The organism is Kitasatospora sp. NPDC008115 (assembly GCF_042957205.1).
Lineage (GTDB): Bacteria > Actinomycetota > Actinomycetes > Streptomycetales > Streptomycetaceae > Kitasatospora.
In genome coordinates this window covers 1-111504 of record NZ_JBIBHU010000019.1, presented here as the reverse complement: position 1 = coordinate 111504, position 111504 = coordinate 1, and the positions used below count along the sequence as shown (strand labels likewise).

The 111504-nt window shown below is 74.5% G+C and carries 103 protein-coding genes, 1 tRNA gene, 1 pseudogene and 2 CRISPR repeat arrays; of the genes and pseudogenes, 67 read left to right on the top strand and 38 right to left on the bottom strand.

Translation table 11 applies throughout. The features are described from left to right. Positions 1-49 precede the first annotated feature (49 nt). Complete coding sequence (gene helR, locus ACFZBX_RS23690; RefSeq protein ID WP_391535782.1) at positions 50-2245, bottom strand: RNA polymerase recycling motor ATPase HelR; 2196 nt, start codon at positions 2243-2245, stop codon at positions 50-52. Between the two features lie 290 nt (positions 2246-2535). Between helR and ACFZBX_RS23685 the strand changes: the two genes are divergently transcribed. From ACFZBX_RS23685 to ACFZBX_RS23670, 4 genes are all read left to right on the top strand, one after another. Continuing rightward, a complete protein-coding gene (locus tag ACFZBX_RS23685) occupies positions 2536-3099 on the top strand; it encodes a dihydrofolate reductase family protein (protein ID WP_391535781.1) in 564 nt (187 codons plus the stop codon). 206 nt (positions 3100-3305) lie between these two features. Continuing rightward, complete coding sequence (locus tag ACFZBX_RS23680; RefSeq protein WP_391535780.1) at positions 3306-4523, top strand: ROK family transcriptional regulator; 1218 nt, start codon at positions 3306-3308, stop codon at positions 4521-4523. Positions 4524-4783: 260 nt separating this feature from the next. Beyond that, positions 4784-6004: a cytochrome P450 gene (locus tag ACFZBX_RS23675; RefSeq protein WP_391535779.1), complete on the top strand. Its 1221-nt coding sequence runs from the start codon at positions 4784-4786 to the stop codon at positions 6002-6004. A gap of 5 nt (positions 6005-6009) precedes the next feature. Further along, positions 6010-6201 (top strand): ferredoxin, encoded by a 192-nt coding sequence (locus ACFZBX_RS23670; RefSeq protein ID WP_391535778.1) that lies wholly within the window; start codon positions 6010-6012, stop codon positions 6199-6201. A 50-nt stretch (positions 6202-6251) separates the two neighbouring features. On the opposite strand, the gene ACFZBX_RS23665 is transcribed toward ACFZBX_RS23670, so the two are convergent. Both ACFZBX_RS23665 and ACFZBX_RS23660 read right to left on the bottom strand, forming a co-directional pair. After that, positions 6252-6470 carry a DUF397 domain-containing protein gene (locus tag ACFZBX_RS23665; protein WP_391535777.1) on the bottom strand — a complete coding sequence of 73 codons (219 nt, stop codon included), beginning with the start codon at positions 6468-6470 and terminating at the stop codon, positions 6252-6254. Continuing rightward, positions 6467-7312, bottom strand: a complete 846-nt coding sequence (locus tag ACFZBX_RS23660) for a DUF5753 domain-containing protein (protein WP_391535776.1) — start codon at positions 7310-7312, stop codon at positions 6467-6469. Before ACFZBX_RS23660 ends, ACFZBX_RS23665 begins: the two co-directional genes overlap by 4 nt. Before the next feature lie 303 nt (positions 7313-7615). On the opposite strand from ACFZBX_RS23660, the gene ACFZBX_RS23655 reads away from it, so the two are divergent. Then, positions 7616-8035, top strand: coding sequence for an ATP-binding protein (locus ACFZBX_RS23655; protein WP_391535775.1), 420 nt, complete (start codon positions 7616-7618; stop codon positions 8033-8035). Next, the gene (locus ACFZBX_RS23650) at positions 8032-8310 is read left to right on the top strand and encodes a hypothetical protein (RefSeq protein WP_391535774.1); all 279 of its coding nucleotides are present in this window, start codon (positions 8032-8034) and stop codon (positions 8308-8310) included. The genes ACFZBX_RS23655 and ACFZBX_RS23650 overlap by 4 nt, the downstream gene beginning before the upstream one ends. Before the next feature lie 7 nt (positions 8311-8317). Here the strand turns inward: ACFZBX_RS23650 and ACFZBX_RS23645 are convergent, their stop codons facing one another. Then, positions 8318-9151, bottom strand: coding sequence for a class I SAM-dependent methyltransferase (locus ACFZBX_RS23645; RefSeq protein WP_391535773.1), 834 nt, complete (start codon positions 9149-9151; stop codon positions 8318-8320). A 24-nt stretch (positions 9152-9175) separates the two neighbouring features. Beyond that, positions 9176-9856: a TetR/AcrR family transcriptional regulator gene (locus ACFZBX_RS23640; protein ID WP_391535772.1), complete on the bottom strand. Its 681-nt coding sequence runs from the start codon at positions 9854-9856 to the stop codon at positions 9176-9178. A 68-nt stretch (positions 9857-9924) separates the two neighbouring features. On the opposite strand from ACFZBX_RS23640, the gene ACFZBX_RS23635 reads away from it, so the two are divergent. The 5 genes from ACFZBX_RS23635 (at position 9925) to ACFZBX_RS23615 (ending at position 14166) form a co-directional block, all read left to right on the top strand. Then, on the top strand, positions 9925-11040 hold the full coding sequence (locus tag ACFZBX_RS23635; RefSeq protein ID WP_391535771.1) for an FAD-dependent oxidoreductase: 1116 nt from the start codon (positions 9925-9927) through the stop codon (positions 11038-11040). Positions 11041-11099: 59 nt separating this feature from the next. Beyond that, positions 11100-12176, top strand: coding sequence for a sheath polysaccharide-degrading enzyme (locus tag ACFZBX_RS23630; RefSeq protein ID WP_391535770.1), 1077 nt, complete (start codon positions 11100-11102; stop codon positions 12174-12176). Continuing rightward, complete coding sequence (locus ACFZBX_RS23625) at positions 12173-12919, top strand: GNAT family N-acetyltransferase (RefSeq protein WP_391535769.1); 747 nt, start codon at positions 12173-12175, stop codon at positions 12917-12919. Before ACFZBX_RS23630 ends, ACFZBX_RS23625 begins: the two co-directional genes overlap by 4 nt. Before the next feature lie 68 nt (positions 12920-12987). Further along, positions 12988-13350: a hypothetical protein gene (locus ACFZBX_RS23620; protein ID WP_391535768.1), complete on the top strand. Its 363-nt coding sequence runs from the start codon at positions 12988-12990 to the stop codon at positions 13348-13350. A gap of 195 nt (positions 13351-13545) precedes the next feature. After that, positions 13546-14166: a hypothetical protein gene (locus ACFZBX_RS23615; RefSeq protein ID WP_391535767.1), complete on the top strand. Its 621-nt coding sequence runs from the start codon at positions 13546-13548 to the stop codon at positions 14164-14166. Between the two features lie 25 nt (positions 14167-14191). Here ACFZBX_RS23615 and ACFZBX_RS23610 read toward each other — a convergent pair whose 3' ends face one another. Further along, positions 14192-14875 (bottom strand): transcriptional regulator, encoded by a 684-nt coding sequence (locus ACFZBX_RS23610; RefSeq protein WP_391535766.1) that lies wholly within the window; start codon positions 14873-14875, stop codon positions 14192-14194. Positions 14876-15083: 208 nt separating this feature from the next. On the opposite strand from ACFZBX_RS23610, the gene ACFZBX_RS23605 reads away from it, so the two are divergent. Next, positions 15084-15614: a hypothetical protein gene (locus ACFZBX_RS23605; protein ID WP_391535765.1), complete on the top strand. Its 531-nt coding sequence runs from the start codon at positions 15084-15086 to the stop codon at positions 15612-15614. A gap of 157 nt (positions 15615-15771) precedes the next feature. On the opposite strand, the gene ACFZBX_RS23600 is transcribed toward ACFZBX_RS23605, so the two are convergent. From ACFZBX_RS23600 to ACFZBX_RS23590, 3 genes are read right to left on the bottom strand one after another with little or no spacing between them, the layout of a single operon-like run. Then, on the bottom strand, positions 15772-16332 hold the full coding sequence (locus ACFZBX_RS23600; protein ID WP_391535764.1) for a hypothetical protein: 561 nt from the start codon (positions 16330-16332) through the stop codon (positions 15772-15774). A gap of 10 nt (positions 16333-16342) precedes the next feature. Then, on the bottom strand, positions 16343-17050 hold the full coding sequence (locus tag ACFZBX_RS23595) for a response regulator (RefSeq protein ID WP_391535763.1): 708 nt from the start codon (positions 17048-17050) through the stop codon (positions 16343-16345). Next, positions 17047-18009 carry a sensor histidine kinase gene (locus ACFZBX_RS23590; protein WP_391535762.1) on the bottom strand — a complete coding sequence of 321 codons (963 nt, stop codon included), beginning with the start codon at positions 18007-18009 and terminating at the stop codon, positions 17047-17049. Before ACFZBX_RS23590 ends, ACFZBX_RS23595 begins: the two co-directional genes overlap by 4 nt. 407 nt (positions 18010-18416) lie before the next feature. Here ACFZBX_RS23590 and ACFZBX_RS23585 point away from each other — a divergent pair, with 407 nt between their 5' ends. The 3 genes from ACFZBX_RS23585 (at position 18417) to ACFZBX_RS23575 (ending at position 21616) form a co-directional block, all read left to right on the top strand. Then, positions 18417-19346 (top strand): ABC transporter ATP-binding protein, encoded by a 930-nt coding sequence (locus ACFZBX_RS23585; RefSeq protein WP_391535761.1) that lies wholly within the window; start codon positions 18417-18419, stop codon positions 19344-19346. Continuing rightward, positions 19343-20167, top strand: coding sequence for an ABC transporter permease (locus ACFZBX_RS23580; RefSeq protein ID WP_391535760.1), 825 nt, complete (start codon positions 19343-19345; stop codon positions 20165-20167). The genes ACFZBX_RS23585 and ACFZBX_RS23580 overlap by 4 nt, the downstream gene beginning before the upstream one ends. Before the next feature lie 267 nt (positions 20168-20434). After that, entirely contained in the window at positions 20435-21616 is a 1182-nt protein-coding gene (locus tag ACFZBX_RS23575) for an agmatine deiminase family protein (RefSeq protein WP_391535759.1), read from the top strand. A 43-nt stretch (positions 21617-21659) separates the two neighbouring features. Here the strand turns inward: ACFZBX_RS23575 and ACFZBX_RS23570 are convergent, their stop codons facing one another. From ACFZBX_RS23570 to ACFZBX_RS23560, 3 genes are all read right to left on the bottom strand, one after another. Continuing rightward, on the bottom strand, positions 21660-22880 hold the full coding sequence (locus tag ACFZBX_RS23570; protein WP_391535758.1) for an agmatine/peptidylarginine deiminase: 1221 nt from the start codon (positions 22878-22880) through the stop codon (positions 21660-21662). Positions 22881-22931: 51 nt separating this feature from the next. Then, complete coding sequence (locus ACFZBX_RS23565; RefSeq protein ID WP_391535757.1) at positions 22932-23969, bottom strand: agmatine/peptidylarginine deiminase; 1038 nt, start codon at positions 23967-23969, stop codon at positions 22932-22934. A gap of 165 nt (positions 23970-24134) precedes the next feature. Beyond that, on the bottom strand, positions 24135-24713 hold the full coding sequence (locus ACFZBX_RS23560) for a TetR/AcrR family transcriptional regulator (protein ID WP_391535756.1): 579 nt from the start codon (positions 24711-24713) through the stop codon (positions 24135-24137). 227 nt (positions 24714-24940) lie between these two features. On the opposite strand from ACFZBX_RS23560, the gene ACFZBX_RS23555 reads away from it, so the two are divergent. Continuing rightward, positions 24941-26593 carry an MFS transporter gene (locus ACFZBX_RS23555; RefSeq protein WP_391535755.1) on the top strand — a complete coding sequence of 551 codons (1653 nt, stop codon included), beginning with the start codon at positions 24941-24943 and terminating at the stop codon, positions 26591-26593. Positions 26594-26618: 25 nt separating this feature from the next. Here ACFZBX_RS23555 and ACFZBX_RS23550 read toward each other — a convergent pair whose 3' ends face one another. Beyond that, positions 26619-27635, bottom strand: a complete 1017-nt coding sequence (locus ACFZBX_RS23550; protein WP_391535754.1) for a tellurite resistance/C4-dicarboxylate transporter family protein — start codon at positions 27633-27635, stop codon at positions 26619-26621. Positions 27636-27758: 123 nt separating this feature from the next. Here ACFZBX_RS23550 and ACFZBX_RS23545 point away from each other — a divergent pair, with 123 nt between their 5' ends. The 12 genes from ACFZBX_RS23545 (at position 27759) to ACFZBX_RS23490 (ending at position 43918) form a co-directional block, all read left to right on the top strand. Beyond that, positions 27759-31490, top strand: a complete 3732-nt coding sequence (locus ACFZBX_RS23545; RefSeq protein ID WP_391535838.1) for a nitrate reductase subunit alpha — start codon at positions 27759-27761, stop codon at positions 31488-31490. Then, positions 31490-33121, top strand: coding sequence for a nitrate reductase subunit beta (gene narH, locus ACFZBX_RS23540; RefSeq protein WP_391535753.1), 1632 nt, complete (start codon positions 31490-31492; stop codon positions 33119-33121). Before ACFZBX_RS23545 ends, narH begins: the two co-directional genes overlap by 1 nt. After that, the gene (narJ, locus tag ACFZBX_RS23535; protein WP_391535752.1) at positions 33118-33729 is read left to right on the top strand and encodes a nitrate reductase molybdenum cofactor assembly chaperone; all 612 of its coding nucleotides are present in this window, start codon (positions 33118-33120) and stop codon (positions 33727-33729) included. Before narH ends, narJ begins: the two co-directional genes overlap by 4 nt. 17 nt (positions 33730-33746) lie before the next feature. Next, entirely contained in the window at positions 33747-34472 is a 726-nt protein-coding gene (gene narI, locus ACFZBX_RS23530) for a respiratory nitrate reductase subunit gamma (RefSeq protein ID WP_391535751.1), read from the top strand. A 62-nt stretch (positions 34473-34534) separates the two neighbouring features. Continuing rightward, the gene (locus tag ACFZBX_RS23525; RefSeq protein WP_391535750.1) at positions 34535-35050 is read left to right on the top strand and encodes a DUF4240 domain-containing protein; all 516 of its coding nucleotides are present in this window, start codon (positions 34535-34537) and stop codon (positions 35048-35050) included. Between the two features lie 108 nt (positions 35051-35158). Beyond that, positions 35159-36025: a hypothetical protein gene (locus tag ACFZBX_RS23520; protein WP_391535749.1), complete on the top strand. Its 867-nt coding sequence runs from the start codon at positions 35159-35161 to the stop codon at positions 36023-36025. Further along, a complete protein-coding gene (locus tag ACFZBX_RS23515) occupies positions 36022-37086 on the top strand; it encodes a WD40 repeat domain-containing protein (RefSeq protein ID WP_391535748.1) in 1065 nt (354 codons plus the stop codon). The genes ACFZBX_RS23520 and ACFZBX_RS23515 overlap by 4 nt, the downstream gene beginning before the upstream one ends. Positions 37087-37136: 50 nt before the next feature. Then, a complete protein-coding gene (locus ACFZBX_RS23510; protein WP_391535747.1) occupies positions 37137-38330 on the top strand; it encodes an AAA family ATPase in 1194 nt (397 codons plus the stop codon). Continuing rightward, positions 38327-38749 (top strand): hypothetical protein, encoded by a 423-nt coding sequence (locus ACFZBX_RS23505; RefSeq protein WP_391535746.1) that lies wholly within the window; start codon positions 38327-38329, stop codon positions 38747-38749. The genes ACFZBX_RS23510 and ACFZBX_RS23505 overlap by 4 nt, the downstream gene beginning before the upstream one ends. After that, positions 38746-40440, top strand: coding sequence for a hypothetical protein (locus ACFZBX_RS23500; RefSeq protein WP_391535745.1), 1695 nt, complete (start codon positions 38746-38748; stop codon positions 40438-40440). The genes ACFZBX_RS23505 and ACFZBX_RS23500 overlap by 4 nt, the downstream gene beginning before the upstream one ends. After that, positions 40437-43289: a bpX6 domain-containing protein gene (locus ACFZBX_RS23495; RefSeq protein WP_391535744.1), complete on the top strand. Its 2853-nt coding sequence runs from the start codon at positions 40437-40439 to the stop codon at positions 43287-43289. Before ACFZBX_RS23500 ends, ACFZBX_RS23495 begins: the two co-directional genes overlap by 4 nt. Positions 43290-43378: 89 nt before the next feature. Beyond that, positions 43379-43918: a hypothetical protein gene (locus ACFZBX_RS23490; protein WP_391535743.1), complete on the top strand. Its 540-nt coding sequence runs from the start codon at positions 43379-43381 to the stop codon at positions 43916-43918. A 192-nt stretch (positions 43919-44110) separates the two neighbouring features. Here ACFZBX_RS23490 and ACFZBX_RS23485 read toward each other — a convergent pair whose 3' ends face one another. The 3 genes from ACFZBX_RS23485 to ACFZBX_RS23475 form a co-directional block, all read right to left on the bottom strand. Beyond that, entirely contained in the window at positions 44111-44710 is a 600-nt protein-coding gene (locus ACFZBX_RS23485; RefSeq protein ID WP_391535742.1) for a hypothetical protein, read from the bottom strand. Positions 44711-44741: 31 nt separating this feature from the next. Next, on the bottom strand, positions 44742-45239 hold the full coding sequence (locus ACFZBX_RS23480; RefSeq protein ID WP_391535741.1) for a hypothetical protein: 498 nt from the start codon (positions 45237-45239) through the stop codon (positions 44742-44744). Positions 45240-45414: 175 nt separating this feature from the next. Beyond that, the gene (locus ACFZBX_RS23475) at positions 45415-46713 is read right to left on the bottom strand and encodes a serine hydrolase domain-containing protein (RefSeq protein WP_391535740.1); all 1299 of its coding nucleotides are present in this window, start codon (positions 46711-46713) and stop codon (positions 45415-45417) included. Between the two features lie 267 nt (positions 46714-46980). Between ACFZBX_RS23475 and ACFZBX_RS23470 the strand changes: the two genes are divergently transcribed. Together ACFZBX_RS23470 and ACFZBX_RS23465 are read left to right on the top strand one after the other, a co-directional pair. Then, complete coding sequence (locus ACFZBX_RS23470) at positions 46981-48474, top strand: MFS transporter (protein ID WP_391535739.1); 1494 nt, start codon at positions 46981-46983, stop codon at positions 48472-48474. 247 nt (positions 48475-48721) lie between these two features. Next, positions 48722-49198 (top strand): ricin-type beta-trefoil lectin domain protein, encoded by a 477-nt coding sequence (locus tag ACFZBX_RS23465; RefSeq protein WP_391535738.1) that lies wholly within the window; start codon positions 48722-48724, stop codon positions 49196-49198. Between the two features lie 54 nt (positions 49199-49252). Here the strand turns inward: ACFZBX_RS23465 and ACFZBX_RS23460 are convergent, their stop codons facing one another. Continuing rightward, positions 49253-49591 (bottom strand): ArsR/SmtB family transcription factor, encoded by a 339-nt coding sequence (locus ACFZBX_RS23460; RefSeq protein ID WP_391535737.1) that lies wholly within the window; start codon positions 49589-49591, stop codon positions 49253-49255. Positions 49592-49652: 61 nt separating this feature from the next. Here ACFZBX_RS23460 and ACFZBX_RS23455 point away from each other — a divergent pair, with 61 nt between their 5' ends. Next, the gene (locus ACFZBX_RS23455) at positions 49653-50072 is read left to right on the top strand and encodes a GNAT family N-acetyltransferase (protein WP_391535736.1); all 420 of its coding nucleotides are present in this window, start codon (positions 49653-49655) and stop codon (positions 50070-50072) included. Between the two features lie 53 nt (positions 50073-50125). Here the strand turns inward: ACFZBX_RS23455 and ACFZBX_RS23450 are convergent, their stop codons facing one another. Continuing rightward, complete coding sequence (locus tag ACFZBX_RS23450) at positions 50126-51673, bottom strand: FAD-binding protein (RefSeq protein ID WP_391535735.1); 1548 nt, start codon at positions 51671-51673, stop codon at positions 50126-50128. 319 nt (positions 51674-51992) lie between these two features. Here ACFZBX_RS23450 and ACFZBX_RS23445 point away from each other — a divergent pair. The 3 genes from ACFZBX_RS23445 to pgm all read left to right on the top strand — a co-directional run bounded on the left by ACFZBX_RS23445 (position 51993) and on the right by pgm (position 54377). Further along, positions 51993-52072 (top strand) — tRNA-Tyr (locus tag ACFZBX_RS23445). Between the two features lie 126 nt (positions 52073-52198). Then, positions 52199-52498 (top strand): YciI family protein, encoded by a 300-nt coding sequence (locus ACFZBX_RS23440; RefSeq protein ID WP_391535734.1) that lies wholly within the window; start codon positions 52199-52201, stop codon positions 52496-52498. Positions 52499-52724: 226 nt separating this feature from the next. After that, positions 52725-54377, top strand: a complete 1653-nt coding sequence (gene pgm, locus ACFZBX_RS23435) for a phosphoglucomutase (alpha-D-glucose-1,6-bisphosphate-dependent) (RefSeq protein WP_391535733.1) — start codon at positions 52725-52727, stop codon at positions 54375-54377. 54 nt (positions 54378-54431) lie between these two features. On the opposite strand, the gene ACFZBX_RS23430 is transcribed toward pgm, so the two are convergent. Continuing rightward, positions 54432-56180 carry a TlrC/CarA/OleB/SrmB family ABC-F type ribosomal protection protein gene (locus ACFZBX_RS23430; protein WP_391535732.1) on the bottom strand — a complete coding sequence of 583 codons (1749 nt, stop codon included), beginning with the start codon at positions 56178-56180 and terminating at the stop codon, positions 54432-54434. A gap of 304 nt (positions 56181-56484) precedes the next feature. Then, a complete protein-coding gene (locus tag ACFZBX_RS23425) occupies positions 56485-58002 on the bottom strand; it encodes an oxidoreductase (protein ID WP_391535731.1) in 1518 nt (505 codons plus the stop codon). A gap of 188 nt (positions 58003-58190) precedes the next feature. Here ACFZBX_RS23425 and ACFZBX_RS23420 point away from each other — a divergent pair, with 188 nt between their 5' ends. Next, complete coding sequence (locus ACFZBX_RS23420; RefSeq protein ID WP_391535730.1) at positions 58191-58880, top strand: hypothetical protein; 690 nt, start codon at positions 58191-58193, stop codon at positions 58878-58880. Between the two features lie 19 nt (positions 58881-58899). Here the strand turns inward: ACFZBX_RS23420 and ACFZBX_RS23415 are convergent, their stop codons facing one another. The 3 genes from ACFZBX_RS23415 to ACFZBX_RS23405 all read right to left on the bottom strand — a co-directional run bounded on the left by ACFZBX_RS23415 (position 58900) and on the right by ACFZBX_RS23405 (position 63405). Beyond that, positions 58900-61635, bottom strand: a complete 2736-nt coding sequence (locus ACFZBX_RS23415) for a toxin-antitoxin system YwqK family antitoxin (protein WP_391535729.1) — start codon at positions 61633-61635, stop codon at positions 58900-58902. A 76-nt stretch (positions 61636-61711) separates the two neighbouring features. Beyond that, positions 61712-62431, bottom strand: a complete 720-nt coding sequence (locus ACFZBX_RS23410; RefSeq protein WP_391535728.1) for a hypothetical protein — start codon at positions 62429-62431, stop codon at positions 61712-61714. Between the two features lie 122 nt (positions 62432-62553). Beyond that, positions 62554-63405, bottom strand: coding sequence for a hypothetical protein (locus ACFZBX_RS23405; RefSeq protein ID WP_391535727.1), 852 nt, complete (start codon positions 63403-63405; stop codon positions 62554-62556). A 168-nt stretch (positions 63406-63573) separates the two neighbouring features. On the opposite strand from ACFZBX_RS23405, the gene ACFZBX_RS23400 reads away from it, so the two are divergent. After that, positions 63574-64824 (top strand): hypothetical protein, encoded by a 1251-nt coding sequence (locus tag ACFZBX_RS23400; protein WP_391535726.1) that lies wholly within the window; start codon positions 63574-63576, stop codon positions 64822-64824. Between the two features lie 1013 nt (positions 64825-65837). On the opposite strand, the gene ACFZBX_RS23395 is transcribed toward ACFZBX_RS23400, so the two are convergent. Beyond that, complete coding sequence (locus tag ACFZBX_RS23395) at positions 65838-66236, bottom strand: hypothetical protein (protein WP_391535725.1); 399 nt, start codon at positions 66234-66236, stop codon at positions 65838-65840. 385 nt (positions 66237-66621) lie between these two features. Further along, a CRISPR array of direct repeats spans positions 66622-66954; the repeat unit is 28 nt; unit sequence CTGCTCCCCACGCACGCGGGGATGGTCC. Between the two features lie 1377 nt (positions 66955-68331). After that, positions 68332-68848: direct repeats of the CRISPR family, unit length 26 nt; unit sequence CTGCTCCCCGCACACGCGGGGATGGT. 162 nt (positions 68849-69010) lie between these two features. On the opposite strand from ACFZBX_RS23395, the gene ACFZBX_RS23390 reads away from it, so the two are divergent. The 10 genes from ACFZBX_RS23390 (at position 69011) to ACFZBX_RS23345 (ending at position 80921) form a co-directional block, all read left to right on the top strand. After that, positions 69011-69619 carry an SMI1/KNR4 family protein gene (locus tag ACFZBX_RS23390; protein WP_391535724.1) on the top strand — a complete coding sequence of 203 codons (609 nt, stop codon included), beginning with the start codon at positions 69011-69013 and terminating at the stop codon, positions 69617-69619. Between the two features lie 812 nt (positions 69620-70431). After that, a complete protein-coding gene (locus tag ACFZBX_RS23385; RefSeq protein ID WP_391535723.1) occupies positions 70432-71643 on the top strand; it encodes an Hsp70 family protein in 1212 nt (403 codons plus the stop codon). Between the two features lie 143 nt (positions 71644-71786). Continuing rightward, the gene (locus ACFZBX_RS23380) at positions 71787-72683 is read left to right on the top strand and encodes a hypothetical protein (RefSeq protein WP_391535722.1); all 897 of its coding nucleotides are present in this window, start codon (positions 71787-71789) and stop codon (positions 72681-72683) included. Between the two features lie 126 nt (positions 72684-72809). Continuing rightward, the gene (locus tag ACFZBX_RS23375; protein WP_391535721.1) at positions 72810-73865 is read left to right on the top strand and encodes a hypothetical protein; all 1056 of its coding nucleotides are present in this window, start codon (positions 72810-72812) and stop codon (positions 73863-73865) included. 12 nt (positions 73866-73877) lie between these two features. Further along, a complete protein-coding gene (locus ACFZBX_RS23370) occupies positions 73878-75389 on the top strand; it encodes a hypothetical protein (RefSeq protein ID WP_391535720.1) in 1512 nt (503 codons plus the stop codon). Beyond that, on the top strand, positions 75386-77452 hold the full coding sequence (locus tag ACFZBX_RS23365) for a dynamin family protein (RefSeq protein WP_391535719.1): 2067 nt from the start codon (positions 75386-75388) through the stop codon (positions 77450-77452). The genes ACFZBX_RS23370 and ACFZBX_RS23365 overlap by 4 nt, the downstream gene beginning before the upstream one ends. A 4-nt stretch (positions 77453-77456) precedes the next feature. Next, on the top strand, positions 77457-78401 hold the full coding sequence (locus tag ACFZBX_RS23360) for a hypothetical protein (protein ID WP_391535718.1): 945 nt from the start codon (positions 77457-77459) through the stop codon (positions 78399-78401). Continuing rightward, complete coding sequence (locus ACFZBX_RS23355) at positions 78398-79873, top strand: dynamin family protein (RefSeq protein WP_391535717.1); 1476 nt, start codon at positions 78398-78400, stop codon at positions 79871-79873. Before ACFZBX_RS23360 ends, ACFZBX_RS23355 begins: the two co-directional genes overlap by 4 nt. 50 nt (positions 79874-79923) lie before the next feature. Continuing rightward, positions 79924-80250 (top strand): hypothetical protein, encoded by a 327-nt coding sequence (locus ACFZBX_RS23350; RefSeq protein ID WP_391535716.1) that lies wholly within the window; start codon positions 79924-79926, stop codon positions 80248-80250. Positions 80251-80525: 275 nt separating this feature from the next. Then, positions 80526-80921, top strand: coding sequence for a hypothetical protein (locus ACFZBX_RS23345; RefSeq protein ID WP_391535715.1), 396 nt, complete (start codon positions 80526-80528; stop codon positions 80919-80921). A 329-nt stretch (positions 80922-81250) separates the two neighbouring features. On the opposite strand, the pseudogene ACFZBX_RS23340 reads toward ACFZBX_RS23345, so the two are convergent. The 3 genes and pseudogenes from ACFZBX_RS23340 to ACFZBX_RS23330 form a co-directional block, all read right to left on the bottom strand. After that, positions 81251-81910, bottom strand: a pseudogene (locus ACFZBX_RS23340) (response regulator); the annotation flags it as partial. Continuing rightward, positions 81907-83094: a sensor histidine kinase gene (locus ACFZBX_RS23335; protein WP_391535714.1), complete on the bottom strand. Its 1188-nt coding sequence runs from the start codon at positions 83092-83094 to the stop codon at positions 81907-81909. The pseudogene ACFZBX_RS23340 and the gene ACFZBX_RS23335, both read right to left, overlap by 4 nt. Before the next feature lie 7 nt (positions 83095-83101). Further along, positions 83102-83782: a DUF998 domain-containing protein gene (locus tag ACFZBX_RS23330; protein ID WP_391535713.1), complete on the bottom strand. Its 681-nt coding sequence runs from the start codon at positions 83780-83782 to the stop codon at positions 83102-83104. A 279-nt stretch (positions 83783-84061) separates the two neighbouring features. Between ACFZBX_RS23330 and ACFZBX_RS23325 the strand changes: the two genes are divergently transcribed. After that, a complete protein-coding gene (locus ACFZBX_RS23325) occupies positions 84062-84703 on the top strand; it encodes a hypothetical protein (protein WP_391535712.1) in 642 nt (213 codons plus the stop codon). A gap of 7 nt (positions 84704-84710) precedes the next feature. On the opposite strand, the gene ACFZBX_RS23320 is transcribed toward ACFZBX_RS23325, so the two are convergent. Beyond that, entirely contained in the window at positions 84711-85757 is a 1047-nt protein-coding gene (locus tag ACFZBX_RS23320) for a hypothetical protein (protein WP_391535711.1), read from the bottom strand. Continuing rightward, positions 85754-86518, bottom strand: a complete 765-nt coding sequence (locus ACFZBX_RS23315) for a Crp/Fnr family transcriptional regulator (protein WP_391535710.1) — start codon at positions 86516-86518, stop codon at positions 85754-85756. Before ACFZBX_RS23315 ends, ACFZBX_RS23320 begins: the two co-directional genes overlap by 4 nt. 219 nt (positions 86519-86737) lie before the next feature. Here ACFZBX_RS23315 and ACFZBX_RS23310 point away from each other — a divergent pair, with 219 nt between their 5' ends. From ACFZBX_RS23310 to ACFZBX_RS23300, 3 genes are all read left to right on the top strand, one after another. Next, positions 86738-88312: a S8 family serine peptidase gene (locus tag ACFZBX_RS23310; protein ID WP_391535709.1), complete on the top strand. Its 1575-nt coding sequence runs from the start codon at positions 86738-86740 to the stop codon at positions 88310-88312. Positions 88313-89057: 745 nt separating this feature from the next. Continuing rightward, the gene (locus tag ACFZBX_RS23305) at positions 89058-90401 is read left to right on the top strand and encodes an FG-GAP repeat domain-containing protein (RefSeq protein WP_391535708.1); all 1344 of its coding nucleotides are present in this window, start codon (positions 89058-89060) and stop codon (positions 90399-90401) included. A gap of 103 nt (positions 90402-90504) precedes the next feature. Further along, positions 90505-91845, top strand: coding sequence for an FG-GAP repeat domain-containing protein (locus ACFZBX_RS23300; protein ID WP_391535707.1), 1341 nt, complete (start codon positions 90505-90507; stop codon positions 91843-91845). A gap of 103 nt (positions 91846-91948) precedes the next feature. Here ACFZBX_RS23300 and ACFZBX_RS23295 read toward each other — a convergent pair whose 3' ends face one another. Continuing rightward, positions 91949-92947: a helix-turn-helix domain-containing protein gene (locus ACFZBX_RS23295; RefSeq protein WP_391535706.1), complete on the bottom strand. Its 999-nt coding sequence runs from the start codon at positions 92945-92947 to the stop codon at positions 91949-91951. A gap of 163 nt (positions 92948-93110) precedes the next feature. Here ACFZBX_RS23295 and ACFZBX_RS23290 point away from each other — a divergent pair, with 163 nt between their 5' ends. The 8 genes from ACFZBX_RS23290 to ACFZBX_RS23255 all read left to right on the top strand — a co-directional run bounded on the left by ACFZBX_RS23290 (position 93111) and on the right by ACFZBX_RS23255 (position 99232). Beyond that, a complete protein-coding gene (locus tag ACFZBX_RS23290; protein WP_391535705.1) occupies positions 93111-93467 on the top strand; it encodes a hypothetical protein in 357 nt (118 codons plus the stop codon). Between the two features lie 149 nt (positions 93468-93616). Further along, the gene (locus ACFZBX_RS23285; protein WP_391535704.1) at positions 93617-93796 is read left to right on the top strand and encodes a hypothetical protein; all 180 of its coding nucleotides are present in this window, start codon (positions 93617-93619) and stop codon (positions 93794-93796) included. 74 nt (positions 93797-93870) lie between these two features. Further along, on the top strand, positions 93871-94917 hold the full coding sequence (locus ACFZBX_RS23280) for a M4 family metallopeptidase (protein WP_391535703.1): 1047 nt from the start codon (positions 93871-93873) through the stop codon (positions 94915-94917). Between the two features lie 199 nt (positions 94918-95116). Continuing rightward, positions 95117-95350, top strand: coding sequence for a hypothetical protein (locus ACFZBX_RS23275; protein ID WP_391535702.1), 234 nt, complete (start codon positions 95117-95119; stop codon positions 95348-95350). 301 nt (positions 95351-95651) lie between these two features. Next, complete coding sequence (locus ACFZBX_RS23270) at positions 95652-96458, top strand: putative protein N(5)-glutamine methyltransferase (RefSeq protein ID WP_391535701.1); 807 nt, start codon at positions 95652-95654, stop codon at positions 96456-96458. 68 nt (positions 96459-96526) lie between these two features. Continuing rightward, on the top strand, positions 96527-97387 hold the full coding sequence (locus ACFZBX_RS23265) for an NmrA family transcriptional regulator (protein ID WP_391535700.1): 861 nt from the start codon (positions 96527-96529) through the stop codon (positions 97385-97387). A 143-nt stretch (positions 97388-97530) separates the two neighbouring features. Further along, positions 97531-98061: a DUF1772 domain-containing protein gene (locus ACFZBX_RS23260; RefSeq protein WP_391535699.1), complete on the top strand. Its 531-nt coding sequence runs from the start codon at positions 97531-97533 to the stop codon at positions 98059-98061. Between the two features lie 73 nt (positions 98062-98134). Then, positions 98135-99232 carry an AraC family transcriptional regulator gene (locus ACFZBX_RS23255; protein ID WP_391535698.1) on the top strand — a complete coding sequence of 366 codons (1098 nt, stop codon included), beginning with the start codon at positions 98135-98137 and terminating at the stop codon, positions 99230-99232. A 45-nt stretch (positions 99233-99277) separates the two neighbouring features. On the opposite strand, the gene ACFZBX_RS23250 is transcribed toward ACFZBX_RS23255, so the two are convergent. The 5 genes from ACFZBX_RS23250 to ACFZBX_RS23230 all read right to left on the bottom strand — a co-directional run bounded on the left by ACFZBX_RS23250 (position 99278) and on the right by ACFZBX_RS23230 (position 103660). Further along, positions 99278-99751 (bottom strand): DUF1772 domain-containing protein, encoded by a 474-nt coding sequence (locus ACFZBX_RS23250; protein ID WP_391535697.1) that lies wholly within the window; start codon positions 99749-99751, stop codon positions 99278-99280. A gap of 170 nt (positions 99752-99921) precedes the next feature. Then, on the bottom strand, positions 99922-100512 hold the full coding sequence (locus ACFZBX_RS23245) for a histone deacetylase (protein ID WP_391535837.1): 591 nt from the start codon (positions 100510-100512) through the stop codon (positions 99922-99924). A gap of 176 nt (positions 100513-100688) precedes the next feature. Next, entirely contained in the window at positions 100689-101618 is a 930-nt protein-coding gene (locus ACFZBX_RS23240; RefSeq protein WP_391535696.1) for an NUDIX hydrolase, read from the bottom strand. A 56-nt stretch (positions 101619-101674) separates the two neighbouring features. After that, positions 101675-102163: a GNAT family N-acetyltransferase gene (locus ACFZBX_RS23235; protein WP_391535695.1), complete on the bottom strand. Its 489-nt coding sequence runs from the start codon at positions 102161-102163 to the stop codon at positions 101675-101677. 495 nt (positions 102164-102658) lie between these two features. After that, positions 102659-103660, bottom strand: a complete 1002-nt coding sequence (locus ACFZBX_RS23230; protein WP_391535694.1) for a LysR family transcriptional regulator — start codon at positions 103658-103660, stop codon at positions 102659-102661. Between the two features lie 106 nt (positions 103661-103766). On the opposite strand from ACFZBX_RS23230, the gene ACFZBX_RS23225 reads away from it, so the two are divergent. Continuing rightward, positions 103767-104687 (top strand): NAD(P)H-binding protein, encoded by a 921-nt coding sequence (locus ACFZBX_RS23225; protein WP_391535693.1) that lies wholly within the window; start codon positions 103767-103769, stop codon positions 104685-104687. Then, complete coding sequence (locus ACFZBX_RS23220; RefSeq protein WP_391535692.1) at positions 104677-105045, top strand: darcynin family protein; 369 nt, start codon at positions 104677-104679, stop codon at positions 105043-105045. The genes ACFZBX_RS23225 and ACFZBX_RS23220 overlap by 11 nt, the downstream gene beginning before the upstream one ends. Before the next feature lie 28 nt (positions 105046-105073). On the opposite strand, the gene ACFZBX_RS23215 is transcribed toward ACFZBX_RS23220, so the two are convergent. Continuing rightward, on the bottom strand, positions 105074-105487 hold the full coding sequence (locus ACFZBX_RS23215) for a hypothetical protein (protein ID WP_391535691.1): 414 nt from the start codon (positions 105485-105487) through the stop codon (positions 105074-105076). A gap of 228 nt (positions 105488-105715) precedes the next feature. Between ACFZBX_RS23215 and ACFZBX_RS23210 the strand changes: the two genes are divergently transcribed. Continuing rightward, positions 105716-107452 (top strand): serine/threonine-protein kinase, encoded by a 1737-nt coding sequence (locus ACFZBX_RS23210; protein WP_391535690.1) that lies wholly within the window; start codon positions 105716-105718, stop codon positions 107450-107452. A 170-nt stretch (positions 107453-107622) separates the two neighbouring features. Beyond that, entirely contained in the window at positions 107623-108126 is a 504-nt protein-coding gene (locus tag ACFZBX_RS23205) for a histidine kinase (RefSeq protein ID WP_391535689.1), read from the top strand. On the opposite strand, the gene ACFZBX_RS23200 is transcribed toward ACFZBX_RS23205, so the two are convergent. Together ACFZBX_RS23200 and ACFZBX_RS23195 are read right to left on the bottom strand one after the other, a co-directional pair. Then, positions 108120-108554, bottom strand: coding sequence for a hypothetical protein (locus ACFZBX_RS23200; RefSeq protein WP_391535688.1), 435 nt, complete (start codon positions 108552-108554; stop codon positions 108120-108122). The two genes, ACFZBX_RS23205 and ACFZBX_RS23200, sit on opposite strands and share 7 nt — an antisense overlap. Before the next feature lie 42 nt (positions 108555-108596). Continuing rightward, positions 108597-108905: a hypothetical protein gene (locus ACFZBX_RS23195; RefSeq protein ID WP_391535687.1), complete on the bottom strand. Its 309-nt coding sequence runs from the start codon at positions 108903-108905 to the stop codon at positions 108597-108599. Between the two features lie 28 nt (positions 108906-108933). Between ACFZBX_RS23195 and ACFZBX_RS23190 the strand changes: the two genes are divergently transcribed. The 5 genes from ACFZBX_RS23190 to ACFZBX_RS23170 form a co-directional block, all read left to right on the top strand. Continuing rightward, positions 108934-109371 carry a MerR family transcriptional regulator gene (locus tag ACFZBX_RS23190; RefSeq protein ID WP_391535686.1) on the top strand — a complete coding sequence of 146 codons (438 nt, stop codon included), beginning with the start codon at positions 108934-108936 and terminating at the stop codon, positions 109369-109371. 107 nt (positions 109372-109478) lie between these two features. Further along, the gene (locus ACFZBX_RS23185; RefSeq protein WP_391535685.1) at positions 109479-110255 is read left to right on the top strand and encodes a hypothetical protein; all 777 of its coding nucleotides are present in this window, start codon (positions 109479-109481) and stop codon (positions 110253-110255) included. A 116-nt stretch (positions 110256-110371) separates the two neighbouring features. Beyond that, complete coding sequence (locus tag ACFZBX_RS23180) at positions 110372-110710, top strand: GNAT family N-acetyltransferase (protein ID WP_391535684.1); 339 nt, start codon at positions 110372-110374, stop codon at positions 110708-110710. Then, entirely contained in the window at positions 110707-111186 is a 480-nt protein-coding gene (locus ACFZBX_RS23175) for an OsmC family protein (protein ID WP_391535683.1), read from the top strand. The genes ACFZBX_RS23180 and ACFZBX_RS23175 overlap by 4 nt, the downstream gene beginning before the upstream one ends. After that, positions 111179-111504 (top strand): pirin family protein (locus tag ACFZBX_RS23170; RefSeq protein ID WP_391535682.1); only part of this gene is annotated, 326 nt, incomplete at its 3' end. The genes ACFZBX_RS23175 and ACFZBX_RS23170, both read left to right, overlap by 8 nt.

Genomic DNA, 111504 nt, shown 5'->3' with positions numbered 1-111504 from the left:
CGCGCCGGCCACCGCCAGGAGTTGACGGCGGTGGCCGGCCCGGTCGTTCTCAGCCCCGGCCGCCGGTGAGCACCACGAGCCGGCGGGTCGCCCGGGTCATCGCGACGTAGCGGTCGACCGCGCCCGCGACGCCCTCGCCGAAGGACGCCGGGTCGACGAGCACGACCAGGTCGAACTCCAGCCCCTTCGCCAGCTCCGGCGTGAGCGCCCGGATCCGGGACGTCCCGCGGAACTCCGCGCGGCACGTCGCCTCGAACTCCGCCGCGAACGCCGCGTCGCCGATGACGCACGCCGTGCCCTCGGCGTGCGCGTCCAGCCAGGCGCCGAGCACGCCGTCCAGCTCCGCGACCGTCCCGTGGCCGACCGGCACTCCGCTGCGGCGCACCGACGTGGGCACGTTGGCGTCCGGCAGGGCGGCCCGGATGACCGGCTCGGCCTCCGCCATGACCTCCTCCGGTGTGCGGTAGTTGACGCTCAGCGAGGCGACCTCGGTGCGGTCCAGGCCGATCCGCGCCAGGCGCTCCTGCCAGGACTCGGCGAAACCGTCCCTGGCCTGGGCGCGGTCCCCGACGATGGTGAAGCTGCGGGACGGGCAGCGCTGAAGCAGCATCCGCCATTCGGCGTCGGTCAGCTCCTGCGCCTCGTCCACCACGATGTGGGCGAACGGGCCGGCCAGCCGGTCCGGGTCGTCGGCGGGCAGCGAGCTCCCGTCGACCAGGGTGTCCTTGAGGTCCTGGCCGCGCAGCATGGCCACCGCCCCCTCGCCGTCGTCGTCGGCCGCGAGGATGTCCGAGATGACGTCGGCCATCCGGTCGCGCTCGGCGGCGAGCGCGGCCTCCTGGCGGCGCCTGCGGCGGGCGGCCTCCGGGTCGCCGAGCCGCTGCCGGGCGGCGTCCAGGACCGGCAGGTCGGAGACCGTCCAGGCCTGCGCCTCGGCGCGTTGCAGCCGGCGCACCTCCTCCGGGGCCAGCCACGGGGCGCACAGCCGCAGGTAGGCGGGCACCGTCCAGAGGTCGCCGACCACGTCGGCGGCCTCCAGCAGCGGCCAGGCGCGGTGCAGGGCGGCGACCAGCTCCTCGTCCCGCCGCAGCGAGCGCAGGAACGTCTCGACCGGGATGTCCTCGCCGCCGTCCAGCTTGGCCAGCAGCAATTCGGCCAGCTCCGTCCAGACCTGCTCGCGCGCCTCGTTGTGCGGGGTGCCGGGATCGGGCGCCTCGAAGGCCTCGGCCCAGTCGTCGGCGCTCAGCCAGAGGTCCTCCCAGTCCGTCGAGACGGTCATCCCCTCGGTCGGCGGCTCCTCGTAGATCCGCACGGCCTTCTCCACCGCCCGCACCATCTCCGCCGAGGCCTTCAGCCGCGCCACCTCCGGGTCGCTCTCGACCGCCGCGCCCGCGCCCTCGGCGACCAGGTCGCGCACCGTGCAGGTCCGCACGCCCTCCTCGCCGAGGCTGGGCAGCACGTCGGACACGTAGTCCAGGTAGGGCTGGTGCGGGCCGACGAACAGCAGGCCGCCGCGGCGGTGGCCGAGCCGGGGGTCGGAGTAGAGCAGGTAGGCGGCGCGGTGCAGGGCGACCACCGTCTTGCCGGTGCCGGGACCGCCGTCGACGACCAGCGCGCCGCGCGAGCCCGCCCGGACGATGGCGTCCTGGTCCGCCTGGATGGTGGCCAGCACGTCGCGCATCCGCGCCGAACGGCTGCCGCCGAGCGTGGCGATGAACGCCGACTGGTCGTCGAGGGCGGCGTGCCCCTCCAGGCCCTCGGCGGCGAACACCTCGTCCCAGTAGTCGGTGATCCGGCCGCCCGTCCAGCGGTAGCGGCGGCGGCTGGCCAGGCCCATCGGGTCGGCGTGGGTCGCGGCGAAGAACGGCTCGGCGGCGGGCGAGCGCCAGTCGAGCAGCAGCCGGCGGCCCTCGCTGTCGGTCAGGCCGAGGCGGCCGACGTACACCGGATCGCCGCCGTCCGCCGGGACGATCCGCCCCAGGCACAGGTCCAGGCCGAAGCGGCGCAGCGCGCGCAGGCGGCCGGTCAGGCGGTGGACCTCCAGGTCCCGGTCCATCGCGGCCCGGCCCGCACCGCCCGGCGCCCGCCGGGCGGCGTCGAGACTGTCGGAGACCTCGGCGATCGCCCGCTCCAGGCTCTCGGCGACGGCGGCGAAGTGCCGCTCGTCCTGGGCGACCAGCGCCGGGTCGGCCTTGGCGGAGAGGCGGTCGGGGAGGTCGAACGCGCTGGTGGTGAGGGCGGTCATGGCAGCGGCTCCGCTCCGGGTTTCCGACACATGCTGATGCACTACGCAAAACTCCCAAGTGGGCTCGATCCGGCTTCAGGTCGACGATTGTGCGCCAGGGAGGGGGCCTTGCGGCAAGGCCCCCCTTGCGCTATAAGTTGAGAGTGGCGAGGGGAGTCGAAGGTTCCGAAGGGTCCTCCCCGCAGGCTCGGGGGTAAGCCGGCCGTCCAACCCTCCACCCGCCTGTCGACCGCGACCGATTCCATCACCGTCTGCGGCGATGTGAGGCCGACTCACGGAACGGTGGGGTCATGCGGAAGCTGATCTACGGCATGAATCTGACCCTGGACGGTTATATCGCCGCGCCCGGCGACGACATCGGCTGGGGTGTGCCGAGCGACGAACTGTTCCGGTTCTGGTCCGACCAGTTGCAGGCGACCGACCTGACGCTGTACGGGCGCAAGCTGTGGCAGACGATGAGCTCCTACTGGCCGACCGGCGACCAGCGGCCCGACGCCACCCCGGCGGAGATCGAGTTCGCGCGCCGCTGGCGGGACATGTCGAAGGTGGTGTTCTCCTCGACGATCGACCAGGTCGACTGGAACTCCCGCCTGGTCACCGGCGACGCGGTCGCCGAGATCACCCGGCTCAAGGCCGAGGACGGCGGCCCGATGGACATCGGCGGCGCGACGCTCGCCGGGACGGCCATGCGGGCGGGGCTGATCGACGAGTACGTGCTGGCCACCGCGCCGGTCCTGGTGGGCGGCGGCACGCCGTTCTTCACCGCGCTGGACAACTGGGTGAACCTGAACCTGGTGGAGACGCGGACGCTTCCGTGCGGCGTGATCCTGAGCAGGTACGAGACGAAGCGCTGAGCACCCGTCACACGGCGAGCGTGTCATCCTTCTCTCCTCTCCTCTCCGATCATCGGATCGCGCGTGAGAACCCGCCGGTGAGCGGGATGACGACCGGTCATACTGGCTGGTGACCCGGGCCCGGGCGCCGACCGGCGCGCCATGGGACCGCGCCCGGGCCCCGTCCGAGACCGTGCCCGCGACCGTCCCCGAGACCGGAGGCCCCGATGAGCCGCGACCTGCCGACCACCGTTCCGCCGGGCCCCGCACCGGCGCAGCCGTGGAACCGGCAGCGGTTGCGCAGCAACAACGAGTGGCTGCTGCTGGAACGGCTGCGTCTCGGTGGTCCGTCCTCCCGTGCCCAACTCGCCCGCGACACCGGCCTGTCCAAGCCCACCGTCTCCACCGCGCTGGCCGCCCTCGAACACGCCGGCCTGGCCCGCGAGGCCGGGCGGTTCATACCCGAGCGCGGGCGCGCCGCCGTCCTCTACGAGCCCGACCCGCTCGCCGGACACGTGCTCGGGGTCGACATCGGCCGGGCCCGGCTGAGGGTCGCCGTCGCCGACCTCGCCGGGGACGTCGTGGCCCGCCGCGACATCCCGAACAAGGGGCGGACGGCTAACGAGGTCGCCGACGCGGTGGTGGCCGCCGCCCACGAGGCGACCGCCGAGGCCGGTCTGGCGGCGGCGGACATCGTGCACGCGGTGATCGGCACGCCCGGTGTCTGGGACGAGCAGCGGCGCGGCGTGCGGTACGCCACCAGCCTGCCCGGCTGGGGCAGACCCGGCCTGTTCGACCGGATAGCGGACGGACTGGCCACCGCGATCACCGTCGGCAACGACGCCAACCTCGCCGCGCACGGCGAGTACACGCTCGGCGCCGGCCGGGGGAGCGGCAGCCGGATGTTCGCCTACGTGCTCGTCGGCACCGGCCTGGGCGTGGGCGTGGTCAAGGACGGCGAGCCGCTGGTCGGCGCGTACGGCGCGCTGGGCGAGGTGGGCCTCGTCCCGCTCCCGCCGCGCCCCGACGGCGCGCCCGGTGGCACCATCGAGCAGGCCGCGGCGGCCGACGCCGTCGTCCAAACCGCCCTCGACCTCGGGATGAGCGGTCCGCTGACGGCCAAGGAGGTCTTCGACGCGGCCCGCTCGGGCGACCCGCTGGCGGCCACCGCCGTCCACCGCGCCGCCGGCCAACTGGCCTACGCGGTGGCCGTGCTGTCGGCCGTCCTCGACCCGGACCTGATCGTCCTCGGCGGCGGCATCGGCGCCAGCGCCGACCTGCTGCTCGACCCCCTCGGCCAGGCCCTGCAGCACCTCAGCCCGATGCGCCCCATGCTCGCCCCGAGCCGGCTCGGCGAGGAGGCCGTGCTCCTGGGCGCCGTGTCCACGGCCCTGGACCGGGCCCGCGTGGAGGTCTTCGAACGGCGTACGGCACCGGCGGACTGAGTCCTGGCGCCATGGCGACGCCATGTTGACGCCATCGGGTGCCAAAATCGCTTGCCTTGGTGTCGGGGTGGCGTCATGATGGCTCGTGCGGGCACTCTTCGGGGGTGGACGGCCGGGATGGCCGGCCAGCCGACGCAGGGTGCGTGTGGTTGGCGTTGGCGCCATGGCTGGCGCCAATGGTGCCACGCGTCACGCGCCACGCCGCGCGCTGACTCGCCCGCATCAACGCCGGACCACGTCGCTCCCCTCTGGAGGACTCCATGCCGCACGACCCGTCGACGTCGACCGCCTCGCCCGTGACGATCCCCACGCAGCGCGCCGCCGGCTGCCCCTTCGACCCGCCCACCGGCCTGGCGGAGCTGCGCGAGCGAGACCCGCTGGCCCGGATGGCCTACCCGGACGGCCACGTCGGCTGGCTGGCCACCGGTCACTCCGCGGTCCGCGCGATCCTGGCGGACCCCCGCTTCAGCTCCCGGTACGAGCTGATGCACTATCCGCTGCCCGGCGGCCCCGAGGGTCCGCTGCCGCCCGCCCCCGTCGGCGACATGACCGGAATGGACGCCCCCGAGCACACCCGCTTCCGGCGGCTCCTGGCGGGCCGGTTCACCGTCCGCCGGATGCGCCTGCTGACCGACCGGGTCGAGGAGATCACCGCGGAGCGCCTGGAGGCGATGGAACGCGGTGGGCCGGGCGCCGACCTGGTCGAGGTGTTCGCCCGGCCCGTCCCCGCACTGATGATCTGCGAACTGCTCGGCGTGCCCTACGCCGACCGTGAGCGCTTCCAGGGCCACGCCGAAACCCTGATGACCGCGGACGCGTCGCCGGAGGAGCGCTACGCCGCGATGGCCGGGCTGGAGGAGTACATGGCGGAACTGGTCGCGGCCAAGCGCGTGGAACCCGCCGACGACCTGCTCGGCGACCTCACCCGCGACTCCGACCTCACCGACGAGGAACTCGTCGGCCTGGGAGGGTTCCTGCTCGCCGCCGGTCTCGACACCACCGCCAACATGATCGCCCACGGCACGTTCGCGCTGCTCCGCAACCCGGCCCAGGCGGAGGCGCTGCGCCGGGACCCGGCCCTGGCGCCGCAGGCCGTGGAGGAGTTGATGCGCTACCTGACGATCGCCCACACCAGCATCAAGTCCGCCTTGGAGGACGTCGAGTTGGAGGGCCGGCTGATCAGGGCGGGCGAGAGCGTCACCCTCTCCCTCGAAGCGGCCAACCGCGACCCGGAACGCTTTCCCGACCCCGACTCCCTCGACCTCCACCGCAAGGCCGCGGGCCACCTGGGCTTCGGTCACGGCATGCACCAGTGCCTGGGCCAGCAACTCGCCCGCGTCGAACTGACGGTCGCCCTGCCCGCCCTGCTCGACCGCTTCCCGACGCTGCGCCTCGCCGTCCCGGCCGACGAGGTGCCGCTGCGCACCACCATGAACATCTACGGCGTCCACCGGCTGCCCGTCACCTGGGACGAGGGCTGACCGCCATGGAACTGCACGCCGACCGCACCCGCTGCATCGGCGCAGGCATGTGCGCCCTGACCGCCCCGGAGGTGTTCGACCAGAACGACGACGACGGCCTCGTCACCCTGCTGGACCCCCACCCACCACCGTCCACCCACCCGGCCGTCCAGCTCGCCATCACCACCTGCCCGGCGGCGGCACTGAGTTTCACCTGACCACGGCGAGGGCCTGCGCCATCACCCGGCGCAGGCCCTCGCAGCAGGCTTCAGCGGTGAGCGGCAAACTCCCCGGCACAGATACCGGCGACGAACGCGAGCCACGCATCGCCCGAGAACGCGAGCGCGGGTCCGTGGGGGTCCTTGCTGTCGCGGACTGCCACACGGCTACTGAGGCGTCCGGCTTCGACGCAGTTCTCGTTCGGATTGCTCGCGGAAGCCTTCCTCCACTCGACAGGCAGGGCGGATGCGACGGAGTAGTGGGTCACTTGAGCTGATCTCTCTTCTCTCGGATGACGTTGAGTGACTCGCCGAGGCTGAGGGCGGTCGCCATGATTTCGTCGAAGGCCGTGCGGTAGAGATCGACGTGATCGGGCTTCTCCACCCAGTTGCTGGCGAGCATGTCGCTGAGCAGTACGAGGTCCAGGTCTCGCTGACGGAACTCCAGTAGCGTGAACGGTCCGCTCATACCGGGGTGTGGAGGGGCCAGGGCTGGCATGATCTGAATGCTGACGTTCGGAAGACCGCTCCACTGGATGAGCTTGTCGAGTTGGTCGGCCATGACGCCGCCCTCGGCTCTCATCGTCAGCGCCGACTCGTGGATGACCGCCCACAGTTTGAGTGGCGCTTCGGCCCGCGTGAGAACCGATTGCCGGTTGATCCGCACATCGACACGGGCCTCGACGCTGGGAGTTGTGAACACGCCGCTGGAGATGATGGCGTGCGCGTAGCGCCGCGTCTGGAGAAGCCCGGGGATATAGGAGGACTCGTAGGACTTGTTGCCGATGGCGGTCTCTTCGAGCCTGATCAGATCGTGGTACAGCGAGTTGAGCTGATCGAACCCGGCCGCCCAACCTGGCCGGTGCTTGTCTCGTAGGATCTCAACGAGAACCTCTTTGAGTTCCGGCTCGCACTCGTAGAAGTCGAGGAGCGCGCGGACGACATCGGGCTTCAACTGCACCCGGGCGTTCTCGTATCTGCTCAGCTTCACCAGGTTGACGCCGTCGACCTGGGCCGCGACCTCCTCCGCCGAGAGGTTCCTGAGCTCGCGAAGCCGCCGCAACTCCGCCGCGATACGCCGGTAGCGCACGGCTGGCACTGCAATTGCCATGTCTGTAGCCCCTCCTGGGTGGTGCGTAGACCAGTGTGCACGGTCGCGACGGTGCTCCGCCACCGCCAACTCGACTCCAGGCGAGGCACCTTGCGCTGGAGAGTGAAAGTTTTCATATTTGCTCGACTTGGCTTGCTGGAGGGGTGCCGTCTACTCCATGCTGATCGTGACGAGAGTATGACTCGCCGTGACGCTTGCGTCCGGCGTTCTGCTCTTGCTTGCGCTTCACGGCTGCCGGTTGGACGTCTCCATGCCATGGTCGGCCGCCGTGGCTAGAACCCTTGTGCGGAAGGCGGCTCCCCCATGTCCGGATTTCCCCAATTGGCCCGAAGTGTCAGCTGCTGGCTGCCGCGCAGCAGGCGGTCGCCGGCAGAGGCGAGGCTGCGACTCGAACGGTTGCTCGTCGACGTCGTCGGCGGCGAACGTTTCATCGACACCGGCCTGTTGCTCGTCAGCGAGCTGGTGACCAACGCGGTGATGCACGGATCCCCGCGCGACAACCGGGTGCTGCTGGAGCTCTCCGCCGATGAGTCCCGGCTGCGGATCGAGGTGCACGACGCGCGCGGCGATCGTGCGCCGATCCTTCAGACCGCCGGGCGGGACGACGAGTCGGGGCGTGGTCTGCTACTCGTCAAGTCGCTGTCCGAGAAGTGGGGTTGTTGCCCTCGGGGTGGAGTCGGGAAGATCGTTTGGTGCGAGGTCGGCCCGGAGGGTGTGGCGTGAGGGCGGACCGGCTGGTCACCGTCGAGATCACCGGCGGCGTCATGCCGCCGACGACCTACGCGCTGTTCCCGAAGGCGCTCACCGCACTCTGGGCCGCGCTCCGGTTCCGGCCGATGAGCCGTCCGCAGTGGGAGTGGTTCGAGCGGTACCTGACGGGGCCCTGCTCCGAGCGTCTCGTGCGCGAATACCTGGACCGCACCGGTCCGTTGTCGCTGCCGGTCATCCTGCCCGAGGGCGTGCACCACCTGCGCATCCGGTGGGCGGTCATGGAGTGACGGAGGTTCACCGTCTCCAGATGAAAGCCTCGGTGCTCGGCTGGCGTTCTGCGAACAGGCCGGTGGGTGAGGTGTCGTGCAGGAGGTGGCGGAGGTCCGTCTCGAAGGTCGCGAGGTGTGGCCCGAACAGGTGTGGGGCGGACGAAGAGAGGGAGAGGACGCCGGCGACGACCTCGTCGGTCGTCCGGGTGAGGGGGTGGCCGCCGGGGACGACGAGGCGTTGGGGGTCGGTGAAGCCCGCTGCGGTGAGGACTGCCGCCTCGTTGCCGGGGGTGCCGTGGGGGAGGAAGCCCTGGCCGGCGCGGCGGACCGGGCCGAGGTGGGTCCGTACCAGGTCGGCGATGGCGGGGTGCGGGACCGGGGGGTGGGGGAGGCCTTCGGTGGGGCGGGGCTCGGACTTGAGGTCGGAGAGGTGGACGAGTGCCCCGCCCGGGCGCAGCAGGGTGTGCATGGTGGCTGCCACCAGCGGGCGGTCCATCCAGTGGAAGGACTGCCCGAACGTGGCGACGGTGAACTCGCCGAGGTTGCCCGGCAGCTTCTCGGCGCGTGCCCGAATCCAACGGGACTTGCCGGTCAACCCCATGTCGGCGGCGCCGCGTTCGGCCTCGGCGATCATCCCGGCATCCGGGTCGACGCCGACCACCTCCGCGAAGTGCCCCGCCAGTTCAAGGGCCAGCGTGCCGGGGCCACAGCCGACGTCGAGGAGTCGGCCCCGGCCGTCGAGGTGCAGTGCCTCGGCGAGTGCGGTCACCAGGCCCGGGGCGTAAGGCAGTCGGCCGTGCCGGTAGTGCTCGGCGGTGCCCGCGAACAGCGTCTCGTCCCACTGCCAGCCGGTGACCATGGCGGTCCACCACCTTTCGTTCGGTCAGCGTGAGATGTGCGCTTCGATGCCGTCGAGGAGGAAGCCGAGGCCGGTGCGGAAGGTCTCGTCGGGGTCCAGGTGGGGGCCGTCGCGTACGACCATGGCCAGTGCGGGGAACCGCCCGGTGGCGAAGGTGCGTTGCAGGTACGGGCCGTAGGCGGCCTGCCACTGCTCCTTGTCCATTCCGGTGGTCCGCTCGGCGCGGCGTTCGGTGATCTCGCGGCGGACCGCGCCGACCACGTACGCGTTGACGGCGGCGATCGCGGGCACGGCGAGGTCCAGGTCGACGCCGTTCAGCCCGGCCGCTACGGCTTCCCCGCTGGCCAGCGTGTGCGGTCCGAGGTGCGGCCGTCCGCCGATCAGGTCGGCGAACCACTCGTGGCGGTGGGCGGCGCGGCGGGTGGCGTCGGCGAGGGAGTGCAGTACCTCCCGCCAACTGCCGCCGGACGGCCGGATCTCGGCGTGGACCGCGTCGACCATCAGGTCGAGCAGTTCCTCCTTGGTGGCGATGTAGCCGTACAGCCGCATCGGCCCGGCGCCCAGCACGGCCGCGACCTTGCGCAGCGACACCGCCTCCAGGCCGTCCGCGTCGGCCAGTCGGATCGCCGCACCCACGATCCGGTCCCGGCTGAGCGGGGCCGGCGTCGGCCGGCCAGGCGGTTCCGGTCTCTCCCACACCAACATGCCGCCACGATACCGTGCTTGGGCGATACAGTGTATCGACCGATACAGCGAATCGTCCGGGGGGAACCATGAACATCGCCATCGTCGGAGCCGGTTTGGGCGGTCTGCTCCTCGCCCGCGTGCTCCAGGTGAACGGCGTCGACGCCGTCGTCTACGAGCGCGAACCCGAGCGCGGGGCGCGCGGCCAGGGCGGCATGCTCGATCTGCACGCCGGGACCGGCCAGCGGGCGCTGCGCACGGCCGGGCTGATCGACGGGTTCCGGGCGATCGCCCGTGGCGCGGGTCAGGACATGCGGCTGTTCGAACCGGACGGCACGCTGCTGCTCCAGGAGGACACGCCCGACGACGCCCCGCTCGAACGGCCGGAGGTCGACCGCGCCGATCTGCGCGACCTCCTGCTGGACTCCCTCCCCGCCGATGCGGTGCGCTGGGGGCACGAGTTCGAGTCCGCCGGTGACGGCCTGCTGCACTTCGCCGACGGAAGCAGTGCCGCGTACGACCTGCTGGTGGGTGCCGACGGCGCGAATTCCCGGGTTCGCGCCCTGCTCACCGACGCGCGCCCGGCGCACACCGGCCAGAGCGTCGTCGAGCTGGGGATTCCCGACGTCGACCGCACCCACCCCGACCTCGCGGTGATGGTGGGACGCGGCAACTACTGGGTGCTCGGCGACGGCCGCTCCCTGGCGGCGCAGCGGAACGGCGACGGCCGGGTCCGCGTCTACCTCAGCTTCTACGACACCGCCGAGGACTGGCTCGCCACCGGCGGAATCCCGTTCGACGACCCGGTGGCCGCGCGGGTGCGGCTGATCGACCTGTTCAGCGGCTGGCACCCGCGGTGCGCCGCGCTGATCGCGGCCTGCGACGACACGGTCCTGCCACGGGCGATCACCACGCTCCCGGTCGGCCTGACCTGGCCGTCGTCGCCGGGCGTCACGCTGCTCGGCGATGCGGCGCACCTGATGCCGCCGGTCGGGCAGGGCGCCAACATGGCGCTGCTCGACGGCGCCCTGCTCGGCCTCGCGCTGGCCGCACGGCGGGACGACCCTTCCGGCGCCGTCGACGAGTACGAACGCGAGATGTTCGAACGCACCGGCGCCGCCGGCCGGCAGTCCGCGCGGATCCAGGCGATGCTGGCCGCGCCGGACGCCGGCCGGAAGATGCTCGCCTTCTTCCAACCGGACTGAATTTCACCGAACATGACGAGGCGCGCTGCCTGATGCGGCACCGGAGTTCTGGAGGTCATGTGTCCCCGCGTTCCGTGCTCACCGCGGCCACCGCCGTGGCACTGCTGCTCGCCCCCGCCGCCGGTCCCGCGCTCGCGGCGCCCACCGTGCGGACCGCAGGGACCGTGGACGTGGACGTGTCCACGGCCGCCCAGTTGAAGGCCGCGCTGGCGGCGGCCGTGCCCGGGCAGACGATCCGGCTCGCACCCGGCGAGTACCACGGCTCCTTCACCGCCCAGCGCGCCGGGACGGCCGCGCAGCCCGTCACGCTCACCGGGCCGCGCACCGCCGTGCTCGTCAACGACGGCCCCTCCGGCTCCGCGCCCTCCTGCCCGGCGCCGACCTCCGGGTGGGACTCCGGGTACGGGCTCTGGCTCTACAACGCGCCCTACTGGAACCTCAGCGGGTTCACCGTCAAGGACTCCAAGAAGGGCGTGGTGCTGGACGCCTCGCCCCACGCGGTGATCGACGGCCTGTACGTGCACCACGTGGAGGACGAGGGCGTGCACTTCCGCCGCTCCTCCGCCGACGGGGTGCTGCGCAACTCGGTCGTGGAGTACACGGGCCGGGTCCAGCCGGGCTACGGGGAGGGGGTCTACCTCGGGTCGGCGAACTCCAACTGGGGCTGCCACGGCAACAGCGGCGGTGCGGACCGCTCGGACCGGGTGCTGGTCGAGAACAACCGGATCGGCCCGTACGTCACCGCCGAGGGGATCGACGTGAAGGAGGGCACCTCGGGCGGCGTGATCCGGGGCAACACCTTCGACGGCCGAGGCATCAGCGGCGAGAACTCCGCCGACTCCTGGGTGGACGTCAAGGGCAGCGGCTACCTGATCGAGGACAACCGGGGCACGTTCGCCGCACCCGGCACCTTCGCCAACGGCTACGAGACCCACAACCCGGCCACCACGCCCTCCTTCCCCAACGGCTGCGGAAACACCTGGCGGGGCAACACCTCGGACCTCGGTGGCGTCGGCGCCTACGCGATCAGGATCACCTCGGTTTCGGCCTGCGCCGGCCGGCCCAATGTGGTCCACGCCTCCAACACCGTCACCCGGGCGACGGCCGGCCTGACCAACGTCCCCGTCACGCCGTGAGGGAGCTCACCGACCCCGGGGAACTGACGGCCCGCTGCCAGGGCGACGCGCTGTGCGTCTGGGCGGCGCAGGGTCTGGACGGTCGCAGCCGGGCGTGGGCGAGTGACGACCGGCGCGCGGTGGTCGTTGCCGGGGTGAACCTGCTGGCGCGGGAGCGGGCGGTGGTGTGGGGCGCCCCCGACGCGGCGGTCCCGCTGCTGCGCCGGGTGGTGGCCGAGGTCGGCCCGGCGTACCGGCCGCTCGGCGAAAGGGCCCTGATCGAAGCGGTCGTTCAGGAGATCCCGGGGCTGACGTCGGTCGGCGGCTTCGGCTGGATGGACCGGCACGACGCACCGGGTGACGGCCTGCCGGCGGGCGGCGAGGCCGCGTGGCTTCCGGCGGGCGAGGCGGAGGAGGTTCAGCGATTTGTCGACATGAGCTTCCCGGACTCCTACGCCAAGCCGGGCGTACCCGGCGTCGAGCGGTGGGCGGGCGTGCGGGACTCCGCCGGCCGGCTGACGGCGGTCGGCGCGCACGCCTGGTGCGCCCCCACGGTCGGCTTCCTGTCCGGCGTCGCCGTGCACCCCGCCGCGCGCCGACGCGGACTCGGGCGGCAGGTCGGCGGCTTCCTCATCGCCGGGGCGCTGAAGACCCACGGGACGGCGGCACTGATGGTGGACGACTGGAACCAGGCCGCCATCCGGCTCTACGAAGGGATGGGACTGCGGTACCGACCCCTCGGCGCGGTCGTGGTACGGAAGTAGCGGGGCCTGGTCATGGCTGCCCAAGAATCGGTCGAAGCCCAAAGCTGCTGGTCGGCTACGGTTGCGGCATGACTGGCAGCCTGCCCGAGGACATAGCCGACGTGCTCGACCTCGTCCTGAGCGCGGACGAGCCCGTTCACGTCGCCCTCCGGCGGCAGGTGCCCCGACTCGGCGTGCGATCTCGCTGCGAGTGCGGGTGCGGCACCGCCTACTTCGCACTCGACACCGACCAGGTGGAGCCCGCGCCGACCGGCCCCGGCACCGTCGTGGCTGCCGACGTGCAGCTCCTCACCGAGACCGGTGAGTGCCCTGGCGAGGTCCTGGTCTTCGCGCAGGGCGGCTACCTCTCGTGGCTGGAGGTCTGTTCCTGGAGCGATGACGTCGAGGTGAATCTCGCCTCGGCGCGGCGCTGGCTGCAGCCACCCTCGTGAATTCGCCGGGCGGGGGCCGGCGAACGGCGCCGGCGTGACCGGATTTGGCGGTAGGTGATCGAACTCGTCCGCTGATCGACGCTCCGTGATTGGAAGATCTCGATCTGCTTACAAGTGCTTGAACTATGGACTGATCGTGTGGCCGGTCTGGTTGACTCGCGAACCTCTTCCAAACGGAACGGAGCGTTCACGTTCATGCCTTCACGGATGCGCGGCGGTCGTCGCGGCCTGGCCGCCGTCGCCGGACTTGTTTTCACGGTCGGCCTCGCGCTGACCGGGTGTGACCCCACGACGGGTGAAACCGCCACCACCGCGGCCTCCTCGTCCGCCGTCGTGGCCGTGGTGACCACGCCGCCCGCACCGTCCACTCCGGCTGCCCCCACGCCGGAGGTGACCACTCCGCCGGCCGCTCTGCCGGTGGCGCCGCCCGTCGAGACGCCGCCCCCGGCGCCGGCGCCGGAGCCGACCGCCGCCGCGCCCGCGCCCACCGCCCCGGCGGCGGCGCCGTCGAAGGCGCAGCCGACCAAGACTGCGGCGGCCCCCGTCAACACCCCCAAGCCGCAGCCGACGCCCACCAAGGCCGAGCCGCAGCCCAAGGTCACCACCGCCCAGCCGCCGAAGGACCCCGACCCGGCGCCCGCCGAGACCAAGCCCGCGGCCGCCACCGGCGACTGCGAGATCAAGTCGAACGCCGGCAACTGCTACAAGGCCGGCCAGTTCTGCCGCAACGACGACCTCGGCAAGAGCACCCACGAGGCGAGCGGCCGGGTGATCACCTGCCGGATGGTCAGCGGCAAGCCGCACTGGCAGGCGTAAGGCCCGGGTCCCCGGCTGACGCGGCTCAGGACAGCTCGGCGAGCGTGCTCCAGAACAGCCGCTCGTACGCCTGGAGCAGCCGGCCGTACTCGCGGGCGGCGTCGAGGTCCGGACCGGCGGTGATCCCCGCCGGTCCGAGGGCCTCGGCCGCCGCCCGCTCCAGCGCCGTCGCGGGCTGCGCGAAGAAGTCGAAGAACGCGCACGCCTCGTCCCCGAACCCGTGGAACCGCCGCAGCGCCCCGGCCAGCGTCGCGCAGTACCCGCCCCAGGCGGCGAAGTTGGCCACCAGTGCCGCCGCCACGGCGGGCGGCCGCCCGTTCAGCGCTAGCCAGGCCAGGTACGCCGGGTAGGCCTGGCACCCCGGCAGCGGCGCCCCGTCGGCCGCCGGCCCGCAGGCGGCCGCCAGTGCGGGCAGCGTGCGCAGCGCGGCACTCTCGCCGTCGGCCAGTCCGGCGAACCACGCGCCCAGCGGCTCGTCGGCACACCGGGTGGCGAGCAGCAGCAGACTGCGCCGGTCGGAGGTGATGACCCGCTGCTGCTGCGCCGCCAACGCGGCGAGCACCGCGAGCCGCCCCCGCCCCGCCGCGAACTCGGCGACGACGGCGGGACGCTCCTCCCCGGGGGGCGTTGACCCGGCTCGCAGATCGTGCAGTTGCCGCTCGGCAACGAACTCCGGCGGGTTCGGCTGATTCGGCTGGTCGATCGGCATGCTCGGCCTCCGCATGGCTGGTCCGGCCCCCGGCTCCATTCCTACCCCCCGGCCCCGCCCGTGGCACCGCCGTCCCGGTGGATCACCGCCCGGCATGCGGGCCCGGCACCGTGGCGGCACCATGGACGTCAGGGGAGTCGCCAGCTTCCCGGCCTGCGGCTTCCCGATCCGTGCGATCCGTGCAGAGGTGGAGGAAAGGGAGTCCGGCATGGCTACTGTGAAGAAGGACGACCCGGGCTGTCACGCGGACATCGTCTTCGTCGGCAACCTCCGGCTCCTTCCGTACACCGAGGACGCCGACACCGAGCTCCCGCCTCCCCACGCCACAGCGGCCATGAACATCGATGTGCTCGCGGCCTCCGGCTACGAGAACGTCGAGTTCGAGGACATCATGGTCCACCTGGAGATCAAGGGCCCGCCCGGTGCGCAGTTCGTGGAGCACGACGCCCGCACCAACTGGCACTGGGGCAACCCCGACGGCGCCGGCGGCTGGGTGGAGGTTCCCAGGGGTACGCCCACCACGCGACTGCGGATGCGCCTCGCGAAGGGGAACCTGCTCCGGCCCGGCCCCCTGGACGGGCTCACCTACTACGTCGGCCTGTACGGGCTCCCGACCGGAGGCGGCCTGGATGTCAGCGCCGTGGCCTCGGCGGGCCGGGTCACCGCCACGGCGTCGAGCTGTTCCATCGAGGTGACGGGCCTGCGGGAGGGCGAGACGCTCCGCGGCTACCTCAGCTGAGCCGCCCCTGAGGACCGCGATCGGGGGGCTCGCGCTCCGGGTCGTCGAAACCGGTGCTGATCCAGTCCCGGCGGGCATGGTGTCCGTGGCGCCCGTGATCGTCGAGCCGCGCGAGGCGCCGGCGGCCGGGCGGCGTGCAGGATGGCGCGGGTGCGGCTCAGTCGTCGAGGGTGACGTCGGGCATGGGGTTGCCGGCGGCGTCGAACAGGGGAGTGCCGCAGTCGCAGTGTTCGTCGGCGAGGGTTTCGGTGGGCGGGAGTTCCCAGACCAGCATCTGGGAGCAGCCGGGGCAGGTGAGGCTGACCAGGGTCGATTCCGGCTCCGAGCCCCAGGCGCGCACCGGGAGGTCCTCGTACGTGAGTGCGGGCAGCTCGCGTTCGCCGGTCAGCGCGACCAGGATCTCGTAGGAGTCGGTGCCGTCCTCCCACAGCGCGAGGGTGCAGCCGAGGCCGGTCAGGACGGCGGAGAGGTGGTCGAGTTGACGGGCCGGGAGGTCGCCGCGGCGCAGCGTCGGGTCGGTCCCGGCGGCGTGCCGGACGGCGGTGGTGTCGATGTCCGTCGGCTCGATGCCGAAGGCCCGGACGCGGCCGGCCACGAACTCGGCCAGCCGGCCGGGGTGGTCCTCGCCGCTCCAGTCCATCGTGAACATCACACGGTCGACCCCGACCCCCCGGTCGCGCTCCTCGGGCGTCAGGACCAGCTCTTCCAGCTCTGTCATGACGATCACGCTACCAACGGGGTGTGACAACGCCTCGGTGCACTTCTCCCATGGGGCCGACCAGGCCGGATTCGTAGGCGAGGATCACCAGGTGGACGCGGTCGCGGGCGGCGAGCTTGGTGAGCAGCCGGGTCATGTAGGTCTTCACGGTGGCCGGGCTGAGGACGAGTTCGCCGGCGATCTCGGCGTTCGACAGGCCGCGGCCGACGAGGGTGAGGATCTCGCGTTCGCGGTCGGTGATGGCGCCGAGGTGGTGTACGGACGGGGGCGCGGCGGCGGGGCGGGCGGCGAACTCGGCGATCAGGCGGCGGGTGACGCTCGGGGCGATGAGGGCATCGCCGGCGGCGACCACGCGGATCGCGGCGAGGATGTCGTCCAGCGCCATGTCCTTGACCAGGAATCCGGAGGCCCCGGCGCGCAGGGCGGCGTGCACGTTCTCGTCCTCGTCGAAGGTGGTGAGCACGACGACCCGGGCCGTGCCCGGTGCGGCGGTCACCCGGCGGGTGGCCTCGATGCCGTCGAGGACGGGCATCCTCAGGTCCATCACCACGACGTCGGGCCGCAGTTCCTCGGCGAGCCGGACGGCCTCGGCGCCGGTGGCGGCCTCGCCGACCACCTCCAGGTCGGGGGCCTCGGTGATGACCATCTCCAGGGCGGCGCGGACGAGTGGCTGGTCGTCGGCGAGGACGACGCGGACGATGCGGACCGGGGACGTCATCGGGCGGCCCCCTCGCCGACCGGGAGCCGGGCGGTGACCCGGAAGCCGCCTCCGGGGCGCGGCGCGGCGTCGAACTCGCCGCGCAGCAGGGCGACCCGCTCGCGCAGTCCGGCCAGGCCGTAGCCGGCGCCGGCGGCCGGGGCGGTGGCGCCGCGGCCGCGGTCGGTGACCTCGATGGCGAGCTCGGCCGGACGCCGGTGGTCGACGGTGACCCGGCAGGACGGGGCGGCGGCGTGGCGGACCACGTTGGCGACGGACTCCTGGATGATCCGGAAGGCCGCCAGGTCGATCTCCGCCGGGAGCGGCCGCCGTTCGCCGTGCCACCGGATGTCGACCCGCACGCCGGCGGCGGTGGTGGCGGCGGTCAGGCCGTCGAGGTCGGCCAGGCCGGGCGGTCGCAGGGCGGCGGTCGAGGCGTGGGCGGAGTCGTCGGCCCGGCGCAGCGCGCCGAGCATCCGGCGCAGGCCGGCCAGGGTCTCCCGCCCGGCGGACTCGATCTCGCCGAGGGCCTCGCGCGCCCGGTCCGGCCGGGTGTCGACGACCCGTCGGGCCGCGCCCGCCTGGAGGGCGACGATGCCGATGCTGTGCGCCACGGTGTCGTGCATCTCGCGGGCGATCCGCAGCCGTTCGGCGGTGACCGCCTCGGCCGCCGCCCGGGCGCTCAACGCCTCGGCGTGCTCCCGGGACTGGTGGACCGAGCGGCCCACCAGCCAGGCGATGACGGTGATCAGCACGCCCGCGTCGTTGGCGCCGATCCGGGTGCCGGTGAGCAGCAGGCCGCCGCCGAGGGCGGGGGAGAGGACCAGGTGGAGGAGGAGCAGGCCGAGCACCATGGTGAGCGCGGCGCGTGAGGTCCGGCGCGGTCCGGCGGCGGTGACCAGGCCGAGGGCGGCGGCGACCGCGAGCAGTGCGGTCGGCGGCAGTTCGAGTTCCCAGCGCCAGGCCTTGGTCTGCGCCACGGTCGCGGCCAGCAGCAGAGCGACGGCGGTGAGCGGGCGGCGGCGAGGAGGGCGACGGGGGTGGTGAACGCGGCGGTCGCCCAGTCCTGCGGGGCGGTCGGGGCGGCCGGAGCGGCGCCGCCGTCCGGGAACGGCTCATGGGAGGGGCGGGCGCCGAGCACCAGGGAGGGGTGGAGGAGCGAGACGCACCACGCGAGCGCCGTCCAGACGCCGGGCGGCACCCGCCGGAGCCGGGGCGGGAGGAGCAGCGGTGGCTGGGGTGTCGCGGACATGCGGTGATCGTAACGAGCCACTGTCGGGCGCGGCATCGGACCACGGGTGTACGACCGGGGGTGACAGCGGGAGCCGGGAAGGTGTCCTCCCTGGTCCGATGCGCCGCCGGGCCGTCCGGCGGCACCGTGGTCGGCATGATCGAAGTGCACCGACTGACGAAGCGCTACGGCCGCACCACCGCCGTCGACGACCTCACCTTCACCGTCCATCCGGGCCAGGTCACCGGGTTCCTGGGGCCGAACGGCGCCGGGAAGAGCACCGCGCTGCGGATGATCCTGGGCCTGAGCGCGCCCACCGGCGGGACCGCGACGATCGGCGGCCGGCCGTTCCGGGAGCGGCCGCGCGGCCTGCGGCACGTCGGCGCGCTGCTGGACGCGGGCGACGTGCACGGCGGGCGCAGCGGCCGCGCCCATCTGTGGGCGCTCGCCAGGGGAAACGCGGTGCCGCCCGGCCGGGTGGAGACGGTGCTGGAGGAGGTCGGGCTCGCCGGGGCGGCGGGGCGGCGGATCGGCGGGTACTCGCTCGGGATGAAGCAGCGGCTCGGGATCGCGGCGGCGCTGCTGGGCGATCCGCCGGTGCTGCTGTTCGACGAGCCGCTGAACGGGCTTGACCCGGAGGGGGTGCGCTGGGTGCGCGGTCTGTTCCGGGATCTGGCGGCGGAGGGGCGGACGGTGTTCGTTTCGAGTCACCTGATGAGCGAAATGGAGCACACCGCCGACCGGTTGGTGGTCATCGGGCACGGCCGGCTGATCGCCGCCGAGACGGTGGCCGCGTTCGCCGCTCGTGGCACGGGGCAGGACGGCGCGCGGCCGGGGGCGCTCGTGCGGACGGGCGAACCCGAGGCGCTGGCGGCCGTCCTGACGGCGGCGGGCGGCACGGTCTCGCCCGGTGACGGGGCCGGCGCGCTCGCCGTGACCGGCCTGGACGCGGCCCGGATCGGCGCGCTCGCCCTGGACCACCGCATCCCGCTGCTCGAACTGACCGCCCGCACGCCCTCCCTGGAGGATGCGTTCATGGCCCTCACCGCCGACCGCGTCGACCACCCCGCCGGAGGACCGCGATGAGAACTGCCGCCGCCGAACCACGGCCGCGCTTCGGCGACCTCCTCGCCGCCGAGTGGATCAGGTTCCGCTCGCTGCGCCCGATGCCGTGGGTGCTGGGCCTCGGCGCGCTCGTCCTGATCGGCGTCAATCTCAACGCCGCGCGCCACATCTACGCCCACACCGACCCCGGGGGCCCGCCGCCCGGGTCCGGACACGTCGGGGTGGCGGTGAACGCCGCGTTCACCGCGATGGCCGCCGACCTGCTCATGCTCCTCGCCGGGGGCGTCGGCGCCGCGGTGATCGTCGGCGAGTACGCGACCGGGATGATCCGCACCACCTTCGCCGCCGTCCCGGACCGCCGGGCGGTGCTGCTGGCCAAGGCGGGAGTGCTCGCGGCGGTCATGCTCGGCTTCGGCGCGCTCGTCTCGGGGGCCTCCTTCGGGCTCGTCCAGGCCCTGCTGGACCGGCGCGACGCCGGGGTGTCGATCACCGAGCCCGGCGTTCTGCACGCCGTCGCCGGCGCCGCCGTACTGGCCCCGGTGTGTGCGCTGATCGGGTTCGGGCTGGGCACTCTGGTGCGGCACGCGGCGGCGAGCGTGGTGACCACGGTGCTGGTGCTGTTCCTGCTGCCCGCCTCGTTCAACGAGGACCACCGCTGGTCGGCGGCGGTCGCGCACGCCATGCCGTTCACCGCGTGGCGGCGGCTGGCCACACCTGACCTGACGCAGGTGCTGCTGCCGCCCCACCCGGCGACGGTGCTCGGGTCGTGGCTCGCCTTCGTGGGCTGGGCGGTGGGCTCGGCGCTACTCGCGGCGGCCGCCGTGCACCGCCGGGACGTCTGAGCGCGGGGACGTCCGAGCGCCGGGACGTCCGAGCGTAGGACGGGGCGAACCGCACCGCCGCGTCCGACGGGCGGCCGTGTCGTTGCGGGGTGACCGGGCCGGCGAAGCCGATCGGCGACGCACTCGCCGCCGATCGGCACGAGGCCGACCCCGTCGGTGGTTCACCCCGTCGGCGGGTACCCGGTGAGGTGGTTCCTGACGGTTCCTTCAGTAGCGTGCGGGTCGGTCCTCCGACAACCGTCCCCGCACCTTTCGGAACGAGGCCCCATGGCTCACCCCCGGCCGTCCCGCCGTACGCTCCTGCGCTCCGGTGCCGCGCTCGCCGCACTGGCCCTGACCGAGGGCTGCTCCTCCGCCGGTGGCGACGACGCATCCCCCGGTCCGACCGGTCCGACCGGTCCGGCCCCGGCCACAAGCCTGTCGGGTACTCCGGGCGCCGCCCGCCGCACGATGCCCGCGGAATCGCGCCCGCACACCCGCACTCTCATGGCCTGGCCGGCCCTGGAGGAGGTGTGGGGCGACCAGTTGCCCGGGGTCCGCCAGGACATCGCGGGCCTGGCGCGGGCCATCGCCGGTTTCGAGCCGGTCGTCCTGCTGGCCCGCCCCGACCAGGCCGGCCAGGCGCGCCAGGCCTGCGGCCCCTCGGTGGAGGTGATCGAGCTGATGGTCGACGACCTGTGGGCCCGGGACACCGGCCCGACCTTCGTCACCGGCCCGCAGGGGCTCGCCGGGATCGACTTCAACTTCAACGGCTGGGGCGGCAAGCAGACCCACGCCGCCGACAGCCAGGTCGCCCGCAACCTGCTCGCCCACTACGGCATCACCCGGATCCAGGCGCCGGTCACCGGTGAGGGCGGCGGCATCGAGGTGGACGGCGAGGGCACGCTGATGGCCACCGAGAGCTCCTGGGTCAACGACAACCGCAACCCCGGGGTGTCGCGCGAACGGATCGAGGCGGCCTTCAGGGATCTGCTCGGCGTCGAGAAGGTGATCTGGTTCAAGGGCGTCGCCGGGCAGGACATCACCGACTGCCACATCGACGCCCTCGCCCGTTTCGCCGAGCCGGGCACCGTCGTCGTGCACCGTCCCGCGCCCGGCACCCCTCCGGACGTCTGGACCACGGCCACCGAGCAGGCCCTCCAGGTCCTCGCGTCCGTGACCGACGCCAGGGGGCGCGCACTGAAGGTGGTCGACCTCCCCGAGCCCGACCTCGATCTGATCGAGGGCGCGGGCGGGGACTTCCTCGGCACGTACATCAACTACTACGTCTGCAACGGCGGTGTCATCGTCCCGCGCTTCGGGGACCGGACGGCCGACGAGGACGCGGCCGGTGTCATCGGCGGGCTCCACCCCGGCCGCAGGGTCGTCCAGGTCGACATCAACCACATCGCCTCGGGCGGCGGGGGCATCCACTGCGCCACCCAGCAGCAGCCGGCCACCGGGACGTGACCGGCCTGCCGCGGCGGGGGACGGGAGCGCGCCCGTGGCGCCGTCAGCCGAGGGCGGGGATGTCGTGGGTGGCGCAGTGGATGCCGCCGCCACCGCCCGCGATCGCGTCGATCCCGACGGCGACGACCTCCCGGTCCGGGAAGTACTGCTTCAGGACCTGCTGCGCCCGGTCGTCGGCCCTGTCGTCCCCGAACTTCGGCAGGTAGACGCCCTTGTCGCCGATGTAGAAGTTCAGGTAGGAGGAGACGAAGGCGTCGCCGTGTCCGGTGATCCGGTCCGGGTCCGGCTGCTGGAGCTCGACGACCCGCAGCCTGCGGCCCGCCGCGTCGGTGGCGCCCGCCAGTACGGCGCGGGCCTGGTCGGCCGAGCGGGACCAGACGTCCGGGGGTGTGCCGGGGAAGGCCCGGTCGAGCAGGACGACGCCCGGGGCGGCGAACCGGGCCAGGCAGTCGACGTGCGCGTCGGTGATGTCCTCGCCCTTGACGCCCGCCAGCCAGATCACCTTGGTCACGCCGAGGGCCGCCCTCAGCTCCGCCTCGACCTGGTCCCGGCTCATGCCCGGGTTGCGGTTGTCGTTGACGACGGAGCTCTCGGTGACGAGGAGCGTGCCCTGGCCGTCGCTCTCGAAGGACCCGCCCTCGGCGACCAGCCGGGTCGCGATCCGCTCGACGCCGTACATGGCCAGCACCGCCCGTGAGACCTCGGCGTCGTTTTTGTGCGGCTGCTTGCCGCCCCAGCCGTTGAAGTTGAAGTCCACGCCCTTGACCCTGCCGCCCTCCTCGACGAACACCGGCACGGTGTCCCGGGCCCACAGGTCGTCGACGGCGATCGGGACGACCTCGACGGCCGCGCCGCAGGCCTTGCGGGCGGCGTCCTGGTGCTCGGGGCGGGCCATCAGCACGACCGGCTCGCGCGCGGCGACGGCCCGGGCCAGGGCGGCCACGTCCCGGCGGACGGCCGGAAGGTCCTCGCCCCAGACGGTCTCGGACGCGGGCCAGGACATCACCGTGCGCAGGTGCTTCTCCCACTCGGCGCCGAACCGGCGCGTGCCCGGGGCTCCGGTCGGGGCGGCGCCCGGGGCACCGCTCGGGGTGCCGGTCGGTGCGCCGTCGGGGATCGCGCCGGGCTGCGGGGGCGGCGGCGCGGTGGCGTCGGTGCCCCCGGCGCCGTCGGGGTCGCAGGCGGTGAGGCCGAGGGTGAGGGCGCCGGCACCGGCACCGACGAGGGAGCGGATCAGGGTACGGCGGGGCAGGGCGTTGGTCATCGGGGTGCTCCGGCTGAGGGTGGGTGGCGCGGGTCCGGTGGGAGACGGCGGCTACGGCAGCGGCTCCTGCATGGTCGAGCAGTGGATGCCGCCACCCCCGGCCATCAGGCGGTCGACGTCGATCTGCACCACCTCGCGGCCGGGGAAGGCCGCGGTGAGCGCCTCCTTCGCCGCGGCGTCCTTGGACCGGTCGCCGAACCCGGCGGTGACCACACCGCCGTTGACGACATGGAAGTTGAGGTAGGAATCGACGAACGCCGAGCTGCGGGAGCGGACGGTGTCGGGGCCGTGCACGGGAACGACCTGGAGCCGGCGGCCCCGGGCGTCGGTGGCGGCGGAGAGGATCGCGAACTGCTCGCGGGCGTCGCGCGCCCAGACGTCATCGCGGTCCGCGGGCGGCAACTGGACCATCACGACACCCGGACGGACGAAGCGGGAGGTGACGTCCACGTGGTCGTCGGTGATGTCCTGGCCCCTGATGCCCGGGAGCCAGATCATCGTCTCCGCGCCGTAGGCGGCCAGGACGGCGTCCTCGATCTCGTCGCGGCTCATGCCGCGGTTGCGGTTCCTGTTGACCAGGCTGCTCTCGGTGGCCATCACGGTGCCGTCGCCGTCGGTCTCGATCGCGCCGCCCTCGCCGACGAAGCCGGCGCAGGTACGGCGCAGGCCCCGGCGGGTGGCGAGCAGCCCGGCGACCCGGGCGTCGTCGCGGTGCGCCTGCTTGTTGCCCCAGCCGTTGAAGTTGAGCGCCACCGCGTCCAGGCCGCCGCGGCCGTCGCGGCGGAACACCGGCGCGATGTCGCGCATCCACAGGTCGTCGGTGGGGATGTCGGTGATCACCTCCACCCCGGAGCCGCACCGGGACCGGGCCTTGCCCGCGGTCCGCTCGTCGGGGGCGCACATCACCACCGGTTCGAACTCCGCGATGGTGCGGGCGGTCAGGGCGATGTCCTCCTGGACGCCGCCCAGCCGCAGCCCCCACACACTCCGGCGGGAGGGCCAGGACATCCAGGTCCGCGCGTGCGGGACGTCGTCCGCTGGCACCCGGGGGTACGGCCCGGCGGAACGGGCATCGCGGTGGTGGCTCATGGGGATCTCCAGATGTGCGGCGGTGCCGGGCAGGGGCCGGGGAAGGTGCCCCGTTGCTCTTCCAGGCTCACACTGACTGAAAAATCAGTCAAATAACAGCATGCTCTGCACTCGGTGTCGGTAAATGATCACCGAGTGTGACGATATCCGGTGCTTCCGCGGGGGTCAGGCCCCGAGCCGGGCGACCTCGGCGTCGATCGCCTCGGTCATCAGCGTCCGGGCGTGCGCCAGCGGCAGGCTGCCGCTGAGCCAGCGCATGCTGAGCCCCTCCAGCAAGGCGGTCAGCCGCTCCGCCGCCCCGGCCAGCGCCACCGCCGGGGACATCGGCCGGACGCCGCCCAGCAGTTCGGCGATCTCCTGCACCCAGACCCGGGTGGCCCGTGCCAGGTCCTCGCGCAGCGTCTCGTCGAACACCGCGCTCGCCCGCAGCTCGCCCCAGGCGGTGCTGTTCTCCCGCACCATGGCGGTGTCCTGGAGCTCCAGCAGCAGCGTCTGCTCCAGCTCCTCGCGCGGCGTGGCCGGCGGCGCTCCGGCGGCGCGGTCGGTGGTGTAGCGCTCGGCCCGGTCGCTGATGAACTCCAGCGTCTGCCGGAGGATCCCGGTGCGGTCCTTGAAGTGGTAGTAGATCAGCGCGGTCGACACGCCCGCCTCACTCGCGAGCTCCTCCACCCGCAGCCCGCGCACCCCGCGCCGCGCGATCACCCGCGCGGCTGCTTCCAAGATCGACGTTCTACGGCTGGCCACGAGGCATCACCTTACCCGGGGCCCGGTCGGTGAGGACCGGCGGGCTGAAAATCCCATCAGGTGACGCTCCGGCGGCGGGGTAGGACAGGACAGGCCCGTAGCGCCCGGATGCGCCCGCGCGCCGTGCGCTCCCGGGGCACCTCCCGTGCGCCCACGGGCACAACCGCCCGCCCGGCCCGTCCTACCGTCCCTCTCGAACCCCCGACCCCCACTCGCAACGGACCCGTATGAGCACCTCGACCACCCCCGCCCGGCGCCCGGCGGACGACTCGGCGTGGGCCCCGCTCGCGTCCCGGGGCTTCCGCGCCCTGTGGATCGCCCAACTCGTCTCCAACGTCGGCAGCTGGATGCAGACCGTCGGCGCCCAGTGGCTGCTGGTCGGCCACGACGCCGCCCTGCTGGCCCTGGTGCAGACGGCCGCGAGCCTGCCGATGGTCCTGCTGGCGCTGCCCTCCGGTGTGCTGGCCGACCGCCGCGACCGGCGCTCGGTGCTCGTCGCCGCGCAGGTCGCGATGCTCGCCGTCACCGTCGTCCTCGCGGTGCTGGCCTTCGCCGGCGCGCTGACCCCGGGCCCGCTGCTCGGCCTCACCTTCCTGCTCGGCTGCGGCACCGCCGTCATGGGCCCGGCCTGGCAGGCCGTCCAGCCGGAGCTGGTGGAGCGCGGGCAGCTGGGGCAGGCGGCGGCGCTCGGCGCCGTCAACATGAACCTGGCGCGGGCGGTCGGCCCGGCCGTCGGCGGCGCGGTGGTCGCGGCGGCCGGCGCGGGCTGGGTGTTCGCCTTCAACGCCGCCTCCTACCTCGTTGTCCTGGTGGTGCTGCTGCGCTGGCACCGGCCCGCGCCGCAGGACGCGCCGGCCGGCGGGGACGAAGGGCTGCTGGCGGCCGTGCAGGCGGGCCGCCGCTACGTCCGGCACGCGCCGGGGGTGCGGCGGGTGCTGCTGCGCACCGCGCTGTTCGTACCCGGCGCGGGCGCGCTCTGGGCGCTGCTGCCGCTGGTCGCGCGCCGGTCGCTGGGCCTCGGCCCGGGCGGCTACGGCGTGCTGCTCGGGGCGGTCGGCGTCGGCGCGGTGGGCGGGGCGTTCGCGCTGCCGCTGCTGCGGCGCCGGCTCGGGGCCAACGGCACCCTGGTGGCGGGGACGGTCGCGCTCGCCGGGGTGCTGGCGGTGCTGGCGACCGTCCGTCAGCCCTGGCTGGTCGGCCTCGCCCTGCTACCGGCCGGGGTGGCCTGGATCGGGGTGCTCTCCACCCTCAACGCGGCGGTCCAGACCCGGCTGCCCGGTTGGGTGCGGGCCCGCGGCCTGGCCGTGCAGCTGCTGGTCTTCCAGGGCGGGCAGGCGCTGGCGGCCCCGCTGTGGGGCGTGCTGGCCGAGCGTCACGGACCGGGCGTCGCGCTGCTGACCGCCGGCGCGGTGCTGCTCGCGGGGGCGCTGGGTGCCCGCCGGCTGCCGCTGTACGACGGCGACGGGGTCGACCCGACGCCGTCCGGCCACTGGCCGGAGCCCCCGCTGGCGGTCGAACCGGGCCACGCGGACGGGCCCGTACTGGTCACCGTCGAGTACCGGGTGGAGCCGGAGCACCGCGCCGACTTCACCGGGCGGATGCGCCGGGTCGCCGCCTCGCGCCGCCGCACCGGCGCCCTCAGCTGGGGCCTCTACCAGGACGGCGGCGAACCGGGGCGGTTCGTCGAGAGCTATCTGCTCTCCTCCTGGGCGGAGCACCTGGCCCAGCACGGCGGCCGGCTGACCGCCGCCGACCGCCGCGACGAGGAGGCGGCCAGGGCGCTGCTGCGCCCCGGGACGGCGCCGGCGGTGACGCACGCCTTCGACGTCTCGGCGGGGCCGTTGCCGTCGGCGGAGGCGGAGGCGAAGGCCGCGTCCTGACGGCCCGGTCGTCCGAGCCGTCGGTTCATCTCCCGCGAAGCACGCCTTCCCGGGCCGACGCCGCCCGCGGGCCGGTCCCGCCCGCGCCCGGCCCGCGCGCCAGCCGGCGCAGCGCGCCGACGGCGACGACCAGCCAGACCGCCGCCGCCACCCAGAGCAGCGCCCGCCCGAGCGGCTCCAGCCAGTCCACCCGGGCGGCGGTGGCCGTCGACAGCGAGGCCACCGCCGTCATGCCCAGCGGGAAGACCGTCGACCAGCGCCGCAGGTCGTAGTGGAGCCGGGGCCGCAGCAGCTCGGCGACGGCCAGCACCGCGTACCAGGCCAGCGCGACGCCGAGCAGCACCAGCGTCACCACCCGCAGCACGGTGTGCGCGCCGCCGCTCCACACCCCGGAGGCGAGCAGCTTGGAGGCGGCCAGCGCGGAGATCGCCATCGCGCCGCCGGCCACCCAGTGGTCGCCCGGCCCCGCCGTCACCTGGCCCAGGTCGAAGCGGCGCAGCGCGTCCCCGTACAGCAGCAGGCCGAGGACGAACACCGGCAGCGCCGCCCAGGCGAGCCAGTCGGCGGTGTGCGGGGCGAGGGTGGCGGCGAGCACGGCCAGGCCCTGGGTGGCGACACAGATCAGGAAGGCCGCGCCCGGCATCCGCCGGCCGAGGTGGCGCAGCACCGAGACCAGCAGCACCGGCCAGGCGACGGCCGCGACGGCGAGCAGCGCCTCGGCGACCACCGTCCACCCCAGCTGGTCGAGCCGGACGCCGAGCACCGTGGTGGCGGCGACGGCGGTGAGCGCGGGCGGGGTGTGCGACCGGGTCGTCCAGCCGCTCCGGTCGGCGAGCAGCAGGGCGACGAAGGCGAGGGCCAGCAGCAGCCACAGCACCCCGGCGATCCAGAGGTCGGCGATCGACAGGGCGTCGAATCCGGCGAGGTGGAAGCCGACCGAGATGATGCCGGTCGCCATCACGGCCGCGCCGGTCGCCGGGGGGACCGCGTCCCAGCGCGGGCCCCTCGGCCGTGGCGGGGCCGGGCCGCTGCGTTCGTCCATGGCTCCATGGCAGCGCCCGAGGACGGACCCGGCCACCGGGTGCCGCCGGACCGGGTCACCCGGCGGCCCCGGGTCACCCGGCGGGCCCCCTCCCGGGTGCGCCGCCGGGCCCGCACGGGTTCGATGGGCACACGGTCCGGCCCGGAAGCGGAGGGTGTCAACGTGCGCGAGCCGACGAGCGAACCCGGTGCCGCGTTCCTCCGGGCGGGCCGGTTCCTGCGCCCCGGGACGCCCGCCCCCGACCTGCACAGCGTCCGGCTGACCGGCGGGCGGGCGGCGGACGCCTTCTACCGGGACCGCTGGAGCCACGACAAGGTGGTGTACTCCACCCACGGCGTCAACTGCACCGGCTCCTGCCGCTGGAAGGTCTTCGTCAAGGACGGCGTGATCACCTGGGAGACCCAGGCCACCGACTACCCGTCCGTCGGCCCCGACCGCCCCGAGTACGAGCCGCGCGGCTGCCCGCGCGGCGCCGCCTTCTCCTGGTACACCTACTCGCCCACCCGGGTGCGCTACCCGTACGTGCGCGGCGTGCTGCTGGAGCTGTACCGGGAGGCGCGGGCCCGCCTGGGGGACCCGGTGGCGGCCTGGGCGGAGCTCACCGGGGACCCGGAGCGCCGCCGCTCCTACCAGCGGGCGCGCGGCAAGGGCGGTCTGGTGCGGGCGAGTTGGGACGAGGCGGTGGAGATCGTCGCCGCCGCGCACGTGCACACCGTGAAGGCCTTCGGCCCGGACCGGATCGCCGGGTTCTCGCCGATCCCGGCGATGTCGATGGTCTCGCACGCGGCCGGCGCCCGCTTCCACTCGCTCATCGGCGCCGCCATGCTCTCCTTCTACGACTGGTACGCGGACCTGCCGGTGGCCTCCCCGCAGGTGTTCGGCGACCAGACGGACGTGCCCGAGTCGGGGGACTGGTGGGACGCCGCGTACCTGATGATGTGGGGCTCCAACGTGCCCGTCACCCGCACCCCGGACGCGCACTGGATGGCCGAGGCCCGCTACCGGGGCCAGAAGGTGGTGGCGGTCTCCCCGGACTACGCGGACAACACCAAGTTCGCCGACGAGTGGATGCACCCCCACCCGGGCACCGACGGCGCCCTCGCCCTCGCGATGGGTCACGTCGTCCTGCGGGAGTTCTTCGTCGAGCGCACCACCCCGTTCTTCGACGACTACGTCCGCCGGTTCACCGACCTGCCGTTCCTGGTCACCCTGACCGAACGGGACGGCGCCTTCACCCCCGCCAAGTTCCTGCGCGCGAGCGACCTCGGCGACACCGGGGAGGGCGCGGAGTGGAAGCTCGCCGTGCTGGACGAGGCGACCGGCCGCCCCGTGGTGCCCAACGGCTCGCTGGGCTTCCGCTGGACCGCCTCCGGCGAGGGCCGCTGGAACCTCGACCTCCAGGGCCTGCGCCCGCGCCTGACCCTGTACGGCGAGGGCGCCGCGACCCCCGTCGAGGTGCTGCTGCCGCGCTTCGACACCGACGGCGGCGAGCACGGCCAGGGGCGCGGCGACACCGTCCGCCGGGGCGTGCCCGCGCTGCGCCTGGACGGCGGCGCGCTGGTCACCACCGTCTACGACCTGCTGCTCGCGCAGTACGGCGTCGGCCGCGACGGGCTGCCCGGCCAGTGGCCCGCCTCCTACGACGACCCCGACACCCCCGGAACGCCCGCCTGGCAGGAGCGGCACACCTCGGTGCCGGCCGCCCAGGCCGTCCGGGTGGCGCGGGAGTTCGCCCGCACCGCCGAGGAGTCCCGGGGCCGCTGCATGATCCTGATGGGCGCCGGCACCAACCACTGGTTCCACTCCGAGACCATCTACCGGGCCTTCCTGGCCTTGCTCGCCCTGACCGGCTGCCAGGGCCGCAACGGCGGCGGCTGGGCGCACTACGTCGGCCAGGAGAAGTGCCGGCCGATCACCGGCTGGGCCACCCTCGCCGGCGCCTCCGACTGGTCCCGCCCGCCCCGGCAGGCGATCGGCACCGGCTGGTTCTTCCTGCACACCGACCAGTGGCGCTACGACACCTACCCCGCCGACGTCCTCGCCTCCCCGCTCGGCACCGGCCGCTTCCGGGGCCTGGCCACCGTCGACCTGCTGGCCCGCTCCGCCCGGCTCGGCTGGATGCCCTCCTACCCGACCTTCGACCGCAACCCGCTGGACCTGGCCGACGAGGCCCGGGCCCTGGGCCGCGACCCCAAGGACCACGTGGTCGCCGAACTGCGCTCCGGGCGCCTGAAGTTCGCCTGCGAGGACCCGGACGACCCGGCCAACTGGCCCCGGGTGCTCACCCTGTGGCGGGCCAACCTGCTGGGCTCCTCCGCCAAGGGCGCCGAGTACTTCACCCGGCACCTGCTGGGCACCCACTCCTCGCTGCGCGCCGAGGAGGCCGGCGAGGACGTGCGCCCGCGCGACGTGCGCTGGCACGCCGAGGCCCCCGAGGGCAAGTTGGACCTGCTGCTCTCGCTGGACTTCCGGATGACCTCCTCCACCCTGCTGTCCGACGTCGTGCTGCCCGCCGCCACCTGGTACGAGAAGCACGACCTGTCCTCCACCGACATGCACCCCTATGTGCACTCCTTCGCCCCCGCCGTCGACCCGCCCTGGCAGGCCCGCACCGACTTCGACGCCTTCCACGCGATCGCCGCCCGGTTCAGCGAACTCGCCCGCGGGCACCTGGACACCCGCCGCGACCTGGTCGCCACCCCGCTGCAGCACGACACCCCCGGCGAGACCGCCCAGCCCGGCGGCACCGACCTGGACTGGCGCGACGGCGCCTGCGAGCCCGTCCCCGGTGCCACCATGCCGAACCTCGCGGTCGTCGAACGCGACTACACGGCGGTGGCCGCCAAAATGGCCGCGCTCGGCCCGCTGGCCGATCAACTCGGCCTGCCAGCCAAGGGCGTGGTGCTGCACCCGGAGGAGGAGGTCGAGCAGCTCAGGGCCCGCAACGGCGTGGTCCGCGGCGGCCCGGCCGACGGCCGGCCGGCCCTGGACACCGCCGTCAAGGCGTGCGACACCGTGCTCGCCCTCTCCGGCACCACCAACGGCCGACTCGCCACCCAGGGCTTCCACACCCTGGAACGCCGCACCGGACGGGAGTTGGCGCACCTGGCCGCCGAGCACGAGGGCCGCCGGATCTCCTACGCCGACACCCAGGCCGCCCCGGCCCCGGTCATCACCTCGCCCGAGTGGTCCGGCAGCGAGTCCGGCGGCCGCCGCTACAGCCCGTTCACGCTCAACACCGAGCACCTCAAGCCCTGGCACACCCTCAGCGGGCGCCAGCACTTCTTCGTCGACCACGACTGGATGCACGAACTCGGCGAGGCCCTGCCGGTCTACCGGCCGCCGCTGGACATCCGCCGGCTGTTCGGCGAGCCCGCCCTCGGACCGGACGGGCAGAAGGAAGTGACGGTCCGCTACCTCACCCCGCACAACAAGTGGTCCATCCACTCCGAGTACCAGGACAACCTGTTCATGCTCGCCCTCTCCCGAGGCGGGCAGGTGATCTGGATGTCGGCCGAGGACGCGGCCGCCATCGGCGTCGCGGACAACGACTGGATCGAGGCCGTCAACCGCAACGGCGTCGTCGTCGCCCGCGCCGTGGTCTCGCACCGGATGCCGCCCGGCACCGTCTACATGCACCACGCGCAGGAGCGCACCGTCAACGTGCCCCGCGCCGAGACCGGCGGGCGGCGCGGCGGCATCCACAACTCGCTGACCAGGGTGCTGCTCAAGCCCACCCACCTGATCGGCGGCTACGCCCAGCTCTCCTGGGCGTTCAACTACCTCGGCCCGACCGGGAACCAGCGCGACGAGGTGACGGTCGTGCGCCGGCGCCGCCAGGAGGTGGAGTACTGATGCGGGTGATGGCCCAGCTCGCCATGGTGATGAACCTCGACAAGTGCATCGGCTGCCACACCTGTTCGGTCACCTGCAAACAGACCTGGACCAACCGCCAGGGCACCGAGTACGTCTGGTTCAACAACGTCGAGACCCGCCCCGGCCTCGGCTACCCGCGCCGCTACGAGGACCAGGACAAGTGGCGCGGCGGCTGGCGGCTCGACCGGCGCGGACGGCTCAAACTGCGCCAGGGCGGCCGGCTCTACAAGCTCGCCTCGATCTTCGCCAACCCCGTCATGCCCACCCTCCAGGACTACTACGAGCCCTGGACGTACGACTACCGCGCCCTCACCGACGCCCCGCTCGGCGAGGACTACCCCGTCGCCCGGCCGCACTCGCTGATCACCGGCCGCCCGATGTCCGTCGAATGGTCGCCCAACTGGGACGACGACCTCGGCGGCGCCCCCGAGCACGCCGCCGCCGACCCCAACGTCGAGCGGATGCGCAAGGAGGTCGGCGAGCGGATCCGCTTCCAGTACGAGCAGAGCTTCATGTTCTACCTGCCCCGGATCTGCGAGCACTGCCTCAACCCGGCCTGCGCCGCCGCCTGCCCCTCCGGCGCCATCTACAAGCGGGCCGAGGACGGCATCGTCCTGGTCGACCAGGACGGCTGCCGGGGCTGGCGCCAGTGCGTCACCGGCTGCCCGTACAAGAAGATCTACTTCAACCACCGCACCGGCAAGGCCGAGAAGTGCACCTTCTGCTACCCGCGCACCGAGGTCGGCCTGCCCACCGTCTGCTCCGAGACCTGCGTCGGACGGCTGCGCTACCTCGGCGTGCTGCTCTACGACGCCGACAAGGTCACCGCCGCCGCCTCGGTCGAGGACGAACACGACCTCTACGAGGCTCAGTTGGGCGTCTTCCTGGATCCGGAGGACCCGGAGGTGCGGCGCGCCGCCGAACGCGACGGCGTGGCGCACGACTGGATCGAGGCCGCCCGCCGCTCACCCGTGCACGCGCTGGTCAGCACCTACCGGGTCGCGCTGCCGCTGCACCCCGAGTACCGCACCCTGCCGATGGTCTGGTACATCCCGCCGCTCTCCCCGGTCGTCGAGGAGGTCGCCGCCGCCGGGCAGGACGGCGAGGACGCCGGCAACCTCTTCGGCGCCATCGACGCGCTGCGCATCCCCGTCGAGTACCTCGCCGGACTCTTCACCGCCGGCGACCCCGGCCCGGTGCGCGCCGCCCTCGACCGGCTCGCCGCGATGCGCGCCCACATGCGCGCCGTCAACCTCGGCCGCGACCCCGACCGCGCCGCCGCCGAGGCCGTCGGACTCGACGCCGCCTCCGTCGAGGACCTCTTCCGGCTGCTCGCCATCGCCAAGTACGAGGACCGCTACGTCATCCCGACCGCCGCCCGCGCCGACGCCGAACGGCTGGAGGAGTCCGCGCTGCCCGCCGGCTGCGGACTCGACCACACCGACGGGGCGCCCGACGGCACCGACGGGCCGTTCGGCGCCGGATCGGGACGGCGCTCGCTGCCGCTGGTCACCATCGAGAACTTCCACGGGCTGCGCCGGCGCCAGAGCGCCGACCGCCCGGCGCCGCCCGAGGACGCCGCCGCCACGCGCGAGGAGCCCCCGCTGTGACGGCCGACCCGCGTGCGCTGGTGCGCCGGGCCGCCGCCGACTGCCTCTGCTACCCCGACGGCCCGCCGACCGCGTTCGCCGAGCCGCTCCGGCCGGTCCGCCACGCCGCCGCCGCGCCGCTGCGCGCCTTCCTCGACTGGGCCGGGGCCCGCCCCGCCGGTGAGCTGGCACGCCACTACGTCGAGGTCTTCGACTTCACCCAGCGGCACAGCCTGCACCTCAGCTGGTGGACCGACGGCGACACCCGCCGGCGCGGCGAGGCCCTGCTGCGCTTCAAGGCCGCCTACCGGGCGCACGGCCTGGAGTGCACCGGCGAGGACCTGCCGGACTTCCTGCCCGCCGTCCTGGAGTTCACCGCCGCCACCGGCGACGAGACGCTGCTGCGCGGGCACCGGCCCGCCCTGGAACTCCTGCGGCTCGCCCTCACCGAGCACGGCACGCCGTACGCGCAGGTGCTCGCCGCCGTCTGCGCCACCCTGCCCGGGCCCTCGCCCCGGGACCGCGCCGCCGCGCTGGCGCTCGCCCGCAGCGGGCCGCCGCGCGAACAGGTCGGCCTGGACACCCCGCCGTACGGGCACCTCGGCCTGCTGCCCGTCCTGCCCACCTGAGCGGAGAACTGCTGCGAATGGACACCTTCCTCTGGGGCGCACTGCCGTACATCGCGGCGGCGCTGCTCGTCTCCGGACTCGTCTGGCGCTACCGCTACGACAAGTTCGGCTGGACCACCCGCTCCTCCGAGCTCTACGAGTCCCGCCTGCTGAACATCGCCTCCCCGGTGTTCCACTACGGCATCCTCTTCGTGCTGGCCGGCCACCTGATGGGCCTGTTCGTGCCCGCCTCCTGGACGGACGCCGTCGGCCTGGACGAGCACGCCTACCACCTGCTGTCGCTGTTCGCCGGCTGCGCGGCGGGCTTCCTGGCGGTCGCCGGCATCCTGGTGCTGCTCTACCGCCGGCGCCGCACCCCCGCCGTGCTGCGCGCCACCACCCGCAACGACAAGCTGATGTACGTGGTGCTGCTCGCGGCCATTGTGCTCGGCCTGGTCGCCAAGCTGATGCACTCCTCGCTGGACTCCGGCTACGACTACCGCTCCACCATCGCCCCGTGGGCCCGCAGCCTGTTCACGCTGAGCCCGGACGTGAGCCGGATGGCGGACGTGCCGGTCGCGTTCAAGGTGCACGCCGTGGTGGGCCTGCTGCTGTTCGCCCTGCTGCCGTTCACCCGCCTGGTGCACATGTTCAGCGCCCCCGTGCAGTACCTGTTCCGCCCGTACATCGTCTACCGCGCCCGCGACCCCCGGCAGCCCGCCGGGGCCCCGGTGCGGCGCGGCTGGGAGCAACTCGACGACTGACTGTCGGTGGCGCGTGACACGATCCGTTCCGACCCGCACCACGTACGGAACGGAAGCCGACCGTGAACACCACCACCTCGTCGCCCGACCAGGCCGTCGAACTGCCCTGGGAGCGGTTCTGGCAGCTGATCGACCTGATCGGCGGCGAGCCCGCCGTCGCCTTCTGCGCCACCTTCGACGACGGCTGCGAGCGCCTGGCCGAGGCCCTCGCCGCCGGACCGGCCGAGGAGATCGTCGGCTTCGGCGAACGCCTCGCCGAGGCCCTCTACCGCCTCGACCGGCGGGAGTACGGGACCCAGCGGGCCGCGGACCCCGACCACCCGGACGACGCGCCCATGCCGCTGAGCGACGACGGCTTCCTCTACGCCCGCGCCGCCGTGGTCGCCTCCGGCCGCGCCGCGTACGAGCAGGTGCTCGCCGACCCGGCCGCCTTCGCGCGGTACTCCTTCCGCAGCGGCGAGCGCCTGCTCTACCCGCACGAGGACGCCTACGAGTCGGCGACGGGGGAGGAGTGGGATCACCTCACCCGGTACGACTACGAGTCATGCTCCAACAAGGAGGGCTGGCAAAAGATCTGACGATCCATCGGGGTTCGCCCGGGATGCGGCAGGGCACTTGGGGGACAGGGGTCTTTTCCGGCGATCGGCGCGCATTCCAGGGCAGCGCGCCGTGGGAAGGGGGAGGGCGTGGAAGGGGACAGACCGACCGAGGAAGCGGGGGACGGGCGGGCGGCCGAGCCCGCCGAAGCCCCGCGAGGCAGGCGGAGCCGGCGGGAGCTGGTCCTCTCGCTGCCCGCGCTGATCGTCACGACCGCCTTGGCGGGGGTCGTCTCCTGGGGCGTGACCCGCCTCACCGACGGGGCGGACTCGCTGGCGCGGAGCACACCGCCGCCCGCCACGGTCTCCGTCGAGACGAATCCGAAGAAGGTGGGCGCGTTCGGGGACCTGGCGATCCAGGGCGTGCTGCCCGCGGGCGCGGCGCCCACCACGGGTCCGGGCAACGGCTGCACCGGCTTCCACGACTGGCTGATGAAGAACGCCGGGACCGACGCCGGCGAGAGCAGGCTCCAGGTGACGGTGCAGGGCAACGCCGAGCGGCAGGTGCAGATCGCCAACGTCCGGGTGGTCGTCGCCTCCCGCGAGGCGCCGCCGCCTTCGGTCGGCGTCACGTGTCCGACGGCCGGCCAGGCCAATCTCCGCTTCCTGACCATCGACCTGGACAGCCCGCAGCCCCGGGCCATCTACAAGTCGGACGACGGCGCGCCGTTCGGCTTCACGGTCGAGTCCGGTGAGATCGAGACGTTCCTGATCTCGGCGACGACCGAACAGGCGCTCTACCAGTGGTACCTGGAGTTCGACCTGGTCTCGGGGAGCAAGCACACGACGGTGCGGGTCGACAACGGCGGGAAGAACTTCCGCACCGCGCCCGTGCCGAAGGCATCCGGCTGGTCCTGGGACTTCACGAGCACCTGGAGGGACAACGACTCCGACCAGACCCGTGCCGTCGGTGACCGGCTCGATCCGCCGGCACCGGGCGGGAGGGCCACGCCATGACCGGGGTCAGGGTGCGCACGATCACGCTGCTCCTGGCCTGCCTGGCCGCCATCGCCGTCGGCATCGGCGTGGCCCGCTGGCAGTCGGACGCCCCACCGGCCACCGGGACGGCCGGGGGCGGGCCGGACGACGCCCGCTACACGCTCGCCGAGGTGTCGCTGCCGGAGGATGACGCGGGGCGGATCATCGCGAGCGCCGCACTCGGCGAGAACCTCGTCCTGGTGGGCACCTCGAAGGAGCGCGTCTACTACGTCGACCGCGCCCACGGCGGGGTGGCCAAGCCGATGACCGCCACGCTCGGCCAGGTGCGGAGCATCCGGGTGTCGGCGGACGGCGGGACGGCCGCGGTGCTCAGCCAGGAGGGAGCGCTGCGGATCATGAACCTCTCCCGTGAGACCCCGACCGACCTCACCATCGACCCCCTCGAAGGGCCGGGCGCCCTGTCGCCGGGCGGTGACCTCTTCGTCTTCGGGAGCTTCGAGCTCACCGTGGTGGACGCGGCCGACGGCCGGACCAGCACCCTGCCCGAGAAGCCGGTCCCCGACGGGGGCCGCTCGGCCTACGAGGACTGGGCCGTGACCGGGGACGGGCTGGTCCGCGCGGCGAGCCTGGAAGGCGTCGACACCTGGGACCCCGCCGACCCGGACCGCGCCGGGGAGACGATCGGCTGCGCGTGCGAGGCCCGCAGCGTGCGGTTCAACGGGGACGGCAGCCTCGCCGCCTTCGGCACCGCCGACGGCCACGAGGTCGTGGTCGACCTCACGACCGGCCGGGTGCTCGCCGACAAGACGGTCGCCGTCGGCGACTTCACCATCATCTGGACGGCCACGGTCCTCGGCGACGGCCGCCGGGCGGCGGCCGGGACGCCCTCGGGCGTGGCGGTCTGGGACGTCGGGGCCCGCCGCACCGTCTGGGAACACACCTTCCCCGGCTACCGGGTGGAGGAGGTCGGCGCCGTCCCGAACAGTGACGCGCTCCTCATCAGGACCATCGCGAGGAAGGAGTCGGAGGGCGGCGGTGCCGCCGACAGCCAGGTGTGGATCGCCACCCCCGCCCCCTGACGGAAACCCGCTGGTGGCGCTCGCTCCGCCCACCGTAGACTCCGGTGCTCGTGACCGACACCAGCACCCCGCCCGACGCCCGCTCCGCCGCGCTCCGCCAGGACACGCCCGGCCAGGACACGCTCCGTCAGGACTCCGAGCTGATCGCGGCCGCCGTCGGCGCCGCCGGGCGCGGCATGATCGACCGTGAGACGGTCGCCGAGGTGGTCGCGCTCTGCGCCGTCGCCGGGGAGCACCTGCTGGTCGTCGGCCCGCCCGGCACCGCCAAGTCGCAGGCCGTGCGCCGGGTGGCCGGTCAGCTCGGCGGCCGCTACTTCGAGTACCTGCTCGGCCGGTTCACCGAACCCAACGAGCTGTTCGGCCCCGTCGACCTGCGCGGCCTGCGCGAGGGCCGGGTCGAGTTCGAGACGGCGGGCATGCTGCCCGAGGCCGAGATCGCCTTCCTCGACGAGGTCTTCCTCGGCTCCACCGCCGTCCTCAACACCCTGCTCGGCCTGCTCAACGAACGCGTCTTCCGGCGCGGCGGCACCGTCCTCGCCAGCCCGCTGCGGGTCTGCGTCGGCGCGGCCAACCACCTGCCGGAGGACCCGGCGCTCGCCGCCTTCGCCGACCGCTTCCTCGCCCGGGTGTTCGTCGAACCGGTCGCCGACGCCCGGCTGGAGGACCTCCTGGAGGCCGGCCGGCGGCCCGCCGCCGCCCTCACCGGCAACGGTGACCTGCTCGGCGCCCTCGACCGGCTCACCGCCGCCGCCCGCGACTGCGACCTCGACGGCGTCACCCCGCTGCTCGCCACCGCGCTGCGCCGGCTGCGCGCCGCCGGCGTCCCCGTCGGCGACCGGCGGGCCGTCCGCTCGCAGCGGCTGGTCGCGGCCGCCGCCGTCCTGGACGGACGGGACGCCGCCACCGCCCGCGACCTGTGGGTCCTGCCGCTGATCGCCCCCACCGCCGACACCCAGGCGCTGGCCCGCGACACCCTCGCCGACCTGATCGAGAAGGCCGCCAACACCTCGCTCACGCACGCCGCCGAGGAACTCTCCCGCAGCACGGCCGCCCGCGCCGAACGCCTCGCCCGTACCGGCGCCGCCCTGCTCGCCGAGCACCGCGGCCTGCCCGAGGGCCGCGACTCCCGGCTCCGCCTGGAGGCGGCGCTGCGCGAGATCGACGCCGGCTTCGTCCCCGCCGACCTGCCCGCCGCGCTCGCCGGCATACGCGCCGAACTCGTCGCGGCGGTCGCGCCCTCGTGACGTACCCGCCTCCGCCCGCCGTGGCGCTCACCTGGGAGCGCCGCGAGCCACCGCTCACCGCCACCGCCGTCCTCGCCGTCGGCGACGCCGTCCCGGCCCTGGCCGCCGCCACCCGCACCCGGATCACCGACGGCGCCAGGCTGGGCGTGCTCGCCGACGACACCGCGCTGCTCGTCCTCGGCGCGGAAGCCGACCTCCCGTGGTCGGACGGCGCCCGCTACCTGGGCCGCGACGGCGACCTGCTCGTCCCGACCACCGCCCGCCCCCGGCCCGCCCCCGCCCTGTGGCGCGCCGCGCTCGGCGCCGAACCCGGCGACCTCTGCGCGCTCACCCCCGGCCACGCCCTCGTCGCCGCCCCGCCGGCCCCCGCCACCGACCCCGAGGCGCTCACGCCCTACACCCGGCGGGCCGAGCGATGACCGCCCCCCGGCTGCCGGCCGGACTCGCGCCCTGGGCCGCGGCGCTTTCCGCGCTCACCCCCGAACTGGCCACCGCACTCGGCCCGTTGCTGCGCCGTCTCGACGCGCTCATCGGCGAGCGCGAGCCGGTCGCCGACGGGCCGGGGGAGCCCGACGGCGTGGGCGGGCTCGGCCGGTCCGGCCGCCCCGACCAGCTGCTGCCCGCCGAGTGGCTGCTCGCCGAGGAACACCCCGACGAGTTCCTGCGCCGTTACGTGGACCGCGAACTCCTCTACCTGGCCCCCGAGTTCCGCACCACCAAGCCGCGCGGGCGGACCGTCGTGATGGTGGACGCCGGCCCCTCGCAGGCCGGCGCCGGGCGCCTCGTCCAGCTGGCCGCGCTGCTCGTGCTGCACCGCCGCGCCACCGCCCGGGGCGGCGAACTGCTGGTGGGCGTGCTCGGCGACGAGCCCGTGCACTGGTTCGGCGGCGAGCCCGCCGATCTGCTGCCCGCCTGGCTCGCGGCCCGCCGCACCGCCGAACCGACTCCCGAGGACGTGGAGTTCGCCGCCGCCACCCTGGACGCCGCGGACCGCGCGTGGCTGCTCACCTCGCCCCGGCTCGCCGACCGGTTCCCCGGCCGGCCCAGGGTCCTGGGAAGCGAACCGGCCCGCTGGGGCCCGGCGGGCGCCACCCACGTCACCGTCCGCCTGGAGCGCACCGAGTTCCAACTGCCGCTACCCGCCCCCGACATCGCCGTCCGGGCGCTGCGCGGCGCGGAGTTCCGGCGCACCGGCCCGACCGCGGCCCCGCCGACCGAGGCCTCGGCGGCCGGCCCGCTCGGGCAGTGGCTGCCCGCGTTCACCACCGAGGCGCCGTTCCTGCTCGCCCGGGGCCGGCACGCCGGAACGCTCTTCGCCATGGACGTGCGCGACGTCGAGCAGCGGCACCCGGGCACCGGGCAGTCCAAACTGCACCGGTTGAACGGCCAGGTGATCGCCGCCGGGCGGACCGGCCGACGGCTGATCACCCTGAACCTCCACCGCGGCCGGGTGGTCCGCCACGTCATCGGACGCCCGCTCGCCGGGCCCGCGGAACTCTCCGTCGACCCGGCCGGACTCGGCCTCGACGAGGGGCTCGCGGCGCGGCTGGCGACCCGCCCCCTGCTGCCGCTGCTGCGCGCCGGGGACGACCTGCTGGCCCCGGTCGCCGGCCGTTGGCGGCGGATCGCCCCCGACGGCGTGGTCACCGACGACGGGCCGGTCGGCCGGGGCACGGAACGCGAGCGCGGCTTCGACCGGTTCCGCGAACTGCGCCTGTTCGACCACACCCTCCCGCCGGTGGCCGTACGGGCGCGGCACCTGCTGCACGCGGACCGAACGGCGGCCTGGTCGGAGGACGGCAAGGTGTGGACGGCGCGGAACCCGCGCGGTGACGAGCGGCGGCTGTCCTTCCGGGAGAAGGCCGAGGTGATCGGCCTGGTCCTGGACGGCCTCGAACCCGCGCTGATCACCTGGTCGTCCAAGGGCGGGGTGGTCCGCGCGATCCGCGCCGACGGCGTCCGCACCCTGAACCGGTTCTCCGGCGGCGCCACCGCGCCCGCCGTACACCCCACCCTGCCGCTGATCGCGGTCGAGTTCCCGTCCGGGTGGCTCGTGGTCGGCAACGCCAACACCGGCCGGACCCACGATGTGATCAGGAGTCATGAGTGAACGCCGCGGGCTTCGTCCTCGACGTGCCGTTGATCGGTGCGGCCGAGGCGGCCGATCGCGTCCTGGCGCTCTGGTGCGAAGGCGCTCGGCTGCGTGAACTGCCGGACGGCCGGTGGCTGTTGACGCTGCCCGAGCCGGTCGCGACGCGCGCCGGGCGGGCCCCCGGGCTGCCGCTGGAGCGCACCGGGCGGAGGGCGCTGGCCGGCCCCGGGGTCTCGGCCGGTGCCGGCGACCCGGGTCAACTCGTGCTTTTTCAGGCGGGCATGACGGACACTCATTTCGTTGGTGAGCTGCCCGAGGTGGACCCGGCCGGCTGGCTGCTGCCGACCGGCCTCACCGTGCACCGCCCGCGCCCGCTCGGTGTTGCCCCGGCACCCGAGGCGGCGCCCGTCGAGGAGTCGCTGCCGGTACCGCCCCGCCCCGATCTCAGGGCTGCCGCCCGCATCCGGCCGACCTCCGAGCGGGCCCGGCGGCTGACCTCCGACGAACCGCCCGCCTCTCGCGCACGGTCGAGGCGGCGGCGGCGCGGTCCCGAGATCGCCATCGACCCGCGCACCGCCACGGTCATCGTCGTCCTGATGATCGTGCTTCCGCTGTCCCTCCTGCTGCTCTACGGCTTCGGACTGATCGACGACAACGGCATCGACCCGGGCGGCGTGGTGTTCGCGGCGGCCGTCGCGGCCATCGCCTACGCGGTGCTCTTCGGCAGGCCCGCGGCCGGCGGCGGAGAGCGCGGAGGCGGCGGCGCGGCCGGCGGTTCCGCAGAAGCCGCCGAAGCAGCCCGCGCCGCCGCCTCGCGCCGACCCGGCCCTCCCTGGCTCGGCGACCTGCTCGCCAGGCTCGCCCTGCGCACCCCCGCCGCCCGCCTCCTCCACGGGCGGCACGCCCGCTACCTGCGCGACCTCACCCGCGCCTTCGAACAGCACCGCTGGGACGACGCCCTGCGCGACGCCCTCCCGCTCGCCGCCGAGCAGCGGGGTGGCGCGACCGCGCGGGTCTGGCTCTCCCTCGCCCTGCCCAAACGCTTCACCGGCGCCCTGCGCCCCACCCCGAACGAGGGCGCCCCGGCCTCGGTCACCCCGTTCAGCGGCCCCACCGCCTACCAGCACCTCCGCGCGCTCTACCGCGACGCCGCCGAACGGCTGGAGCGGCAGGGCAGGATCGACGAGGCCGCCTTCGTCCTCGCCGACCTGCTCGACACACCTGCCGAGGCCGTCGCCCTGCTCGACCGGCACGACCGCTGCGCCCAGGCCGCCGAACTCGCCGAGGGCCGCAGCCTGCCGGCCGACCAGGTGGTCCGCCTCTGGTGGCGGGCCGGCGAGCGCGAGCGCGCCGTCCGCACCGCCCACCGCCGGGGAGCGTTCGCCGCCGCCGTCGACCGCCTGGCCACCACCGACCCGCAGGCCGCCCGCGCCCTGCGCGCCGCCTGGGCCGAGCACTGCCGCGCGGCCGGCGACCGGCTGGGCGCCGTCGAGGCCGCCTGGCCGGACACCGAACTGCGCCCGACGGTCGCCGCCGACCTGCGGGACGCCGTCGCGCTCGGCGGTCCCGTGCGCGGCCGGGCCCTGCCGTACCTGCTCGCCCTGGGCGCCGGCGACGCCACCCGCTCGCTCGCCCGCGCCGTCCTCGACGGCGACGGCGACCCGCACACCACCGGCCGCTCCGCCCTGGTGAGCGCGCTCGCCGACCTGTCGGCCGCCGATGAGGCCACCGACCGTGAACTCGCCACCGCCGCCGCCCGGGCCGCCGTCCGCGACGGCGGCTTCGGGAGCGGTCCCGGCGGCGGCCCCGGCGTCGCGGCCGAGAAGGCCCTGTTCGACCGACTGCTGCGCCGCGCCGACCCGTTGACCGCCGCCGACCTGCCCCGCCCCCGTCCGCTGCCCCGCCTGGGCACGGCCGCCCCCGCCTGGACCGCGGCCGACCGGCCGGGCACGCTCCCGGTCCTGGACGCCGCCCTGCTCGACTCCGGCTCCCTGCTGGTCGCCTGCGGCCAGGCCGGCGTCCGGCTGCTCGCCCCTGACGGCCGCACCCGCGCCCGCTGGGACACCCCCGCCGACCGGCTGGTGCTCGCCGACCACGGCGGCAGCGCCCTGCTGGTCGAGCACCACGGCCCGGAGCTGCGCGCGTTCACCCACCTCGACCTCGCCACCCGTTCCGTCCGCCCCTGGACCACCCTGCGGACCCGGCACCACGCGCCGTCCTTCGACGGCCGGCACCTGCTCGCCGAGGACGGGGGCGCCCTCGTCGTCCTCGACACCCTGACCCCGCGTCCGACCCTGGTGTGGCGCGAACTCGGCGGCGAGCAGCGGCTGATGGGCGGCATCGCGCGCACCGCGGACGGCTGCGCGGCCGTCGTCCGCTCGCCGCTGCCGGACCGCTCGGCGCTCACGGAGGTGTGGCGCTGGGACCTTCCCGGCTGGGAACTGCGCGGGCGCCTGCGGGTGGACGACACTCTGGCCGACCTGCCCCACGACGCGGTCGCGCTCTCCACCGGACAGCTGCTCGCCACCTTCGCGGAGGAGACGGACGACCACACCCTGCTGTGCTGGACCTCCGAGCTCCCGGACGCCGAACTGCGCATCGACGGCCGCGCCTCGGAGGGCCCCGCCACCGATGGCGACCACTGGGCGCTCACCGTCCCGGAAGGCCCGGACCTGCGCGTCCACGCCGGCACCGGCCGGTCCTCCGCCCCAGCGCTCGGCCTGCACGTCCCCGCAGCCTCCGGCCCCCGGGTCGGCGTGCGCCGGCACGGCGGCACCGTCACCTACTGGCACCGCTCCGGCCGCGTCCTCGCCACCTCCGCCGACGGTTCCACCCTCCTCGTCAACCTCCGGGTGACCACCGGCTGAGAGCGGCATTCGGTGAATCCCCGACCCCCGGGAGGACTACCCTACGAACACGCGCCGCTACCCATTGCGGCCGGCTGAGGAGGACTCCCATGTCGTCACCCTGTGACCCCGCCTACGCCCGCGCCGGAGATGTGGCCACCGCCGTGCTGGTGATGGACTCGCGCCTCAAGGCCATCTACGACGGCAAGAGCGGCGTCGACCCCGAACAGCAGCGGCTGGCGGACGAGTTCGCCGCCTCCATGGGCCCGGCGGAGGCGGACGCGCTGCTGGACGGCGTCTGCACCCTCATCTACATGTACATGGAGTGGCTGCGGAAGCTCTGCGAGGAGCACGACAAGGACGTCGTCGAGCACATGGTGCCCACCCTGATCTCCACGATGCGGATGATGCCCAACACCTTCCGCCGCGAGATCGTCCCCACCATGGCCGGCCTCCTCATCGCCGCCGGCATCGGCCTGAGCCCCAACCTCTGGCGCGCCCAGTACGGCGACTGGACCCGGGCGGAGATGAACCCGCTGGAGGCCACCGCGGTCATCCTCGCGGAGCACATCAACCGCATCGTCGGCGAGGACCAGGAGTTCGCCACCCGCCTGATCACCAACGCCCTCGCCGTCACCGACGACAACTGACCTCACCACCCCGCACGGAGCCTGCAAGGCGGCTTGCAGGCTCCGGCCGCGATCGGCCGTCGGCCCGCCGAACCCGCCGGACAGCGTCACGACCGGCCTGAGGTTGGTGACCCGGCCTGGGGCTCTCGGAATGAAGGGTCCTGGGCGAACGAGTGGAAGCCATCAGGCCACGACGACGACCGTGGCAATGGCTCAACTCTCGGTGCGCCCCGGACCTGCGCCGGGTGCGGCCCCGCCGCTATCCGACCTGCCACGCTCCCGGATGACGGCGAGCCGGGTGGACCACTCGCGTTCGGCGACGGCGAGGGCGCTCTCCAGCGTCTCGACGAACACCGTCCGGCTGACCGAGGCCACCACCGGCTCCTGCCGGGCCTCGGCGCCGCAGGCGGGTTCGCCTACATCGCGTACCCGGCAGACCAGGTGCAGCCGGTCCCCGTCCGGGAACGCGAGCGCCGTCACCTGGTCGGTGCACTCCCCCCACTCCAGGAACTCGCACCGTGCGAGCGCCTCCGCGGCCGCGGGGTCGGGCCCGGTACCGGCGTCGTCCTCGTACATCCAGCTCTCGGCGAGGCGGAAGGACTCGGACGGCGAGGTGAACTCCGCCAGTGGCGCGGCCGGCGTGCGGAAACGAGTGAACTCGTCCTTGAGCTTCTTGACCAGCAGCGGCGGGTAGAACGCGTTGTCCCAGGCGTTCACCTGGAGCCCGCCGACGAATATGTCGACGCACAGCAGATCCGGGTCCTGTTCGACGTGGAACTCCAAACCGAAGCCGGCCCGCGACCCGAACAACACGGCAACCTCCCCAACCCCGGCGCGAGGCCGGTCATCCACCCTCGACATGTGACCTCACCGCGCTCTCTTCGATGAGTCGGAACGCCTGCATGCCGTCCATGGCGGTGCCGTCGGTGTGCCGGTCGAAGGCGGCCGCGAGGACGACGGGGAGATCGCGCTCAGCGACTACATCGCGCAACTCCGCAAGCACATCGGCAAAGTCATCGTCGTCGATGGCGCCGAAGTGTTCCTGGCGCAAGCGGTGGACGACCTTCACCAGCTCGGGTCGCAGGCGCATCCAGGCGCGGGACGTCCGGATCTGCTCCTCGACCTGGTCCATGAACCAGCGCATGACCCCGAACGGGATGTCCGGGTACCGTCCCCGGGAATCGAAGCACACCGTAGGCTCGCGCGCCGGGTCCTCGTCCGGGACCACGGCGATCACGACGGTCCGCTGCTCCCGGACGAGATCCAGCTCCACATGCCAGGCGTCCCCGGGAACGAAGTACATCGTGGTGATCGCGTAGTCGTCGCTCGGGGGTGTGCTCACTGTCCTCGGCCCTTCCCGACCTGGGTCTGCACCACCCGCGCGATGACCGTGTCCTCGTGCAGGCGAGCGCTCCCGCCAGGGGACTGGGGGGTGGCGAGATCGGCGGGTGGACGTTTCTCGTCGTCGTTCACCCGCCGATGCTCGCACGGTCCGGCCGTCAGAACATCCGGATTCCCTACCGGGCGGCGAGGTCCGGGCCGGTGAGGGGGAGGGACCAAGGGGCCGGTGCGGTGAAGGTGCTCGCGCCTGTCGGCGGGTCGCAGAGGGTCTTGGCCACCAGGGAGCCGATCGCCTCCCCGCTCGCCGAGTTGTCCTTGCCGACGAAGGGGTTCTGGGACAGGGCGAACTGGCGGCGTCCGTCGCGGCTGCCGAGCAGCAGGGTGCTCCAGCCGGGGAGGCCGCCGTCGTGGCCCCAGGCCGGTTCGCAGCCGGGGCCCAGGTCGATCCGGACCACGCCGAGGCCGTAGTGGCCGGCCTCCGGGCCGGTCGGCACGGTGTCCGTCAGGGCGGTCATCTCGGCCGGGCGCAGCAGTCGGCCGCCGAACAGGGCGGCGTGGAAGCGGTTGAGGTCGGTGGTGGTGGAGATGCCGTTGCCGGCCGCGTCCACGACGCTCGGGTTGAGCCGGGTGATGTCGGCCGGGCCCGCGGGCATGTCGAGGTAGGCGTGGGCGTGCGGGCCGCCGAGGCCGGTCTCGGAACCGGGGAACTCCGTGTCGTCGAGGTGCAGGGGGCGGACGATCCGGCGTTCGACCTCGCGCTGCCAGGTGTGACCGGTGACCTTCCGGATGATCATCCCGGCGAGGACGTAGTTGGTGTTGGAGTAGTGCCAGCCCTGCCCGGGCGCGAAGTACGGCGGGTGCTCGGCGGAGACCGCGGCCAACTGCTCGGCCCGGTAGTCGCGGTAGCGCCACCTGCCGTAGGCGAAGTCCTGCAGTTCGGCCTCGTTGTTGATCAGGAAGCGCGGGTCCTCCGTGTAGTTGAACAGGCCGCTGGTGTGGTTCAGCAACTGCCGGACGGTGATCGCCGAGCCGTTCGGGACGACGCCGGGCAGGTGCCGCTCGACCGGGTCCTCCAGCCGGAGCCGGCCCTCGCCGGCCAACTGCAGGACGACCGTCGACACGAAGGTCTTGGTCACGCTGCCGATCCGGAAGCGGCCGTCCGACCTGGCCGGCTGCCCGGTGGCCAGGTCGGCGGTCCCGGCGGCGCCCCGCCACTGGGTGCGGCCCGCGAGGCGGATCTCCGCGAGTGCGGCGGTCATCCCGCCGCGCTCCACGAGGTCCCGCAGTTCCTGCTGCCCGTTGACGCGGGGCCGGCGCTCCTCCGCGGCCCCGGTCGCCGATGCGTCCGTTCCTCCCGCCGCCACCGCCGCCGTGGGGGCGAGCGCGACGACGGTGGCCCCGGCCAGGGCGACGGCGGCGAACCGTGTCCCCAGCCGGCCGCGCCGGCGTGATGTCCGATCCTGAACGTTGGTCATGGTCCCCGCCCCTTCCCGCCCGGCATCCCCGGGCCGTCGGTCACCAGGATCGCAGCCGCCGCACCCGCCGCGCGTCCTCCTCCGGGGGGTGCCGCGGTGAGCCGTTGACGGAGCCGATGCCCAGTCAAATCATCGCCAAGGCGCTTGACTTACCGGTTCGGAATGTTCCTCCGAGGGTCGGGTGAGAGTTGCCTGATCGTCTGACTGTACGTGAATATACGTACAGTCAGACGTCGCAGCCCCACCGAGACCGAGGAGCACCTCCGAATGCCCGTGACACCGCTCAGTCCTGCCCGCCCGGGCTGGACGCTGGCCCTGCTGGCACTGGGGCAGACCGTGTTCGCCCTGGACCTCAACATCGTCTTCGTCGCCTTGCCCGAGATCGGCACCGACCTCGGCTTCCCGGGCCAGACCCAGCAACTCGTGGTCAGTGCCTACGTCGTCTTCGCCGGGGGCTTCCTGCTGCTCGGGGGCCGCGCGTGCGACCTGCTCGGGCGGCGGCGGGTGTTCATCGGCGCGCTCGTGCTCTACGCGCTGTCCTCGCTGGCCGGCGGGCTCGCCCGGTCGCCCGAGGTGATCGTGGCCGCGCGGGTCGTGCAGGGGGTCGGCGGGGCGCTGCTGCTCCCGTCGATCCTCTCGCTGGTCAACACGCTGTTCGAGGAGGGACCGCGACGCAACCGCGCGCTCGCCGTGTGGGGCGGTGCGGGCGCCAGCGGGCTGACCCTCGGCGCGCTGCTCGGCGGGGTGCTCACCGAGGGCTTCGGCTGGCCGGCCGTGTTCTTCGTCAACGTGCCGCTCGCCGGGGCGATCGCGGTCGCGGCGGTGTTCGTGATCCCGCCCGACCCGGCGCGCACCGCCCGCCGCCGCTTCGACCTGCCGGGGGCGCTGGCCGTGACGGCGGGCGCCACCCTGCTGGTCTTCGCGCTGGTCGAGGGCCCCGAGCGCGGCTGGGCCGATCCGTGGGTCCTCGGCGCTCTCGCGGCCTCGCTCGTCCTGCTCGCCGCCTTCGCCGTGGTCGAGACCCGCAGCGCCGACCCGCTGATGCCCTTCCGGCTGTTCCGCAACCGCAGCCTCAGTGCCGGTGCGGCGATCACCTTCCTCTACATGGCCACGTTCGGCGTGCTGCCGTACTTCCTCACCGTCCTCCTGCAGAGCGTGCACGGCTACAGCGCGCTGCAGACCGGGCTCGCCTTCCTCGCGCCCTCCCTCGCGATCGCCGCCGGCACCCAGCTCGGCGAGCGGCTGACCACCCGGGCGGGGCTGCGGCCGACCCTGCTCGGCGGGTTCGCGGTCGGCGCGATCGGGACCGCCGTGCTGGCCGCGGGGTTCGACGCCGACGCCGGCTACCTCGCGCTGCTGCCCGGGCTGGTGGTCTCCGGGGTCGGCCAGGGCGTGGTCTGGACGGCCATGTGGATCGCGGCGGCGGCCGGCACCGCCGCCCATGAGCAGGGCATCGCCGGCGGCGCCGCGTCGACGACCATGAACCTCGGCAACGCGATCGGCCTCGCGCTGTTCACCGCCGTCGCCGACGCGGGCGGCGACGGGCTGAGCGGCGAGGGACTGAGCGGCGAGGGGCTGGCCCGCGCCACGGCGGACGGCGGGTTCCTGGTGGTCCTGCTCGCGGCGGCGGGGATGCTGCTGGGCCTGCTGCTCGCGCTGACCCTGCGGCCGGCGCGGGCCGCCGTCACCGCTCCGGCCGTCGCCCCGGACGCCTCCGGGGCCGTGGCGCCCGACCGCTGCACGGCCGTGCGGGGAGGGTGAGGGGACCGGGTCGCCCGGAGTGCGCCGCTGCTCTCCGACGGCGAGTCAAATCGTCTTCGAGGTCCGGGAGTCAGCCCGCGGCGCGCGCTGGCCACGCGTTCGGATGAATGCGCCGGTCGGCTCCGGTGCTTCGCCGGCGATCGGTGCTACCAATGGCCATGCGCTCGGGCCCGAGCCGACAGACCGCTCCTGGTCGCACGCGCAGCACATGCCCGTGCCCACCCACAGTGAGAACGGATTCCGCCCCATGGCAATCGCACTTCGCAAGACCCTCGCCGTCGCCGCGCTCGCGCTGACGGCGTCCTTCCTGCCGGCCGGCCAGGCGGGGGCCTCCGACACCACGCGGGCCCACCGCACCCCCGGCCTGTACTGCCTGGGCAACGAGTGGGACACCCCGAACGTCGCGACGCGGCCGTGCGACACCAACGACCCCGGCCAGCACTGGACGCTCTCGGGCCAGCAGATCTCGCTCAGCAACGCCCGGGCCTACTGTCTGGCCAACGCCTGGGGCACCCCGAACCTCTCGACGAAGCCGTGCGACTCCCACGACCCGGGGCAGTACTGGACCGTCTCGGGCCAGCAGATCTCCCTCACCCTCGCCCCGGGCTACTGCCTGGCGAACGCCTGGGGCACCCCGAGCGTCGCGGTGAGGCCGTGCGACGCGAGTGACCGCGGGCAGCACTGGGTGGTCTTCAACGACCAGATCAGCCTGGCGTACGCCTGATCCGACACCCGCCGCCGTGCCCGGAGCAGCCTGGAGCCGCTCCGGGCACGGCGATCACGGGCCGGCGGGGGTGTTCCGTTCGTCGTCGCGGGCGCCGGACAGGACGGCGTCGAGGAGGCCGGGGTAGCGGGCGTCGAGGTCCTCGCGGCGCAGGCGCAGGAGGTTCTCCCGGCCGGAGGGCTGCTGGTGGATGACGCCGCTGTCGCGCAGGACCCGCCAGTGGTGGGTCATCGTCGACTTGGCGGTGACGCCGATCGCGGTGAGCACGCTCCCGCAGTTGTGGGCCCCGCCGCCGTCCAGGACGCGGACGGCGGAGAGCCGGACGGGGTTGCCGAGGGCGGTCAGGACGTGTTCGATCCGGATCTGCTCACGGGCGGGGTGGCGGTAGCTCATTGTCCCACCGTAACCCGGTGGTTGACGGGAGCCGTCCGCCTTCGCCGGTATGATGTAATGCATGAAGAGCATCAATGACCCTTACGAGGTTCGGGTCGGCGTGCCCGATGTCGCGACCTTTCGGCACCTGCGGACGGCGTCCGGGATGAGCGACCGGCCGGCCGAGGCGGTGGCGGCGGGGCTGCCCAACACCTGGTTCGGGGTGACGGTCCACCGCGGCGGCGAGCCCGTGGGCATGGGGCGGATCGTCGGGGACGGGGGCGCGGTGTTCCAGGTCGCCGATGTCTGCGTGCTCCCGGCGCACCAGGGGCGCGGCCTGGGCGCGCGGATCATGGAGCGGCTGACCGCCGAACTGGAGGAGCGCGCTCCCAGGGGTGCCTGCGTCACGCTGATCGCCGACGGCGAGGCCCACCGCCTCTACGCCAAGTTCGGGTTCGTCGGGACGGCCCCGGCCTCGGTCGGTATGCAGCGGCTGGTGTGACGCCCGCCCGCCGTACCCCCGGACCCGGGGGTGCGGCGGACGGGCGCCCGGGGTCAGGAGTGGATGCCCTGGCCCGGGGTGAGGATCCCGGCCGGGTCGAAGCGGTGCTTGGCGGCCACCGCGCGCCCCCACAGCGCGCCGTAGTGGCGGCGCCACTCGGCACGCGTCACGTCCGGGATCGCGCCGATCAGGTACCGCTTGCCGCCCAGCGACACCGCGAGGTCGTACAGCCGGCGGTTGCGGCGCAGCGCGGCGGCGTGGTCGGCGCCCGGGAACGGGAAGGACAGCAGGTCGAAGTGGAAGCCGACCGGCTCCTTCGGCATCACGGTCATCGGGCGGGTGATCACGTCGGTGCGGAAGGGGTAGAAGAGCAGCAGGCCGGCGCCCAGGTCCTCCGGCGTCAGCATCGCGGTGGCCTCGCGCATGAACGCTTCGGTGGTCGAGGCGGGCAGGAACAGGCTCATCCACGGCTTGGGCTGCGACCAGAGGCCGGCGGCCTGGAGGTACCCGGCGAAGCCGTCCACCCGGAACGCGTACTCGCGCGCCGTCTGGTCCAGGAACGTCGTCTCGGCCGGCAGGCAGCGCAGGCCGCGCACCAGCGCCTCCCGGTCCGGGGCGGCGGTGCCGTCGTAGTGGACGACGCCCTCCACCTTGTACTTCCACCCGGTGCCGGCGGCGTTGCGCGCGACGTCGCCGACGTGCAGGTCGAAGCGCTTTTCGAGCATCAGCTTCTTGTGGTCCGCGAGGTAGTCGGCCAGGTCGTCGTAGAACAGGTTGAGCACCAGCGCGCGCTCGCGGGCGCGCTCCAGGCGCAGGGTGGCCCGGACGATGAGGCCGGCCTGCCCGCCGCCGCCCAGTACGGCGTCGAACAGTTCACGGTTGCTGCTCGGCGAGGCGGTCACCAGTTCGCCGGTGCCGGTGACGACGTCCACCGACTCGACCGTGTCCACCTGGAAGCCGTGGCGCTGCACACCGCCGCCGATGCCGCCGACGCTCAGCGTGCCGCCGATCGACAGGTGCAGGTAGTCCGTCAGGCTGGGCGGCAGCCAGCCCTGGGCGAGCGCGGCGTCGGTCAGCTGTGCCCAGGTGACGCCCGCCTCGACGACGGCGCGGCCGTGGGCGATCCGGATGATCCGGTTCAGCGGCCGGGAGTCGATCGCGACGCCGCCGTGTACGGCGGCCTGGCCGTAGCTGGAGTGCGACTCCAGCTCGGCGGCGCCGCCGGTGCCGCTCTGGCCGTTCATCGCGACCGGGATGCGGTGCCGGCGGGCGAAGGCGACCAGGGTGGCGACGTCGCGCACCGAGCCCGGGTGCAGGACGGCGCGCGGCGCGGCGGTCACCAGGTGGCCGAAGTCCCCGCCGAACCGGGCCAGCGTCTCGGCGTCGGCCACCAGGGTCCCGTCCAGCCGGGGCAGCGCGGCGAGGGCGGCGTCGGCGGGGGCCTCACCGGTGGCGGTGGCGGTCGTGGTCGTGGCGGTCGTGGCGGGAGCGTCGGCGGGGGCCTCCGCCACGGCCCAGGAGCGGCCCACGGTGTTCCACCCGATGACGGTGGCCGCCGCGCCGACGATCACACTGCGGCGGGGCAGGGATGACTTGCTCATTACAGATATCTCCGATCAATCGTCATATGAGCAGTGTTGTATCGCAGTCGACACGTACACGCGCAATAGCCCCGACCTGAACGGTTCGGTGACGGTCGGTCCGGTGCGCCGCCCGCCCCTGGGTGGTGAGCGGTCTACACCACTCCAGAGGTCGGGGACAAGATCCGGACAGTCGCCGGCGCCGGCCGCAACGGCGTTGACCAGGTGGGACGGTGGGGCTGCTGGGGCCCGGTGGGCGATCGCGGTGGCCGGAAATCCGGTTGTCCGGCCGCGGTGATCGGGAGAGGGTTGGGGGTGTCGGGAGGAAGACCGACACCGAGGGCGAGCTGGGCCTGGGAGAGCCCAAGGGCCTGTAAAGCCCCCGCTTCGGCTGTGGTGGTTCGAATCCATCCTCGCCCACCTCGGGACCGCCGCCCCGGGCCGCATGCCGGCCCGGGGCGGCGGCGTTCGCGGGCACCGACGGCACCGACGGCGCCGGCCGGCGGTGCTCGGCGGGGGCTTGCGGCGGCCGGTAGGCTCGGCCGCATGTTCGTTCTGGAGCTGACCTACACCGCGCCGGTCGAGCGCGTCGACACCCTGCTGCCGGCCCATGTGGAGTGGCTCGGCCGCCACTACGAAGCGGGCGTCTTCCTGGCCTCCGGGCGCAAGGTGCCGCGCGACGGCGGCATCATCATCGCCGCGGGGGACGACCGGGCGGCGGTCGAGGCGATCGCGCGCACCGACCCGTTCGCCGTCGCGGGAGTCGTCGAGTACCGCGTGACGGAGTTCCTCGCCACCAGCGTCGCCCCGGCCCTGGAACCCCACCGGCAGCAGCTCCCCGCCTGATCAACCGTCCGGTCAACCGCCTGATCAACCGCCCGATCAAGCGCCTCGTCGCCCGCCCGGCCGTCGCCCGGATCTCGGCCGGTCCGGGCGGGCGGCGCGCCCACGGCCCGGACGGCCCGCCCGGGTTCGGCGACCGGTCGTGCACTGGCTACGATCGGTGAGCACGGGGCAAGGAAGCGTCGGGCCGCGGGCCGGCGCACGGCGAGAAATCCAGTGGGAGTAGACGATGGCACACGCACGGGCCGGGCAGCCGGCGCAGCCGGGCGACCTGGTGGACGTGGCGCGGCTGGTGACGGCGTACTACACGCTGCACCCGGACCCGGAGGAGCCCGGGCAGCGGGTCGCGTTCGGCACCTCCGGCCACCGCGGCTCCTCGCTGGACGCCGCGTTCAACGAGGACCACATCGCCGCCACCACCCAGGCGATCTGCGAGTACCGCGCCGCCGAGGGCATCACCGGCCCGCTGTTCCTCGGCGCCGACACCCACGCGCTGTCCGAGCCCGCCCAGGCCACCGCGGTCGAGGTGCTGGCGGCGAACGGCGTGACCGTCCTGCTGGACAGCGCCGACGGCTACACCCCGACCCCGGCCGTCTCGCGCGCGATCCTGACCCACAACCGGCGCAACCCGCAGTCGCTCGCCGACGGCATCGTGGTCACGCCCTCGCACAACCCGCCCCGCGACGGCGGCTTCAAGTACAACCCGCCGAGCGGCGGCCCGGCCGGCTCGGAGGCCACCGGCTGGATCCAGGACCGCGCCAACGCCCTGATCCGCGAGGGCCTGCGCGGCGTCAAGCGGGTCCCGTACACCCGCGCCCTGGCCGCGGCCACCACCGGCCGGTACGACTACCTGACCGCCTACACCGAGGACCTGGCCTCCGTCCTCGACCTGGACGCGGTCCGCGCGGCCGGTCTGCGGATCGGCGCCGACCCGCTGGGCGGCGCGTCCGTCGCCTACTGGGGCCGGATCGCCGAGACCCACCGCCTCGACCTCACCGTGGTCAACCCGGTCACCGACCCGACCTGGCGCTTCATGACGCTGGACTGGGACGGCAAGATCCGGATGGACTGCTCCTCGCCCGCCGCGATGGCCTCGCTGATCGCCCGCCGCGACGAGTACGCCATCGCCACCGGCAACGACGCCGACGCCGACCGGCACGGCATCGTCACCCCGGACGGCGGTCTGATGAACCCCAACCACTACCTCGCGGTCGCCGTCGACTACCTCTACCGGCACCGCGCCGAGTGGTCCGCCGACGCGGCCGTCGGCAAGACGCTGGTGTCCTCCTCGATGCTCGACCGGGTCGCCGCCGACCTCAAGCGCGAGCTGGTCGAGGTGCCGGTCGGCTTCAAGTGGTTCGTCGACGGCCTGCTGGAGGGCTCGATCGCCTTCGGCGGCGAGGAGTCGGCCGGTGCGTCGTTCCTGCGCCGCGACGGCGGGGTGTGGACCACCGACAAGGACGGCATCCTGCTCGCCCTGCTCGCCGCCGAGATCACCGCCGTGACCGGCCGCACCCCCAGCGAGTACTACGGCGACCTCACCGCCCGCTTCGGCGCCCCCGCCTACGCCCGGGTGGACGCGCCGGCGGACCGCGAGCAGAAGGCGCTGCTGTCGCGCCTGTCGGCGGAGCAGGTCACGGCCGGCGACCTCGCCGGCGAGCCGGTCACCGCCGTGCTCACCGAGGCCCCCGGCAACGGCGCGGCCATCGGCGGCATCAAGGTGTGCACCGAGAACGCCTGGTTCGCCGCCCGCCCGTCCGGTACCGAGGACGTCTACAAGATCTACGCCGAGTCCTTCCACGGCCCCGAGCACCTCGCCCGGGTCCAGGAGGAGGCGCGCACCCTGGTCAACGGGGTGCTCGCCGGTCCGGCCGGAGCCTGACCTCCACGGCGCCGTCGCGGCCCGGTGGGGTGCCCCACCGGGCCGCGACGTTCCTCAGCCGGCCATCGCCACCACCTCCGGCTGCCGGACGACCCGGCCCGCCGCCAGCTCCAGGCGGCCGCCGGTGAAGCGGGCGCGCAGCCGGCGGTCGTGGCTGACCACGACCACGGCGCCCCGGAAGTCCGCCAGGGCCGCCTCCAGTTCCTCGACGAGTGCGGGGGAGAGGTGGTTGGTCGGCTCGTCGAGCAGCAGCAGGTCGACGGGCTCGGCGACCAGCCGGGCCAGTTCGAGCCGGCGCCGCTGCCCGTAGGACAGCTCACCCACCCTCAGTCGCAGGTCGGCCGGACGGAACAGGCCGAGCGACAGCAGGTGCTCGGCGTGGTCCTCCGGGCTCTCCCGGTCCGCCCGGTCCGCTTGGTCCGCCTGGTCCGCCTGGTTGCCGCCGCGCCCGTCGGAGAAGGCCTGCGCGAGGGTCAGGCCCGCCGGCCACGGGGACTCCTCCTGGCGGAGGTGGCCGATCCGGCCGCGGGTGCGGACCGATCCCTCGTCGGGCGTCAGCTCGCCGGCCAGGACGCGCATCAGCGTCGTCTTGCCCGCCCCGTTGGGGCCGGTGACGAGCAGGCGCTCCCCGCTGCCGAGGCGCAGTTCCGGCACGGATAGCCGCTGCCCGACCCGGACATCGGTGAGGTCGGCCGCCGGCGGTGCCGTCCGGCCGTCCGACCCGGACCCCTCGGCGGCCGTGGACAGGCCGGCGGCGAACACCAGCGGATCGGCGGGCGGCGCCACCGGATCGCCGGTCAGCCGCGCCACCCGCTCCTTGGCGTTGCGGATCCGGCCCATCGCACCGTGCCCGCGGCCGCGCGAACGGAAGCCGCCGTGGCCGAACACCGCGAACGGCAGCTTGCGCGGGATCGCACCCAGGCGCACCACGTTCGTCTCGGCCAGCCGGCGGTTGCGCGCCAGCTCCGCGCGCCAGTCCTCGTACTCCTGGAGGCGGCGGCGCCGTTCGGCGGCCTTGGCGGCGAGGTAGCCGTCGTAGCCGTCGCCGTGCCGGGTCACCCGGCCCTCGTCGACCTCCAGGACGGTGGTGGCGACCCGCTCCAGGAACACCCGGTCGTGGGTGACCGCGAGCACGGTGCCGCGGTGCGTCCTCAGGTGCGCCTCCAGCCAGGCCACGGCCCGGTCGTCCAGGTCGTTGGTCGGCTCGTCGAGCAGCAGCAGCTCCGGGCCGGACGCCAGGGTCGCGGCCAGCGCCAGCCGGGAGCGCTCGCCGCCCGACAGCGTGCCCAGCGGGCGGTCCCGCTCCAGCCCCGGCAGGCCGAGCCCGTGCAGCGCCACGTCCACCCGGGCGTCGGCCCGGTAGCCGCCGCGCGACTCGTAGCGGGCGAGGAGCCCGGCGTACGCGTCGAGCGCGGCGGCGAGCTCCGGGCCCGTCAGGCCCGCCAGCGCGGCCTCGGCACCGCGCATCCGCCACTCCAGCGCGCGGAGGTCCGCGAGGGCCTGGTCCACCGCGTCCTGGACGGTGGATCGCGGCGGCAGGTCGAGCGACTGCGCGAGGTGGCCGATGCCGCCCGGGGCGGCCACGGTCAGCTCGCCGTTGTCCGGCCGGTCCTGCCCGGCGAGCAGGCGCAACAGGGTGGACTTCCCGGCGCCGTTGTCGCCGATCACGCCCGCCCGCTCGCCGGGCTTGAGGCTGAAGGACACGGCGTCCAGGACGATGCGGTCGTCGTAGCGCCGGGTGACGTTCCGGAGGGTGAGCTGGGAGGCGGCGGCGTGAAAGGTGGTGCGTGGTGAGGTGGTCATATGGATGTCCCCTGGTCTCGGCCGAGCCGGGCCGATCGGAACGGGCGGGCGGGCACATCCGCGCACGTCGGGGCAGCCGCGTCACACCGCCGAACGGACGGCGGTGCGTGGCGGGGGACCGGAAGCACGGATGGAGACGGCGCGGCGCGGAGCCAAGCTCAACGCGCTCGCGCGGGGAATGTCACAGAGAACCCATGGGCAGAACCGTAGACCGGGCCCCCGGTGCCCGCAACGCATTTATGGGAGGACCGGGGTGGGGACAGGGCGTCGTGTCAGGCCCGGTCAGGCCAGGCTCAGCGTCCGGTCAGGCCCGGTTCAGCGTCCGGCTGATGCCCGCCAGGACCGCCGTGGTGAGCAGCCAGCCGAGCGCGGTCAGCGAGTAGCCGAACCACTGTTGCGCCCCGGTCCAGTACCAGGCGGTGCGCTGGCCGAGCCCGCCGATCGGGATGAGCAGGTCGAGGGTGTAGACGAGGGGGTTGAACGGGATGCCCTCGCCGGGCTTGACCTGGTGCGGCGCGCCGTGGCGGAAGACGAGGGTGCCGAGCAGGGCGAGGCCGCCGAGCCACAGCACGGCCTGCCAGGGGCGGTAGCCGTATCCGACGGTGGCGTCCAGCACCCGGCCCCAGAGCCGCCCGGGCAGGCCGAGGGTGCGCCGGCGCCGGCGCTGCTTCTCCAGGAGCACCCGGCGGGCGTCGTCGTCGTGGCCGATCTTGCGGTACCAGGCGGCGAGTTGCTCGTAGGGCTGGGGGGAGTAGCCGGGCAGCGAGGCCAGCCAGGCCAGGCGGCGGGAGACGCGTTCGGGGGCGGCGTCGGTCTGGAGGGAGGTGTAGGCGAAGCCGTCGAGGCGGGTGTCGGCGGGCCAGCTGCGGGCGTTGTCGTGCAGGACGGCGGTCTGCGCGTCCTGGAGGTCGACGGTGCCGTCCGGGGTGGCGGCGGGTGTGAGCTGGAGGTCGCCGGCGGTCAGCCGCTTGCCGTCCAGGGCGACCGTCCCGCAGCCGTCCAGCACGGCGCCGTCCAGCGTGAGCCTGCTGCGGATCGCCGCGCCGGGCAGCCGGATCGAGCCGACGGCGGTGAAGCCGTCGGCGAGGGCCAGGGTGGAGGCGCTGAGGTCGTCGCCGGTGAGCGCGTCGCCGCCCCGGTTGTCGATCCGGGCCCTCTCCATGAACAGCCCGCCGTTGAACCGGGCGCCGACCAGCCGCAGACCGCCGCGGGCGTGGAAGCCCTTGCGGGCGAAGCAGCCGCCGTCCATCACCAGGCCGCCGGCCCACAGCGCCCAGACGCCCGGGGCGCGGGCCGGGTCCGGCTCACCGCCGTCGAGCAGTTCGGTGGCGGTGAGCCGGGCTCCGCTGAGCCGCAGTTCGCCGGTGATGTGGGCGCGGGTGAGGGTGAGCCGGCCGTCGAGGACGGATTCCTCGAAGAAGAGGTTGCCGTCGACCTTCAGCAGCCAGCCGTCGAGCCCGGGGATGCGGCAGCGGCTCAGGCTGGTGGACCTCAGCGTCGCGTCCCGCAGCACCACCTGCTCCTCGAAGTGGCAGCCCTCGACGCGGAGTTCGCCGGCCGCCGTCAGCCCGCGCAGGTCGAGGCGTCCGGTGATGCGGGCGCCGATCAGGTACAGGACCCGGACCGGGCCCGCGGGTCCTTCTCCGCCGAGCAGCGCGGTGGCTATCGCCTCGGCGCGCACCGTGCGCCCGTCGCCCCAGGCCGCGCCGCCGACCGGGTCGTCCTCGGCGGGGTCGCCGCCGCGCAGGTCGACCGGCGCGCCGGTGGCGCAGGCGTCCCAGATCCGCTGTTCGGGCCCGGTCAGGTCCTGGTAGGTCAGCATCCCGCCCCCCTCGGTCGGTGATCACTCGCGGACCGCAGCCTAGCGTCCGGGATCGGTGCCGCCCGTCCGATCCTCTGACGATCCGTTGATCGCATGGATTCCGGAGGCCGGAGCTGCTGACCCGGCGTCGCCCCGTTGATAGGTTGGCTCGCCGAGCCGATCCACGACGTCATCGCCCGGGGGGCCCGATGAGCCAGCCGCCGCAGTACCCGTACGGCCCGCAGGACCCGTACCAGCAGCAGCCGCCGATGCCCCAGCAGCCGCCGCCCATGCCCCAACAACCGCCGGCCGTACCCCAGCAGCCGCCGGCCTACGGCGCCCCGCCGCCGTTCCCCGGCCAGGCCTACCCGGCGCAGCCGTATCCCGGGCAGCCGTATCCGGCGCACCCCGCGCCGTACGCGCCTCCGCTCGCGCCCCCGCGAAACTCCGGCAGCCCGGTGGGCGCGTTCTTCCTCGGCTTCGCCGCCTCGGTGGTCGTGTCGGTGATCTACGGCGCGATCGCCGTCTTCACGTTCGACGAGGAGCAGTCCAGGTTCAGCGTGCACGCGCTCTACCTGGCGCACGCCCTCGTCAACGGGGCGGTGGTGGGCCTGCTGGTGGGCCTGGTCGGCCGCCGTAGCCCGGGGGCGTGGATCGCCGGCGCGGTCGTGGCCATGCTGGGCGCCTTCTTCGGCTACGTCAACGCGATCCCGTTCATGGTGCTCCGCCAGAGTGGGGTCGACGGACTGGAGTTCATGCTGGAGAACGAGCCCTTCGGTCCGGTCAAGGGATGGTGGGGTGGCTGGGACGGGACCGAGTGGCTCGCCCTGCTGGGCCTGGGGATCGCCGCGCTGGCGGCCTGGGGCCTCGCCTTCCTGACGGGCCGCAACCGCCGCTGACCCGGCCGGGACGCGTGCCCTACTTCGCTCCGTCCGGTTCGTCCGGCTCGGCGCCCGGCGCGGTGTCGGCGAGCGCCCGCAGCCCGTCGGCGTCGCACGGTAGACCGTTGAGGTCCAGCACCTCGCGCAGGTTGACGTTGAACTCCCAGGCCTTGGTGCTGTCGGCGATCGCGCGGACCACGGAGCGCTGCGCGTCCGTGAGCGGCTCGCCGTCGCCGTACGCCTCGGTCGGGAAGACGATGTCGAGCAGGGCGCGGGCGACGGTGACGGCGTCGATGGCGCCGACCTCGTCCAGGACGGCGGACAGCTCGGCCAGCAGCGGTTCGGCCTGCTCGGACGGCAGCAGCGCCAGGGCGGTGACCGCATCGGTGGCCGGGTCGCCCGACCCGAGGTACAGCTCGTCGAAACCGACGGCGTCCAGGTCGCCGCGGAGCACCTCGACGAGGACCCGGGCGCCCGGACCGGCGGGGGAGCGGGCGGTGCGCACCCAGGTCAGGGCGGCGCAGAAGCGCAGCAGCGGATCGTCGTCGGCGAGGTGCCGCTCCAGCGTGGGAAGCGTGTCGGGGCCGGCCTCGTGCAGGGCCAGACCGAGCAGGATCTCCGCGCGGATCCCGGGCTCGGGTTCCAGGGCGAGGCGGTCGTGCAGGGCCGCGGCCGCCGCCGCGCCCGGCGCCGCGGCGAGCAGGACGACGGACGGGCGCCGGATCGCCGCGTCCCGGTGGGCGGCCTGGGCGGTCCAGGTCGGCACCGCGTCGGTGAGGACGGTGAGGATCTCGTGGTAGGCGGGCTCGACACCGCTGTCGGCGAAGTGCCCGCCCGGGCCGGCCCCGTCGTCGGCCTCCTCGTCGGGGAGGGCGGTGAGGACGTCCTTGAGTTCGTGGGCGGCTTCGAGGTCGCCGTTGCGCGTCGCGATGTCGGCCAGGTACCTCAGCAGCGCGGTTCGGGCGTCGGTGGCCTCGACGCGGTCGACCAGCGCGGCCAGGTACCGGAACGCCGGCCCGGTGGCCTCCGTGACGGTGTGCTGGTGCAGCAGCATCTCCGACAGCTGACCCAGCGCCAGGGGGAACGCCTGGAAGCCGGGGACCGCCAGCCCCTTGAGCAGGAACGGCACGTCGTCCGGGGTGCCGAAGAAGGTTTCGAGCTCGCCCCACGGCACCGTCCCGACATCGTGCAGCTCCCTCGGCACGGGCGCCGCGCGCCAGGCGTACAGGGTGTGGGCGCTCCGGCCGAGACCCTCACCGCGGGCGAGGTCGAGACCGTCGAAGGTCACGGTGCCCGGCTCGGCGCCGTCGGTGCCGAACAGGCGCCAGGTCCCCACCGGGCCGCCACCGATGCCGGGCTCGACGTACCCCTCGGCGATCACCGCCCCGTCGGCGTCCAGGGCGCGCCACTGTTCGACCGCCGCCCCCTCGACCGTGACGTCGGTGGGTGCGACCTCGGCCGCCAGGGTGCCGTCGGCGTCGTACCAGCGCTCGGTGAGCAGCACGTCCTCGTGCTCGGTGCGTTCGGCCCGCAGCGCGCCGTCGCCGTGGAACCGCCGGTGGACGGTGGTGCCGTCAGTCGGCCACTCGCGTTCGCGGGCGGGTTTGCCGCCCTCGTACTGGCGGACCGACAGTGGGCGGCCGTCCGGCCGGTACCGGTTCACCCGGTAGAGGGTGCGGGAGCTCAGGTACGTCCGGCGCTCCACCGGCCTGCCGTCGGCGAAGTCGGCCTCCTGGTAGCCGTGGTAACAGCTGCCGGGCTTGTAGTAGCTCGGCCCCTCGGTGTCGGAGGTGCTCTCCCAGGCCTGCTCCCAGAGCCGCCAGGTCCCGAGCGCCTTCCCGGTCGCCGCGTCGATTTCGCCGGTGACGTACGCCAGCAGGCCCGCCACCCACACGGCGTCCTCGGGGACGCCGTTCGACGGCACGGCGGGCGGGGTCCGTACGTCGGCCAGTTCCACGGCGCCGGTCGCGTCCGAGGCGAGCAGCCGCAGCGCCAGCTCCGGCAGTCCCTCGAAGGCGGCGTGCCGCACCGCGCCCGGCGAGGCGCCGAGGCCGGCCGCCAGGCACAGCTCGACCGAGGCGGCGTCGCCGTCGCGGGCCGCCTCGATCAGCGGGCTGGTCCTGGCGTCGCCCCGGGGGAAGCGGGCGGCCTCCTCACCGTCCCGGTGGTGGACGAGCCGCTCAGGGGCGCCGTCCGCCGTCCAGTGCCGGGTCACACCCACCAGCCGGCCTTCGCCGTCCCATCGGGGAGCCGACCACTGGCCGCTCGGCCAGCAGGTGGCGATCTCCGGCACACCGGCCGGCCGCTCCGGCGCGGGCTCGCCGGCGGGGGTCAGCTCGGTGCCGTCGGCGGCGTAGCAGGCCTGACGGATCCGAACCCCCTGGTCGTACTCGTGGACCACGGTGCGGAGGGCCGCAGGCAGGCCGTCGAAGGAGAACGGGTCACGGCTCGGGTGGTCGCTGCGGTGGCCGGTGACGGTGACCGGCGTGCCGTCGCGGAGCTCGGCACGGACCGCCAGGGTGCCGTCGTCGTGGTAGCGAAGCAGCGTCCCGTGCCGCCTGCCGTCCCGCCAGTCGCTCTCCTCCAACGGCGTCCCGTCGGGGTGCCACAGCCGCCACCGCCCGGTGGGCCTGCCGTCCTGCCACGCCCCGAGCCCCCACGCCGGCCACTTCGGGCCGCCGTCGTACAGCTCCCATCCTTCGAGGTACTCCGCCTCGGCGGGGACGCCCGCAGATGCCGAAGTCCCCACCCTCACATGCTGATCGTCAGACATGACCCGTATGCAAGCACCTTCCACCGACATTCCGTATTCGGGGGTCGTTTTATCTGACGGTACGTCAATTTGATACTCAGGGGCTTGTGCCGAGGGTCAGGGCGATCGCGAGGAGTGCCACCAGCAGGGCGAGCGCCAGGGGGCCGCAGCCGCCGGTTCGCCGGTCCGCCGGCCGCGGGTGCGCCGAGGGCGGTGGCCCGTCGCCGGGACCCTCCCGGTCCCCCTCCCCGTTCCCTCTCCCGCTTCCCTTGCCGGCCCACGTGCGCCCGTCCGCGACGCTCCCGGGTCGCTCGGGAACGTCCACCGCGAACGCCGCGCAGGCCGCGCCCTGTTGGGCCGCGACCGCGGCCACCCGCAGGGCCACCCCGGACCGCGCGTGCGGCGCGCCGTGCACCCGCCCCGCCGCGTCGGCCCCCGGGACGCCGAAGCGGGAGGCGATGTCCGGGCCCGGTCCGGCGAGGTCCGGCGGCACCGTGTAGCGCAGCTCGATCCGGCGGGTCGCCCCGGCGGGCAACGGCTCCTCGACGGCCCGGCGGTCGAAGTCCAGCCGCCCTTCGACGGGTTCGACGGGCTCGACCCGGAAGCCGGTCGGGCGCGGCCCCTCGTTGTGGACGAGCAGGTCGAGGGTGACCGTGCCGCCGGCGGTCCCGAACCGGCGCGGCGGCTCGCACCAGGCCCGCACGGCCGCGCCCGGACCCGCCCGCAGATCGGTGCCGCAGTACTCGCCCGGGCAGTACACGCCGAGCCGTTCGGCACCGTCCGTGCGGCTGCCGCAGAGTTCGCAGTAGAGCGCCATGGTCCCGCCTCCGTCCCGCCTCCGTCCCGCCCCGGGGTTACCCGGCCGCCCGCCGGAGCAACCGCCGCCGCCCGGACCGGAGACGCCCCGTGACCGGCGTGGGGCCCGTCCGCCGGGCGCGGTCAGGGCGACGGCCCGGCGGTGGCGGGCTGTTCGGCGTCCCCGAAGCGGGCGAGGGTGAGCGCCCCGAACACCGCCGCCGCGAAGCCCAGGACGGTGAGCGGCGCCGCGTCGTGCCGGGTGCGGTCGCCGAGCAGCAGCACGCCGACGACGGCCGGGCCCAGGGTCTCGCCGAGCACCATGGCCGCCGTCGCCGCCGTGACCGACCCGTTCTGCATGGCCCAGGTGAGCGCGGCGAACCCGCCCAGTCCGGCGAACGCGATGGCGTAGGCGGCCGGTTCGGTCAGCAGGCCCGGCAGCCGGGCGTCCGGCAGCACCCGCACGGCGACGCCGACCACACCGAACTGCAGGCCGGCGACCAGTCCCAGCAGCGGGGCGCGCCGGCTCCCGCCGAGCCGCACCACCGCCCACCCGGCGCCCGTCAGCAGCACCGCGACGAGCAGCACCGCGAGCCGTAGCGACGGGGTGCCGTGGCCGGGGCCGTCGCGCCCGGCGCTGACCGCGAGCACGCACAGCCCCACGCACACCGCGGCCACCCCGGCCCACTCGCTGCGCCGCAGCCGCACGTTCAGCACCCGGGAGGCGCCGACGGCGGTCACGGCGAGCGCGGAGGCGAGCACGGCCTCCACCTCGTAGAGCGGCAGCCGGTCCAGCGCGAGGAGTTCGGCGCCGAACCCGAGCATGTCCATCCCCACCCCCGCGAGGAAGGGCCACTGCCGGAACGCCCCCGCCAGCGCGGCGGCCCCGCCGGGCCGTTGCCCGGCCGCGGCACGACGGGCCCCGGCCGCCTGGAGCACGGTGGCGGAACCGGTGAGCAGAGCGGCGGCCAACGCCGCGAGCAGGCCGAAGGGCATGCGCCGACCGTACGGGCCCGCTCCACCCGCATCCCGCTCCGGCACGCCGGGTGCGCCATCGCGGAGGCGGGCCGGGCCCGATTGTCAGAGGGGGGTTCTAGAGTGCCGACCAACGCCGGAGTACCCGGATCCGCCCGGGTGTCGCGGCCAGGAACCGGGGGTGCGGTTGTGCGTTTCTTCGAGGTGACGGGAGCCCCGTCGGGCGAGGACCAGGCTGCCTGGCTGGCGTACGCGGAGTGGCTGACGGCCGCGGGGGATCCGCGGGGCGAGGCGATCCGGCTGGAGCGCGCCGGCGGGGACCGGGACCGTCTGGCGGAGGTGTACGCGGAGGTCGAGCGGTACCTGGGGCTGGACGCGTTGCGGGCGGACGGGTCGTGGCGGTTCGGCTGGTCCGGCGGGTTCCTGGAGGAGGCGGCCTTCCGGCTGGTGCCCGGCGACCCGTCGCGGCGCCGGGCCCTGGTGGCAGAGCTCCTGACGGAGCGTCCGGGCGGCTACCCGGAGGACGTGGACGTGGACCTGGACCTGGAGTTGAGCGACCCGGAGCAGTGGGAGGGCGTCCTGATCGCCGCGGTGCTCGCCCACCCGGTGAGCCACCGGCTGCGCGAGCTCGACCTGCGGCTCACCGACTACCACCACTCCGCCGAGCGGGCCGCGACCGCGCTCGCCGGTGCGACCCGGCCCCGGCTGGAGCGGCTGTCGTTCGGCTACGACTTCGAGTACCTCTTCGAGCACGGGAAGGGGTCGGCGGGCAGCCGCATCGACCCGATGGAGCACCACGGAGAGGGGCTGGTGCGGACGGAGATCTGGGGGGCGCTGCCGGCCCTGCGCACCCTGGAGCTGGAGGGTGCGTTCCTGTTCGCCTTCGTGGACCACGACGGTCTGACCCGGCTGCGGACCCGGGGCGCCGTGATCTCCGACGGCTCGGTCTTCCTCCCGGGGCGGCTGCCCGCGCTGACCTCCCTGGAACTGGAGTTGGAGAGCGACGTCTTCGGGGTCGCGTGCTCGGTGGACCAACTGGACGAACTCGCGACCACGGCGGACTGGTACCCGCACCTGAGGAACCTCGACCTCGGGAGGGTGGAGTTCGATGCCGGGACGTCCGAGGTGCTCGCGGCCCTCGCGGAGTCGCCGCTGCTGCCGCGGCTGGAAGCGCTGACGGTCCGGGACCTGGTGATACCCGAGGAGGAGGGTGGTGCGGTGTGGCTGGCGGCGCTTGCACCGCAGTTCGCGCACCTCGTGCTGAGGGTGGCGGGCGCCGTCGAGGTGGAGGGTGTGAGCGAGGAGGAGGTGGGCTGGGTGCTGCCCGGGCTTGTCGGACGAACGGAGGGGGCCGGGTGGCAGGGGCCGAACGGCGGGTGGGAATCAGGCCCGGTATCTGATTGTCATGCACAGATTGGACGTGATGTTACTTGCGGGTAGTGTGGCGGCGTCCGACAGGCGAACGACTCGTCGCCCGCCATGCTCTGAAGGAACGTCACGTGTCACGACCCGGCTCCCGCCGCCGCGGCCGCCACCCTGCTTGCCGCCGCCCCACCCGCGCTCGCCCGGGCGGCGTCCGGGGTGCCTACCCCTCACCTCGACGCCGTCGAGCGGGTCCTGCGGGAGGTGTCCCCCGGGCTGGAGGGCACCGTGTGGGAGCACACCGAGGGCAACGGCCTCGCCGGAGCAGAGAACCCCGCCGCCCCGGCGGACTGGCTGCTCCAGACGCCCGGCTGCTGGGGTGACGCCACCCACCTGCGCCGACCGGCCCGGCACCCGAGCCCTGCTCGCCAGGATGGCCGCCGACATCGCCGCCGCCACCCGCACTGTCGACATCTCCACCCTCGCGCCGTTCCCCGACGGTGGCTTCCAGGACGCCCTGGCGGCCGGCCTCAAGGCGTCCGTTGCCGTAGGGCACCGCCCCGTGGTCCGTATCCTGGTCGGCGCTGCGCCGGTCTACCACGCCAATGTGCTGCCGTCCCGGTACCTGGACGAGTTGGTCGCCCGCCTCGGCCCGGCAGTCGGCTCGGTCGGCCTCAACATCGCCTCGATGACCGCCTCGCGCACGGCGTTCTCCTGGAACCACTCCAAGCTGGTGGTCGTCGACGGACGCACCGTCATCTCGGGTGGCGTCAACGGCTGGAGGGGCGACTACCTCGACACCGCCCACCCCGTCTCGGACGTCGACCTCGCGCTGACCGGCCCCGCCGCGACCGCCGCCGCCCGGTACCTGGACACCCTCTGGGAGTGGACCTGCGCCCGCACCGGGGTGCTCGACAACGCCTGGTTCGCGTCCTCCGGCCCGTCTGGTGTCGGTGCCTGTCGCCCGTCGATCGAGCGCGAGTTGAACCCGCCGGCCCCCGCCACCGGCACCGCCCCCGGCGCGGCGGACGCCCGGTGCAGCCCCCTCGCGCTGCACGACAACACCAACGCCGACCGCGACTACGAGACCGTCAGCCCGGAGGGGAACGCCCTGCGCCCTCGTCGGCAGCGCCCGCCGGCACATCGAGATCTCCCAGCAGGACCTCAAGGTCACCTGCCCGCCCCTCGCCCGCCACGACGCCCGCCTGTACGACACCCTCGCCGCCAAACTCGCGGCCGGCGTCAAGTCGCTCATCGAGATCAGCGACCTCCTCAAGTCCCGCCTGACCACGCTCACCGCCGACCCGGCCCGGGCGACAGCGGCACCCTGCGGCAACCTCCAACTCGCCACCTTCCGCGCCGCCCCCACCGCCACCTGGGCCGACGGCCACCTGTACGCGCTGCACCACAAACTGGTCGCGGTCGACGACGAGGCCTTCTATGTCGGCTCGAAGAACCTCTACCCCGCCTGGCTTCAGGACTACGGCCACATCGTCGAGGAGCGCGGGGCAGCCGCCCAACTGGACCGGGAACTGCTCACCCCCGAGTGGCACTACTCGCGCACGACGGCCACCGTCGACTGGACGACGGGGCTCTGCCGAGCCTGACCGGGCGACTCATCCAGCGCACTTCGGCCACCACAACGCTGGGAGCGACCTCAACAACATCGACCGGGCGCAGCCGCGTCAAAGGCACGCACATTTGTTGGTGTTGAGCAGGAAGTCGGCCAGTCCGACTTCCTGCGCAAGCTCGGCCGAACCTGGATAGGCTGCTCCAGCACCCACCCGCGAAGCACCCCAAAAGCCCGAAATGCCCGATTCTCAACAAGTTGCAGAATCCCGCCCCACCCCCGCATAAACCCGCAGCTCACGAACTCTGCTCCCCACGCACGCGGGGATGGTCCCTCCCTTGCCGTCGATGCCGGCCATGGGTGCCTCTGCTCCCCACGCACGCGGGGATGGTCCCAGACGTGGTGTGTCGGCCGGAGTGCTCGGTGGCTGCTCCCCACGCACGCGGGGATGGTCCCCAGATCCTGGCCGGCGATGTCACGGTGGGCCACTGCTCCCCACGCACGCGGGGATGGTCCCAGCCCGAGCGACTCGGCGTCGTACTCAGCCCGCTGCTCCCCACGCACGCGGGGATGGTCCTGTCGGCCGGAATCGTACGGTCGGCGAATTGGGCTGCTCCCCGGGCACGCGGGGAGCAGAGGTCGTGAGCTTGGGCTCCATGTGAGCGTGGGACGGGATTCAGCAGGAGCTTCGGCCGGGGCGGGCTGAGGTCGCAGGCGCTCGACCGGAAGTGGGCATGGCGGCATCGCTTGGATGGCTGACAATTCGGCAAAGAGGACAACCAGAGCGTCAGGTGGTCCGAGAATCAGGACTTCGAGCGATGTCGTTTACGTCCTCACAGTCAGTCGTCCAGCGGAGATGGGTCGGTGGCCGCGGCGCCGTCACGGGTGCGCTCGCGGGCGGCGCGGCAGGGGAGGTGGCGGGTGAGGGCGTCGCTGCAGTTGGCGGCGGCCATCCGTTGCAACAGGGCGGCCAGGCGGGTGACGAGTGGGCGCAGCCGGGCGCGTAGGGCAGCGTCGGCGCGGGCGTCGAGACGCTCGATGGCGGAACAGAGACGGGTGACGAGGTGTGCGGTACCGCGAACGGCGCGGCGGAGGTGGCTCACGCGAGTGCAACCGGTCCGTCATCCGCCCGGTTCCGGTCCGGGGCCAGGTGGCCGATGGCAGACCCGTTCCCGCGCGCCGGGCGCGCCCGGTCCGCGCCCGGCGCATCACCAGGGGCGTCTTGAGGCCGAGCATCACGGGGGAGGAGAGAGCGCCACCGCCGGCCGGTACCGGGACTGGATGTGGCCGGTGGATGTGGAGCGCCAGCCTCACCTTCCACATACGGCCCGAACGCTTGCTCAGTCGCGACCTTGGGCCCGTCTGACCACCGGCGTGCCCCGCCTCAAACGGCGGGGCGGGCCGGCACAACTTCTGCGCCGCTACTCGCCGCTGGAGTCGTCGACCGACTCGGTGAAGACGTTGGCCCCGGCCTGGACCAGCGCGCAGTCACGGGCGCCCACGAGCCCTGATCCGTCTCGCACCCTGTCCGTCTGCTCCCGCCACCGCGCCGACAACGGCCACTGTCACAGCCGAGAGAATCGTACGAGCGCGCAGGGCAGTCTCCTTGAGTCACAGAACGGACAGCTCGTCTTCCGCCGCGCGGGCGCGCGACGGCGGGCCGACTCACCGAACCACCATCCCAAGCGGTCCCGGGACGCCATGGCGTTGCCTCACCCGACGGATGTCATGCGTCGGCGACCGCATTGCCGATCCGACAGTACGTTGGGTTGATCGGCTGCCCACCGGGTTGCACCTCTCAGTGGGCGCTGCGCGGCCGCGAAATCGGCGACCCCTGTGCCCGGCGGCATGGCGGGAACGACGTTAGTCTGACTCAACCTCCGGCCGTGGCCGACCATCCATCGATAGAGTTCTCCCACGCCCGCCGAGAAGTATCCCGAAGGCCCGAAATGTCCGATTCTCAACAAGTTGCAGAATCCCGCCCCGCCTCCGCATAAACCCGCAGCTCACGAACTCTGCTCCCCGCACACGCGGGGATGGTCCCTGATTGATCGTGCCATGGGATGGATCAGGAATCTGCTCCCCGCACACGCGGGGATGGTCCCTGGCCGACGCAGAACCACTCCGAGAGGTCGGCCTGCTCCCCGCACACGCGGGGATGGTCCCTCCACCTGCACCGCGGCGCGGCCGGCGCCGTCCTGCTCCCCGCACACGCGGGGATGGTCCTGCCCCGCGGAACGCGGCGTCGAGGATGGCGAGCTGCTCCCCGCACACGCGGGGATGGTCCCTGGCATAACGCCCAAAGCGTCGTCAAGTACCGCTGCTCCCCGCACACGCGGGGATGGTCCCCGCAGCGCTGGCAGTACCAGCCCACCAAGCTCCTGCTCCCCGCACACGCGGGGATGGTCCCGCCGGCACCCTGCGGTGGTACCAGTCCATGTTCTGCTCCCCGCACACGCGGGGATGGTCCCCCCGGGGTCGGCCGCTTCTGTTGTTGGGTGCCCTGCTCCCCGCACACGCGGGGATGGTTTCGCCGGCGGCCCCTGCCTGGCTGACCGGGGCGTCTGCTCTGTAGGTTTTCGAATCCCCTGTCATTTTCTCAGTCGCGATGTCATCTGACTGGCCGATCTGACACGGGATTGAGAATCGCTGTTCGCAGCAGGTAGTTTGCGGAGGACAGAGAGAAGAGTTCGCATGGACTCCCGGATCGCCCGCATCCGACGCAAGCTCGCCAAGGTGCCCTATGCCGCGCCGCGAAGCTACTCCTTCGGTGAAGAGAAGCACGGGTTCCGCCTCGAACCCCCGTTGCCAGCCGCGAAGGTCGCCGAGTTCGAGGCCGACCACCGCATCGAACTGCCCGAGTCCTACCGCAGTTTCCTGACCACGCTGGGCGGGGGCGGAGCCTCGCCGTTCTACGGCCTGCTGCCGTTGGAGGCATGTCGGTTGTTCACGATGGACCTCCGCGCCGAGCCTGGCCGCCCCCGGGGGTTCACGTTCGCCGGCGGACCGCCTCACCGAGGTGATCTGTTCCTGCACATCATCGAGGCGGGGTGCAGCGACCTGGTGCTTGTCGGCATCACAGGGCCCCTGGTCGGCCGGGTCGTCACCGGGAACGCCGACGGCTTCTGGGGTCCCAATGTCTCGTCGGCCACCGACTTCCTGGCCTGGTACGAACGCTGGCTCGACCACATGCTCGACGGCCGCGACAACCGCGACCTGGACCTGACCTCACCCGCCCTGCGTGCGCCGGTCGACCGCATCCTGAGGCAGCACCGGGATCGCGAGGCTCTGTCACGCTACTGAGAATCCGGAGTCATGTCATCCGATTGAGAATGGGCCGGAGGCGCTGGTCGCGCGGTCGATCACATGACATCGAGGCTGAGAACCTACATGCTCCCCGCACACGCGGTGTGGTTCTGCAGCTTGTTGGGGATTGGGCAACTCGGGCCTGTGGGGTGTGTCGTGGTGGCTGGTGGTTGGTCTGCGTGGCGCAGGAAGTCGGGCTGGCCGACTTCCTGCGCGGCGGCGGGGCCTGTATCAGGGACTCCAGTGGCGCGGGTGTGGGGAGGAAGGTCTGGGCGAAGAGGGTGGCGGCCGAGGTGCGTGAGGCGTATGCCGGTGGCGATCATGTCGTCGCTGCTCCGGGGCCGCCTTCTCGACCAGGGGGAGGGCGAAGGCGTCGACCGGCTTGCCGGCCTGTGTGGCTCGCCGGGGGCTGAGCGAGGCAGGTCGCCGCAGCAGGGGTGGAGGCGGGTGTCCGCAGGGTGCCGGGGATCTCGCCGAGGGTGAACTCGCGTTGGTCGTGTCCCTCCGGGAGCGCTCTGAGCGGCGCTCCCGGACGAGGTCGGCAGGCGGCGGGAAGGTGTTCGGATTCGGTCACCTGACGGTGTCTCGATCGAACGGCGCGCCGAGACTGGTCGTGGCACCCCGGCCCGGGGGAGCGGGGTGCCATCCGGGGCCATAGGCGACCGGCAATGGCCATGCCATTGTTACAAGATGTACTGATTTTCTCCACAGTTGCTCCCGGGGCCCTACCATCCTGCGCGGGGGTGCCGGAGGTCCTTCCTCCCGCCACCCGTGCGCCCTGCGCCGCCGCAACTCACTTGCGAGGAAACGTGTCTGACTGGTCGTTGGCGATCGATTTCGGTACCTGCTTCACCACCGCGGCCGTGCGCGTCGAGGCCGATGTCGCGGCGGCGGTCGAGATCGAGAACAGTCGCTACCTGCCCTCCCTGGTCTGCCTCGACGACGACGGCCGGCTGCTCACCGGCCGGGCCGCCGTGCAGCTCGCCGCGCAGTGGCCGGAACGTGCCGAGCAGCACCCCAAGCGGGCGCTGCTCCGGCAGTCGGCGGTGCTGCTGGACGACCGGGAGGTGGCCACCGTCGAGCTGGCCGCCGCCGTGCTCACCCGGGTGGTGGGCGAGGCGCGGGCGCAGCGGGGCGGGACGGCGCCGGGGCGCGCGGTGCTCACCCACCCCGCGGACTGGTCGCCGGGTGATCTGGAGCGGCTGGTCGAGGCGGCCGGACGGGCCGGGGTGGACGTACCGGAGTTGCTGCCCGAGCCGGTCGCCGCCGCCCGCTTCCACGCGGCGGACGCCCGGGCGACGGGTGACCGCGAAGGAGGCGGCGATCGGCCGATCGCCGTCTACGACCTCGGAGGCGGCACCGTGGACATCGCGGTGCTCCGCCGGGAGGCGGACGGCTTCCGGGCCGTCGCGGTGGCCGGGAATCCGGACTTCGGTGGCCGCGACCTCGACCAGGCCCTCTTCGAACTGCTCCGCGACCGGGCGCTGGACCTCGACCCCGAGCCCTGGCGACGGCTCTGGGCCGACCCGGCGCCCGCCGCAGCCCACCAACGGGCGCAGCTCGCCCGCGAGGTGACCCTCGCGAAGGAGTCGCTGTCGGAGACCGGCACGGTGTACCTCGCGGTGCCGGGCTACCCGGACCGGTTCGTGGTCCAGGGCGGCGAGTACCGGGAGGCCGTCGTTCCCGCGCTGGCCGCCTCGGTCGCGCTGCTGGAGCGGACGGTCGTCCGGGCCGGTCTGACCCCGTCCGACCTGGGGGCCGTGGTGCTCTGCGGGGCGGCGAGCCGGACGCCGCCGGTGGCCGACCTGGTCGGCACCTGGCTGGGCCGGTCGCCCGACCTGGCGGCCGACCCCAAGGCGGCCGTGGCCCTCGGCGCGCTTGCCGACCTGCCAGCCCCTCCGACCCCGGCCGACACCGAGGAGGCGACGGCGCAGGAGGCGACCGAGCAGGAGGCGGCCGCGTCCAGCCGCTGGACCGTCGCCCACTACCCGGACGAGGTCGATCCCGAGCTCTGGTTCTGAGCCGTCGGCCCGGGACCAGAGAAGCCGCAGTACCCCAGAGCCCCAGAACCCCAGAACCGCCGCACCGCGCCCCGCCCTGCCCGAAAACGGACCGCCCGTCCGAGGAACCGGCCCGCGAGAACCGCGAACCGCGAGGGAACCGCATGGACATCGTGATGCTCGGCCACAGCGCGGCCGGGAAGACCAGCTACCTCTCCCTGATGTACGCCGCCATGTGCGACGGCGTCGAGGGCATGACCCTGCGCACCGCCGACCGCGACGCCCACCGCTCCCTGCTCGCCGACGCCCGCGCCATCCTGCGCGGGCGCTACCCCAGGGCCAGCGACCGGCCCCACCGCTACGAGTTCGTCCTCTGCCACGACGGCGACGAGATCTTCCCGTTCCGCTGGACCGACCATCGCGGCGGCGCCCTCACCGAGCACCGGCGCTCCAGTCCGCAGGCCGCCCGGCTGCACGACGACCTGGTCGCGGCGGACGGCATCGTGCTCTTCGTCGACGCGCTCCGCCTGGACACCGACCCGGAGGCGGCCGAGGACGTCCGCCGGCTGGTCGTCCGCGTCCACCAGGCGGTCGCCGACCGGGAGGAGAGCGTGATGCCGCTGGTGATCGCGCTCACCAAGACCGACCTGGTCGACCTCGGCGCGCCCGACGCGGAGGAGCGCTTCGTCGGGCCGTTCCTGCCGTTGATCGAGGCGGTCCAGGAGACCCGGCACATCCAGGGGGCGTTCATCCCACTGGTCTGCGGGCCGGAGCCGGAGGGCGTGGCGCTGCCGGTGCTCTGGACGCTCCGGTTCGGCATCATCGGCCGGGCCATGGAGCTGTCCGCCTCGATCGACAGCCTGATGGCCTCCGCCCGCCAGGCCGACCAGCGCGACACCCTGTGGGACCGGGTCAGCAGCTGGTGGGAGGACGAACCGTCCTGGGCCTCCATCCGCGACCGCGACCGCGCCCTGGCCGCCGACGAACTGGCGCGCCTGGAGCCGCTGGTGGAGCCGGCCGACCGGCTCGGCGAGTTGCTGGAGGACGTCCTCTCGTTCTGAACGGCCGCCACGGGACACGCGAGACCGGACAGACTCCGCCGCCGAACGCCCCGCCACCACCGACGACGACCCTGCCACAAACGACCCCGCCACAAACGACCCCGCGAGACGAAGGACACCGCACAAATGACGGTCCCCACCCTCACCCTCACCCTGCTCGGAGCCAGCGGCTCCGGCAAGACCGCCTACCTGCACGGCATGTACAACCGGCTCTCCATGGGCGTGCAGGGCTACTACCTCTACACCACCGACCCCGACCTCGACCTCGACCTCGCCGAGGACTGGGCCCGGCTGCGCCGCACCGGCACCATGCCCAAGGCGACCTCGGACCGGCCGATCTCCTACGAGTTCGTGTTCCGCCGGGGCATGCGCGACCTGATGACGATCGACTGCGTGGACTTCCGCGGCAACGCCGCCCTGGACCGCCGGGGCGCCGCCGAGGACGTCGCGCTGCTGGAGGACCGGCTGATGCGCTCCGACAGCATCGTCCTGGCACTGGACTCCGAGCACGTGGCCGAGTGGATCAAGGCCGGTGCACCCGGCAACCTCGACCGGGACGACGACCCAATGGAGATCTCCCGGTTCAGCCGCGCCATCTCCCGGGTCTTCAGCAACCGCCTGGCGGAGGGCGATCCGGTTCCGAGCGTGACCGTCCTGCTCACCAAGGCGGACCTGCTGGCCGAGCGCACCGGTCTGCGGGCGTCCGAGGCGCTCCAGATGGCGGGACGGAACTTCCCCAAGCTCGTGCCGGTGCTGGCCGGCGACGACGCCGAGGGCGTCACGGTGGCGCTCTGTGCCGTGCAGCTCGGCAACTTCGGCGCGGCGGCGCAGGCCACCGTGGACGCCAGCCGGATCGCCCCGAAGAACCTCCACCTGCCGATCATCTTCAGCCTCCGCCACTACCTCAGCGAGGGCATCGTCCGGAACCGGCAGGAGATGGGCCGGCTCGCCGAGAGCCTCGACACCTCGCGCGGCGAACTGGCCGCGCTCAGCCAGGGGTTGTTCGGCGGGCTGTTCAAGGGGGCGCAGAAGAACAGCGCCCGGCAGGAGATCGATCGGCTGCTCGCCAGCAGCTCGGCGACCTCGGCGGACCTGCAACGGGCCCAGGAGCGCTGCCGTGAGCTGGACGACGAGCTTCGGGGCGTCGCCATCTTCCGCGACGGCCGGCTGATGACGGACTGAGGGGCGTACGCCATGACGACGAGGAACACGACCCGGGGGCCGGAGCCCGAGCACGCCGCCGACGCGCTGGACGGCGCCGTCCCCGGCGGCTGGTCGGCGGTGGTCTACGGCCGAACCCTGAGGGTCGACCAGTGGTGGCGGGCGCTGCCCGCCGGTGTCGATCGGCAGGGGCCGGTGGGGGACGCCGTGCGCGCCGCCGTCGCCGGCGGGAGCCGGCTGGAGTACGGCCCGCGCTTCCTGCTGCACCGTGACATCAGGGGTGTGCTGGTCGGGGCCGCCTGTGAGCTGGGCCTGATCAGCCGGGAGATGGTGCAGGACCGTTTCGGCCGTCCACTGTACGGCTTCGTGGGCTGGTACCGGCCCGCGTCGGCCGACACCGGCGGGAGGGTCCCCACCCTGGCCGAGCTGACCGGGCACCTGGCCGACTGGGCCGGGCCGGTCTACACCGAGTGGATCGCGCCGACCTGGGAGGCGGTGGGGCGGGAGGAGGCCGAGCCGTGGACCACCCGGCCGGTCGCCGCCCCCTGGCCGGAGCGGGCACCGGGGGCGGCGGGCGGCCCGGCGGTGCCGTCGGCCTGGCGGCCCGCCCTCCCGGCGGGAACCCACCTGCTACCGGAGGCGGACGCCCACGGCGTCTGGGCGGCGGCCGCCGCCGGGCCGGGCCGGTGCGTCCTGGTCACCGGCTGGCGGCGGCGCTCGGACGCCGACGCGGACCGGCTTACCCACCTGACCAGCGCGGACTGTCAAGGCTACGAACTGCTGCGACCCCCGCCGCCTCCGCCGCCCCCGACCCCGCCCGTTCCCCCGAAGACCAGGCCCGTGCCGGAGCAGGGCCCCGCCTCGAAGCCGGGCGCGAAGCAGGGCGCGAAGTCGGATGCCAAGTCGGACGGGAAGTCCGGTTCGTCCCCGTGGGGGAGGACCGCGCGCGGCCTCGGGAAGCTGGGCAAGGCGATGGCCGATGTCTTCTGGTCGGAGGAGCCCGAGCAGCCGGAGACCGGGCGGAATGAACCGGAGCGCGCGGAGCGCCCGGAGAGCACGCCGAAGCGCACGGACGGGCAGACATCCGACCACCGGCCGTCCGACCGCCAGCCGTCCGGCGGCCAGGCTCCCGGGGTGCGGCCCGGCGGCGGGACGAGGTTCGGCCAGGCCCGGGTGCCCGGCCGCGATCCGTACGACGGCCTCGGCGAGCCGCTGCCCGGCCCGGCGCGCCCGGCGCCGTACGGGGGCGAGCGCGCGGCGCCGCCCACACCACCCACGCCGAACGCCCCACCCGCACCGAACGCGCCGGCGGCGCCACCGGAGGCGCCGCCGCGCTGGCGGAACCGGTCGGTCGACCCGCAACAGGCCGACCTGTCCGGCATGTTCGGCGACTTCGACGACGACCCCGAACCACCGCCGCCCACCGCCCCCACCATCCCGGCCCCCACCGCCCCGGCCCCCTCGGACCCGCCCGCGCAGCCGCCGAAGGGACCGTGCACCGACCCCGGCGACCGGACCGACCCCGCCACGGGAGGACCCTCATGACCCCGCCCCGCCCCGAAGCCCCTTCCCACGCCCGCGTCCTGGACTTCGCGACCCGCACCGCCGACCTCCTCGAACGCGCCGCCCGCACCGCCGCCGCCGAAGCCCCGGCCGAGTCCCCGGCCGGAGCCCCGGCCGCCGCCCCTGCCGAGGACCAGGGCGGTGGCGCCGCCTCCAGCCCCGCCTCCAGTTCCGCCTCCAGCCCCGCCGACGGCGCCCGCCGCCTGCGCGCCGAAGCCGCCCGGGCCGCCGACGGCGCCGCCTCCCTGGTCGTCGTCGGCGAGAAGAAGCGCGGCAAGAGCTCCACCATCAACAGCCTGGTCGGCGTCTGGGACCTGCTCCCGGTCGACGCCGACGTCGCCACCGGCGTGCACGTCGTCGTCCGGCACGGCGACCGGCCGCGCGCCGAGGCCTTCCTGCTGCCCGGCAACCCGGCCCCCGAGGCCGAGCCGCGCCCGGAACCGATCCCGCTGGAGCGGATCGCCGAGTACGCCGCCGTCGACCCGGCCACCGGCCGCCCGCACCGCCTCGACGTACACCACGTCGAGGTCGAACTGCCCGTCCCGCTGCTCGCCTCCGGCCTGGAGCTCGTCGACACCCCGGGCGTCGGCGGTCTGCTCAGCGGCCACGCCCAACTCGCCCTGGCCGCCCTGGAGAACGCCGACGCGCTGGTCTTCGTCGTCGACGGCTCCAGCGAACTCACCCGATCCGAACTGGACTTCCTCGCCCGCGCCACCGAACGCACCGCCGAGACGGTGTTCGTGCTCACCAAGACCGATAGCCACGACGCCTGGCCCACCATCCTCGAACGCAACCGCGAACTGCTCGCCCGGCACGCCCCCCGGCACGCCGGTGCCCCCTGGTTCCCGGTCAGCAACCGGGCCCGCCGGGACGCCGCCGAAGCCGCCGGATCGGGTGAACTCCAGGACGCCGCCGAGCTGTTGGAGGAGAGCGGCTTCGAGCCACTGGACGCGCTGCTGCGCCGCCGGATCGCCGCCCGCGCCGCCGAGCTGCGGCTGGCCAACGTGGTGCACGTCGCCCTCGCCGCGCTCGCCGCCCCGCTCGCCGAGCAGGAACTGCGCCTGCGCTCGCTCCAGCAGGACCCCACCCTCGCCGCCGAGGTCGAGCGCGCCGAGGAGGCGCTGCGCCTCCTCCAGTCGGAGAGCGCCCAGTGGCGGCGCGCCCTGACCACCGGTGCCCGCGACCTCAAGAACACCCTCCAGCTCGGCTTCCGGCGCAGCCTCAACGACGTCCGCCGGCTTGCCGAGGCGAAGATCGCAACCTCCGAACCCACCACTCTGGCACAGGAGTTCCCGGCCGAGCTGGAGGCCCAGGTGGAGGCGGTCTGGCTGCAACTGGACAACGCCGCCCGGCGCGGCCTGGCCGTCCTGGAGGAACGGGTGCGGCGCGAGTGCGCCACGGTGCTGGACGCCGGTCGCGCGGACGCCGGGCGGGCGGGCGGCGGGCGGTCGCCCGGGACGGAGATCGCGGTGGTCGACGACGGCGCCGTCATCCGGGCCGAACGCGGCGCCGGGCTGCCGGAGATGGTGCACTCCACGCACCAGGACGGCGGTCCGCTCGGCGTGATCGAGAGCGTCATCCCGTCGGTCGGCACCGCCGCCACCTTCGGCACCGTGGTCGCCCTGGTCACCAGTAGTGTGCTGCTGCCCGCCGTGGCCAGCTACGCGATGCTCGCCGTGCTCACCCGCCGCCGTCGCCGGCGCGCCGAACTCGGCCGGGTGCGCGGCGACGCCACCCGCCACCTCAACCGGGTGCTCACCGAGCTGAGCACCGAGATCCCCGCCCAGATCACCAGCCACGTCGACGAGTTGACCGACCGCCTCGCCGTCGCCCTCGACCAGGCGATCGCCGACGAGCGGCTCCGGCTGGAGCGCGGACTCGCCGACCACCGCCGCGACCTGGCCACCGCCGCCGCCGACCTCGCCGCCGCCCGCGACCGCGTCAAGCGCCGGATCGGCTCGCTCACCGCCCTGCGCGACGAGGGCCTCGCCCTCGCCCACGGCCTCGGCGCCACCACCGGCTCGCCCGACCCGGACCGGAGCTGACCCCATGGACCTGACGAACCTGCGGGTGGTCGCCCTCGGCCACAGCAGCGCCGGCAAGAGCACCTACCTCGCCGCGATGTTCAGCTACCTCGCCGCCGGCCGCAAGGGCTTCCGGATGGTCACCGCCGACAGCGGGACGGCGAGCCAACTGAAGGAAACCGGAAAGCTGTTGGGAAAGGGGATCTACCCGCCGCCGACCTCCCGGAGCACCGACCTGGAGGCCGGACTCGAGTACGGGCGCAGGGAGGTCGCGGGCTTCCACTGGACCGACTACCGGGGCGGCGCCCTCACCAGCTCGGCCGCCGACGACCCGGAGACCAGGAAGCTGCTGAAGCGGCTCACCAAGGCCGACGCGGTGGTCGTCTTCGCCGACGCCCACCGCCTCGCCACCGACCCCGACTCCCACGACGAGGTGCGCCGCACCGTCGTCCTGCTGCACCGGGCCGTCGGCGACGGGTCCACCCCGCTGCCGATCGTCCTCGCCTACACCAAGTCCGACCTGGTCACCGACCCCGCCGACTGGGCCAGGGCGCGCGCCGCCACCGCCCCGCTGGAGGAACTGATCGGCAGCGGCGGACGGGTCCGCGGGACGACGGTCGCGGTCTCCTGCGGGCGCTCGCCGCGCGGGGTCGCCGTGCCGGTGCTGTGGTGCCTGTCCACCCTGCTGGCCCACGAGGCGCAGCAGGCGCAGGAGCGCCTGGAGACGGCGAAGGAGTTCGTCAAGGACCTGCGCAAGGAGGCCAACGGGATCGACAGCATGGTCTCCTGGTTCAAGGGCGTCGAGAGCGCGGCCAAGCGGCTCAAGTTCTGGGAGGAGGAGTTGCGCGAGAGCAAGGAGGAGGTGGCCGGGCTGCGCCGACCCGCCCAGCGCCTGGCCAGGCTGCTGGAGCGCGAGCAGCGAGGAACCGCCCCGCCGGCCGGTGCCTCCGCACCGGCGGTGACCCGGTGACCTTCCCCCCGTCGGGCGCCGAACTCGCCCCGGTGGTGGCCGGGTTCTGCGCGGAACTGGCGGGCCGGCTGCCACCCGGCCCGCCCGCCGACGAGGTGCGCGCCATCCACAGTCGGCTGGCCGGGCACACCCTGCGGATCGCCGTCGGCGGCCGGATGAACGCGGGCAAGTCCACCCTGGTGAACGCCCTGCTCGGCCGCCGGCTGGCCGCCTCGGCCGCCACCGAGTGCACCACCGTGGTCGCCTGGTTCCGGCCCGGCCGGCTCAACCGGCTCCAGGTCCGGCTGCGGGACGGCACCGTCCACTGGCGGCCCGGCGGCCTGCCGCGCGACCCCCGGGACCTCGGCGTCGGCACCGACGAGATCGCCGAGGTGGTCGTGGAGGCCGCCGGCCTGCGGCCCGCCGGTGACTGCGTGCTTGTCGACACCCCCGGCCTCGACTCGCTCAGCGGCCTCGACGAGCCCGCGCTGGACGCCCTCGCCCGCGCCGACGCGACGATCTACGTCATGCCGCACCCCGGCGCGGGCGACGCCGAGGCGCTGGGCGCCCTGCGCGCCCAGGCCGACGGGCGGATGACCGCGCTCAACGCCGTCGGCGTGCTCAGCCGGATCGACCTGCTCGGCGAGGGCCACGGCGATCCATGGCCGCGCGCCCGGCAGGTCGCCGCGACCAACGCCACCCGGCTCGCCGGACTGGTCGACGAGGTGCTCCCGGTGGTCGGCCTGCTCGCCCAGACCGCGCTCGGCGACGACTTCACCGAACCGGACGCCGCCCTGGTGCGCCGGCTCGCCGAAGCACCCGCCGGCGACCTGCGCCGCGCCCTCTACTCCGGCCGGCGCTTCCTCGACTGGGACGGCGCACCGCTCACCCGCCCCGAGCGGGAGCGCTTGTTCGGCCTGCTCGGCGTCTACGGCATCGACACCGCCCTGAAGGCCGTCCGCCGGGCCCGCGCCGAGGGCCGCCCGATCGGCGCCGCCGCCCTGCTCGCCGAGTTCCGGGCGGCCTCCGGCATCGCCGCGGTCGTCGAGCACCTGCGGCTGCGTTTCGTCGACGCCGCGGACGCGCTGCGCTCGGCCGCCGCCCTCGGCGCCGTCGAGGCGGCCCTCGGGAGCGGGGAGGGCCTGCCGGCCGACGTGCTGCACCAGGCCCGCACCCGGATCGGCGACCTGCGCCGCCACCCGGAACTGCGCCGCCATGAACTCGCCCGGGCCCTGGCCGCGGTGGCCGGACACCGCCTGGAGCTCGACGAGGACACCGCCGCCGCCCTGATCGCCCTCGCCACCGGGCGCACCCCCGCCGCCCGCCTGCGCCTGCCCCCGGACGCCGGACCCGCCGAGCTGCGCCGGGCGGCGGCGCGCGCCGCCCGCGACTGGCGGCGCCTGGAGGACGGCCCGCTGCGCGACGTCGGCCGCTACGCCCGGATCGCCCGCGAACTGTGCGAGGGCATCTACTTCGCCACCCCGCCGGCCTGATCGCCCGCGAGCAGGACGAGGGTGGGGGCTGCAGCGGTTACCCTCACCGTATGGAAGAGAAACATCCGTTCGTCCGTGACATTTTTCCGGACCTGGTCGCGGAGCTGGCCGCCCTCCTGGAGGACGAAGGGGAACACGGCCTCGCCGTCCACGTACGGGACATTCGCCTGGTGGCCGAGTGCGGCTGCGGTGACGACTTCTGCCAGAGCCTCAGGACGGGACATCATCTGCCGGAGCGGCCGTTCGGCGAGGGCCACCGCTGTGTGGAACTGTCGCCCTCGACAGGCATGCTGGTCCTGGACGTCGTGGACGAGCGGATCGCGTACATCGAGGTGCTCGGCCGTCCGCCGATGCCCCGCCGGGGCGCGGAACGCTGACGGGTGGCGGGTGACCGGGGCCGGCACCTCGCGAAGACGAGGTGGCCGGTTCCGGGCGGTTGCATTCCGGGCAATAGACCGGAAATGCGGCACCCGCTGCACGGGGGCGGTCAATTTCCCAAGACCGTAGGGGAATTCTCCGCAGGATCAGGACAACCGTCGGGAGGTCATTGAATTTCGGAGGCATTCGGGGGCGCGCGCACGTTGGAATCACGACTGCGGTCCCTTTCGTTGCCCGACCCTACCCCGGTGGGCGAGGGCGGAGAAGAGATGCCATGGACGATTTCGACGGCGAAGGCTCCGAGCGCGACACCGCCTTCCGCACGCTCGTCAACCTGCTCACGGCGCATCACAACCCGCATCCCCACCCGCACCACCGCTGTCACCCCAACGACAGCGACGACCACCGGACCTGCAAGGAACGCCACGTCCGCCGGGCCGACCGCCGCCGCCGGCACATCGAGGTCCTGCCGGTCCGCGACAGCGGCGAGGCCGCCCGGCCACCGGCCACCGAGGCCCCGAGACCGATCACCAGACCGCCCATCACCCCGATCGTGCGCGACATCTGCTCCGCGGGCCGCCTCGCCCGCTGCGGCGAGGCCGCCCGGTTGTACCCGGGAGGCTGGTTCTGCGACGACCACCGCCCCGGCGCCAACCACCGACCGCGGTGATCCGGACCGTACCAACCTCTGGGCCCAGGGCCGGTCCTGGGCCCTCTGTACGGATTGGCCTCTGGGCGACCAGGGTGGCGGGCCCCGCTCCGCTGGCCGAGCGGCGTCCGATCGGGGCAGGTGGGTACCGTCACGGCGAGGTCGGGCGCGGCGGCGACCACGCGCGGAAGGCGGTCGACCGCTCGTCGATCAGGCGGAGCGGTTCGGGGAAGCCCGGGGAAGCCCGGGGAAGTCCGGGGAGTTCGTCACGCCGGTTGTCTGTCACCGCCCTCCGGCATCCGGACAGTGGCTTCCTCCGCGCCCGGCGAGGCCGACGCCTGCGGCACCCCGCCGGCGAGCACCAGGCCCGTCTCGTAGGCGAGGATCACCAGTTGGGCGCGGTCGCGGACGCCGAGCTTGGCGATCGCCCGGGTGACATGGGTCTTGGCGGTGTGCGGGCTGATGAACAGTCGTGCGGCGATCTGGTCGTTGGACAGGCCGGTCGCGATCAGGCGGGTCACTTCGAGTTCCCGGGCGGTGAGCACGGCGAGGCGTCCGGCGGTGTCGGTGGGGGTCGTCGGGCGGTGGGCGAACTGTTCGATGACCCAGCGGGTGGCGCTCGGTGAGAGCAGAGCGTCGCCGGCCGCCACCGACCGGACGGCCTGGCGCAGGTCGTCCGGTTCGATCTCCTTGGTGAGGAACCCGCTCGCACCGGCGCGCAGGGCCGCGAAGACGTACTCGTCGGTCTCGAAGGTCGTGAGGACGATGACCCGGCAGTCCGTCAGGCCGGGGTCCGCGACGATCGTCCGGGTGGCGGTGAGGCCGTCCGTGCCGGGCATCCGGATGTCCATGAGGACGACGTCGGGGCGGACGACGCGCGCCGTCCGGACCGCCTCGTCGCCGGTTCCCGCCTCGCCGACGACCTCGATGTCCTGGGCGCGGGCGAGGAGGCTGCCGAATCCGGCCCGCACCAGGGCCTGGTCGTCGGCGAGGAGTACCTTGATCGTCATGCCCGGAAGCCTGGCACAGGGATGGCGGCCCGCACGACCCATCCGTGGCCGGCGTCGTGCGGCCCGGCCGAGAAGTCGCCGCCGAGGGCCCGGACCCGTTCACCCATCCCGCGCACCCCGTGCCCGGCCGGCGGCGAGGCCGCCGGTGCGCTCCGGCCGTCGTCGGTGACGGTGACCTCGATCCGCCCGCCGCCGCAGCGGACGGTCACGTCGGCCCGTGCGGCGCCCGCGTGGCGGACGGTGTTGGTGAGGGCCTCCTGGACGATCCGGTGGACGGCGAGGGAGTGCGGGGCGGGGACGGAGGCGAGGTCGCCGGCCGTGTCGAGCCGGATGTCCAGCTCCGGCGAGCGCATCCGGTCGACGAGTGCTGCGATCTCGGGTACCCCGGCCGCGGGTTCCCCTCCCGCCTCTCCCGGTGCGCGCAGCACGTGGACGAGCGAGCGGAGGTCCCGCAGGGCCTCGGTGCGGACCGACTGCGCGGTGGCGATGGCGGCGCGTGCCTCCTTCGGGGAGTCGTCCAGGGCTTCGGCCGCGACACGGAGTTGGAGCCCGACGACGGTGAGGGTGTGTCCGACGACGTCGTGCAGCTCCCGGGCGATGTCGAGGCGGGCCTCCGCGATCCGCCGCCCGGCTTCGGTCTCCCGTTCCCGCGCGGTCCGCAGCAGGCGCTCGTCGAGTTCCGCCCGCCAGCGGAGCCGGTTGCGGTGGGCGGTCGCGGCGGCGAGCAGGGCCGCCAGCCACAGGGCCTCGGCGCCCAGCGAACCGAGCGCCTCCCGCGCGGTGGCGCCGTCGACCGTCGTCTCCCAGGTGGCGGCGAAGGCGAGTTGGGCCAGGCCGAGACCCGCCGCCCACGGGAGGCCGGGGCGGCCGGGCCGGTCGGCGGCGGCCAGGGTGGCGTACGCGGCGGAGAGCGGCCACACCCAGCCGGTGTCGGTGAGCGCGGAGGTGCGGAACACGATGACGGCCTGCGCGCTGAGCAGCAGGACGGCCAGGGGCCACCGGCGGCGGGCCGGCAGGAGCAGGCCCAGCCACAGGGCGAGCGGCAGCGCTCCGGCGAGGTCCAGCCGGCCACCGAGCCGGGCGGTGCCGGCCAGGACGGCGACGGTGGTGGCGGCCGCGAGGAGCCAGTCGGCGAGCCGGGCCGTGCGGGGGTCGGCGGGGCCGGCGCCGGCGAGTGGATTCATGCGCCGATCATGCACGACGGTCCCGCCCCCGTCCGTCGCGGGTACCCGTCGCCGCCAGGGCGAGCGCGACCCATCCGAAGTCGGCGGCGAGCACCAGGCGTTCGACGAGCCCGAGGAGCGTGGGGGCGCCGCCGAGCCCCAGCGAGGGGCCGCCGTCCATCACGTCGACCATGAAGACCGCGAGCGCCGCCGTGGTGGCGACCGAGGCCGCGGCGAGGGCGTTCAGGCCCGTGCGCAGGCCGGGACGCCGGGCCGTGAGCGTCCCGCGGAGCAGCAGGGCGGCGGCCGGCAGGGCGGCGAAGGCGAGGAAGGCGGCGTTGCCGTGGACGAGTTCGGCGGGGGAGGGATGGCCCCAGCGGCCCGGCGGGTCCGCGGGGAAGAAGGCCGCGACCAGGATGCCGGCCGTCCACACCAGGAGCGCCGCCCGGCCCGCCCGCGCCGCCCGGCCCGCCCGAGGGATCCCGGCGCCGAGCCGTGCCGCGAGGGCGGCGGAGGCGGCGCCGACGGCCAGCAGCGCGGCCGGGAGCAACCAGCCCGCCGTGCCGTGCACGTACCGGCTGAGAGCCTCGCTCACCAGGTCGTACTCGGGGTTGAGCGCCTCCACCGCGGCCATCGCCAGGGCCCCGAGGCCGGTCAGGGCGAGCGGGGCCCGTGCGCCCGCTGCCGCGGCCGTGTTCGCCACCGTCATGTCGTCCTCCTCGATGTCGTTTCCGGTGATCCGGAGCTTTCGGTGATCCGGAATCTACGGAGGGGGAGGGAGTGGCCGCGTCGTCCCGACGCGGGCATCCGGCCGTACACCGGACGGTGTTGCCGTCCGGTCCGACTGCACCATCCGGTGTATGCGCCCGGCATCGGCCGGGACCCGTCTCGCGGGGCCGAGGGGCGGGCCGGGTCGGGGCGTCGGGCATGATGGGTGCCGTACGAAGCGTCCGGACGGGGCGCGGGGCGGGCTGGGGAGGGCTGGCTGATGAGGCGTCTGGCGGTGGCGGTGGCCGTGGGTGTGCTGACGGTGGCGGTGGCGGTGACCGGCTGCGGGAGCGTGCGGGTCACCGAGGCAGGGGGTGGGGGCGGGGGCGGAGGGACGGTCGCCGAGACCACGGTGCCCGCCGAGCCCGATCCCGCCACCGACCCGGTGCGGCAGGGCGTCGCCGACCACGACCGGCTCTTTCCCGGGGTGGCGGCGCTGGGCTGCGCGTCGGCGAAGCCGAGCCCCTCCGCCGGCGGCACGGGCACCACCGCCCCCGCCGTCCCGGCCGATCCGTGGGCGGCCAGGCACGCCGAGAACTCGATGTACAAGCAGATGGCGCCCCTCAACGCGGTGGACCGCTGCCGGGGCGAGGCGCACAGCAGGCGGATCTCCGACGTCGTGAAGGCCCGCGCCGCTCTGGGGCCGCTGACCGGGGACGACGTCCACGGCATCCTGGAGTCGCTCGGCTATCCGCGCAACAGCGCGCAGGTCCAACTCGCGGGCGGGCAGGTGTCGTTCGAGCTGACGATCCCCGGCGCCGGCCCCTGCGTCGGCGGTCGGGTGGCCGGCGGCTCCGTCTCCGTCGAGGCCCACGGGAACTACCTGGACGGCGGCTGCTCCGAGCCGAAGGGCGGCCACTGACCCGCGGTCAGTGGTGGGGCCCGTGCCACCAGTGGTCCGACGTGCCGTCGTTGGACTCGTGGCCGTGGTGGCTCTCGTGGTGGTGCTGGTCGTCGTACGGGGTGCCGGGGTCCTCGTGGTGCGGGTCGTGGTGGGGGTGCGGGTCGGCGGCCCAGGCGTCGGTGTCGTAGCCGTCGTGGTGGTGCCAGCGGTGGTCGTCAGGGCGGTCCGCGGGGTCGCCCGCGTGGTGCCAGTCGTGGCCGTGGTGCCCGTGCCGGTCGTCCCCGTCCCCGTTCCCGCTCCCGGTCCCGTCCGCGTCGCCGCCGTCGTGGTGGTGGTGGTGCGCAGGGTCGTCGTGGTGGTGCACCGGGGTGGCGCCCAGGGCGGCGCCGGCCAGGGCGTCGCCGAGGCCGCGCAGCACCGCCGGGCCCGCCGCCCGGCGGCGGGAGCCGGACGGGGCGGGCGGGGGCAGGGCCACCAGCGCGCCCGCGCGCGGCGTGGCCATCCAGGCGCGCGCCTCGAAGCGCTTGGCCGGGATCGCCACCGTGATCCTGGTGAACTCCTCCACCGGCACGCCGTCGCCGCCCGCCGCGAAGGCGTCGGTGAACAGGTCGTCGGCGACCACCAAGGCCAGGTCGGTGTCCGGCGTGCCCTTGAGCGCGGCGCGCGCCTCCTGGCAGTCCAGCAGTCGGCAGGCCGTCTCCACCGAGCGGGCCACGTAGCCCAGCGCCGCCCGCTGCACCCCGCCCTGGGCGAGGGCCGCACGCACCCGTAGCCGCCCGGCGGTCCCGGGCGCCCGGTTGAGCGTGTGCAGCGCGTCGCGCAGGCCCAGGACCAGGCCCGGCAGCGCCCTGGCCTCGTCGGCGTCGGGCGGCAGCAGGAGCAGCTGCCCGTCGCCCCGGTCCTGGGACTCGCAGCGCGAGCGGTCGATCCCGGCCCGCCCGCAGGCGTGGTCCAGTGCCCGGTCCAGCCGCTCCTGGACCTTCTGCTGCACCAGGTACGGCCGGCCGCCGTACGCCTCGATGTCGACGACCAGGCAGATCCGGCGCAGCCGCGGGGCGGCCTCGCCGCTCATGCCCGGCCACCGCCGTCCGGCGGGAGCGGAACGCCGGCTGCCCTGGCGAGCAACACCCGGTCGCGGACGACGAGTTCGCGGTAGCTGGTGCGGACGGCGCCCTGGTCGCGCAGGGTGCGCAGCGAGCGTTCGACGCTGGCGGCGGAGAGCCGGGCGAGCGCGGCCAGGTCGGCGTGGCTGAGCGGGATGTCGATCCGCAGGCCGTCGTCGACGGGGGTGCCGTAGGAGCCGAGCAGGGTGTGCAGGGTGCGGGCGAGGCGGGCCAGGCCGGTGCCGTGGCCCGCGTCGACCCGGTGGCGGGTGGCCGAGCGGAGCTTGCGGGTGACCGAGCGCTGGACGGCGAGGGCGGCGGTGGGCCGGTCGGCGAGGAAGTCGAGGAAGGCCGGGCCGCCGATCTCCCGGGTGGTGCTGGTGCGGACCGCGAGGACGCTGGCCGAGCGTGGTTCGCCGTCCAACACGGCCAGTTCACCGAGGAGTTCACCCGGCAGCCGGACGGCGAGCAGGGCCTCGCCGCCGTCCTCGGTGGAGGCGACCACCTTGACGCAGCCGGTCAGCAGCACGGCGGCCCGGTCGCCCGGCTCGCCCTCGATCATCAGGGCCTCGCCCGGTGCGTAGACCCGCCGGGTGCCGAGCCGCCCGAGCTCCCGCAGGTCGGCGGCGTCGAGACCGGCGAACGGCCCGCGTACGAAGGGGGTGGGCGCGGCGCCGCCGGGTCTGCCCGACCCCCTGTCCGGTCCGGTGACGCGCTGCGCGTTGTGCATGGTGCCTGCCCCCACCCGGTCGGCAACCCGCCCCAACGGGGCGATTCCGTACGGAAGATAGCGCACCGCCCGGTGCGGTGTCAGGCCCGGCGCACCGCGTACCGCCGGTCCGCCCCGGTGCCCGGTCGGTCGTCGGCGAAGCACAACCACCCTTGATTGCCAGTGATCTGACGATCAGTCAGTCTTTGGGGAGTCCGATACCGGAAGGGGGGCTGGATCATGGTTCCGAAGCAGCGGCTGCGCAGGGCCTGCGCGGTGCTCGGCACGGTCGTCGTGCTGTCGATCGGCGCCGGCGGGGCGTTCCCCGCCTCGGCGGCGGTCCCGGAGGGGGTCGTGCAGGGCGAGGGCTCGCCCGCCGCCGTCCCCGGAAGCTATCTGGTGGTAATCAATCCCACTGCGGCGAAGGCGGGTTCGGTGGCCGACGGCGCTGCGGCGCTGGCCCGCGCCTACGGCGGCACGGTGCGCCGCAGCTACGACGCCGCGCTGCGCGGCTTCTCCGCCGACCTCACCGCGAAGCAGGCCCGCCGACTGGCCGCCGACCCGTCGGTGGCACTCGTCTCGCAGAACCGCCGGGTGCGGGCCGACGGCGTGCAGACGGCGCCCGAGTCCTGGGGGCTGGACCGGGTCGACCAGCGCCGCTTCCCCTACGACGACCGCTACGCCTACCCGGACACGGCCGGCGCCGGGGTGACGGCGTACATCGTGGACACCGGCGTGCGGATCACCTCGGAGGAGTTCGCCGGGCGGGCCTCCTACGGCTACGACGCCATCGACGGCGACACGGTCGCGGAGGACGGCCACGGCCACGGCACCCATGTCGCGGGAACGGTCGCCAGCAGTACCTTCGGCGTCGCCAAGGCCGCGAAGATCGTCGCCGTGCGGGTGCTGAACGACGAGGGCGAGGGCACCACGGAGCAGGTGGTCGCGGGCATCGACTGGGTCACCAGGCACGCCGTCCGACCGGCCGTGGTCAACATGAGCCTGGGCAGCGAGCCGGACCCGGTGCTGGACGCGGCGGTCGCGGGGTCGGTCGCCGCGGGCCTGACGTACACGGTCGCGGCCGGCAACCAGGGCATCGACGCGAGCGGGCACTCCCCGGCGCGGGTGCCGAGCGCGATCACCGTCGGCGCGACCGACCGGGCCGACGTCCAGGCCTCGTTCTCCAACTACGGCGCGCTGGTGGACCTCTACGCACCTGGCGTGGACATCACCTCGGTCTGGCACGTGATCGACTACGGCGGGATCGGGATCGACATGTCGGGCACCTCGATGGCCGCCCCGCACGCGGCGGGCGCCGTCGCGCTGTACCTGTCCACACACCCGTCCGCGACCCCCGCCCAGGTGTCCTCGGCGCTGACCTCGGCGGCGACCGCCGGCTCGCTGTACGGCCTCGGCCCGGGCTCCCCGGACCGCCTGCTGTACACCGGCACGGTGCCGAACCGGCCGCGCGGCCCGTTGTTCGCCGCACCCGGGCCGGTGCCGTTCGACGGGGTCGGCACGGTGGAGTCGCCGGTCACCGTCACCGGGGTCTCCGGCAAGGCCCCGCGTGACCTCGACGTCGCCCTGGACATCTCCTACTGGTGGTCCGGCGACCTGAAGGTCGAACTGGTCGCCCCGGACGGCGCGGTGTTCCTGCTGCACGGCACCGACCCCGGGGAGATCCGGACGGACATCGCCGGCGTCTACGGCGTGGACGCCTCCGCGCACACCGCGGCCGGGGTCTGGCGGCTGCGGGTGACCGACGTCGGCGGCTACTTCCCGGGCACGGTCAACGGCTGGTCGCTCCGGTTCTGAGCGTCCGCGCGGATCAGCGACCCTCCGGTCGCCGGCCGGCATCCTCCTCCGCCTGCGGGCGGGGTCGGTGCCGGCCTTCGCGGTTGCGGGGCTCCCCGGCCCGTCCGCGCGGCGCAGCGGCCTGCCGCTCGTGTCGTGCGGCAGGCCGCTTCCCCTCTCACCGGGGTGGGGCCGAGGGGTCAGGAAGCGAGGACGACGGCGCGCCCGCCGGGTGCCCGGTGGCCGCAGCCGATCACGGTGGACAGACCCGGCCAAGGACGCTTCGGGCCAGTGCCGACCCCTGGTCCGGCCACCGGGCGGGCAGGCAGGCTCTTACCCGACGGCAGCGACGAGCGGCCGAGAGGAACCGGGCGGCGTCACCGCGGGACGCGCCGAGTCCGGACCAGACCCGTGTTGTGCACGTGCCCCCGAAGGAGCCCCGCCATGTCCCGCTCCCGCAGTACGAAGGCCGCCGCGGTCGTCGCCCCGCTCGCGCCACAGGTGGGCACCGACACCACCGCCCGTCAGCAGTAGTCCACTTCGGGCCCGAGCCCGAACGCCGCCGGGCCGGGGCGCCCCCGCGCCGCTGCCGCCCTGTTCCCGTCTCGCACCCCATGCGTGCCCGCTCGGGCCTGCCCCTGCCTGTCCGGCGGGCGGCCGACGGCGGTCGCCCCAGCACGTTCGAAACCTGTCGTGGTCCGACTCCCCGGCCACGGCACATCCGACCCGGCGAACGAAGCCCGCCGACGAAGGAAGCGTCTCTCCCATGACGAAGACTCTGCGCAAGACCCTGCAACTCCTCGCAGCCGGCGTGGTCCTGGCCGGCGGGACGGTGGCCGCGGCCGGCCCCTCGTACGCGGCGCTGCCCGATGTGTCCTGCGGCACGGTCACCTCCGCCGACAGCACCGCCGCAGCCCAGCTGAACCAGCAGCTCACCGGCACCCTGCGGAACGCGATGACCGCGTACCGGGTGTCCTGCGCCCGGGCCGTCGTCAACACCGTGCGGGCCATCGGAGTGCCGCAGCAGGCCGAGGTCATCGCGATCACCACGGCGATCGTGGAATCCACCCTGCGGAACAACCCGAACATGGAGGACCACGACAGCGTCGGCCTGTTCCAGCAGCGGGCGTCGTGGGGAAGCACCGCGCAGCGGCTCGATCCGGCGACGACGACCCGCAAGTTCATCAACGCGCTGCTCTCGACCTACCCGAACAACTCCTGGCTGAGCAAGCCGATCGGCGACGTCTGCCAGGGCGTCCAGCGCTCGGCCTACCCCGACCGCTACCAGTACCAGGTGGCCGACGCGCAGCGGATCGTCAACGCCCTCGGACAGGCCCCCGCAACTCCGGTGGGGATGACGGGCTTCGCATCGGCCGACTTCAACGGCGACGGGCGGACGGACCTGGCCGCGGTGGAGGCGGCCACCGGGAAGATGCTCCTGTACCCGGGTACCGGTGTCGGCACCTTCGACCGGCCGAGCCTGATCGGGACCGGGTGGGACACGGTGGGCAATGTGACGCCGGGCGACTTCAACGGCGACGGGAAGGCCGACCTGGCCGCGGTCGGCCAGGGCGACGGGAACCTCTACATCTACCCGGGCACCGGCACCGGCGTGTTCGGTGCCCCGTGGTCGGCCGGGACCGGTTGGAACAGCCTGGACAACTTCTCCGCCGGTGACTTCAACGCCGACGGCAAGGCGGACATCGCGGCGGTCGGCACAGGGGACGGGAACCTGTACGTCTACCCGGGCACCGGGACCGGGTTCTTCGCGGCTCCGATCAACGCGGGCAACGGCTGGAACAACCTGGACCGCTTCACCGGTGGGGACTTCAACGCCGACGGCAAGGCGGACATCGCGGCGGTCGGCAAGGGTGACGGGAACCTCTACATCTACCCGGGCACCGGCACCGGTTGGTTCGCCGCGTCGGTCAGCGGCGGCACGGGCTGGAACATCATGCGCGACCTGATCGGCGGCGACTTCAACGCCGACGGGAAGACCGACATCGCCGCCGTCCAGGCCCCCCAGGGCGCCGCCGGAAACATGTACCTCTACCCCGGCACCGGCCAGAACACCTTCGGCAACCGCAGCACCATCGGCACCGACTGGTAGCCGCCTCCCCTCACGTCTCCCCGCACGCCTTCCCGCACGGGTCTCTCTGCACGGGTCTCCGTCAGCCACCAGTTCACCATTCAGCAGATCGAGGTAGTCAGTCATGCCCAGGACCAGCCGCTTCCGCCGCGCTTCCCTGCTCGCCCCGTTGCTCGCCGCCATGGCCGCCGCCGGCCTGGGCGTACCGCCGGCCCAGGCCGGCTCCTCCCTCGGAGGCACCGTCAACCGGTCCGAGATCCTGCCGCGTGCCCAGTACTGGGACGCCCACGACGTCCAGTACAACCAGGGGGCGACCTACGGGGACGGCGACGGCCACTCCTACCGCACCGACTGCTCGGGGTTCATCGCGATGGCCTGGCACCTGTCGGCCACCGGACTCGGCTCGGCGACCACCCAGACGCTCGACAGCCGGTCGCTGACCACGCGCATCAACAAGAACGACCTGCGTCCCGGCGACGCGCTGGACAACATCAGCGACCACGTCGTGCTTTTCGTACGGTGGAACAACCAGGCGACCGGGGACTTCACCTACCTCCACCAGTCGAACTCGCGGACCGACATGACGTACGGGAGCGGGAACGTCTACAGCGGGAACATATCGAGCTACCCGGCGAGCAGCTACGTGGCCCTGCGGTACAACAAGGTGGTCGAGGACAACAGCACCCCGCCGCCGGCCACTCCGGTGGGGATGACGGGTTTCGCCTCGGCCGACTACAACGGTGACGGAAGGACCGACCTGGCCGCGGTGGACGCGGCGACGGGGAAGATGTTCCTGTACCCGGGCACCGGCCTCGGCACCTTCGCCGAGCGGCGCCTGATCGGTACCAGTTGGGACTCGCTGACCGATATGACGCCGGGTGACTTCAACGGCGACGGCAGGGCCGACATCGCGGCGGTCGGCAAGGGCGACGGCAAGCTGTACATCTACCCGGGCACCGGCACCGGCGTGTTCGACACCCCCTGGTCGGCCGGGACCGGTTGGAACAGTCTCGAACACTTCTCCGCCGGTGACTTCAACGGTGACGGCAGGGCCGACATCGCGGCCGTCGGCAAGGGTGACGGGAACCTTTACGTCTACCCGGGCACCGGGACCGGGTACTTCGCGGCTCCGATCAACGCGGGCAACGGCTGGAACAACCTGGACCGCTTCACCGGTGGGGACTTCAACGGCGACGGCAAGGCGGACATCGCGGCGGTCGGCAAGGGCGACGGGAACCTCTACATCTACCCGGGCACCGGCACCGGTTGGTTCGCCGCGTCGGTCAGCGGCGGCACGGGCTGGAACATCATGCGCGACCTGATCGGCGGCGACTTCAACGCCGACGGCAGGACGGACATCGCCGCCGTCCAGGCGCCTCGGGGATCCACCGGCGACATGTACCTCTACCCCGGCACCGGCCAGAACACCTTCGGCAACCGCAGCACCATCGGCACCGACTGGTAGACCTCGACGAGGAACCCGCCGTCACGGCGGGAACCCGCCGGCCCCCGGGACCGGCGGGTTCCTCCGTCCTCCCGCCGGCGGACCGCGGGTGGCGGTCGGCCGGTCAGGTGCGGTGGGCGGGGAGCCAGCCGTTCTGGACGGCGCGGACGCCGGCCTCGAAACGGCTGCGGGCGCCGAGGCGTTCCATGAGGTCGGTGGCGAGGCGGCGTGCGGTGCGGGGGGAGACGCCCAGACGCTTGGCGATGGCCTCGTCGGTGTGGCCCTCGGCGAGGAGGCGGATGCAGGCCGCCTCCTGGGCGTTGAGCCCGTGCTCGTCGCGGCTGGCCTGCTCGCCGAGCGGCCGGGCGCCGGCCCAGACGCTCTCGAACAGCGCGCACAGGGCGACGAGCGTGCCGTGGCCGGTCAGGACCACGGCGCCGGCGGCGGTGTCGTCGCTGCGCACGGGGATGACGGCGGTGGCACGGTCGACCAGGATCATCCGGGTCGGCAGCGAGGGCGCCGTGCGTACCCGGCCGCCGCGCTCGGCGAGCCAGTTCACGTACTCCACCGTGTGCGGGCTGTTGCGCACGCTGTCCAGGTAGACGGTGCGCATCCGGATCCCGCGGTCCAGCAGGTCCGCGTCCAGGGGTTTGGCGGCCTCGATGTTCGCCGGCTGCTGGCCCCCGTCCGGGGCGAAGGTCATCACCTCCTCGCGCACCTCGCGGGTCAGGGTGGCGAGGCGGTCGCGGATCCGGTCGAGGCCCACCAGCTGCTCGACCCCGGGGTGGCCGACGGCGGGACGCAACTGCGCGTAGTCGGCGATGAGTTCGGCGGCCGCGGCGCGGGAGGCTTCGACGCGCAGCTGCTGGGCGGCGAGCTCCGCCTGCTGGCGCGCCATCAGGATCTCCATGCCGATGTCGGGGGACACGGCGCGCAGTTCGCCCTGCCGTTCCGCGGACGGGCGCAGCAGGGCGAGTTCGCTGAGCCGGTCGAGGGCGGTCCTGACCTGGTGCTCGTCCTGGCCGAGGCGGCGCGCGACGGCGGTGACGCCGTCGTCGGGATGAGCGAGCATCACGCGGTAGACGGCCTCCGCGGCGGTGTCCAAACCCAGTGCGGTCAGCACTTGTCCCCCCAGGGATGTTTCGTACACACGTCCAGCGCATCATGTCACAGCGCGTTCCTCGGACGGTCGGTTTCGGCGCAGAGGATGGACACTTCCGGCCGGGGCCCGAACCGTCCAGGTCTGCCCTCTGCACGGGAATTGCCCGATTCGACACGCTCGTTCCATGTACCTGGTCCATGTCTCCCTGCACGCCCCCGCCGGTCCTGCCGAACTGCCGGACGACACCCGTGAACTGCTCCTGGCCGCCGCCGTCACCGAGGAGGGGATCGAGCACGTCAGCGTCCACGCCGGTGCCGTGCCCCACCCGGTGCTGGGGGTGTTCGTGCTCGCCGACGGCCTGGAGGACGCCGAGGAGCGTGCGCAGGCCTTCTGCCGGCGTGTGGTGGCCCTGGCGCCGGGGCTCACCGGCTGGCGGGTGCGGGGTGCGCAGGCGCCCCTGGTCGCCGCCTTCTACGAGCGGCTGCTGGCCGGTCCCGGCCCCGCTGGCCGGAACGGTCCAGGGACGATTCCGTCCACCTGATCGCTCTTCCACCCGCCCTGAGCTGCGGGGAAGCTGGTGACTACCGCCGGGGAGCACCGCTCCCGGGCGGCGGACCGGACGAAGCGTCACCGCGGGACGCGAGCCGGATCCACGCCGCCGTTGCCCCTCCTCTTCCGAAGGACACCGTCATGCTTCGTTCCGCCCTCGCCAAGGCCGCCGCGGTCACCGTCCTCGCCCTCGCCGCCGCCGCCGCGGTCGGCTCCCCGGCACTGGCCTCCGACACCGACGGCGCCACGCCGACCGCTGTCACCGCCACCGTCACCCCGCAGCCCACCACCACCCCGTCGGACAACATGATCTGGGGCTGAGCACCCGCCGCACCGTCGTCGCCAATTCGACTACCTTGAGCCACCTTTGGCGTGCGGTGTGTCACCATGTCGGCGTGACGATCCCACCGGTGTTCTGCACCATCGTGCCGCCCCACATCCTCGACAGGCTCGCGCAGGCCGATGACCCGCTCGTGTACGAGCCCGCGCAGCGCACTCTGGAGCACGACGCCCTGATGCGCACCCAACGCCGCATCGCCGCGACCCGCGGCGCCGCGCCGGCCGGTTCGCCCTCGACGGAGCCCGTCCGCACCGTCTACGACGCCCGGCACCGGGAGAGGCTTCCCGGTGAGAGGGTTCACGCGGAGAGCGACGGGCCTTCCCGCGACGCCGCCGTCAACCGGGCGCACGCCGGCCTCGGCGCGACGTTCGAGCTGTACCGGGACGCGTTCGGGAGGCACTCGCTCGATGACTCCGGGCTGCCCCTGAACGCGACCGTGCACTACGGTGAGAAGTACGGCAACGCGTTCTGGAACGGCGAGCAGATGATGTTCGGCGACGGCGACGGCGGGGTCTTCCTCGACCTCACGATCCCGGTCGACGTCATCGGCCACGAACTGACGCACGGCGTCACGCAGCACACCGCCAACCTGGAGTACTTCGGCCAGTCGGGCGCTCTGAACGAGTCGGTCTCCGACGTGTTCGGGTCCCTGGTGAAGCAGTACGCGCTGGGCCAGAGTGCCGATCAGGCCGACTGGCTCATCGGCGCCGGACTGTTCGGGCCGAACGTCCGGGGCGCGGCCCTGCGTTCCCTGAAGGCCCCGGGAACGGCGTACGACGACGAGCTGCTCGGCAAGGACCCGCAGCCGGCCGGTATGGACCAGTACGTGCGCACCAGCCGGGACAACGGCGGGGTGCACATCAACTCCGGCATCCCCAACCACGCCTTCTACCAGGTCGCCACCGCCCTCGGCGGGAACGCCTGGGAACAGCCCGGGCGGATCTGGTACACCGCCCTCACCGGCGGCGAGCTCGCCCCGGACGCCCAGTTCGCGGACTTCGCCCGCCTCACCGTGTCGGCCGCGCGCAGTCTGTACGGCGACGGCGGCGAGGCCCAGGCGGTCCTCAAGGCCTGGGCGCAGGTCGGCGTACCCGCCGCATAGCCCGCAGCCACGGTCCGGACAGGTCCCGCCGCCCTCGCGCCGGCGGAGGGGAGGACGGGAGCAGGTGGCCGAAGGCGGGGCCGCCGGTGCCGGGACGGCCGGGACACGCTCACCAACGGCGCAGCGTCCGCGCGGAGGCGGGTCGCGTGCGGTAGTCGTGGCTCGTCCCGTCCCCCCACCCGACAAGGGGTCCGCCGTCATGACATTCGCCAGATCCGCCGCCCGCGCGATCGGGTCCGCCCTGCTGCTCGCCGCCGCGCTGCTCGCCGTCCCCCTGGCCGCCGCCCAGCCGGCCGCCGCCCAGGGACCACGCAACGAGAAGGAGGCGGCGGTCTGCCGCCACGTCCTCGGCAGCCTGCTCGGCTTCGCGGGGCACCACACGACCAAGGCCTGCACCGTCCAGCCGCGGACCGCCGCCCCCACGGCCGGCTGAGTCCCGGCATGCCGTCGCCCCGCTCCACCCGAGGGCGGAGCAGGGCGCGGAGGCGCGGCGAGTGCGGTATGGTGGCGGGCGCCGCAGCAGTACGCGTAGAAACGGGGAGGTGAGAACCCATGACCGCAGTGCCGGAACGGGTGCTCCCCGGCCGCGACCGCGACACCTTCGTGCAGGACCACGCCAGGCCGTAGCGCCGGCCACCGTCCGGGCGCGCGGGACCGTCCGCCGTCCGGCGACGTATGCGCGGGGAGCCCCGGGTCGGACGACGTCCTCCCGAAATCGTGCTCCAGGGGTTCCCTTGTCTGTTCACCCGTCCGTCTCCCTCCGCTCCGCCGTCACCACCCGGCTTCGCGCCGCCGGCTGCGTCTTCGCCGAGGACGAGGCGCGCATCCTGCTCGCCGCCGCCGCGACACCCGCCGTACTCGCCGCCATGGTCCGCGACCGCGCCGCCGGCCGCCCGCTCGAACACGTCGCCGGCTGGGCCGAGTTTGCCGGCCTGCGGATCGCCGTCGACCCCGGCGTGTTCGTGCCCCGCCGGCGCAGCGAGTTCCTGGCCCGCTCCGCCGCCGCGCTCGCGCACCGGGACGCGCTGGTGGTCGACCTCTGCTGCGGCACCGGCGCCCTCGGCGCGGCGCTCGCCGCCACCGTCGCCCACCCCGTCCGGCTGTACGCCGCCGACCTCGACCCGGCCGCCGTCCGCTGCGCCCGCCGCAACCTCGCGGCGACCGGCGCCGAGGTGTCCGAGGGCGACCTCTTCCACGCCCTGCCGGCCCGCCTGCGCGGCCGGGTGGACGTGCTGCTCGCCAACGTCCCGTACGTGCCGACCGCCGACATCGCCCTGCTGCCGGCCGAGGCCCGGCTGCACGAGGCCCGCCCGGCACTGGACGGCGGTGCCGACGGCCTCGACGTGCTGCGCCGGGTGGCCGCCGAAGCCCCGCACTGGCTGGCCCCGGGCGGCGCGCTGCTCTTCGAGACCAGCGACCAGCAGGCCGCCACCGCCCTGGACGTGGTCACCGCCGCCGGCCTCGCCGCCGTGCTCGGCTACGACGACGACCTCGACGCCACCGTGGTCACCGCCACCCGCCCGCCGACCGCCCGGGCGTAGACGCGCGCACATGCGGCTGAGCGTGACGACCATGTCCGGGCGGCGGCGCGCGGAGTTGACTGAGGCCCATGAACGAGAACACCGACAGCGTCCAGCAGCCCAGCACCTCCGCCACCGCCGCCGCCCGGACCGTCCTGGTCACCGGCGGGACCGGCAAGACCGGCCGGCGGGTGGCCGAGCGCCTCACCGCGCTCGGCCACACCGCCCGGATCGGCTCGCGCACCGCGCCGGTCCCCTTCGACTGGGCCGACGACACCACATGGGACGCCGCCCTCGACGGCGTCGGTGCCGCCTACCTCGCCTACTACCCCGACCTCTCCTTCCCCGGCGCCGTGGAGACCGTCGAGGCCTTCGCCCGCCGCGCCGCCAAGGCCGGGGTCGAGCGCCTGGTGCTGCTCTCCGGGCGCGGCGAGGACGCCGCGCAGGCGGCCGAGGAGGCGGTCGCCGGGGCCGGCACCGGCTGGACGGTCGTCCGCTGCTCCTGGTTCTCGCAGAACTTCTCCGAGAGCTTCTTCCTGGAGCCGGTGCTCTCCGGTGAGCTGGCGCTGCCCACCGGCACCGCCGTCGAGCCGTTCATCGACGCGGACGACATCGCCGACGTCGCGGTGGCCGCGCTCACCGAGGACGGCCACGACGGCGAGGTCTACGAGCTGAGCGGCCCGCGCCTGCTCTCCTTCGCGGACGCCGCCGCCGAGCTGTCCGCGGCGACCGGGCGGGAGATCCGCTTCGTGGCGGTCACCGTCGAGGAGTACCGCGCGGTGCTGGCGGCCGCCGGCCTGCCGGGTGAGTTCGCCGACCTGTTCACGATGATCCTGGACGGCCGCAACGCCCATCTGACGGACGGCGTCCGGCGGGCCCTCGGCCGGGAGCCGCGCGACTTCGCCGACTACGCCCGCGACGCCGCCGCGTCCGGCGTCTGGGACGTCTGAGGCTCCCCGAGCCAACGCCCGAAGCCGGCGCAGCCTGAAGCCGACGCCCGAAGCAACGCCCCGAGCCCGTCCGATGCCCCGGGGACCGCGTGCCGCACGCGGTCCCCGGGCCGGCCGCCCCCACACCTGCTGGAGCCCCGCGCATGTCCGCCACCGTCGCCACCACCACCCGTGCGAGCGCCGCCACCGGCCCGGTCCTCGCCACCGCCGCCACCGCGATGGGCCTGATGTCCGGCCTCTTCTTCGCCTTCGACGTCTCCGTCATGCCCGGCCTCGCCGCCGGCGACGACCGCACCTATGTGACCGCCATGCAGAACATCAACACCGCCATCACCAACCCGGTCTTCGGCGCTGTCCTCGTCGGTGCCCTCGCCGTGCCCGCCGTCGGCACCTGGCTGCTGCACCGCTCCGGCGAGCGCGCCGCCACCCTCTGGACGGCGGTGGCGACCGTCCTCTACCTCGCCGCGCTGGTCCTCACCGGCACCGTCAACGTCCCCCTCAACGACCGGCTCGCCGCCGCCGGAGACCCCGCCGCCCTCACCGATCCGGCCGCCGTCCGCGCCGCCTTCGCCCCGACCTGGACCACCGCCAACATCGCCCGTACCGTCCTGTGCACCGCCGCTCTCGCCGCCCTCACCCGCGCCCTGCTCACCCACCGCCGCACCACCCGGTGACCACCGGCTCCGCGCCGGCAACCGGACCGACCACCCGGTGCACGCCGGGAATCACCCTCTAGGCTGACCGATCATGGACACCCTGACGGGATTGCTCGACGGCCCCAAGGCCCGCGGCGCGTTCGTGCTGCGCTCCGTGCTCAGCACGCCGTGGGCGCTGCGGATCGAGGACCGCGCGCCGCTGACGCTGCTCACCATGCTGGACGGCGAGGCGTGGATCCTGCCCGACGGCGGGCAGCCGGTGCCGGTACGGCCGGGGGACCTGGCGCTGCTGCGCGGACCGGACGCGTACACGGTCGCGGACGACCCGCGCAGCGAGGCGGACATCGTCGTCGGCCCCGGGCAGATCTGCTCCCGGGACGGCGTCAGCGTCGCGACCTCGATGGCGCTCGGGGTGCGGACCTGGGGCGAGACCCGGCCCGGCGACGAGCGCCCGTCGGTGATGCTGACCGGCACCTACGCGGCCGAGCACGAGATCGGCCGCCGGCTGCTGGCCCACCTGCCGACCCTGCTGGTGCGGCCCGCCGGGGTGGACACCACCGAGGACACCCTGGTCCGGCTGCTCGGCACCGAGGTCACCCGGGCCGATCCGGGCCAGGAGGTGGTACTGGACCGGCTGTTGGACCTGCTGGTGGTCGGCGTGCTGCGCGGCTGGCTCGCCGCCCCGGACGCCGATGCGCCCGGCTGGCTGCGGGCCCAGGGCGACGACGTGGTGGGCCCGGCGCTGCGGCTGCTGCACGACGATCCGGCCCGGCCGTGGACGGTGGCCGCGCTCGCCGCCGGGGTCGGGGTCTCCCGGGCCGGACTGGCCCGCCGGTTCACCGCGCTGGTCGGCGAGCCGCCGATGGCCTACCTGGCGAACTGGCGGCTGACGGTGGCCGCCGACCTGCTGCGCGACCCGGAGCTCACCATCGCGGCGGTGGCCCGCCGGGTGGGCTACGGCGACGCGTTCGCGCTCAGCACGGCGTTCAAGCGGGTGCGCGGGATCACCCCGCAGGAGCACCGCCGGTCGGCTGCCGCGGCCGACGCGTCGGAACCCGGTGTGCCGGAGACCGGCGTGCCCCGGCCCGGAGAGCCGGCGGCAGGGGCGGCGGCAGGGGCGGCGGCTACGGATGCGACGGCCCGGCCGTCCCGCCCCACGCCGACCACGGTGGTGCTGGCGGCCGGCTGAGCGGAGCGCCAACCTCCCTGCTGCGCCGATCAGTTGGGCCCGACGTCAGCAGTGCATGACCAGCGCCCAGCAGAGGAGGCCGAGCGCCACCGTGGACAGCAGCGCCCGCGCCGCGCTCCACCGCACCCGGCGCGCGCCGGAGGGGTCGAACGGGTCCGAGTACCGGGCCCGGCCGGGATCGCCGGCCTCCGCCAGCGCCTGGCTGAGCGGCAGGTTGACCGCCCTGGTCGCCACCAGCGAGCCGGTGTAGCAGACCAGCGCCCCGACCGCCGCCGGCAGCACCCGGTGCCCGTCGCTCGGCAGGTGCAGCACCACGGCGACACCGGTGAACACCAGCGTGCCGACGAAGCCGAGCAGGTACCACCCGTTCAGGACGGCCACGTTGAGCCGCTGCATCACCTGGACGACCGCGAGGTTGTCGGCGGTGCGCAGCCCCGGGGTCACCGAGGCGTAGGTGTAGAAGAGTCCGGAGGTCAGTCCGGTGGTGATGGTCGCCGCCACCAGTGCGAAGACCCGCATCGCCTCCATGTCGCCCTGCCCCCGTCCAGTCGGCCCGGCACCCGCTCGGTCGAAGCGGCCCGCCCGCCGATCATCCGTCATCGAACGGCCTTTTGCCCACTGAATTCGCCGATAGCGCAGCGATGATGACGAATGGTCATGTCTTGGCGGCCGGATCCCGCCGCGGAGGCTCAGGCTCCGGTCCGCCCGGTCAGCGCGGCGAGGAGGGCGTCGACGGTCCAGTGCCCGGCGGCGCCCGGGCGGGTGCTCAGATAGGCGGCGGTGCGGCGCGCCGACCAGCCGTGCGCGTCGGCCAGTCCGGCGGCGAGGTTGCGCAGGTAGCGGGCGCGCGGGGCGTTCAGGGTGGCCTCGGCGAGCGTCCACGGGGCGGTGAAGGTCAGCACGGGGACGCCGTCCAGCGCGCCCGGGCACACCAGGGTCTGGTAGCGGCCCGGCCCCTGCGGGTCGCGCCCGGTCCGCAGCACGGTGGCCAGGTCGAGGTCGGCGCCCGGCCCGCCGCCCATCTCCTGGGCGGCGATGTCGCTGAACTGCCCGGCGGTCAGCAGGTAGGCGCGGCCGGCCGCGGTGCCGCGCCGGCGGGGATCGTAGAAGGCCATGCCGCCGCCCCAGGTCCGCGACTCCAGGGCGAAGTAGAGCAGCCCGGGCAGGCGCACCGGCACCGTACGCTCGGGCGGCCGGGCGTCGCGGCAGCCGGGGTAGTCCCGCTCGCCCTCGGGCGGCCGCCCGCCGCGCAGGTAGCAGGCGAGCCGCCCGGTGTGCATGTTCGAGCCGTACGCGGCGTACCAGATCAGCGGCGGCACGGCCGGCACCAGGCCGGGCCGCGGGCTGACGAGCGGTCGGATCTCCTCCACGGCCGGTGACGCTACCCGACCGGCCCGCCCGCGTCGCCACGCCCGCGCCGGGGCGGGTCCGGGGCGGGTCCGGGGCGGCCTGTGGGTCAGCCCGACGTCTCGAACGGCCCCGGCGGGAAGGCGGCGGTGACGGTGCGGCCGGCGGCGCGGGCCGCCAGCGCGCGCCGCGCCGCGTACCCCCGGGCCGGGCCGGCCGCCGCGTCCAGTTCCCCGTCCGGGCGGAGCCAGGCCCAGTCGGTGATCTCCCCGTCCGGGCAGCCGAGCCGGACGGCGGTGGGGTCGGCGGTGCCGAAGTCGTGGAAGAACTGGACGATGGGGTGGTCCGCGCCCGGTGCGGGATGCTGCCAGACCACCGCGAGCAGCGGCCCGGGCGGCCGGTCGAGGCCGGTCTCCTCGCGCAGTTCGCGGGCGGCACCGGCCGGCGAGTCCTCATGGGTGTCGAGCACCCCGCCCGGGAAGTTCCACCGCCCGGCGTCCGGCCGCCGGTCCGGCTCCCGGACCCTCGGTTTCACCATCAGCAGCCGCCCGTCCGGCGCGGTCACCACGGCGGCCGTGCAGAGCCACGCGCGGGGTGTGGTGGCCAGCCACTGGGGGCGCGTCAGATGCGGACGCGCCGGGGCGTGCGCCCGCAGGAAGCGGACGGCGGCGGGGGAGACACCGGGCAGGTTGTCCGTGAAGAACCAGGAGTGCGTGGCGTGTCGGCGGAGCACGAGCCGGTCCAGCGCGCCGGGGGCGTGCGCCGCCAGCGTGAACACGTGCCACCGCGCCGCGCCGCCCTCGGCCCCGTCCGGGCACCCGTCCTCGAACACCCCGAGCGGTCGCACCGCGCCGGCGGTCACCCCGCAGACCTCGGCCAGCGCGCGGACGGCCGCCGCCGTCGGGGCCTCGGCCGGGTGGACCGGCCCGGACGGCAACTCCCAGCGGCCGTCCGGGCGGCGCAGCAGCAGGACCCGGCCCAGCGTGTCCGTGACGACCACGGCGGCGAGCGGGAGGGGGTCGGACGGGCGGTGCTCCAACTGGAGCCTCCTTCGGTGAGGGGAACGACGGGGCTCCACGGCGCCGGGCCGCCGGGTCAGTGGCCGGCGCCGAGGTTCAGCCGCATGTACCCGTCCACCGGGTCGAAGCCGAGCGTCCGGTAGAGCGGCGCGCCGGCCTCGGTGGCCCGCAGTTCGACCGACCCGCAGCCGCGCGCGCCGAGCGCCTCGACCAGCGCCGCCGTGACCGCCCGGGCATGGCCGCGCCGCCGGTGCGCCGGGTCGGTGACCACCGTGTGGATCCGCCCCCACCGCCCGGTCGGATGGCTCGGGCCCCGGTAGCCCCGGTAGACGATGCCGATCGCGCAGGCGGCGAGCCCGCCGCCGGCCGGCACCACGTAGGCGAGCAGGTCGGGGTCGCGGCCCAGCCGGTCGCGCAGGTCGTCGCGGAAGGTGCTGCGCCACCGCTCGTCCAGCGGCTCGCCGTCCAGCACCGCGACCCGCAGCCGCAGCAGTTCGTCCGCGTCCCCCGGCCCGGCCGGCCGCACTCCGGCCCCCGGCCCGGCACCCGCCCCGTCCCCGCCCACCCGGGCCACCTCCGTCCGTCCCCGCGCCGCCCCGACGTCGCTGCGGGCCCCTACCCGCCCGCACCCGCCCCGGAACCCCCGGGCCCCTCCCTGCGCTGTCGCTCCTTCGTGCCCGACCACGCCGTGAGGGTGCTGCGCAGCCGTTCCGCCTGGGCGCGATCGAGGATCGCCGTCGCCTGGTCGTACCCGCCGCCCGGGCCGTTCGCGGCGGTTCGGCCGACGGACACCCGCAGGAACTCCACCGGCGGCGGCTCCCGGTCCGCCGGGCCGTCCGCCGCCGCGGCGGCGGCGCGGACCTCGGGATGGCACTGATTCGGGATCGCGGCGACCTCCAGCCAGCCGGCGCGCGGCTGGTCGTCCGCCGGGCGACGTGCGATCCCTGGTGGGCGCGCGTCGCCGGAGCGTCGCCGTCCCCGGCGGGCAGCAGCCAGGTGGCGAGGACCGGCATCGGCCTCTCTCCGGACCCGGTCGGCGTTCGGAGCACCGGAGGCCACCTCAGTCCCCGGCCGCGGTCCCCCGAGTCTCGGCTGCCGCGTCCCGGCCCCGCCGCGCGGGGCGGAGGACGCCGCGGACGGCGTCGCGCAGCCACCGGTGGGCGCCGTCGGCGGTGTGGCGGGGGTGCCAGGCCATGCCGATCGTCAGGGGCGGCAGCGTCAGCGGGATGTCCAGCAGCCGCAGGCCCAGGGCGTGCGCGGCGTCGCTCAGGGGCGACGGGGGTTCGCCCGGCAGCGCGGTCGGCACCAGGCAGACCGTGTCGCCGGCCGCGGCGAGCGTCATCGCCGCCAGGTGGCCGGGCAGGGCGACGCCGACCCGCCGGCTGAGCCCGTGCTCGGCCAGGGCGGCGTCCAGCGGCCCGGTGAAGCGGCCCCGGCGGCCGACCGTCACATGCTCGGCGGCGGCCAGCCCGGCGGGTGTCAGCGTTCCCTCGGTGAGCGGGTGCCCGGCCCGGACGCCGGCCACCAGGCGCAGCGTGACCAGCTCCTCCACCCGGGTCTCCGGGTCGACGTGGTCGATGGCCCCGACCTCCAGGTCGATCCGGCCCTCCCGCAACGCCGGGCCCGCCTCCCACTCCTCGGCCAGTACCCGCAGCGAGACGCCCGGTGCCCGGCGGCGGGCCAGCGCGAGCAGGCCGGGTGCCAGCGCCGCGCCGACCAGGTCCGAGGCCTGGACGGTGAAGGTGCGCCGCAGCGCGGCGGGGTCGATGGCGCCGCTCGGGGTGAGCAAGGCCTCCAGCCGGCGCACCACGGCGGCGGCCTCGGCCCGCAGCTCCTCGGCGCGCGGGGTGGGCACCATCGTCTGTCCGGCCCGCACCAGCAGCGGGTCCTGGAGCACCCGGCGCAGCCGGGCCAGGGTGCGGCTCATCGCGGCGGGGGAGGTGCGCAGCCGCGCGGCGGCCCGGGTGACGCTCTGCTCGGTCAGCAGGGCGTCGAGGGCGACGGCGAGGTTGGCGTCGAGGTTCGGGGTGGGCTTCGGGTCGGTGCTGTTCACCGGCGTCATTCCGTTCCGGGCAATGATTGGTTGCTGAAGTTCCCATTGTGGCAACGGGGTTGGCGTCAGCACGATGAGGGGGCCGCACCGATCCGAGACAGACCGAGAGGTTTTCATGATCGTCATCACCGCCCCCACCGGGAACATCGGCCGCCGGCTGCTGCCGCTGCTGGTCGAGGCCGCGCCCGCGCACGGGGAGGAGCTGCGGGTCGTGGTCCGCGACCCCGCCCGGCTCCCCGAGGCCGTGCGCGGCCGGGTCGAGGTGGTCACCGGCTCGCACGGCGACGCCGCGACCGCCGAGCGCGCCTTCGTCGGCGCCGACGCCGTGTTCTGGCTGGTGCCGCCGGACGGCTCGACCACGCCCGAGCGGGCGTACAGCGGCTTCACCCGCCCGGCCGCGCGGGCGTTCGCCGCCTGCGGCGTCGGCCGGGTCGTCGGCGTCTCCGCGCTCGGGCGCGGCACCCCGCAGGCCGCCCGGGCCGGGCTGGTCACCGCCTCGCTGGCCATGGACGACCTGATCGCCGGCTCCGGCGCCGCCTACCGCGCCCTGGCCTGCCCGTCCTTCTACGAGAACCTGCTGGAGGAGGCCGGGTCGATCCGCGAGCACGGCGTCTTCACCGACACCGCCGCCGCAGACCGCCCGGCCCCGCTGGTGGCCGTCGCCGACATCGCCGCGACGGCGGCCGAACTGCTGCTGGACCGCTCCTGGACCGGCGTCGGCAGCGTCCCGGTGCTCGGCCCGCAGGACCTGTCGCCCGACGACCTGGCCCGGATCATGACCGAGCAGCTGGGCCGTCCGGTCCGCTACCGGCGCCAGGCGCTCGACGAACTGCGCTCCGCGCTGCTCGGCCACGGCCTCGACGCGGCGTTCGTCGAGGGGATGGTCGCCATGAAGCGCGCCAAGGACCGGGGCCTGGACACGGGCGTCGAGCGCTCGCCGCACACCGGCCGCCCGGCCACCGGCTTCGCGCAGTGGTGCGCCCGGACCCTCAGGCCCGCCGTCCTCGCCGCGCCGGAGGCCGCCGATGCCCGCTGACCGTGCCGAACCGGCGCCGGTCACCGCGTTCATGCTGGTCAAGACCGCGCCCGAGTGGCTGGCGATGACCGTGGCCGAACGCGTCGAGGCCTTCACCGCCCACGTCGTCCCGGTGATCGAGGCCCGCACCCGAGGCGTCCGCTCGCGCTTCTACGACACCGAGTGCTACTCGGCGCGGGTCACCGACATCTGGGTCTGGGAGGCCGACGACCACGACGCCTACCGGCTGCTGATCGACGCGCTGCGCGAAACCCCGTTCTGGGACCGCTACTTCGAGGTCGTGGAGCTGCTCGTCGGCACCGAGAACGGCTACGCCCGCAGCTACGGCCTGGAGCCGCTGGCCACCCTCGCCACCTGACCCCCACCCGGTCCCCGCCGCCGCCCCCTCACGCCTCCAGGGCGTCCGGCGGGGCGTCCGGCGACGGGGTGGAACAGGGGCGGGCGGGTCCGCCGGGCGGGGCGGGGTGGTCGAGCAGGGACCACAGGACCCAGCCCGTCAGCCCGCCGGGCACCACCACGATCCGGCTCCAGCGGGTGCCCAGCGGTGAGATCCAGGTGTCGACGATCTCGGCCCGCTCACCGCACCGGGCCAGGCCCAGCACCACGCCGTCCACCGAGTGGTCGCGCCGTACGTTGGCCGCGCTCGCGGCGACCACCCAGCCCTGCGGGGGCTCCGGAGGCGGCGGGCCGGGGTACCGCTCGGGCGGCGGACGCTGGCCGATCCCCACGGCCACCGCCAGGAGGATGAGGACCAGCAGGGACAGCGCGGCCCAGGAGGCCCTTCCGACGTGTGCAGACATACCGGGCACAACGAGCCGGCCGGGCGGGCGCGGTCGACGGCCCGCCCACGGCCACCCGGAAGGCCCTCCCGCCTCGCCCGGGAGGGTGCACCCGCCCCCGCGGGCCGTAACCCGGACCGCACCGGCCGCCGCTCGCCCAACTCCGGTACGGACAGGGCGTCCACGGAGCAACCGGCCGCCCAGGGCGGTCGCCGGACCCCCGGACGTCGGCCCCTACGATGGGGCGGCATGAACACTGGGGGGCCGGAGACGCGGCTCATCGACAACCGCTTCGAACTGCTGGAACGCCTCGGCGGCGGAGGCATGGGCCTGGTCTGGCGCGCCCGTGACACCATGCTGCACCGCGAGGTCGCGCTCAAGGAGGTCCGCCCGCCGGACCCGGCCATGGCCGCGGCCGACCCCGCCGCCGCGCACGAGCTGCGCGAGCGCGTGCTGCGCGAGGCCCGCGCGCTCGCCCGCCTCCAGCACCCCAACGTCGCGGTGATCCACCACATCGTCGACACCCCCGGGCACCCGCACCCCTGGCTGGTCATGGAACTGGTCAGCGGCGGCAGCCTCGCCGACCGGATCGCCCGCGGCCCGCTGAGCATCCCCGAGGCCGCCCGGATCGGCCGCGGCGTGCTCGCCGCGCTGGGCGCCGCGCACGGGGCCGGCATCCAGCACCGCGACGTCAAGCCCGGCAACGTACTGCTGCGTCCCGACGGCACCCCCGTCCTCACCGACTTCGGCATCGCCGCGATGCAGGACTCCACCGCGCTCACCGCCACCGGTGCGCTGATCGGCTCGCCCGAGTACATCGCGCCGGAGCGGATCCGCGGCGAGGAGGGCAACCCGTCCTCCGACCTGTGGTCGCTCGGCATGCTGCTCTACGTCGCCGTCGAGGGGCACCACCCGCTGCGCCGCGCCACCTCGCTGGCCACGCTCGCGGCCGTCCTCGACGAGCCGCTGCCGCCGCCGACCCGCTGCGGGCCGCTGGGACCGGTGCTGGCCGCGCTGCTGGCCCGCGACCCGGCGGTGCGGCCGGACGCCGCGCAGCTCGACCAGGCGCTCGCGGCCGCCGACACCGGTGCCCCCGGTGCCCATCACATGCCGGTGGCCGCGCAGCAGTACTGGCCGCCCGCGCCCCCGGCCGGTGCGCAGCCGTTCGGCGGCCACCCGTCCGGCTCGCACCCGTCCACCGGCTCCGTCGACATCACCGGGACCCAGTACCTGGGCGCGACCGACCCCGGCACGCCGCCCCCGCCGCCCGCCCGCCGCCGCACCGGCGCCGCGGTCACCCTCGCCGTCACCGGGGTCGCCCTGGCGGGCGTGCTCGCCTGGATGCTGCGCCCGGAGGGGACGGACGGCACGGCCGGCCCGGCCGCCGCGCCGAAGGGCCCGTCGGCCGCCACGACCCCGGGCGGCGCCGCCCCGTCCGCCGGCGCGGCCACGGCCACCGGTCCGGCCGCTGCACCGTCCGCCGCGCCGCCCTCGGCGGCCGGCACCGCCTCCGCCGCCACCTCGCCCGCCAAGCCGCCGGCGAACGCCCCCAAGGACCTGCTGACCCCGGAGGGCGTGCGCACCGTCGTCGCGGCGATCACCGCGCAGAGCGGCGGCACCAAGGTCAAGCAGCTCGCCGTCTACCCGGGCTACGCGATCGCCCAGGTCCCCACCGCCGACGGCCGCGGCTACGACTCGTACGACTACCGGGACGGCAAGACCACCAAGCGCATCGGCGGGTCGATGGGTTCGGCCAAGCCGGTGGACCTCGCGCAGTACGACTGGGACGTCGTCCCGGCGCTGCTGAAGAAGGCCGACGAGACCCTCAACGTGAAGGACCCGACCAGCCGCTATCTGCTCATCGACACCTGGACGGGCGACGGCGTGGCGAGCATCCGGGTCTACCTCTCCGACGCCTACCACAACGGCGGCTACCTGCTCGCGGACAGCAAGGGCAAGGTGCGCCGCACCGTCGCCGCCGACTGACCCCGCCGCCGGCGGGCGGGCGGCCCCGTCCTGCACCAAGCTGGACTGGTCCCGTGGCGCGTCGACGGTTCGCCGCGCCACGGGACCACCGTCGACCGGTCGACCCGCCGACACGTCGACCCGCCGACCCGCCGACCGAACCGACCGCCGAGCGAGGAGCCGTCGCGACCATGAGCGAGAACCACCACGTCCTGCTGCTCGACTTCACCGACCGCGCCGCCTGCCGGGCCGCCTTCGACGAGGCCGCGCACCTGCCGGGCCTGCGCCAGTCCGCGATCGTCGAGCGGCTCGCCGACGGCACCCTGGAGGTCCCGGCCGGTCAGGCGCGCGGGGCGGGCGCGCCGACCGTCGGCGCGGGCGTGGTCGGTGGCCTCGCCGGTCTGCTCGGCGGCCCGATCGGCGTCCTGCTCGGCTGGGCGGCGGGCACGGCCCTCGGCACCGCCGCCGAGGCCCGCCGCGACCACGAGGGCGGCGCCGGCCTGATCGTGCTCAGCGAGGAGGTCGACGAGGGCCACAGCATGCTGGTCCTCGACCTCGCCGAGACCTCCCCGGCCCCCGCCGACGACCTCGCCGCCCGCCACGGCACCACCCTCCGCCGCATCCCCGCCGCCGAGCTGGCCGAGCGCGTCGAAGCGGTCCGCCGAGCGGCCGACCAGCCGGGGGAGCATCAGTAGGGTGCGGTCGCCGAGGCCGTGAACACCGGCAGGGCGAGGAAGAGACGGTCGGCCGCGGCGCGCTCGCGCTGTTCGGCGATCCAGCGGTCCGTCCGCTCGCGGGGGAGCGCGCCGGCGGCGGCCGCGGTCCCGGCGAGGGCGGTGACCAGGGGGAGGGCCGCCGGGCCGGTCAGGACGGCGGTGTGCACCTCGACCGCGACGTCCGCGAACCCGGCGTCCAGCAGCAGGTCGCGGTAGCGGCGGGCGGCGCGCGGGCGGGTGGTCAGGTCGGCGCGGGCGTGCACCAGGGCACGGGTGAACGCCGGGCCGGCGGAGTCGACGACGACGGTGTCCCAGTCCTGGCCGAGCAGTACGACCCGCCCGCCGCCCACCAGGACCCGGCGGGCCTCGGCCAACGGGCGCCGCGGATCGGCCAGCTCGTAGAACACCTTGTCGGCGCGGTAGCCACCGAGGCATCCGGCAGCGGCAGTTCACCGGGGTCCCCGACCCGCAGGTCCGCCGCCGGCCACCGCCGCCGCGCGACGCCGATCATGCGCGCGCTCGCGTCCACCCCCGATCGCCCGGGCACCGCGCTCCGTCAGCTCCGCCACGGCCCGCCCGGCGCCGCAGCCGACGTCCAGCACGGTGCTGCACGGTCCGGCGCCGAGCAGGTCGTAGGACCGGGAACGCAGCCGCTCGGCGCCGGGGAGGCGGTCGGCGGCGTCGAGGCGCGCGAGGAGTTCGTCGTCCGGCGTCGCGCCGTCGGTGGCGGCGGGGGAAGGGCTCGTCTCACTGGTCATGCACGCCATGCTGGGACTTGATGTCGACATGAAGTCAAACGAGCCCCGCACACCGGAGCCCGGCGAGGAGACGCCGACGAGCATCGGTGCCCTCGCCGAACGCTTCGGCCTCGCCACGCAGGTCCTGCGGCACCGGGAGTCGGTCGGCCTGCTCGCCCCGGCCCGCGACGCCGCCGGCCGCCGCCGCTACGGCGCCGCCGACCGCACCCGCGTGGCCGTGATCCTGCGGGCCAAGGAGGCGGGACTCTCCCTCGACGCCATTCGCGCGCTGACCGCCGCCACCGCGGACGCGGCCCGGTGCCGGGACCTGCTGCGAGCCGAGGCCGAGGCGCTCCGGACCCGCATCGCGGCGGCCCAGGCCTCCCTGGACATCCTGGAGTGCGCGCTCACCTGCGACCACGAGGACGTCACCGGCTGCGCCCGGTTCCGGCAGGTGGCGGCCCCGCGCGCGGCGCCTCAGGGGTGAACCGCCTGCAAGGGGGCGGCGCGGTGGTCGGCGGCGCGTGCGGGACTGACGGTGCGTCCTGCTAGCATCCGCGCAATCCGAACGAAGATCGAACAGGGCGGGGCACGGTGCAGGAAGACCAACTGCGGAAGCAGGAGCAGTCGCAGTCTCAGCCGCAGGAGCAGGATCCGGACGGGAGATCCGCGCTCCGGCGCCGCCGGATCGCCATCGGCGTGGCGGCGGGCATGTGCACCCTCGCCCTGGTGGGCGCGAGCGCCTGGGCGATGGGCGGATCGGACGCCGCGGAGCCGGCGCCGACGGGCACGCCGGCCGCCTCGCCCACGTCGGCGGTCCCGACGACCCCGGCGCCGGAGAGCCCGACGCCCACCGCCCCGGAACCGGTCCCGTCGACCGAGGCCCCGGCCGCCCCGCCCGCCCCGGCCGCGCCGGAGACCCCGCCCGCCGAGCCCGCCGCGCCCGCCCCCGAGGCGGCCCCGCCGACGGCCGCCGAGCCGACGCCCGCCCGGCCCGCCTCGCGCCCGCCGGTCCCGGCGACCCCGCGTCCGGCCACCCCGCCGAAGACGGCTCCGACCACGCCTCCGAAGGCCGTCCAGCCCACCCGGCCGCCGGCCCCGCCCGCTCAGCCCGCCCAGCCGGCCCAGCCGCCCGTTCAGCCTCCCGCTCCGCCGGTCCAGCCGGCCGAGCCGCCCGCCCCGCCCAAGCCGGCTCCCAAGCCGACCGCCGAGCAGCCCGAGGACCCTCGGGAGGGCCCCGGTCCGGGGGAGTGGACCGTCCCGCCGCGCCCGGTTCCCACCCTGCCGACCCGCCCCGCCTCCTGCCCGCCCGGCCAGATCGCGGCCTGGGACGGCTGCCACCCGCTGCCCCCGCCGATCACGCTCTCCTGACCGTCCCCGCCCCTCCTCCGGTCGCCTGGCGACCCCCGGACCGCCCCGACGCCCGACCGCCCGGTTCGCGCCGGGCGGTCTTGATCCACCATTAGTTGAATGCTAAATTACTTTCGATGCCAGAGCCCGACCCCCAGGAGGACGAGATGACGACGACCGCCGTCGCCGACAATCCCGAGAAGTCCCGCTACGAGATCACCTCCGACGGTGAACCTGCCGGCTTCGCCGAGTATCACCGGCACGAGGGCGAGATCGCCTTCATTCACACCGAGATCGACCCGCGATTCGGCGGCCAGGGCCTCGGCGGCATCCTCGCCCGCGCCGTGCTCGACGACGCCCGCGCCAACGACCTCGCCGTGCTCCCGTACTGCCCGTTCATCCGCGGCTGGCTGACCAGGCACCCGGAGTACCACGACCTCGTCCCGGCCGCCCAGCACGAGCGGTTCGGCCTGTGACCGCCGCGCCCGCCGGGGGAGTCCCGGACGCCGAGGCCGGCTTCGTCCGCGCCGCGGCCGCCGTCGCCACCAGCACCGCCGACGACTACCGCGTCGACATCCGCTCCGGCCGCCACCACCTGACCGCCGACGAGCCCGAGTCGGCCGGCGGCGCCGACACCGCCACCACCCCGGTCGGCCTGCTGCTCTCCGCGCTCGGCTCCTGCACCGCGATCACCCTGCGGATGTACGCCCAGCGCAAGCAGTGGCCGCTGACCACCGTGCGGGTCCACCTCGGCTACGAGAAGGGACCCGAGAAGGCCGTCCGCATCACCCGGCGGATCGATCTGATCGGCGACCTCGACGACGCCCAGCGCGCCCGCCTGCTCGACATCGCCGAACGGACCCCGGTCACCCGCGCCGTCTCCGCCGGCACCCCCATCGTCCCGGCCGCCCCGCGCGCCTCGACCCACGGAAACGGTGCCCACCATGGCTGAACCCGACCTCGCCACCCCGACCGTGCGCGGCGGCCGCGCCGACACCCCGGGCGGCCCCGTCCACGAACTCCTCGCTCCGCGCGAGACCGCCCTCGGCGGCAGCACGGTCGTCCGGCGTCTCCTGCCGAACCTGGGTCGTCGGATGGTGGGCGCGTGGTGCTTCGTGGACCACTACGGTCCGGACGACATCGCGGACGAGCCGGGCATGCAGGTGCCCCCGCATCCGCACATGGGCCTGCAGACGGTCAGCTGGCTGCACGCCGGCGAGGTCCTGCACCGCGACAGCCTCGGCAGCCTCCGGACGGTGCGCCCGCGCGA

What these genes read in the sequence shown, in the direction of transcription:
- ACFZBX_RS23600 (WP_391535764.1), bottom strand. Translation starts at nt 16,332, where the DNA reads ATGACAGAGCTGGAAGAGCTGGTCCTGACGCCCGAGGAGCGCGACCGG.
- ACFZBX_RS23655 (WP_391535775.1), top strand. Translation starts at nt 7,616, where the DNA reads ATGTCCGGATTTCCCCAATTGGCCCGAAGTGTCAGCTGCTGGCTGCCG.
- ACFZBX_RS23550 (WP_391535754.1), bottom strand. Translation starts at nt 27,635, where the DNA reads ATGGACGAACGCAGCGGCCCGGCCCCGCCACGGCCGAGGGGCCCGCGC.
- ACFZBX_RS23290 (WP_391535705.1), top strand. Translation starts at nt 93,111, where the DNA reads ATGTACCTGGTCCATGTCTCCCTGCACGCCCCCGCCGGTCCTGCCGAA.
- ACFZBX_RS23320 (WP_391535711.1), bottom strand. Translation starts at nt 85,757, where the DNA reads ATGAGCGGCGAGGCCGCCCCGCGGCTGCGCCGGATCTGCCTGGTCGTC.
- ACFZBX_RS23330 (WP_391535713.1), bottom strand. Translation starts at nt 83,782, where the DNA reads ATGACGGTGGCGAACACGGCCGCGGCAGCGGGCGCACGGGCCCCGCTC.
- ACFZBX_RS23315 (WP_391535710.1), bottom strand. Translation starts at nt 86,518, where the DNA reads ATGCACAACGCGCAGCGCGTCACCGGACCGGACAGGGGGTCGGGCAGA.
- ACFZBX_RS23410 (WP_391535728.1), bottom strand. Translation starts at nt 62,431, where the DNA reads ATGGCGCTCTACTGCGAACTCTGCGGCAGCCGCACGGACGGTGCCGAA.
- ACFZBX_RS23425 (WP_391535731.1), bottom strand. Translation starts at nt 58,002, where the DNA reads ATGCTGACCTACCAGGACCTGACCGGGCCCGAACAGCGGATCTGGGAC.
- ACFZBX_RS23345 (WP_391535715.1), top strand. Translation starts at nt 80,526, where the DNA reads ATGGACGATTTCGACGGCGAAGGCTCCGAGCGCGACACCGCCTTCCGC.
- ACFZBX_RS23350 (WP_391535716.1), top strand. Translation starts at nt 79,924, where the DNA reads ATGGAAGAGAAACATCCGTTCGTCCGTGACATTTTTCCGGACCTGGTC.
- ACFZBX_RS23585 (WP_391535761.1), top strand. Translation starts at nt 18,417, where the DNA reads ATGATCGAAGTGCACCGACTGACGAAGCGCTACGGCCGCACCACCGCC.
- ACFZBX_RS23440 (WP_391535734.1), top strand. Translation starts at nt 52,199, where the DNA reads ATGTTCGTTCTGGAGCTGACCTACACCGCGCCGGTCGAGCGCGTCGAC.
- ACFZBX_RS23615 (WP_391535767.1), top strand. Translation starts at nt 13,546, where the DNA reads ATGCCTTCACGGATGCGCGGCGGTCGTCGCGGCCTGGCCGCCGTCGCC.
- ACFZBX_RS23390 (WP_391535724.1), top strand. Translation starts at nt 69,011, where the DNA reads ATGGACTCCCGGATCGCCCGCATCCGACGCAAGCTCGCCAAGGTGCCC.
- ACFZBX_RS23620 (WP_391535768.1), top strand. Translation starts at nt 12,988, where the DNA reads ATGACTGGCAGCCTGCCCGAGGACATAGCCGACGTGCTCGACCTCGTC.
- ACFZBX_RS23605 (WP_391535765.1), top strand. Translation starts at nt 15,084, where the DNA reads ATGGCTACTGTGAAGAAGGACGACCCGGGCTGTCACGCGGACATCGTC.
- ACFZBX_RS23455 (WP_391535736.1), top strand. Translation starts at nt 49,653, where the DNA reads ATGAAGAGCATCAATGACCCTTACGAGGTTCGGGTCGGCGTGCCCGAT.
- ACFZBX_RS23470 (WP_391535739.1), top strand. Translation starts at nt 46,981, where the DNA reads ATGCCCGTGACACCGCTCAGTCCTGCCCGCCCGGGCTGGACGCTGGCC.
- ACFZBX_RS23430 (WP_391535732.1), bottom strand. Translation starts at nt 56,180, where the DNA reads ATGACCACCTCACCACGCACCACCTTTCACGCCGCCGCCTCCCAGCTC.
- ACFZBX_RS23285 (WP_391535704.1), top strand. Translation starts at nt 93,617, where the DNA reads ATGCTTCGTTCCGCCCTCGCCAAGGCCGCCGCGGTCACCGTCCTCGCC.
- ACFZBX_RS23300 (WP_391535707.1), top strand. Translation starts at nt 90,505, where the DNA reads ATGCCCAGGACCAGCCGCTTCCGCCGCGCTTCCCTGCTCGCCCCGTTG.
- ACFZBX_RS23380 (WP_391535722.1), top strand. Translation starts at nt 71,787, where the DNA reads ATGGACATCGTGATGCTCGGCCACAGCGCGGCCGGGAAGACCAGCTAC.
- ACFZBX_RS23675 (WP_391535779.1), top strand. Translation starts at nt 4,784, where the DNA reads ATGCCGCACGACCCGTCGACGTCGACCGCCTCGCCCGTGACGATCCCC.
- ACFZBX_RS23515 (WP_391535748.1), top strand. Translation starts at nt 36,022, where the DNA reads ATGACCGGGGTCAGGGTGCGCACGATCACGCTGCTCCTGGCCTGCCTG.
- ACFZBX_RS23325 (WP_391535712.1), top strand. Translation starts at nt 84,062, where the DNA reads ATGAGGCGTCTGGCGGTGGCGGTGGCCGTGGGTGTGCTGACGGTGGCG.
- ACFZBX_RS23230 (WP_391535694.1), bottom strand. Translation starts at nt 103,660, where the DNA reads ATGACGCCGGTGAACAGCACCGACCCGAAGCCCACCCCGAACCTCGAC.
- ACFZBX_RS23365 (WP_391535719.1), top strand. Translation starts at nt 75,386, where the DNA reads ATGACCCCGCCCCGCCCCGAAGCCCCTTCCCACGCCCGCGTCCTGGAC.
- ACFZBX_RS23660 (WP_391535776.1), bottom strand. Translation starts at nt 7,312, where the DNA reads ATGGCAATTGCAGTGCCAGCCGTGCGCTACCGGCGTATCGCGGCGGAG.
- ACFZBX_RS23575 (WP_391535759.1), top strand. Translation starts at nt 20,435, where the DNA reads ATGGCTCACCCCCGGCCGTCCCGCCGTACGCTCCTGCGCTCCGGTGCC.
- ACFZBX_RS23305 (WP_391535708.1), top strand. Translation starts at nt 89,058, where the DNA reads ATGACGAAGACTCTGCGCAAGACCCTGCAACTCCTCGCAGCCGGCGTG.
- ACFZBX_RS23415 (WP_391535729.1), bottom strand. Translation starts at nt 61,635, where the DNA reads ATGTCTGACGATCAGCATGTGAGGGTGGGGACTTCGGCATCTGCGGGC.
- ACFZBX_RS23220 (WP_391535692.1), top strand. Translation starts at nt 104,677, where the DNA reads ATGCCCGCTGACCGTGCCGAACCGGCGCCGGTCACCGCGTTCATGCTG.
- ACFZBX_RS23555 (WP_391535755.1), top strand. Translation starts at nt 24,941, where the DNA reads ATGAGCACCTCGACCACCCCCGCCCGGCGCCCGGCGGACGACTCGGCG.
- ACFZBX_RS23190 (WP_391535686.1), top strand. Translation starts at nt 108,934, where the DNA reads ATGAAGTCAAACGAGCCCCGCACACCGGAGCCCGGCGAGGAGACGCCG.
- ACFZBX_RS23685 (WP_391535781.1), top strand. Translation starts at nt 2,536, where the DNA reads ATGCGGAAGCTGATCTACGGCATGAATCTGACCCTGGACGGTTATATC.
- ACFZBX_RS23420 (WP_391535730.1), top strand. Translation starts at nt 58,191, where the DNA reads ATGAGCCAGCCGCCGCAGTACCCGTACGGCCCGCAGGACCCGTACCAG.
- ACFZBX_RS23490 (WP_391535743.1), top strand. Translation starts at nt 43,379, where the DNA reads ATGTCGTCACCCTGTGACCCCGCCTACGCCCGCGCCGGAGATGTGGCC.
- ACFZBX_RS23405 (WP_391535727.1), bottom strand. Translation starts at nt 63,405, where the DNA reads ATGCCCTTCGGCCTGCTCGCGGCGTTGGCCGCCGCTCTGCTCACCGGT.
- ACFZBX_RS23375 (WP_391535721.1), top strand. Translation starts at nt 72,810, where the DNA reads ATGACGGTCCCCACCCTCACCCTCACCCTGCTCGGAGCCAGCGGCTCC.
- ACFZBX_RS23205 (WP_391535689.1), top strand. Translation starts at nt 107,623, where the DNA reads ATGAGCGAGAACCACCACGTCCTGCTGCTCGACTTCACCGACCGCGCC.
- ACFZBX_RS23580 (WP_391535760.1), top strand. Translation starts at nt 19,343, where the DNA reads ATGAGAACTGCCGCCGCCGAACCACGGCCGCGCTTCGGCGACCTCCTC.
- ACFZBX_RS23500 (WP_391535745.1), top strand. Translation starts at nt 38,746, where the DNA reads ATGACCGCCCCCCGGCTGCCGGCCGGACTCGCGCCCTGGGCCGCGGCG.
- ACFZBX_RS23670 (WP_391535778.1), top strand. Translation starts at nt 6,010, where the DNA reads ATGGAACTGCACGCCGACCGCACCCGCTGCATCGGCGCAGGCATGTGC.
- narH (WP_391535753.1), top strand. Translation starts at nt 31,490, where the DNA reads ATGCGGGTGATGGCCCAGCTCGCCATGGTGATGAACCTCGACAAGTGC.
- ACFZBX_RS23225 (WP_391535693.1), top strand. Translation starts at nt 103,767, where the DNA reads ATGATCGTCATCACCGCCCCCACCGGGAACATCGGCCGCCGGCTGCTG.
- ACFZBX_RS23545 (WP_391535838.1), top strand. Translation starts at nt 27,759, where the DNA reads ATGGGCACACGGTCCGGCCCGGAAGCGGAGGGTGTCAACGTGCGCGAG.
- ACFZBX_RS23635 (WP_391535771.1), top strand. Translation starts at nt 9,925, where the DNA reads ATGAACATCGCCATCGTCGGAGCCGGTTTGGGCGGTCTGCTCCTCGCC.
- ACFZBX_RS23210 (WP_391535690.1), top strand. Translation starts at nt 105,716, where the DNA reads ATGAACACTGGGGGGCCGGAGACGCGGCTCATCGACAACCGCTTCGAA.
- ACFZBX_RS23570 (WP_391535758.1), bottom strand. Translation starts at nt 22,880, where the DNA reads ATGACCAACGCCCTGCCCCGCCGTACCCTGATCCGCTCCCTCGTCGGT.
- helR (WP_391535782.1), bottom strand. Translation starts at nt 2,245, where the DNA reads ATGACCGCCCTCACCACCAGCGCGTTCGACCTCCCCGACCGCCTCTCC.
- ACFZBX_RS23275 (WP_391535702.1), top strand. Translation starts at nt 95,117, where the DNA reads ATGACATTCGCCAGATCCGCCGCCCGCGCGATCGGGTCCGCCCTGCTG.
- ACFZBX_RS23595 (WP_391535763.1), bottom strand. Translation starts at nt 17,050, where the DNA reads ATGACGTCCCCGGTCCGCATCGTCCGCGTCGTCCTCGCCGACGACCAG.
- pgm (WP_391535733.1), top strand. Translation starts at nt 52,725, where the DNA reads ATGGCACACGCACGGGCCGGGCAGCCGGCGCAGCCGGGCGACCTGGTG.
- ACFZBX_RS23265 (WP_391535700.1), top strand. Translation starts at nt 96,527, where the DNA reads ATGAACGAGAACACCGACAGCGTCCAGCAGCCCAGCACCTCCGCCACC.
- ACFZBX_RS23610 (WP_391535766.1), bottom strand. Translation starts at nt 14,875, where the DNA reads ATGCCGATCGACCAGCCGAATCAGCCGAACCCGCCGGAGTTCGTTGCC.
- ACFZBX_RS23195 (WP_391535687.1), bottom strand. Translation starts at nt 108,905, where the DNA reads ATGACCAGTGAGACGAGCCCTTCCCCCGCCGCCACCGACGGCGCGACG.
- narI (WP_391535751.1), top strand. Translation starts at nt 33,747, where the DNA reads ATGGACACCTTCCTCTGGGGCGCACTGCCGTACATCGCGGCGGCGCTG.
- ACFZBX_RS23475 (WP_391535740.1), bottom strand. Translation starts at nt 46,713, where the DNA reads ATGACCAACGTTCAGGATCGGACATCACGCCGGCGCGGCCGGCTGGGG.
- ACFZBX_RS23360 (WP_391535718.1), top strand. Translation starts at nt 77,457, where the DNA reads ATGGACCTGACGAACCTGCGGGTGGTCGCCCTCGGCCACAGCAGCGCC.
- ACFZBX_RS23450 (WP_391535735.1), bottom strand. Translation starts at nt 51,673, where the DNA reads ATGAGCAAGTCATCCCTGCCCCGCCGCAGTGTGATCGTCGGCGCGGCG.
- ACFZBX_RS23370 (WP_391535720.1), top strand. Translation starts at nt 73,878, where the DNA reads ATGACGACGAGGAACACGACCCGGGGGCCGGAGCCCGAGCACGCCGCC.
- ACFZBX_RS23310 (WP_391535709.1), top strand. Translation starts at nt 86,738, where the DNA reads ATGGTTCCGAAGCAGCGGCTGCGCAGGGCCTGCGCGGTGCTCGGCACG.
- ACFZBX_RS23645 (WP_391535773.1), bottom strand. Translation starts at nt 9,151, where the DNA reads ATGGTCACCGGCTGGCAGTGGGACGAGACGCTGTTCGCGGGCACCGCC.
- ACFZBX_RS23215 (WP_391535691.1), bottom strand. Translation starts at nt 105,487, where the DNA reads ATGTCTGCACACGTCGGAAGGGCCTCCTGGGCCGCGCTGTCCCTGCTG.
- ACFZBX_RS23640 (WP_391535772.1), bottom strand. Translation starts at nt 9,856, where the DNA reads ATGTTGGTGTGGGAGAGACCGGAACCGCCTGGCCGGCCGACGCCGGCC.
- ACFZBX_RS23245 (WP_391535837.1), bottom strand. Translation starts at nt 100,512, where the DNA reads ATGCACACCGGGCGGCTCGCCTGCTACCTGCGCGGCGGGCGGCCGCCC.
- ACFZBX_RS23260 (WP_391535699.1), top strand. Translation starts at nt 97,531, where the DNA reads ATGTCCGCCACCGTCGCCACCACCACCCGTGCGAGCGCCGCCACCGGC.
- ACFZBX_RS23460 (WP_391535737.1), bottom strand. Translation starts at nt 49,591, where the DNA reads ATGAGCTACCGCCACCCCGCCCGTGAGCAGATCCGGATCGAACACGTC.
- ACFZBX_RS23335 (WP_391535714.1), bottom strand. Translation starts at nt 83,094, where the DNA reads ATGAATCCACTCGCCGGCGCCGGCCCCGCCGACCCCCGCACGGCCCGG.
- ACFZBX_RS23680 (WP_391535780.1), top strand. Translation starts at nt 3,306, where the DNA reads ATGAGCCGCGACCTGCCGACCACCGTTCCGCCGGGCCCCGCACCGGCG.
- ACFZBX_RS23465 (WP_391535738.1), top strand. Translation starts at nt 48,722, where the DNA reads ATGGCAATCGCACTTCGCAAGACCCTCGCCGTCGCCGCGCTCGCGCTG.
- ACFZBX_RS23565 (WP_391535757.1), bottom strand. Translation starts at nt 23,969, where the DNA reads ATGAGCCACCACCGCGATGCCCGTTCCGCCGGGCCGTACCCCCGGGTG.
- ACFZBX_RS23250 (WP_391535697.1), bottom strand. Translation starts at nt 99,751, where the DNA reads ATGCGGGTCTTCGCACTGGTGGCGGCGACCATCACCACCGGACTGACC.
- ACFZBX_RS23180 (WP_391535684.1), top strand. Translation starts at nt 110,372, where the DNA reads ATGCCAGAGCCCGACCCCCAGGAGGACGAGATGACGACGACCGCCGTC.
- ACFZBX_RS23255 (WP_391535698.1), top strand. Translation starts at nt 98,135, where the DNA reads ATGGACACCCTGACGGGATTGCTCGACGGCCCCAAGGCCCGCGGCGCG.